The organism is Agarivorans sp. D1326 (assembly GCF_056958115.1).
The window spans coordinates 230,687-344,994 of the sequence record NZ_JBTWEN010000002.1; the positions used below are offsets into that span (position 1 = coordinate 230,687).

Genomic DNA, 114,308 nt, shown 5'->3' on the forward strand with positions numbered 1-114,308 from the left:
ACAATAGTACGAGAAGACATCGAAGCCATGTAGAAGTCTTCGTCTACACCGGCAACTGTCGCATCAGCGATGTGCAAGGTGTATTTACGTAAAACAAATAGCTTACGTTCGAAAACTTGCTGGTCTAAGTCAGCAGGACGCGCAATGAACACTTGTTCAATTTGCGGCTCATTATCTAGAGATGCTTGACCTAGGCTAGAGTTGTCTTTTGGAACTACGCGGTAACCTAATAAGGTTAGGCCTAGTTTTTCAATGTTACGGTTTAGTATCTCGCGACATTCGCGACGAATAGCTTCACCAGCAGGGAAGTAAACCATACCCACGCCGTACTCACCTGGTTTAGGTAAGCTGAAGCCCAATTTTGTTACTTCTTCGTTAAAAAACTCATGAGGAAGCTGAATGAGAATACCGGCGCCGTCTCCACTATCTACGTCACAACCAGTACCACCACGATGCTCCATGCAAGTAAGCATGGTTAATGCGTTTTCGATCACATCATGACTTTTACGCCCTTTTAAGTGGGCAACGAATCCGATACCACAGCTATCGTGTTCGAATTCTGGCCTATAAAGGCTCTTATTGTGTTGAGTTATGTTTGTCATCCAGTAATTCCTATTTACTGCTATATTAATGTTATTCAGACCGACAGGACCTTAGACATCAATAGTATTTTCATTTAAAGAGGAGCCCCACCATCTATCGATGATGTGTGAACAACTACCTTTCACAGATAATTATTCTAAAAACCTCCAAAACAACAGCATTCAATAACGCAGGAGCTAGTCCATTCGTCACGAAAGTAAACGAAATGCTACCACAGATATAATTTGAATTTCAGACTTGACTTGAAATTAAACACGATTTTTTTTTACAAAAATGCGTAAGAGACTAAAAAAGCGAGTTTTTTCTCACAAATAGTGCAGAAAAATTCACTATCACTTGATAATTTTGCCTTAAAGGCATCTTAACGTAATAAAATAACGTAATTTGTAAACCATTTTAAAGCATCATGTTGCTGAAAACGCTACCGAGAGTTACAAAAGAAAGCGATCTAACATTTACCTACAAAAAAGCCAGCGATAGACGCTGGCTTTTAGCTAAGGGTTTGCCCTTTAAGCTACATCAAACTCACGTTGTAGCGGCGGCATAACTTGTTTCTTACGGCTAACTACACCTGGAAGGTCGATAACAGAACCTTCAATGGTTCCACCTAAGGTAGAAGCAACCAGTGCAGCTTCATCACTACAAATTAAGCCAGTAGAGTTTAGGGTAGTGATATCGGTTAACAGTACAAGAGCTGTGTGGTAGTTGTTTGCTTGTTTAAGCGCAACTAAGGCGGTTTCTAGTTCATCTAAACGAGCTAGTACCGGTTTTACTGAAGTAAGTTCTAATTGAGCAATGGCAAATTGTTTACCATTAATCTCATAAACTTTTTGATCTCTTAGTACTAACTCATCCGCAGGCACCGACGCCACATCAGATTTTGCTGCAAATTGCTCGTCTGCAAATGCATCAATATCTTCAACACCAGCGAGTAAAGCTAAGGCTTCTGCAGCTTCACGATCAACTGGTGTAAATGTTGGAGAGTTAAATTTAACTGTATCGCTTAAGATAGCGCCTAACATTAGGGTAGCGGCTTCTTTACTAGGCGTAATATTAGCGGCTTGATACATGCTATAAACAATAGTACAGCTACAACCTACAGGGCGGATCCAACACTCTAAAGGTTCTGCAGTAGTGATATCACCAAGTTTATGGTGGTCAACGATACCGCGGATGTTAGCTTTTTTTGCGTCTTTTGGCGCTTGCCCCCAATCAGAGTAATCAATTAGCCAAACATCTTCGCCAGCGATCTCTGTGCGCACTTCTGGCGCAGCAAAACCAATTTTGTCTAAGAGAAATTTGGCTTCAGGATTAGGTTCACCTTGAGCAATCGCAGTTGCTGATGTGCCTTGCTTGGTTAATAACTCTGCTAACGATATTGCACCGGCAATACTGTCACAGTCTGGATTAGTATGTCCTAAAACTAACATCTGTTATCCGTCTCTCTTAATCGTTGAATGGTTTAGGCAAACTGCCCTGTTAATGCGCTGATCATAGGGCTATGTGATAGCGAGTGCAATACTAAGGAAGGTTTAAGCTTGTTGATTATTTCTCTTAATCAAAGCAATTTTGTTAAGTAGTTGAGCGTCTTAGGAAATTATTCGATGATAATTTGGTGAGGCTAAGCCCACTTTTAGATGGCGGATTTGATTTTATTTGTAAAAAAACTCGTTATACTACAATTTCGTTTTACATAACTTAACGAACTAACTCAGTCATAACGGAGTGAAAAAATGAATCAGCCGAGCACGATAAACTATAGCGCTGCATCGAAACTGGAAACAAATAAGGTATTGCGTAACACCTACGCCTTACTTTCGATGACCTTGTTTACCAGTGCCATTGCAGCATTCTTTGCAGTAGTCGCCGGAATTGGTAGCCTGGCATCTATTGGTATGATGGTTGCCGCCATGGTAATCGTATTCTTCGTTCTACCTAAAAGTATCAACTCTTCTATGGGTTTGGTTTGGACTTTTGTATTCACTTCATTAATGGGCGCCTCTTTAGGTCCGTTGCTTAGTGCTTACCTCCAATTCCCACAAGGTCCTGCTATTGTAATGCAAGCCCTTGGCATGACAGGCTTAATTTTCTTTGGTTTGTCTGGTTACGTGCTAACCACTAAGAAAGACTTCTCTTTTATGAGCGGTTTCTTAATGGCAGGCCTAATCGTTGTTGTAGTTAGCATGTTGCTTAACTTGTTTTTGCAAATCCCAATGCTTAGCCTAGCCATTAGTGGTGCAGCAGTACTGTTGTTTTCTGGCTTCATTCTTTATGATACCAGCAACATTCTAAACGGTAATGAAACCAACTACATACGTGCAACAATTTCAATGTACTTAAATGTATTTAACATTTTTGTTCATTTGCTAAGCATTTTAGGTTTCTTAAACGACGACTAAGCTATACAGCTAAAGGACTATTACGCCCTGTTCTTACAGGGCGTTTTTATTTATGGTACTTAATTTTAAACTAGATGCTTCCAAACTTAATTGGACCATAGCCTGTAAAGCCGCTGGTTTGGCCATGTTTATTCTCAGCCTAGGTTTGGTATTTAATTTAGACTTCGCTTTAACTGCAACACTTGGCGTGGTTGCAGCAGGACTTGCAGACAGCCCAGACTTTTATCAACATCGCCTGCAAAGCACCTTGTTGATGATGGCGAGTTTTTCCCTAGCCAGCATCTCAGTTACTTTACTGTTTCCCCTTCCCTGGCTATTTGCCATTGGCTTATTTTGTTCTAGCTATCTATTCATGCGCATGCCAGTGCTTGGGCAAAAGTACGGTGCAATTTCCCTATGTTCATTGATCATCGCTATATATACGATGCTTGGTTACAACACCTACGAAAACCCCTGGCTGCAACCATTTTGGCTAGTGATAGGTGCTTTGAGTTACGCCCTACTCTCATTGCTTATTAATGCCCTATATCCAACCCGCTGGTTAGACAGACAGCTAGACCAAATATTTAAACAGATTAGTCTTTATCAATTAACTAAGACCCGTTTATTTCAACGCGAAGCAAACATCACCGATATACAAGTAAAGCTAACGGCTCAGAGCGCTGACATTGCAGAGCAATTGGGCGTTATTCGCCATGGATTATATGTTTACCAGCAGCGTAACAAACAGCATGTGGGTTCCAGCCAAATGGACCGATTTTTTAAAGCACAGCTACTGCATGAGCGCTTAAGCTCCTCACATTTAGACTACCAACGCTTACAACGAGTATTGCCAAGAACCTTACTAGCCGACACTAGAACAGTGTTAGTTAAGATCGCACGGGTTATTGGCGCAAAGCACCTCGATGCAAGCGCAGAGAAAGAATTAATATCCGCTGTCGATGATTTAGAAACAGCACGGGCAAATCTAAAAGACGTTCCACCCCGCTTTGCCTATATGCTGAAAAATTTGCATAAGGTGATCAGCTTATGCTTTAACGAACAGCATTTCCCCGAACCAGAACAAAGCTTCTCACCATTTACTCGAATATCGGTAAAACAATACCTGTCTCAGGCTGCTGATATCAGCCTAAGTATCAATCGCCATGCCTTGCGAATGGCCACGCTAATGCTACTTGCCTATGGATTAATCCAATTGTCTGGCGATGAACATGCCTACTGGCTAATGCTTAGTTGTTTACTAGTGGTAAAACCTAATTATCACGATACTAAAAAACGCGTAGATAAAAGAGTATACGGCACCATAGTTGGAGTTGGCTTCGCAGCGGCCTTGAGCTACTTACGCCTACCCGACATAGCACTAACATCATTAATCCCTGGTTTAGTGCTGTTATTCTTTTTGTTCTTTCACCTTAATTACGCCATTTCGGTTGCCATGATTACGGTGTTTGTAGCCATCTCTCTCGATCTTCAAGGCTACCCAGCTAACGAAGCATTGATAGTGCGTACCTTAGTAACAGTAATTGGTGCCTTAATGGCAATGGCAGCACTTCGTTACCTGTGGCCCGATTGGCAACACAAACAAAGCAGAAAAATAATTAGTCAATTGTTTGCTAACACTGCTAATTATCAAACCGCTATTTTTAACCAATATTTTAATGGCGATGTTGAAGAAACCACTAATTTTCGATTAAGTCGTTACCACGCTTATCAAAGCGAAGCAGAGCTAGTTCGACATTGGCAATACATGCTAGCAGAACCTAGCCACAAGCAGCGTTTATCTCCAGACTTATATCAGCTAGTTGGTTTAAGCCATCACTTGTTATCGCACTTGTCTGCATTATCAACACACCGCACTGAACTACAATCCAATCAAGCGGCCGAGCGCTTGGCCTGTTTGGGCGAATTGATTCAAAGCGAATTACAATTGATGCATGATTACTTGTTACTAAAGGGGCCACATCGACCCATAGTGCAAGCAAACAACGATGCATTTACCCGAGCAATTAACCAACTTCTTCCCCAGTTAGTCGGCAACGAACTGTTGATTGCTTATCAACTGCAATTAATCGGCAAAGACTTAAAGAAAATTCGCCAACTACTGGTAAATGGTAAGTGGTAAACTAGCCACAAGATAAAGAAAGGCACAAAGTACACAATGATTGAATTTAACGGCCAGCAATTTGAAACCGATAAAAATGGTTATTTAGTCGACTTAAACAGTTGGTCGGAAGACCTAGCAGCGCATATAGCCCAGCTAGAAGAAATAGAAATGAGCGAAGCCCACTGGGAAGTGGTGAGGTTTGTTCGCAACTTCTACTTAGAGTTTAATACTTCCCCGGCCATGCGAGCCTTAGTTAAAGCGATGGCCAAAAAGTTTGGTCCAGAAAAAGGTAATAGCCGTTACTTGTATAAACTATTTCCGCAAGGCCCAGCAAAACAAGCCACTAAAGTTGCCGGGTTGCCTAAACCAGTAAAGTGTATTTAGCACTTGATTTACATATAAAAAAAGCGCCTAAAGGCGCTTTTTTCTTTTAAGGATTACTTAAACCGTAATGGTTTCTAAACCGCCCATATAAGACTGCAATACTTCTGGAACCTTGATGCTGCCATCGGCGTTTTGGTAGTTCTCTAATATTGCCACCAAAGTACGGCCTACTGCCAAACCAGAACCATTTAGTGAGTGCAGTAACTCAGGCTTTTTAGCGCCAGCAGCACGAAAACGTGCTTGCATGCGACGAGCCTGGAAATCTTCGCAGTTAGAGACTGAAGAGATTTCACGGTAAGCGTTCTGAGCCGGTACCCACACTTCCAAATCGTAGGTTTTTGTTGCACCAAAGCCCATGTCACCTGTACACAGCGTTACAACGCGGTAAGGAAGTTTAAGCTTTTGAAGGATATTTTCAGCATGTTGGCGCATCTCTTCTAATGCTTCGTAAGATTTCTCTGGGTGAACCAGTTGCACCATTTCCACTTTGTCGAACTGGTGTTGGCGGATCAAACCACGGGTATCACGGCCGTAAGAGCCTGCTTCACTGCGAAAACACGGCGTATGGGCAGTCATTCGAATCGGCAATTCAGCCTCTTCCACAATGCTGTCACGTAACATGTTTGTTAGCGGTACTTCAGCAGTTGGTATTAAGCTCATACCAATGCCTTCTTCGGTCGCTGGCTGAGTATGGAACAAATCCTTGCCAAATTTAGGCATTTGACCAGTACCATATAAAGAGTCTGAGTTAACCAAGTAAGGCACGTACATTTCTTGATAACCATGCTCCTCGGTATGCGTATCTAACATAAACTGAGCGATTGCACGGTGTAACTTGGCAATCTTGCCTTTCATTACAATGAAGCGTGAACCACTAATTTTAACTGCATTAGCAAAATCTAGCCCTTGTAAGTCACTACCTACATCTACGTGGTCTTTAACCTCAAAATCAAAGCTTGGCAGCTCGCCCCAAGTATGTAATTCAACGTTTTCTTCTTCGTCTTTACCAATAGGTGCACTCGGATGAGGAAGATTAGGTAAAGTTAAAGCGTAATCTTTAATTTCTTCTAGCAGGTCATTAAGTTCGGCTTTAGCAGCGTCTAGCTTTTCGCCAAGCTGCCCTACTTCTGCCAAAAGTGGCGCTATATCTTCACCACGACCTTTAGCTTGTCCGATAGATTTGGAACGGGTATTACGCTCATTTTGTAGTTCTTGGGTACGAACTTGCAGCTCTTTACGACGACTCTCTAGCTCTGTCAATCGTGCTACATCTAGTTCAAATCCACGAGTCTTTAAGCGCTCTGCGGTGGTTTCTATTTCGCCGCGCAACAAATTAGCGTCTAACATTCAATAACCTACTTCCAATTCTTGTCGTTAATTAAAGGCAAAGCTCCTATTTAACCTACTGTAGTGAAGGTAGAATAAGCTTTGCTAATTATTTGGTTTCCAAAACTCGCTTATTATAAAGCAACTACTTACAGACACAATCGGGCTGTAGGCTGGATTGAGTAATAAACTGAAAATAGTGTTGTTTATTGTTGGCTATTGCGCTTGTTGGTCTAAATTACGCAGGTATTCAAGCTTTTCAGCAATCTGCTTTTCTAAACCACGAGGCTCTGGATGGTAGAACTGATAGCCAAATAAAGGGTCTGGAAGATATTGTTGACCAGCGGAATATGCATTAGGTTCGTCGTGAGAATAGCGGTACTCTGCGCCATAACCTAGTTCCGCCATTAGCTTGGTTGGCGCATTTCTCAAATGCACAGGCACCTCGGCATCGCCGAACTCTATTGCTGCAAGCCTAGCTGCTTTAAAAGCGGTATACACCGCGTTACTTTTAGGCGCACAGGCCAAATAAACCACAGCTTGAGCTATCGCCCGCTCCCCTTCGGCTGCGCCTACTCGGGTAAAGCAGTCCCAGGCGCTTACAGCAATTTGCATCGCGCGGGGATCGGCATTACCCACGTCTTCAGAGGCAATAGCTAAACAGCGTCGCGCTACCGATAGAGGGTCACCACTAGCTTCCAAAATTCGACAGTACCAAAACAATGCAGCATCGGGCGATGAACCACGGATAGATTTATGTAGGGCTGACATCAAATCGTAGAACTTATCGCCGCCTTTATCTATATGACTATAACGCTCTCCAGCAACTTGCTTGAGAAGAGCAAAACTTAGCTGTTTCTGCTGACCTTCGCCCTCAGCCAATTCACTCATCATTTCTAACAAGTTTAAGGCGCGGCGTGCATCCCCACTAACTAATGTGGAAAGCGCTTCTAATACACCTTCTTCAAAATTTAGTGTGTGTTGCTTTAGCAACTCATCTTCGTTAATTGCCCGATTCAACAGTTGTTGAATAGCCTCGCAGTCTAAAGCGCGTAATACATAAGTTTTGGCCCGTGATAATAAGGCGTTATTAAGTTCGAAAGACGGATTTTCGGTAGTTGCGCCAATAAAGATAACAGTGCCGTTCTCAACATACGGTAAAAACGCATCTTGTTGGCTTTTGTTAAAGCGATGAACCTCATCAACAAACAAAATGGTGCGACGACTAACCTGTTTGTTTTGCAGAGCGCGGTCAATAGCGGCGCGTACTTCTTTTATCCCCCCGGTTACGGCTGAGATCTTTTCTACTTCCGCATCGGCATACAAGGCGGCTAATTCTGCAATGGTGGTTTTTCCTGTACCAGGAGGCCCCCAAAGAATCATCGAGTGCACCTGTCCAGATGAAATTGCTTTATGCAGAGGTTTGTCTGCGGCCAGAATGTGTTGCTGGCCGACATAATGCTCTAGTTTGCTGGGCCGCATTCTCGCAGCAAGAGGCCTAAAGTCGGCCTCAAAATTCAGCTCTAAGCTCATTAGCGTTGATCATCAATCATAGTGTTTTTAGGGATCTCAAACTTAAACAGTTTTTCACTAAAGCTTGGGTTGGCTTTAAACCCTTGAAGATCAAATTGACTACGCTGTCCGGTACTTTCAATAATATCAAAGCGAGAAATACTATTATCAGCATTTAGCTTTACCCAAAAAGCAGCTTGTAGTGGGTCATTTTTAGACTTAACTAAAAACCCTTGTTGCTGTTTTTCTACCTGATAATTTTGCCAGCTTTCGCTGCGGTCATCTGCCAACAAGATGAATGGTGATTGATTGATGGCTTCACTCGCATCCATAATCGTTACTTGCTCAACAAACGGACTGTAATACCAAATGGTTGAGCCATCAGACACAATCATATCTTGCTCGGGCATCACTTGTTGCCAGTTTAATTTAGCAGGACGGGCTAAACTTAGCTTGCCTTCGGCTTCATGGATGCTTACGCCATCAGCATCTATCACGGTTTGTTTAAACTGCGCTTGAAACCCTTTTAAATCGGCAAGATGCGTTCTTAGCTCGTTAGCGGCGTCATTGGCAAATGCTTGAGCAGATAACAAAGCCGCAAAACTTATACTTAATAATTTCTTCATCTTTTCTCTTAATCAATTCTCACTGGAGGCGGCGCGATAACTTCTCGGTTACCGTTATGACCTGGTGCACTAACAATGCCCTGAGCTTCCATTTGCTCAACGATTCGAGCGGCGCGGTTATAACCAATTTTAAACTTACGCTGTACGCCAGATACCGAGCCACGGCGCGTTTCTGTAACGTGCATAACAGCTTGATCAAACAAAGCATCTAACTCTTCATCAGACTCTGCTACTTCACCTGGTAGCATAGCATCGGGACCAGCCTCACCATTTAATATTTCATCAATGTAATCTGGCTCGCCACGTTCTTTCCAAGCCGATACCACAGCATGTACTTCGTGATCGTCCACAAAAGCGCCGTGAACACGGGTTGGCACACCAGTGCCTGCCGGCAAATAAAGCATATCTCCCATGCCTAGCAAGGTTTCAGCGCCTTGTTGATCTAAAATGGTACGTGAATCAATACGGCTAGAAACTTGGAATGCCATACGAGTTGGAATATTCGCTTTAATTAGACCGGTAATAACATCTACCGATGGTCGCTGAGTAGCTAACACCAAATGAATACCTGCCGCACGGGCTTTTTGTGCAATACGTGCAATTAACTCTTCAACTTTTTTACCCACAATCATCATCATGTCGGCAAATTCGTCAATGATGACCACAATATGGGGTAGTTTTTCTAAGGTTGGCGCAGTTTCAGCCATACTGTCTTCGGGCTTCCACAATGGATCAACAATTGGGTTGCCGGACTCAATAGCATCTACCACTTTTTGGTTGAAGCCTTTAAGGTTTCGCACACCCATTGCAGACATTAACTTGTAGCGCCTTTCCATTTCGCCGACACACCAACGTAAAGCATTCGCCGCTTCTTTCATGTCGGTAACAACTTCAGACAACAAATGAGGAATACCCTCGTAAACTGAAAGCTCCAACATTTTGGGGTCGATCATAATCATCCGAACATCTTCTGGTGTTGATTTATACAGAAGACTCACAATCATTACGTTTACGCCCACCGACTTACCAGAACCAGTAGTGCCTGCAACTAACAAGTGAGGCATTTTTGCCAAATCAGCGACCACCGGTTGACCGGCGATATCTTTGCCTAACACCATAGCTAAAGGCGACTTTGACTGATGGAAGGTACTGCTATCAATAACTTCGCTAAGATAAACAATCTCACGATAACGGTTAGGCAATTCTAATCCAATCACCGACTTACCAGGTATCACTTCCACTACCCGCACACTAATAGCAGACAACGCGCGCGCTAAATCTTTAGACAAGTTAGTAATTTTGCTAACTTTAACACCTGGGGCTAAATCGAGCTCAAAACGGGTAATTACTGGGCCAGGATGAACGGCAACTACTGATGCTTGAATATTAAAATCAAGCAGCTTTGCTTCAACCAAACGAGAAACTTGCTCTAATTCTTCTGGTGAAATTGGGTTAGCTTTTTTGTCGGGTCTATCCAACAAATTCATATCAGGTAAACGGCTTAACCTTGGTTGAGCAGGTTTTACCGGCGCTGCGGGTTTAGCGGCAGGCGGTTTAGCCACAGCGACAGTTTCACCGTCAAAGGGAATATCTGGCATGGGCTCAGGTGCAGTATCATCGATAATCACACTTGGTGGATCAATCGCTTCGTCTTCGTAAGCAAATTCAATATCTTCTTTTGCCTGTGATAACTCTGCTTCAAAGTCACTGTCCATGGAGAAACTAGGCTCAACAGCAACAGAGGTTTCTGGCTCTGAGTAAACAGTTTGCTTGAGCGTTGGCTCTTGATATGTATTTTGCTCTTCAACAAAATCCTGTTGAAGTTTAGCATCACCTACAGATAAATCACTTTGAGCAGGTTCTTGTGACGAAGACTCATTAGCAAAATCCCTCATAAGAACGTCTTGCTCTAACTCGCGCTGTTTTTTATTACGTAAACGTTCAGGAAAACTCACTATTGCGCGGTAAGCTGAGTTAAGGCCTCCACCAAGTTGCTCTACAAACTGAACCCAAGACTGACCGGTAAACAAGGTAATACCACCGGCAAAAACGGCTAATAAAATAATGCTAGTGCCAAGCAAGCCAAACACTGGAATCATTAGCTGAGTGAAGATATCTCCCACTAAGCCTCCTGAAGAAAAGAAATGAAAATCATCAATATGAATGCTCGCTAGCGTGGTTAAGCTAACGAAGGTGAATACAAAGCCAATTAACCTTAGACCTAAGGTGAAGAAGTTTACTTGGGCTACAGGACAGGGACGCCAAAACAAGGCCCAAGCCAACAAACCACAAATAAACGGCATGCTATAAGCCATAAAACCAAAACTAAACAACAGTAAGTCGGCAAACCAAGCACCAGAACTTCCCGCTGCATTAGCAATACTTTGCTGACCAGCAGTTTGCGACCAACTAGGATCGCTCGGATTAAAACTTAATAAGGCTACCATTAGGTAAACACCTAAAGCGCCCATTGCGATGGCACACACTTCCGCAATTCGAGCAAAGCCAGACAATTTGCTGTCTGTAGTATCTGTCACAAGCGTTCCCTTGAACTAAAAATATCCAATAATTATTCTGTTTGTCTAAAAACAAAACAAGCGGCTATAGCCGCTTGTTTAACTTTATCAAAAATGAATTGGAGGGGGAAACGACTCCGTTAGTTTTTGATAACTAGTCGATTACTCTGCTTCACTTCTTCCATCACTACGTAAGTACGGGTGTCGTTAACACCAGGTAGGCGCAACAAGGTTTCACCTAACAACTTACGGTAAGCAGACATATCTGCTACGCGGGTCTTTAATAGATAATCAAAATCACCTGACACTAAGTGACATTCTTGAATTTCTTCAAGCTGTTGCACAGCATGATTAAATTGTTCGAATACGTCAGGAGCACCGCGATTCAACGTGATTTCAACAAAAACCAGTAGCGAAGCGTCTAAGTATTGAGGGTTTAGAATAGCAGTGTAACCAGTAATGTAACCTTGGCGCTCTAAACGTCTAACCCTTTCTAGACAAGGTGTAGGGCTAAGGCCTACACGTTTTGAAAGTTCCACATTCGATATGCGGCCATCTTTTTGCAACTCATTAAGTATGTTGCGATCAATACGATCCAGTTCCTTCATTGGTCGACCTTTTGCTTCCATTAATGGTGATACGATTGTTGTCCCTAAGCACACCTAGTTGTGCTGACTTTTTATGCATTAATACTTGAGGTAATTGCATAAATTATGTGAATATCCTTTCACACATAAATAAGTCATTCCAAGCGAGATGCAGAGCTAAAACCCAAGCCAATAGACTTTTTTAAACTTTTGTCTTATCCCTGAGCATTATTTATTCCACAAAATGCACGGACTATCAAGTAAAAAGCCGAATTAAAGGCTAGATAAATACGCATATCCATATAAAGTTTTATTATTTGGTAGGAATAACGAAGCCTATTATGCTGTGTCCAACAAACTTCTACTTTGTATAAAGCGCACTTTTTTCGCTTTATTACGCTTGATTTCGGATTTTGTACCCTCATATATCAAGCAAGAACTTTAAGGAATTGTAGCAATCATGAGCAATGCAAAACACCACAAACTAATTATCCTAGGCTCTGGCCCAGCAGGTTACACTGCAGCTGTATATGCGGCGCGCGCCAACTTAAACCCAGTGCTTATTACCGGCATTCAGCAAGGCGGTCAGCTGACCACAACCACTGAAGTTGAAAACTGGCCAGGTGATGCAGAAGGTTTAACAGGCCCTGCCCTAATGGAGCGTATGCAAGCTCACGCTGAGAAATTTGAAACCGAGATTGTATTTGACCATATCAACGAAGTTGATTTCAAAGAGAAGCCATACAAGCTTAAAGGCGATAGCGGTGAATACACTTGTGATGCGTTGATTATTGCAACTGGTGCATCAGCCAAATACTTAGGCCTACCTTCAGAAGAAGCGTTTAAAGGTAAAGGGGTTTCCGCTTGTGCTACTTGTGATGGTTTCTTCTACCGTAACCAAAAAGTAGCAGTTGTTGGCGGTGGTAACACGGCTGTTGAAGAAGCCTTGTACTTATCAAACATTGCGTCTGAAGTGCACTTAATTCACCGTCGTGAAGAGTTCCGCAGTGAAAAAATCCTCACTAAGCGTTTAATGGATAAAGTAGCTAACGGCAACATCGTATTGCACTTAAACCAAACTCTAGATGAAGTGTTAGGCGATGAAATGGGTGTGACCGGTGTACGTACTAAGAACGTACAAGATGGCACAAGCAAAGATATCGATGTTATGGGTGCCTTTATTGCTATTGGTCACCAACCAAACACCGGTATATTTGAAGGCCAATTAGAGATGAAAGATGGTTATCTAACTATCCAGTCTGGTACCGAAGGCAATGCAACTCAAACCAGCATTCCTGGTATTTATGCCGCTGGAGATGTAGCCGACCACATCTACCGTCAAGCCATTACCTCTGCTGGAGCAGGTTGTATGGCGGCCTTAGATGCTGAGCGATACTTAGACAGCCTAAACGACTAAGTAATAAATGAGCCGGTTGTAAAACCGGCTTTTTTATATCAACAATCGTTTTAATATTGATATACTTAATAGAGACATTGTAAAAGCTATAAGTGCCTGTGCAACCAGTATTCCTAGAACTAAATCGCCCCTTCCCTTCTCCAAATAATGCCTTAGACGATCCTAATGGTTTGTTAGCCATTGGCGCAGATCTTAGTCCACGAAGATTAATCGCAGCCTACGATAACGGTATTTTTCCTTGGTTTAGTGATGACCAACCCGTTTTATGGTGGAGCCCAAATCCTCGAATAGGCCTAGACCTATCCTTGCATACCGTAAATAAAAGCATGCAAAAATTCATGCGTAAAACCTCGTTACAAGTTAGCGTGAATCGTGACTTTTCACAGGTTATTAAAGGTTGTGCAGCCTTACGCACTGATGAAACATGGATAAACTCAGACATGATTAAGGCCTATATTGCCTTACATCAACTGGGTCGAGCTCATTCAGTAGAGGTTTGGAAAAATGATGAGTTAGTGGGTGGATTATACGGCGTTCTCGTTGGAAAGGTATTTTGTGGTGAGTCAATGTTTCATACCGAAACTAACGCATCTAAACTGGCTTTTCACAGTTTTTGTCACCACTTTAAACAACATGGCGGCGTATACATCGATGGGCAAGTTGAGAATCCCCACCTGATAAGTTTAGGTATGCAAGCTATCGAAAGAGAAAACTTTTTAGATTTACTTTGTAAGCACAAAGATGACCAGGTAAATGTCAACTGCTGGCACCAACAGGAAATCTTTTAATGCAACTACCAGTAGGTTTGAGCCAAGTAAACAATTGCCCTTACTTAGATGAACAACAAGAGCAGTTGTGCTTTTTACTGTGTGATGATGAACAAAAATCAGCCTACTACTCACAATTGTTGGAGCTCGGCTTTCGACGCAGCGGCAATGAGATATACCGCCCAGCTTGCAGCGCCTGTAATCAATGCCAATCATTAAGAGTTAAAGTGGCTGACTTTAGCCCTAGCAAATCTCAAAAACGAATTCTAAACAAAGCCAAGCAGCTTACACTTCATTGGCACCACCAACTAAATCAAGATGACTATCAACTTTATGCCCGCTATATCGAAGCACGGCATAAAGAAGGCAGCATGTACCCACCAAATGAAAAAGCCTTCTTCGAATTTTTACAATGCGATTGGTCGAGCACTCAATATCTAAAATTATTTCATGATGAACAATTAGTCGCGGTGTGTGTTACCGATGTTTTCTCAAAGGCATTAAGTGCTGTTTATACATTCTTCGATCCAAACTTAGATAAACTCTCGTTAGGGAATCTAGCGGTTTTAATGCAAATTCACCAAGCTAAACAGCAAGGCAAAGACTGGTTATATTTAGGTTACCAGGTGGATGAGTGCAGAAAAATGAACTACAAACGGAACTATTTGCCACATCAACGATTTATTAACAGTAAATGGCAATAGATTTAGAGGATAAACTTTACACAAGGCAGTAAATCTGGCATCCTCCCTGCGTTTTTATAAGTGCGTGTCAAACAGAGGACTCAATGGCGAAAGAAGACAATATTGAAATGCAAGGCACAGTGTTAGACACCTTGCCTAACACAATGTTCCGTGTAGAACTAGAAAACGGACATGTTGTTACTGCCCACATTTCTGGAAAAATGCGTAAAAACTACATCCGCATTTTGACCGGAGATAAAGTTACGGTTCAATTAACACCGTACGACTTGTCAAAAGGGCGCATTGTTTTCCGCGCGCGCTAATCCGCAATTGTTGTATACAACAATTAAAAAGCCAGCTAATAGCTGGCTTTTTTGATTGTAGTTACAGTACTAATTAAACTTCAGCAACTTCATCTTCATATTGAAAATCTAGCTTGCCGTCTTTGATACCAACATCTACGTGCCCACCATCATTCAAGCGCCCAAACAATATTTCGTTCGCTAATGGTTTACGAAGTTGTTCTCGAATAACTCGAGACATTGGTCTTGCACCCATAGCTTTGTCGTAACCTTGTTCAGACAACCACAAGCGTGCTTCGGCATTTACTTCCATTGACACGCCGTTAGCGTCGAGCTGAGCTTGCAGTTCAACAATAAATTTATCCACGACTTGCTCGATAATGGTTTCATCTAAGTGATTGAACCAAATAATGTTATCTAAGCGGTTTCTAAACTCAGGAGCGAAGATGCGATTGATTTCATCCATGGCATCAAAACTCATGTCCTGCTCTTTAAAACCAATAGCAGAGCGTTGAGTTTCTTTAACCCCGGCGTTACTAGTCATAACCAAGATTACGTTGCGGAAATCAGCATGGCGACCATTGTTATCGGTTAGCGTACCGTGATCCATTACTTGTAATAACAAGTTAAATACATCTTCGTGCGCTTTTTCAATTTCATCCAGCAACACCACACAATGTGGGTGCTTTAACACAGCATCTGTAAGTAAGCCACCTTGGTCGTAACCCACGTAGCCAGGAGGCGCACCAATCAAGCGAGAAACCGCATGGCGCTCCATATACTCAGACATATCAAAACGAATTAACTCTACGCCTAAGGCCTTGGCAAGTTGTTGAGTGACCTCCGTTTTACCTACACCAGTAGGGCCGGCAAACAAGAATGAACCCACAGGTTTTTGCTCTGCCCCTAAACCCGAACGATTCAAGCGAATGGCATCAACTAACACGTCGATGGCAGGGTCTTGACCAAACACCACCATCTTCAAGGTTTCATTTAAGCTACGCAGTGTTTCTCTATCAGAAGAAGATACCTTTGCTTCTGGAATACGAGCGATCTTAGCAACAATGGCCTCAATATCCCCTGCCCCAATGGTTTTCTTGCGGCGGCTAACTGGCAACATCCGCATGCTTGCACCGGCTTCATCAATCACGTCAATCGCCTTATCTGGCAAATGACGTTCGTTAATGTACTTAGCGGCAAGTTCAGCAGCACTGCGCATGGCTTGTTTGGTGTAACGTACATCGTGGTGAGCTTCGTAACGGCTTTTTAAGCCCAACAAAATCTTAGTGGTATCTTCAATTGTTGGCTCTACTACATCAACTTTTTGGAAGCGGCGTGCAAGTGCACGATCTTTCTCAAAAATTTGATTGTATTCTTGGTACGTAGTTGAACCCACACAACGTAATAAACCATTGCTTAACAAAGGTTTAATTAAGTTTGCTGCGTCTAATTGACCACCCGATGCTGCACCCGCACCAATGATGGTATGAATTTCATCGATAAACAAAATGGCGTTTTCGGCATTTTCAAGCTGCTTTAATAATGCTTTGAAACGTTTTTCAAAATCGCCACGGTATTTCGTCCCGGCTAGCAGCGATCCAATATCTAAGGAATAGATAGTGGCGTCTTTAATTACATCTGGCACATCTTCGTGAACAATCCGATAAGCTAAGCCCTCTGCAATAGCGGTTTTACCTACTCCGGCTTCCCCCACTAATAGTGGGTTATTTTTACGGCGTCGACACAATACTTGAATGGTGCGAGATAATTCTTTATCACGGCCAATCAGTGGATCGATTTTGCCTTTAAGCACTAAGTGATTAAGGTTGCTGGCAAAGCTTTCTAGCTGCTTAGTTTCTTCAGACTGAGCTTCGGTATCGGCAGGGCTTTGTTCAGCGCTAGGTTCTTCATCTTTACGAATGCCATGAGAGATAAAGTTAACCACGTCTAAACGGCTAATATCGGCCTTCTTAAGGAAATAAACGGCTTGGCTCTCTTGTTCGCTAAATATGGCAACCAAAACATTGGCACCACTTACTTCACTATTACCAGAAGATTGAACATGAAAAACGGCCCGTTGGAGAACCCGCTGAAAACCTAGGGTTGGTTGCGTCTCGCGCTCTCCATCGTCCTCAGGAATTACTGGGGTAGTTTGTTCAATGAAACTGCTTAACTCTTGGTTAAGCTGGTTGAGGTTAGCCCCACAAGCGACTAGGGCTTCCTTGGCGGCAGAGTTTTCTAATAAACCCAACAACAAGTGCTCTACCGTCATGAATTCGTGTTGTTGCTGTCTTGCTTCTTTAAACGCCTGGTTTAAAGTTTGTTCCAACTCTTTATTTAGCATGCATAGGCCCCCTAAAGACAATCAATACTACTTAGCTATGCTTTCTCCATAGTGCACATCAAGGGATGGTCATTTTGTTTGGCATAACTATTTACTTGTGCAGCTTTGGTTTCAGCTACTTCGGCCGTGAAAACCCCACAAACTCCTTTACCTTTGTAATGAATGGTAAGCATTATTTGGGTTGCTTTGTCCAAATCCATATTAAAATACAACTGCAACACCTCAATAACGAACTCCATTGGAGTATAGTCGTCATTATTTAAAACCACCTTATACATTGGTGGGGGTGCCGTCTCACTTTTTGCTTGTTTGGTTATTTCTTCTACATCTAACCAATCAGATAATTTGCTCATAAAAACTATAGTAGTAAAAACGCGTCTCTGTTCTCAACATAACCGCTTTGAGTTAACAAGGCTAGTAGAAAAGTACTCTGAAAACTTGACTGTAGTAAATATTTTACTAAATTGTTAAACAGCTGACTCAAAGTTGCGTCAAAAGTGACCAACTCGGTCAGTTTGGTAGATAAATTTAATAGGGATATGTCGTATGCCAAGCGGAACAGTTAAGTGGTTTAACAACGCAAAAGGATTTGGTTTTATTTGCCCGGATACAGGTGGAGAAGATATCTTCGCTCACTATTCGACGATTCAAATGGAAGGGTATCGCACCCTTAAAGCTGGCCAGCCAGTACAATTTGAAACTCAGCAAGGCCCCAAAGGTAGCCACGCAGTCAGCATTGTTTTCGACGACAGTCAAAACTAGCGCTCGCTGCAGCAGCTAAACAAAAAACCAGTCTTAACGACTGGTTTTTTATTGCGCGTTTGTAAATTTTCCAAACACAAAAAAGCCGATGGCTAAGCATCGGCTTTGTTCAAATAAAGCTAAGCCTAACGTAAGCTATCAATAACATCGTTAAACAAGGCACTTGGGCGCATTGCTGCAGCCGCTTTAGTGCTATCAGGCTGGTAGTAGCCGTTTAGGTCTACTGCAGGCCCTTGAGCGGCGTTTAGCTGCTCAACAATTTCAGCTTCTTGGCTTACTAACTTTTGCGCTACTTCAGCAAATATAGCTTTCAATTCTTGGTCATCATTTTGCTCTGCTAAGCACTGAGCCCAGTACAAACATAAGTAGAAATGACTACCACGGTTATCCAACTCTTTCACCTTACGTGAAGGCGATTTGTTTTCATCCAAGAAAGTACCAGTAGCGTTATCAAGCGTACTTGCAAGCACTGCCGCTTTAGCATTGTTAGTTACTTGCCCTAGGTGCTCTAAAGATGCAGATAGAGCTAAGAACTCACCTAAAGAATCCCAACGTAGGTGGTTTTCTTTTTCAAACTGCTGCACGTGCTTAGGCGCAGAACCGCCAGCACCAGTTTCGAACAAACCACCGCCGTTCATAAGCGGTACAATCGACAACATTTTAGCTGAAGTACCTAGCTCAAGAATTGGGAATAGATCGGTTAGGTAGTCACGTAGTACGTTACCCGTTACAGAAATAGTATCTAAGCCCTGCTTAACTCGCTCTAACGAGAATTGCGTCGCTTCGCTTGGAGCAAGTACTTTGATTTCTAAACCGCTAGTATCGTGTTCAGCTAAGTACTGCTCTACTTTACTAATGAGCTGTGCATCGTGAGCACGATTTGCGTCTAACCAAAATACCGCTGGAGTATTAGTTAAGCGAGCGCGGTTAACCGCCAGTTTCACCCAATCACGGATTGGTGCATCTTTAACTTGGCACATTCTGAAAATGTCGCCTTGCTTAACCGCTTGGCTAAGTACAACTTGGCCATTTTGGTCAACAACTTCAACGGTACCAGCAGCTGGTGCAGTGAAGGTTTTATCGTGTGAACCATACTCTTCAGCTTTTTGCGCCATTAAACCAACGTTAGCCACAGAGCCCATGGTCGTTGGGTTGAAAGCGCCATTTTCTTTACAGAAATCGATGGTTTGCTGGTAAACACTTGCGTAGCTGCGATCAGGGATAACCGCTTTCGTATCTTGTTGCTTGCCTTCTGCATTCCACATCTGGCCAGAAGCGCGGATCATTGCAGGCATCGACGCATCAATAATTACATCGCTTGGTACGTGTAAATTAGTGATGCCTTTATCTGAATCAACCATTGCTAGACCAGGGCGCTGCGCGTATACCGCATCAATAGCGGCTTTAATTTCTTCTTGCTTAGCAGCGTCTAACTGTTGAATTTTTGCATAAACATCACCTAAGCCATTGCTTACATCAACACCTAGCTCATCAAACAGCTCGCCGTACTTAGCAAATACATCTTTAAAGAATACTTTAACAACATGACCAAAGATGATTGGGTCTGATACTTTCATCATGGTTGCTTTCATGTGTAGCGAGAACAAAATGCCTTTGGCTTTAGCATCTTCGATTTCAGCTTCAATAAAAGAAGAAAGCTCTGCAACGTTTAGTGCAGCAGCATCAATTACTTCGCCTGCTAATACTGGAAAAGCTTCTTTTAAAGTAATGGTTTCACCAGCTTCAGTTTTTAACTGAATAGCTACAGAGCCAGCTTCTTGGATAGTGGCAGACACTTCGCTGTCGTAAAAATCACCTTGGCTCATGCTAGCAACATGGCTTAACGAATCTTTCGACCAAGCTCCCATTGAATGCGGATTGTTACGCGCGTATTGCTTAACAGAACCGGGTGCACGGCGATCAGAGTTACCTTCACGCAATACAGGGTTTACTGCACTACCTTTTACTTTGTCGTATTTGGCTTTAGCGTCACGCTCTTGATCATTGCTTGGCTCTTCTGGGTAATCTGGCAGCGCGTAACCTTGAGCTTGCAACTCTTTAATGGCCGCTTTTAGTTGCGGAACCGAAGCACTGATATTAGGCAGCTTGATAATGTTAGCTTCTGGCTTCTTAGCTAATTCGCCTAGCTCAGCTAAGGCATCAGAGATCTGTTGTTGCTCGGTTAAACATTCAGGAAAGCTAGCAATAATTCGGCCGGCTAAAGAAATATCACGGGTTTCTACATCAACACCAGCAGCATTAGTAAACGCTTGTACAATAGGTAGCAGTGAATACGTAGCTAAGGCTGGCGCTTCGTCCGTTAAGGTATAAATAATCTTTGACGTCATGTCGGTCCCTAAAAGTTGTGGTTGCTCTCGCAATGGCTGCCATTTTTATACAAATGATCGAGTCTGCGAGGTGGTTAGCAAACAATAAAAAACTACAAAGTTTGTTTACTTATCTACTCACCGTCCAATAATTCGGCCAAAATAATAAACCATTTACAAACGCTTTAACATTGTTTTACTAGTGGTACATCCATTAGATGTTACAATTGCCGCCATGAATAAGTTTGCAAAACCCCAACAGTCGCGTCGTTTTAAACGAAAGGCTGAGACCAAATCAGTTAAACCGTTCAATGGCCCGCGCCGTTTAGTTCTGTTCAACAAACCCTTCGACGTACTTAGCCAGTTTACCGATGGACAAGGCAGAGCTACCTTAAAAGACTTTGTCGACATTCCCGATGTATATGCTGCCGGCCGGTTAGATAGAGATAGTGAAGGCTTATTGCTGTTAACAAACGACGGAAAACTGCAACATAAGCTTGCCAACCCTAAAGCTAAAACCGCAAAAACCTACTGGGTGCAAGTTGAAGGCGCGCCAAAGGATGCTGATTTGGAGCCCTTGCGTAAAGGCATAGAGCTAAAAGACGGCCCCTGTTTACCGGCCAAAGTAGCGCTTATGGATGAACCAAATTTATGGCCACGCAATCCACCAGTTCGAGAGCGTAAATCCATTCCAACAACTTGGTTAAGCATTAGCATTAAAGAAGGCCGAAATAGGCAGGTTCGCCGCATGACAGCAGCTATTGGCTTCCCCACCCTACGCTTGGTTCGCTATCAAATTGGTCGCTATACCTTAGATGGAATAGACAACGGCAGTTACCAACAATTAGTAGGCGAAGACCTCTCCTAGAACGACATGCTGAAATGCTGTTTTCGTCACAGTTTTTCTGGTAGAATTCGCCGCAAATTTTTCCCAACAAGTTAGCATGAACTCAAACAACACTAAAAAAGTGATTGTCGGTATGTCCGGCGGCGTTGACTCTTCCGTTTCAGCCTACTTGCTTATTCAGCAAGGCTATCAGGTTGAAGGTCTTTTTATGAAGAACTGGGAAGAAGACGACAACAGCGAATACTGTGCAGCGGCAGAAGATTTAGCCGACGCTCAAGCTGTGTGTGACAAATTAGGTATAAAGCTACATACCATTAACTTCTCAGCAGAATACTGGGATAACGTATTTGAACACTTCTTAGAAGAGTACAAAGCGGGTCGCACGCCTAATCCAGACATTATGTGTAACAAGGAAATTAAGTTTAAGGCATTTTTGGAATTTGCCGCAGAAGAATTGTCTGCCGACTACATCGCCACTGGCCACTATGTGCAGCGCCGTTTTCAAGACGGACACTGGCAAATGCTGCGCGGCCTAGACAGCAATAAAGATCAAAGCTACTTCTTGTATACGCTAGAAGAAAAGCATATCGCGCAAACACTCTTCCCAGTAGGTGAAATAGAAAAGCCAGAAGTGCGCCGCATTGCCGAAGAACAAGGCCTTATCACCGCCAACAAAAAAGACTCCACCGGGATTTGCTTTATTGGCGAGCGTAAGTTTACTGACTTCCTAGCCCAATACCTACCAGCTCAACCGGGTGATATTGAAACCTGTGAAGGCAAAGTAATTGGTAAGCACCAAGGTTTGATGTACCACACTCTGGGCCAACGTAAAGGTTTAGGCATTGGCGGCACCAAAGACGGTGACGAAACGCCTTGGTACACCGTAGATAAAGACATTGAGCGCAACGTGCTGATTGTTGGCCAAGGGCACGATCACCCTCGCCTAAAGTCACGCGCACTTATTGCGGGCCAATTACATTGGGTAGACCGCAAAACCATCACCGAAAAACTACGTTGTAGCGTTAAAATTCGTTACCGCCAGCAAGACGTTGCCTGCACCATTATCCCGCGTGAAAACGACGAGATTGAAGTGGTATTCGATGAGCCGCAAATAGCGGTTACTCCAGGACAATCAGCAGTATTTTATCTAAACGAAGTATGTTTAGGCGGCGGTATCATTGAACAAAAGATTGGCCTATAGCCTATGAGCAATGCAATCAACGACCGCGTTATCGCTTTTGCTGGGATCTGCCAAGCCGCTAAACTGGTGCAAGACGTAGCCAGAACCAGCAACTGCGACGAAGCAGGTTTAAAAACCAGCTTAGGTAGTATTCTAATTACCAACCCCAACGAAACGGTTGAGGTATTTGGTTCCCTAGAGCAACTTAAGCTAGGCCTAGGTGTAATGAGCGGCCAACTGAGCAACCAACAAGAAAAACGTAACGCCGAAATCACGCGTTACCTAGTTAGCTTGTTAGCCCTAGAGCGCCGTTTAAATAAACGCCCAGACTTAATGAACATGATGGGCGAACGTATTGGCCAACTAGATAGACAACTACAGCATTTTGATTTACTCGACCAACAAGTACTGGGCGGAATTGCCGACATTTACAGCGACATTATTAGCCCGCTTGGTCCGCGTATTCAAGTAGCCGGAAACGTGAGTTACTTACAGCAACCAGTAGTACAACACAAAGTTCGCGCGCTCCTGTTAGCCGGTATTCGCGCCAGCGTATTGTGGCGCCAGTTAGGCGGCCAACGACGCCAGCTACTGTTTTCACGTAAAAACTACTTGCAGCAAACAACACAACTTTTACACACCATTGATTAGTTAATTTAGGAGATCACCATGGAACTGTCGGCCTTGACAGCCATTTCCCCGATAGACGGACGCTACGGGGATAAAACTTCTGAACTACGTAGTATTTTTAGCGAGTTTGGCTTAATTAAATACCGCGTACGAGTAGAAATTCGTTGGTTACAAAAACTTGCTCAACAGCAAAACATTGCTGAAGTACCAAGCTTCTCTCCTGAAGCTATCGCATTTCTAGATAGCATTAACGACAACTTTAGCGAAGCAGACGCTGCACGCGTTAAAGAAATTGAACGTACCACTAACCACGACGTAAAAGCGGTTGAATACTTCTTAAAAGAAAAAGTAGCGGCAAATGCTGAGCTTGATGCAGTATCAGAGTTCATCCACTTTGCTTGTACTTCTGAAGACATTAACAACCTTTCACACGCGTTAATGCTTAACGAAGCGCGTAACGAAGTATTAGTGCCTTACCTACAAAAGCTTATTGATTCAATCACCGAGCTAGCAAAAGAGCTACGTGCAACCCCGCTACTTTCACGCACCCACGGCCAACCGGCTTCGCCAAGCACCATGGGCAAAGAAATGGCTAACGTAGTTGCTCGTTTACGTCGCCAGCTTAAGCAAATTGAAGCAGTTGAAGTACTGGGTAAAATTAACGGAGCCGTAGGTAACTACAACGCCCACATCTCTGCTTACCCAGAAGTAGACTGGCACCAATTCTCAGAAGAATTTGTTACCAGCCTAGGTGTACAGTGGAACCCATACACTACGCAGATTGAGCCGCACGATTACATCGCCGAGCTATACGATGCCATCGCTCGCTTCAACACCATTTTGCTAGACTTTGACCGCGACATTTGGGGTTACATTTGCCTAGGTCACTTTAAGCAAAAAACCATTGCCGGTGAAATTGGCTCATCAACTATGCCGCACAAAGTTAATCCAATCGACTTCGAAAACTCAGAAGGTAACTTGGGTATCGCTAACGCCTTGTTTGGCCACCTAGCGGCTAAATTACCGGTTTCTCGCTGGCAGCGTGACCTTACCGACTCAACGGTATTGCGTAACCTTGGTGTAGCCATGGGTTACTCGTTAATTGCCTATCAAGCAACCCTTAAAGGTGTGAGCAAGCTACAAGTAAACGAAGAAAACTTACTTAGCGATTTAGATAGCAACTGGGAAGTATTGGCCGAGCCTGTGCAAACCGTTATGCGCCGCTACGGCATCGAAAAGCCTTACGAGAAGTTAAAAGAACTTACTCGTGGTAAGCGTGTAGACGCACAAGCCATGCGTGAATTTATCGATGGCTTAGACATGCCAGAATCAGCCAAAGACGAGCTGAAGAAAATGACCCCAGCCAACTACATTGGTGATGCAGTTAAGCTAGTAGATCAGCTGTAATAACAGCTGCCTGAAGCCTCCCGCTTAAGGCTTAATTAATACCCAAAGCCACAACGGATGTTGTGGCTTTTTTGTTTGCCTCACATAACTAAATCCCTCTATCTGGCCAACGACAGGCAAAATCACCAGCAACGTAACGCCGGCTATTTACTGGCTATGCATACAGCGTTATTAATTTTTAGCGTTTTAGAACGAATAAATTAGATAGAATGTGCGCGTTTTGCCTTGAGCTAAAAAAAACACAAGCGTAGTATCAAACACTTAGCTTAGTGTTGAATTAGATAATAGCTTTATTAACTGTGCATGCGCGTTTTGCCAGAAAGCGTATTGAGCCTTTCTCTTTTTTCTTAACTAAATTCAAGTAATTAGCTATGCGCGTTTTTACTGGTCTAACAAGGTAAACGCGCATGCGCAATATACAAATGTTATGTTTCCGAGAAAGGAGTCGTTGTGGACCCAACCGATCAAAAAACAAAATCTCCATTTAAAAAAGTCGAGTATTGGGTACTTGGCATCGTTGCTATTGTTAGTGCGTTCACTTTACTTGTGAAGGGAGTCGATGAGTTAAAAAATTCTTTTTGTGCACTAACAAGCTTTTGTTCAACAAGTCCTAATCCTGCAAAATTTACCGGTCCAGAAGCCTCAAAAATCTCAAGTCGAGTATATGCTTATACTAAAGCCGTTGAACTGGATGGAGAGGTTCATCTTAGTGTTGTTATTTCTAATGGTTCGAAAAACGAAATTCTCATTGGTGCTATTGCTGAATGCGTTACCCAAGAAGGTAAAGTTTTATTTGATCAAAAAGTAATGATTAACGTGGGTGTAAGCTATGGGGCGTCAGCCAAAGAGAAAACACAAGATATAGTCGTGGATTGTAAAGAGCCTAATTTAATCCGGCTTAATCTGAGTAATGAAACCTAACAAGTCAATCAACCACACGCCTTCGGCGCCGGACGCAGTATAGCTGCGCCGGTTATTGAAGCGTTATGTTTAAAGGGAGTTTCTATGTGGATATTGGTGCGTAAAGATCAGGCGATAATAGGAAATATCATAATGAATAAAAAGGTTGTTGCAGTCGCCAAAAAAGATGTAATTAAACGCGCTGATTGGACTTGTGATAAAACAGCTCGATTAATGCTTAAAGGAACTTATAGGGGAGTTAAGCTTCAGTAATTACTATGTTTAAGACTAAGTAGAGGATTTAGGGCTCGACGACAAAACGGCGGAGCAGGATCACTGAGTAGTAGCCAATCAACCAAGCCAAGCGCGAAGAAGAGAGGTGAAGACTATGAGAAGTAAAATTCAAAAAACAGTGAAAAATAGAGCTAAGCAATTTCGAGGTTTCTGCACGTTGGAAACCGCCCTGATAACACTAGGATGGATAGCATTTGCTATCGGCATTTACGCAAATATCGACCCACAATGGAAGTTAATCTTATTGGCTATTTCCAGGGTCCTGCCCTAAGTCCTTTACAATTAAACATAACAAGCTGTTCAAGTGGGACTTCTAATAGTTGGCTAGGTTTCGCTCCGCTACACATTTTAGCCAACTACTATAAGCCCCTTAACAGGGCGTTATAAGGCTAAAAAGTTATGGTTAAATCATCTAAAGCAATTTTCTTAATTAGCACATTAATCTCATTGTTAGTCTGTTCTGGTATTTTGTATATTACTTGGCAACACAACCCTCAATGCGAGTTTCATTGTAACAACCAAATAAATTGGTTAGCGTGGTTGCCTTACGGTTTTATTTCAGGTGCTTTAAGTTTTTTGTTAATTGTAGGCTTAGCTTTTGGCGCTAATACATTAATAAAAGCATTGATTAAAGCGTCATATAACAAGGCAATTAAGCGGGACTAAAAACAGTTTGCTTAGTTTCGCTTCGCTTCACATTTTAGTAAACAATTTTTAGCCCCTTATTGGGGCGTTGATATGATCCCCACTGTCAACACGCACGAGTCTATTCCTACCTATTAACACCGGCATAGAAAACCTGAATGAGAGACCTTTGGCAAGTAAGTGTCGGCGGTTGACCTTGCTGATATTCGCGAGTTGGTTATCGCATTACTTGTTTGCGCCTTTGGAGCCTTGCCTCAGTCTAGGTGCGCGAGTTTACATCGCTTAACGCCCTCGAGGATTGCTCTCACCGCTGCCGCCGGTCTTACTCAATCAAGTTATTTTAACCTGTTAGCTTGTTTCTATTTCTATCCTATATGTTGGCTCTTTGGGTCAAAGCGTTGGGCAATATCCCAGATGTAACCTAGTAGCTCTCTGGCAACAGCCGTAACCACTTTGTTGTGTTCTTTGCCACGGTGTTTGAGTTGGGCGAAGCGTCGACATAATCGAAGCTGAGCCTCCCATGAACGCTGCTGTAAATGCAGTGATTGGTCTTGCTGGCGTATCAGCAACTCTCTCGATACTTTGGGCGCAAAGCGGTAAGCCCAAGCCGCTTCGATGAGTATTCGCCTTGCGTGAGTATTGCCACACTTAGTAATACCGCCTTGTTTTTGCCGGTTGCCACTGGAGTATTCTGAGGGCGTTAAACCCACAAAGTTCATAAGCGAACGCGGGTTAGCAAAACGGCGCATGTCACCGAGTTCAGCCGATAAGAAGCGAATACCTCTTAACACGGTGAGGTATTGAACTAGCGGATACCAAGACCAGTCTTGAGCAATCACTTGTAGCTCTTGCTCAAGGTGTTGCAGCCGATCATAACGCTCGGTAACAATGTTGATGTAATGCTGAAAGCTGAGCTTTTTAGCAGGCTCTAAGAAATGAATATCAGCCAAGTATCGCTTGTAGGCCTCATTCCAGGTTTGCCGCCCCGAACACGGGTGACCATTGCGTAACAAGAACAGCTTTAAACGCTGCCGCGCTTGGCGACAATCGAGCATGGCGTCTTCACGACAACGGATTAAATCTCTGACCGCTTCGTCATCAGCATTGGGTACATGGATAGAGTAAATCACTCCAGCTCGCGCCATTCTCGCTAAAGCCATAGCATCACGTCTGTCGGTTTTAACCTTATCACCGGGCGCTTTAGGGATAAGGGCGGGAGCCACTACCCAGCATTCAATACCGTGTTTAATTAAATGGCGATACAGCCAAAATCCACACGGCCCGGCTTCATAAACTAAACAGATATGAGTAGCCAAGCCTTTGTATTTTTTGATAAGTTTGTTGATAGAACGAATATTGGTGGGGATGGTGCCATGGAACACAGGCTCATCTCTCGAGTTATCAACACAATAAGCGACATCTGTGGTTTCTTTGTGAACATCTAGTCCAATAAAAAACGTGCTAGATTTAGACATGTCGATCTCCTGTTCTGTTAAGACTTTGCATCTAACAGTGTGGCTCTAGTTTGACTAACCCACGATAAACGCAGGAGGTCGGCACTTTCACCGGGGATCATTATGTCTATGTTTCTCTGGAGTATCTATGCAAAGAAATCTAATTTGGGTTGGCATTATTTTAAGTGTTTTCGGATGGTTTGCGGATAAATCTGAAAACATGCCTAAAATTGACAGGTTTTTAGCTTCATCTTATTACACTGGTCTATCTGCTTTTCGAACCTCTGTAAAACATCAAGTCTATATTGAAAAAGGTGAACAGGGCTTTAACCAATTGCTACCTTTGGTTCGTAAGTCTTTAAGTGAACCAGATAAAATTGAAATAGCTCGTTTTATGTATTCAACTAAAGATACCGCGTCTGTCGTAGTAGAGGGAGTAACTAAAATGGTAAGTCGTTTTGACTTATCGATCGTGTCTGTCGATGGTCGTAAAGGCGAAGTTATAGTTGGTGATCCAACCATTTATTTAAAAAACGAGTATCGTGATAAGGCTATATTTAAATTCAGCGCTCTATTTTTCTGGTGCGGTATATTTTTAACATCTTTTAGCGTCTATTTTAGGTTGAATGAACAAGAAACATAACAAGTTGCTCAAGAAAGGATGCAAAAGCTTGGCTTGCGCTCATCCTTCGCTAATTATACTAAGCGTTTCGCGCCTCTTAGCAAGGCGTTATGTGTAAGTGAGTATGGAAGATCAAGTCAAGAAATATATTAGTAGCTTTCTTTCCGCTGATGCCGAAGGAAAGGAAGCATTACGCCAAGAAGGTATGGATCTCGCTAAGAAAATTAGAAGTGAGGCAATATCCTTGAGTTATAGCAAGGCCTCAGAGTTTTCGCCCGATATAGAGCGGTTCGTTCTTGCGTCAGCCAAGGTGGCTTATTTAGTTTATACGACGCAAAGTAAAGAGCTTGAGCGATACGAAAACAATGTTTATTACTATCGCTGTTTTAACCCGCCAAGCTGGATTATCGAAGAGTACGATACTTTCAAGAAAACTAATGAAAACACATAACAAACAGCACCAGCATCCGCTGCTAACGCAGCTCAGGACTCACGCCTACGGCGCTCGACGCTGTGCAAAAACGTTAGGTATCAACAATGGCATGTTTTGGAAACTTGGTTTGCTTCAAGTGCAGAGTAGTTACGCGCAGACCAACTTGGCGCAGGGTTACTCACGACAGACCGGAATCTATCGGGAAGATAAGTTCTGTGACTAAATGCCAGCATTGTGGCGACCCAATGTATTTCTTGGGCCCGACTATCAAAGTTCCTCCTAAAAGCAAAGCTAAGCTTTGGGACCGTTTACACGCTGAGATTTTCGCGTTTCGTCGACAACTGGCTGACGATTCGAGAGTCGAAAAGGTCAAAACGAAGCACGCATTAGAAAAAGAAATAGCGAAGCTACAAATGGGGGAGCCCAATCGTGAACGCATTAAACTGATAAAGAAACATAAAGACATGTTGAAGAAATATACCTAACAAGTGCGTCAAATCGGTCGCTTCGCTCCCTAGGATAGCGCACACGACACGCCACCGGTTACGCAAGCGTTAACTCTAAAACAAAAAAAGCAGCCAATGGCTGCTTTTTACTAACTTCTATTTAGTCTGCTAGGCGTTTAAACCTTGGCTTTTTAAGTACTCTTCGTAAGTGCCGTGGAAGTCTACAATACCTTGTGGCGTCATTTCGATGATACGCGTAGCAAGGCTTGATACAAACTCGCGGTCATGGCTTACAAACACCAAGGTGCCTGGGTAGTTTTCTAAGGCTAAGTTGAGTGACTCAATAGATTCCATATCCAGGTGGTTGGTTGGCTCGTCCATCACCATAATGTTTGGCTTTTGCAAAATCATTTTGCCAAACAGCATACGGCCTTGTTCACCACCAGAGATTACCTTAACGGATTTGTTAATGTCTTGCTGTGAGAACAATAAACGGCCTAAGGTGCCACGAATCACTTGCTCGTCGTCGCCCTCTTTACCCCATTGCCACATCCAGTCAATCAGGTTTTTATCTTCTTCAAAATCGGCTGCATGATCCTGTGCGTAGTAACCAAGCTGGGCGTTCTCTGACCATTTAATGCTGCCACCAAAATCAGTATCGCCCACTAAACATTTAAGGAAGGTGGTTTTACCAATACCGTTAGGGCCAATTACCGCAATGCGCTCCCCTACTTCAACCATTAAGTCTAAATCTTTGAATAGAGTTTCTTCGTAGCTCTTTTCCAAACCTTCAATTTGTAAAGCTAAGCGGTGCAGCTTTTTCTCTTCTTCAAAACGAATGTAAGGGTTTTGGCGGCTCGAAGGTTTAACTTCGGCCAATTGAATTTTATCAATTTGCTTAGCACGAGAAGTCGCTTGCTTAGATTTAGAAGCATTAGCAGAGAAACGGCTAACAAAGGTTTTAAGCTCGGCAATTTGGGCTTTTTTCTTGGCGTTGTCCGACAACATTTGCTCGCGTGCTTGGGTAGCTGCGGTCATATACTCGTCGTAAGAACCAGGGAAAGTACGCAGCTCACCGTAATCCAAATCGGCCATGTGGGTACATACACTGTTTAAGAAGTGGCGGTCGTGCGAGATGATGATCATGGTGCAGTTACGCTCGTTTAGCACCCCTTCTAACCAACGAATGGTATTAATATCCAAGTTGTTGGTAGGCTCATCTAAAAGCATAATATCAGGGTCACCAAACAATACTTGGGCTAGCAATACACGCAGTTTCCAGCCAGGAGCTACTTCGCTCATTGGGCCGTAATGCTGCTCGATAGGAATGCCAACACCTAGCAATAACTCACCAGCGCGAGCTTCGGCGGTATAACCATCCATTTCTGCAAACTCGGCTTCTAGCTCAGCGGCGCGAATGCCGTCTTCTTCACTCATTTCTGGGTTGGCATAAATCGCGTCGCGCTCAGATTTAACCGCCCACAGTTCTTCGTAACCCATAATAACGGTATCGATAACCGCTTTATCTTCGTAAGCAAACTGGTCCTGCTTTAGCTTACCAATGCGCTCGTTTGGATCTTTAGATACATTGCCGGCACTTGGCTCTAAATCGCCACCCAATATTTTCATAAAGGTAGATTTACCACAGCCATTAGCGCCGATAAGACCATAACGGTTACCTTCGCCAAATTTAACTGAGACATTTTCGAACAATGGCTTTGCGCCAAATTGCATGGTGATATTAGAAGAAGTAAGCAATGTAAATATTCCGCTTGGTTACGTTACACCAGTATTTTGCTGGGTAATCTGATGGCTAAATTGTTTGGTCGCGCATTATGCCACAACTTGCTCAAACAACGCACACATTAAGACAAAGATCACATAAGCTTAGCCACTTTCCGTTAATACGCCGTAAAACTAAGCACTCAAGAGTTAGCTTAGCGCTTTTATATGACGGCTTAGTTTATTTGGATTATTCTAACCACCTATCATCGTAACGAGGACGAACCATGTCTGATGCTAATAACATTGCTAAAGCCGATAGCCATTCACGCATGCAATACTTAATTAAAGAAAGCAAAGCTCAAAATCAATTGTGGATCTTAATCGACGACGATGGCTGCGTAATGCTTAACTCTGAAGATGAAGACTGCGTACCCGTGTGGCCAAGTAAAGAATTTGCCGACGCTTGGGCCACCGGAGATTGGCAGCACTGTAAAGCCGAAGCAATCTCGCTAAACAAATGGCGTAGCCGCTGGACCGAAGGCCTAACCGGTGACGAACTGTATGTTGCGGTTTTTCCTAACGAACAAGAAGAAGGCTTAATTTTGTCGCCTTACGAGTTTGAAGACGCCTTAGGTAAAGGCCGTTAACAAAAAAAGCCCCGATAGATTAAGCCTTAATCTATCGGGGCTTTTTAAACGCTTATACGAGTGACTACCAGCCTTGGGTATGTTTCTCAATTAACTGGCAATACAACTCAACTTGTTCGGGATTGTCATTTAACGCTGAAATGTAATGATACTGCTCCCCGCCCGCTTCTAAAAACTCATCACGTAACTCACAAGACACTTCTTCAATTGTCTCTAAGCAATCTGCTGAAAAAGCCGGAGAAATTACATCTACCGATTTAACGCCCCGCTCTGCAAGTTGGTGTAGTAACTGGTCGGTATAGGGTTTAACCCATGGATCTTTACCAAAGCGCGACTGATAACATAAGCGCCACTGGTTTTGCTTAAGCCCTAATACTGCGGCCACTTTGGCTGCAGTATCTTCACACTGCTGCGGGTAAGGGTCGCCATTTCGCGCGTAACGCTCTGGAATACCATGAAAAGAAAACAATAACACTTCACCGCGGGCGGTTAACTCCCAGTGCTGTTTAATCGAATTTGCTAAAGCTTGAATATAAGCTGGCTCGGCATAGTAATCTTTAACCATGCGTAATTCAGGCAAGTTGTAAGTATTTTTAAGTGCTTTGGCATAAGCATCAAAAACCGGAGCAGTAGTTGATACCGAATACTGAGGATACATCGGCAATAACAGTACTTTTTGATGCCCCGCATCTAGCACCTGATTAACCACCTCTTTAATATCGGGTGAGCTATAAGTCATGGCTAAATGTACTTCGTACTTATCGCTAAGTTTAGCTGACACTTTATTGCGAATTTGTTCGCTAATAACTTTAAGGGGCGAGCCATTCTTTAGCCAAATTTGTTGGTAAAGCTTGGCAACACGTCGTGAGCGCAAGGGCAAAATAACGCAATATAACAGTGGTAACCATAATAACTTAGGCAAATTTACCACTCGCTTATCTGATAAAAAACGCCCCAGAAACTTCGCTACGGCGTTAGGTGTCGCTTCATCTGGTGTTCCTAGGTTCACCAATACTACGGCACATTTTAACTCGTTGTCATGTTGTGACATTGAACTATTCCCTAAAAGTGGACAACACAGTGTACGGCATTTTTAGGCATAAAAAAAAGCGGCAATTGCCGCTTTTTTTTGCAAATCGTAATTAGCAATTAATCAAGTAATTCAACTAATTGATTGCTAATTGCTTCAACAGACTGAGTACCGTCTAATTTGAAGTATTTGCTGTTGCCTAGCTCAGCTTCTTTACCGTAGTAGCTTACTAATGGTTTAGTTTGCTCGTGGTAAATAGCTAGTCGGTCACGTACGATGCTTTCTTCATCGTCTGGGCGAATAACTAAGTCTTCGCCACTTACGTCGTCTTTACCTTCAACCTTAGGTGGGTTGTAAACAATGTGGTAAACACGGCCGCTGCCTGGGTGAACTCGACGTCCACTCATGCGTTTAACGATTTCTTCGTCGGCTACGTCAAATTCTAATACCGCATCAATATTAATGCCGGCTTCTTTCATTGCATCAGCTTGAGGGATGGTGCGAGGGAAACCATCTAACAAAAAGCCTTTTTCGCAATCGTCTTCAAGAATACGTTCTTTTACTAGGCCAATAATCAACTCATCGGAAACTAATTGCCCTGCATCCATTACTTCTTTTGCTTTGATGCCTAAAGCTGTGCCAGCTTTTACAGCGGCGCGAAGCATATCGCCAGTAGAGATTTGAGGGATGCCGTAACGCTCCATAATAAATTGTGCTTGGGTACCTTTACCCGCACCTGGAGCGCCTAAAAGAATAATGCGCATAATTTGCTGTTCCTTGGTCTAGTTTTTAGTGCTTTTACAAGAGACGTGAATTTACACTGATGAGGCCAGAACTACAAGGGAAGCTCGACTAAAGTTCAGTTTGACGAAGCTCTGCATAATAACGCTGTTTGTTACTATACATGTTCTGATCTGCTAGCTTGTACAAGCCACTAAAGTCAACGTCGGTGGTTGACGCGTAGCCTACAGAGAAGCTCACCAAAGGCTCTCCGCCAAAGCTGTTTAGGTCAATACCCACTTGATTATTTTGCCTTGCCGCTAAACGCTCTTTTAGCTCGCTAGCTGAAACTAATTGCTCACCAGATAATACTGCTGCGAATTCATCACCACCAATACGGTAGAAGTCTCCCGTTAAGCCTTCGCAACAATCAGATAGCACCCTCGCCACAGAAATAATCAGCTGGTCACCTTTCTCATGGCCTTTCTCATCGTTCATTTGCTTTAGGCCGTTTACGTCAATAATAAATAAGCCAACTTCGGCATCTAGTTGCGTTTCTAATGAGAATTGCAATTCATCAAAGGCTTGGCGGTTTTTAATACCGGTTAAAGAATCGGTTCTGGCAACATGGTCCAACTCTTCGTTTAGCGTTCGGTTTTCTAAAAATGCACTGAGTTCGGTGATAAACAGTAGAATTCGGTTACTGTTTTCTTCACTTAACTTAGGTTCATTAATAAGCAGCCACCCCATTTTTCCGCCACCGCAGCGAATACCAAAAACATTCACCAACTGTTGTTTAAACTCGATACTAAATCGGTCCCAACGCTGTCGAGATTTCTCTGACACACGATTAGAAAGCTGTTCAAAGCTTTCTACTTCGACAGACAAGCTGTCGTTCACCATACGGTGACCACGCGATTGTGGTAGGTGAATAACCAAACCTGTATTTGGAAAACACATAGACAATATACGAAGTGCATCATTAGCAATCTGTCGGTTACCCTCACTGGCCTCCAATACTCGCCTAAATTGCACAAGCTGTTGAAAAAAGAAGTTACTTTGCGCCAGGTTATCCATCGACAGTTCTAAGTCTCGGGTGCGCTCTTCTACTTTGTACTCAAGTTGGCTATTCAAGTTTTGAACTTCTTCTAGGTAGCCTGCCCGTAGTTTGTCGATACGTGCTAACTCAACATTTTTCTCATTCACCGTTCTTAACTGCTCTCCAATGGTACCTTTCATTTCGGTGAGCAAGTTTGCTACATCGGCAAACTCTCGAATCACTAGCTTTCCGTTGTTCAGTGCTTCGGCATTTCGGCCTTTTTCAAAGTCTCGAATTAGGCCGTACAAACGCCCAAATGCTTTTGCCACTAAATGAGCAAACAGCATCACCACCACAATAATAAGACCAATAACAATAATGCTACTGGCCATGCCAGGCGCCATTGCTTCTTTAACTTGATTAGCCAGGCTCTCTAAGCGCTGACCGACTTTAATTTGAATCCAAACAGAGTTTTGATAGTTTCGCCCCGATATAATCAAGCGGCTGGCATGAGTAACATCATAAGCATCGTCACCGATAAGGTTCCCAAGCAACTGTTCTTCGCGATAGAACACTGCCAGGCTTTCTTGGTCATCGAGCCGATTGGCAGCAACTTCCGCTAGTTTATATATAGGCACTACCGCAATTAGGTAGCCTTTTACAACGATACGGTCGATGGCACGATCGGAGTAAATAGGCACCACATGCACCAAACTATGATGTTGACCGCTTTTGCCAACCAAGGAGTAGTTATCAACCAAGTAGACCTTACTTTTTGATTCAAGATCTTTTATTTCGAAGGGACTGGTAAAACGTTGCTGCAGAATATTGGATTGCTCAAGTGCCAATATGTTACCGCCATAAGATTCCACTACAAAACCATCGGCTTCTACCAGGTACAAAGACTCAATGAGCGGCGCATCGAGCACAAAGTTACCCAGTATATCGGGAAGGTGGATCGAATAAAGTAGGTCATCAATACCGTTTACTACACTCTCTTGCTCAGAAAGTAAACGTAAGCCATTGGTGAGAATCTCATTACTATGTTGAAGCTCCGCTGTTATCTGGCTTGCAGAAGCCGCCAAACGGCTATTAACCGATTGATAAACAAAATTGTACATCTGTTTATACAAGGTAAAAGAGAGCACCGAAACCGGGATAATGGCTACGAAGATCAATAACAAAAATGTGATAGACCGAAGTCTTATTGTCATTTTTTGCGTCCGCGTTTGCGAGTTTCTTTGTCAGCAATGGTTTGCATTAGCTGGGTAGCTTGTTCGACTGAATAGTTATGATCCATATATCGGTTAAAGCCACGCTCTAGAGCTAACCACACCACGGTCATTTCGGCATCCCCGGGCATCGCTCTAGTATCTTCCATTTGCTTCAACATGTTTTGTTCGTTGGGGTTGTTGTCACTGATTATTTTCGAAACCAATTCAACATTAGCAGGGATTAAACCACCTTGATGATAAATGATGCTTTGTGCTTCTTGCTGCTGCATAAATGCACTAAATTGCTTAATTTGTTGGTAATTGTCATCTGACGTTGAGAGACGAGGAAAAGCTAACACATAACCAGAAAACATCGGCAGCATTGGGTTTCCCTCAATATCTGGTAAGGTGCTAACGCCTAGCCGCTCATCCATACCTTGTTTCAATTCCTTATAAATCCAATCGCCGTTAATCATATAAGCGGACTGACCGTTCTTAAATCGTTCTACACTGCAATCGTGATTACATTTGGGGTCAACCAAGCCGATATCTTTAAGCTGTTTATAGAACGTTAAGGCTTGCTGCATTTCTTTGGTATCTAGGGTTATTTTTCCATCGTTAAGTGGCCAACCTTGAAATGCGGTTAAGAATGGAATGAACCAATACATCTCGGAGTAGTTCCAAACAATAGCTTGTTGCTCACCTTGGCTAAGCGCTGATTGCTGTTCTAATAACTCGGCCCAAGAGTTTACGGGTTGTTTAACTAGGTCTTTGTTGTAGTAAAGCACCAAGTGATTGCCTTGAAATAGCGGCACACCATATTGTTCGTTGTCGGTAAAACCCGCTTTAAGCACCCGCGGTTCTGTTTGCGGAATAATCCAGTCTTTAGGTACCGGCGCTAAAGAAATCAAATCATGCATGCCAACAAAATCGCTAGGCACATAAAGAATGTCTGGCAAGGTATTAGTGCGGGCTTGGTTAAGCACCTCTTCGCGTAATCGTTCTGACAAGAAGTTGTTTTTTTCAACGGTTACGCCGGACTGTTTTTCAAATTCAGCAATGGCATTATCGAGGTATTGAGATGGATTATGGGCATTCCACAATGTGATTTTTGCGTTAGCTTGAGAAAGCGTACACATTAAGCCTAAAATCAGCACTACTTTGCGCATGTTAGCTACCTTTCCGTTATTATTTTTTTGTTTAGTGTAGCAACGATTCAGTGCTTTATCTGTGAACTCATCCTCTGCAATTGCTGATAAGTCATCTGACCTGTAAATCCACAATCAAGTCTATGAATAATCGTTTTATTTTTGGTAAAACGCCCAAATCAGCAAGTAACAAAAAAGGCAGCACCAAGTGCTGCCTTTTATTCTCTAGAGTATGTTTAAGCTAAAAGTTGGTTAACTCGCTTAATGAACTCAGAAGGGTTTTCTAAGCTACCACGCTCAGCAAGGGTTGCTTGATCTAATAGTAAGCTCGCCCACTCTGCAAATTTAGCTTCGTCTTGCTCATCGGCAACGCGCTTAACTAAAGCGTGCTGAGGGTTCAATTCAAAGATGTATTTTTGATCAGGTACATCTTGACCAACCGCTTGCATCAACTTCTGCATTTGAGTGCTCATGTCGTTGTCATCAACAACGATACAAGAAGGCGTATCGGTTAGACGGTAAGTTAAACGAACATCTTTAACCTTATCACCTAAGCTTTCTTTCATGCGCTCAACAAAGCTTGCGTATTCGCTTTCGTCTTGCTCTTTCTGCTTCTTAGTTTCTTCGTCATCTAAGTCGCCAAGGTCTAAATCACCTTTAGTTACCGAAACAAGGGTTTTGCCTTCGGCTTCTGGCAAGTGACTAATTAACCACTCGTCTACACGGTCGTGCATTAACAATACTTCAATGCCTTTACGCTTGAAGATTTCTAAATGCGGGCTGTTAGCAGCGGCTGCGTAACCATCGGCTGTTACGTAGTAAATCTTGTCTTGGCCTTCTTTCATGCGCTCGATGTAATCGGCGAATGAAACATTTTGCTCAGCACTGTCGCTATTATTGGTTGAAGCAAAACGCAGTAGCTTAGCGATTTGATCTTTGTTAGCGAAATCTTCTGCTGGACCTTCTTTTAGCACTTGGCCAAATTCAGCCCAGAACGTTTGGTATTTCTCAGCATCGTTCTTCGCCATGCGCTCAAGCATAGTAAGAACACGCTTAGTACAAGCGCTACGTAAGTTAGCGGTTGTTTTAGTATCTTGAAGGATCTCACGTGATACGTTTAGTGGCAGGTCGTTTGAATCTAACACACCCTTCACAAAGCGTAGGTAACCCGGCATAAACTCATCAGCGTCGTCCATGATAAATACGCGTTGAACATACAGCTTCAAGCCATGTTGACGCTCGCGGTTCCACATATCAAATGGGGCTTTGCTTGGGATGTAAAGCAAGCTGGTGTAATCCTGCTTACCTTCAACTTTGTTGTGCGCCCAAGTTAATGGATCAGCGAAGTCATGAGAAATGTGCTTGTAAAACTCGTTGTACTCATCTTTAGAGATGTCGTTTTTACCGCGTGTCCACAAAGCAGTTGCTTTGTTAATAGCTTCCCATTCACCTGGCACTGCTGCAACTTTTTCGCCGTCTGGACCTTCAGATTCAGGCGTTTCGTCTTTCCACATTTGAACTGGGATAGAAATATGATCTGAGTACTTAGTGATGATAGAGCGAACTTTCCAGCTATCTAGGAACTCATGTTCGTCTTCACGTAAGTGAAGAATAATGTCGGTACCGCGGCCTTCTTTAGCAATGTCGGCTACGGTGTAATCACCTTCGCCAGCACTTTCCCAACGTACGCCTTGGCTAGCTTCTGCACCCGCAGCACGAGTTTCAACGGTTACTTTATCGGCTACGATAAATGCTGAGTAAAAACCAACACCAAATTGACCAATTAGTTGCGAGTCTTTTGCGCTGTCGCCACTTAACTGACCAAAAAACTCTTTAGTGCCAGACTTAGCAATAGTACCAAGATGCTCAACAACTTCATCGCGGGTCATACCAATGCCGTTATCCGACAAAGTAATAGTTTTAGCTTCTTGGTCGAAGCTTACACGTACACGTAAGTCACCATCGTTTTCAAATAAAGCGTTATTTTCTAAAGCTTTAAAACGCAGTTTGTCGGCAGCATCGGCTGCATTAGAGACTAATTCGCGTAAGAAAATTTCTTTGTTTGAATATAGAGAGTGGATCATCAACTGGAGTAATTGTTTTACTTCAGTTTGAAAGCCATGAGTTTCTGCATGAGCTGCATCAGTCATCTTATTGTTTCCTTGCTTTTACACATACTTCGTTAGTTGCTAAACGATATGGGGGTAGCCAATTTTGATTTCAAGCAGATGAGGAAAAAATATTCTAGGATGTAGCGAGAAACTAGTAGCTATGAGACCTCACGCTAAAAAGCTTAAGTAACAAGGAGGCGATTAATTACGATATTCGGTTTGAGGTATGATTGAAAAGCTGGCTAATTTAAGCCAGCTTTGATGAGAGTTATAGCGAAGAAGAATGCTCCTAGATACTATTCACCTAAGCCCGCTAAATCTTCCACAATAATGGCTGAAACAAGATCTATGTCTTTGGGTTCATCTTCAGCATCCCAGTTACCGGCAGTAATTTCTAGATTTACCGCAGCATCCTTAAAACCGCCATAGTTTGTTGTGTATTTAGATTGACTAAAACTTGCCAACTGACCTTGCTCACCAACAATTTGAACCATATGAGAAACTTGGGGTTTGTTCAAAGATGTGCCGCCGTAATTAAAAGTGCGAGTGTAGTCGATATCTATATTCAGCTTAAATGAGTCCTTCGAATCACTGTTTGCTATCAAGTTATTTTCAGCTAAGTGCTTATTAATAGCTTCTATAAATTGTAGATTCAATTCTTCTTCAGATACAAACGACGTCCCCTCTTCAGGCGCGCCATGGCCTAAGTTTAACTTAACTTTGACTTCTCCAACGTGGTATCGGGTGTTGCCTTTTACTATTGGGGTTGGTTCAACATAGTATTTATACGGGGAGCTGCCACAAGCTGATAACATTAATGCTACTGCAATAAGAATTATCTTATTTAACATCTTCATAGTTCCTTCTAGTTAGAATATTTCCGTTTAATGCTGTCTAACCATATTACAATTAAGGTTAAACATCAGCACGGTATCACTTACTAACGAAGAAGTCAGTACCATTTCATTTCCAAAGGTTAACAGCTTAAAAAAAGGAATTATTAATCGAGTTGTTGGCGACCAATCAAGGAGTGAGAAAGTGTAGTGCCGTCTACGCTATCTAGCTCACCGCCTAGTGGCACGCCATGAGCAATTCTTGATACTTTAATTTGATAACGTTTGGCCATATCGGCGATGTAGTAAGCGGTAGCCTCGCCTTCTACGGTGGGATTAGTTGCGAGGATCAATTCTGCTACCTCTTCTTGGGCGAAGCGCTGTTCCAGTTTATCTAAGTGCAGCTCGCCAGGGCCAATGCCGTCGAGTGGTGAAAGATGGCCCATTAATACAAAGTAACTACCAAAAAATTGTGCGGTTTGCTCAATAGCAGCAACGTCGGCTGGGGTTTCAACCACACAGATTACCCCTTTACTCATCCGCTTGGGCGATTGGCAAATAGGACACAATTCTTCCTCAGCAAAATTGCGACACACCTTGCAGTGGCCAATTACGTCCATTGCATTGCTAATGCTAGCAGCAAGCTGTAAGCCATCTTTACGTTTGCGCTCTAACAAATGAAAAGCCATACGCTGGGCACTACGTGGGCCTACACCGGGTAATACCTGTAGCGACTTAATCAATTGTTCTATGCTGGGGCTGTATTTCATTAAACTTCCACTAAACTCAATTTACGCGACGCTAATGTAACAGCGTGATAAACAAAATTCATTAAAAGCGACAGATTTTGTCCCTTAATATTAGTAACCAAATAGTTGTTACAAGTAGACCAAACAGCACTCCTGTGCGTATGATATTAATGAAGATGTATTAGCGATAAAGGATTTATCGCTAACTTGAACAAGGAAAAAGTAATGAAGCTAAAAACCAGCTTAATCTCGGCCGCTATTCTATCTGCATTTAGTACCAATGCACTCGCCGAAGATACCTATGTACAAATTGGTGACTATACTCAGATTCTACTGCCCCTTGGTGGCCTAGGTGTAAGTTTAGCCAAAGGTGATACCGCAGGTAGCTGGCAACTAACCAAGTCATTCGCCACTACTATGATATTCACCCATGGAATTAAGTTTGCCGTAGACAAACGCCGGCCTAACTTTACCACTAACAATTCGTTTCCCTCTGGTCACACCGCTGCTGCATTTAGTGGTGCATCTTTCTTCCAAACTCGTTATGGCTCAGCTTGGGGCGTGCCCGCTTACGCACTTGCCGCATACACCGGCTGGAGCCGAGTACACGGTGATAAACACTACTGGGATGACGTAATTGCAGGTGCCAGTATCGCTACTTTGAGCAACCTGTTTTTTGTTAACCCCATCGATGAAGACATTAAAGTAAGCCCAATGGTTGATGGCGATGCCAAAGGTTTACAAATTTCATTATCAAATGGCTTTTTTGAAGGTGGAACGCGCTCTAAAAAACCACCAACAACGTTTGACCCTAAGTTTAAATTTGATTTTTTACTGGGACCAACTCGCCTAAAATCTAATGATATTGGCAGCTTTGCTTCCGAGCAGAATATAGAATTTGGCCAAGAGGATACCCTAACTACTGCAGCCGCAAGATGGACGTGGTTTGCTAGCGACCAACATAGCTTTAGTTACCTTACCCAGCCCTATGAAGCCCGTGATCAAGGCAAAGTAGAAGGCGGCGGTGATGTTTACGCGCAATACCAAGTTTGGGATAACTTAGTTAATTGGCAATACGATTTACAGCTTGGTAAGCAATGGATAGGTAAAGCCGGTTTAGGTTTATTAATTCAATATGCGCAAGCTTCACTTTACCGCGACTCAAGCTTTAGCAAAGAACTGGAAGGCGATGAAGAGTGGTTATTTTACCCTTTAGCAAACGCCACCTTTGGCTACAATTTCACACCAAAAATGAACCTCGCATTTACCGGTGAATACGGTAATAATGGCGACGGTGAGGTGCTTATGACAGACCTAGGCATCAACTATGCGTTTAATAAACGCTGGGATATTGGTGGTGGATACAACTACTATAAGCGTGATCAAGACAATGCTAAAACCTTTAGAAAAATTGAGTTCGACAGCATTTATCTACGTTTAGGTTATGCATTTTAATACTAAAGGCGCAGGTTGCGCCTTTTTGTTTTAATACCTTTTACTTGCAAGGAAGCCCGTGAGTACTCGTTTAAAGTCAGCTTTACTAATCAACCTAATCTGCTTGTTGGTGGTAGCCAGTGTCACCGCCTTAGCGTTGCCGTTTCTTTATCAGCAGCAAAAAGCCAACACCGAGAAGGAAGTGACAACCGCGCTAAGTTTGTTTGAAATTAGTGCCCGGCGCGCGGTTAATATTCAAAATAAAGCAGTGCTTAAAGAGTTGGCTGAAGAACTGTTAAAATCACCCAGCGTTAACTATGTAAAAGTTACCGACCAAAGCAGTCGCACAGTAATGGCAGAAGCAGGAACGCCACGCAAAAAACAACAAAACGATGGCAAACAAACCAACAAACTGGCTGCTAAAGTTGATAACCAAAAGCGTTCTTCTACCCAAATTAACCCTATCGCTTGGGTCGAGATAGAGTTTTCCAGCCCCACCAATGTTTACCATTGGTTGCTGCCACATCGTTTAGTCGTATTCCGGCTATTAGCTGGGATCTTGTTGCTACAAATCTTACTCAGTGTTTTTGTAAGCAGAATGTTTACCACTGCCCCTGCAAAACCAACATCGAATAAGCCAGTTAGCAACAAGCAACAGGCAAAACAAGATCCTGTTATCTCTAGCTCAAAAACAGCGGTGGAAATAACCAATGCCAAGCTAAGCAAAGAGTTACAAACAGCTAAAGCACAACACAAAAAAGACAAGCAAAAAGTGAAGCAGCTGGTTGAGTTATCAAACCGCGCTAACAGTTTGAAAAAAGCGTTGCTAGAACATGCTAATAACGCCGCATTTATCGTGGATGAACACAACCATGTTATCGAAGCTAGCAAAATTGGGCTTAACTACTTAAACGTAAGCAAAGCCAAACTCATCAACATTAACTTAAATAAACACTACTCAGTACCAAGCCTTGATAATACTCAAGATGGCGAGTTTATGGAGTTATTGGTCTCTTATCCTGAAGAGTTTTGCCTATTAGTTAAAGCAAACAAAACAGGAAAAACCTACGCGGCTACCCACCTTGCCCTGCCCTTTAGTGAAGACAGCTTGTACTTAGTGAGCATCAATCCCATTAGCCAAAATAATCAAGCTCAGCAGGCTAAACAAAACCCTAAACAAATTTTACAAAATTTAACGCCCAGCGATTTATACAGCCCACTTAAAGCAGGGTGTTTAGATGCCTTAAACCAGCTTAACAAGGCCTCGCTTCTAGCACCTAATGAGCATTCGGATAGAGAGCGCTTGGACGCGCAACTACGCTTAAACACCTTGATACGCAGCTTGCCTTGGCAGCAGCAAGAAGCCAGCATAAAGCTTAAAGCGGAGTCTGTACTAGACGTACTTGAGCAGAGGCTCGGTGAGTTTTCGGCGCTTTACCAAGCTAAAGAATTACATTGGGCACTGGTAGTTAGCCCAGAGGTTAGCTCGCAATACATGTTTAATCGCGCTCATTTGACTGCGATATTAGATCTGCAACTTTACTTGATCTCATTGTACCCAGCCAGCAGCCAAGTGCTTATTCAGTTGCAGGTTGAAGATCAACAATTAGTCTTTTCTGTGGATAGCGAAAACGCCGGCCAATTAAGTGCTTTACAGCAATCAATCATTGCCCTTAGCGCAGCCTTAGTAAAACAAATCAATGGCCGTCAGCAACAAAACCAAGACTCGTTAAGTATTTGCTTAAACTATGAAACAGTAGCATCGGACCAATTGGTAGAAAGCCCTAGTGATGAGGTGCAATACTTCGCAGTAGATTTTGCTGATGAGTTTTTCCACCGTTGTATCAGCATTCAACTGCAACTTTTATCTGCCGAGCTTGTAGAGCTCAAACAGATCGAAGATGTGGCCGCCAATCACAAGGTAACAGTGATAACTGACAAACCTGAGCGAAGCCTTGACTTAGAAGACCTAGGCATTAAGCTAAAGGTATTGCTGGTAGCAGAACAACTGCCTTCACCAACGCAAGTCGACTCTTCACCTAAGCCACTATTTTGTTTAAAGCATCAACTGTGCAGCTTTTTAATGTCGAGCTTCTTCCAGCGACATTCCGATAAAGAAGAGCAGCAAACTATCGAAGACCTAGCTGAAGTAGCCATTGCAGCATCGGCCGAAGATGAGCCAAACACACCAAGCAACTTCTCTATTGCCTCATTTAGTCAATCAAAGCACCTTTTTGAGCACTTAAGTACTCACATAGGTGACATTGCCATTAAATGGCAGCATCGTGCTTGGCAAGAAGCTTATAACCAGATTAAGAATCTCGGCACAGTTGATTACTTGTTACTCGAAAGTAGTGAACTCACGCCGATCCGTATTCAACAAATACAACAGTACAAACCTGAGCTTCGCTTACTGCTATTAATGAACAACGCTAAGGATTTTGATGCCACAGATTTAGCGGGCTTACATTACTATTTGATAAGCGAATCCAATACTGAAAGCGATATCCGCGATGTGTTGGTATTAAATCAACATTTTGGGCAGGCATTAGAAGGCTTGTGTGCAGATGAGCAGCTTTTGTCATCTCATGCTCTATCGGAATATAGCTACCTTCGCTTAATTGAAAGCCTTAGCGGCTTAAGCCCTAGCGAACCAAAACCCAAGCCGGATAACCAAGCTGTGGCTTCGCCCACAAAAGCAGGTAATGAACCCTACTTGCTTGCGCTAAAAAATGTATTTAGTATCGAAAACAAAAACCGCTCTTCTCTCATTGTAGAGTTTGCCAAGCAGCAAAGATGGAAAGAGGCACAAGAGCAAGTACAACAGCTCGCATTTGGAGCAGAGAAGTTCGCATCGGATAAACTAAACCAGCAGGTAAGCGAGATTTCTGAAGCAGTATTTAAGCAAGATGAAACGGCCTTAACTAACGCACTAGAACAGCTTGGTTAAGAGAAGACAATAAAAAAGAGCAAGGCATTGCCTTGCTCTCTAAATTTGCACTATCGTTCTAATCAACGATTAAATCGTAATCTTTACGAAGAATATCAATCACTTCTTGTTTTGGATTGTCGCCAATGGTGATTGGCGAACCAGTGATCTTTTCGGCAATGCCTGTATAGGTTTCAGATATTTTCATTAATACTTCAACCGGCAAATCGTTATCTCGCGCTAAGGCTTCACGCTCTGGCATACGGTTTTTGTTTAACAGAATATCTGGGTCTGGGAAGTAGCTAAGTAAGGTTTGGCGGAAGTCTTCTTTAGAGTTCTCGACAACCTTACCTTCACGATAACTTGGGCCATCCCAAATACGTGATGAGTCAGGTGTGCCAACTTCATCCATGTATATCAACTTGTCCAGGCCTTGAGCATCGGTCACGTAGCCAAATTCAAATTTGGTATCAACAAATACTTGGTCGATATCGCTTAATGCCTGACTAATTACACCAAAACCTTGTTTAAGTAGGTTTTCGTAAACATCGATATCGTTAGCAGATTTAAAGTTAAATGCTGCGAAGTTATCTTCGATATTTTTACGCGTTACATTTACGTCGTCGGCTTCTGGCACGCCAGGGATCCCTTTAAGAATACCTTTAGTAGACGGGGTAATGAGAATCTCTGGTAGTTTTTGATCCCGTTGTAGCCCTTCCGGTAAATCAATACCACAGAAGTTACACTCACCTTTCTCATAAGCACGCCACATAGAGCCTGTAATGTATTGACGACAAATCGCTTCAATCATTACCGGGCGTGCTTTTTGAACAATCCAAACAAAGGGATGAGGAATATCCAGAATGTGGCTGTCGGCCAAGCCTTGCTCTTTGAAAAGCTTAAACCAATGGTTAGAAATTGCGTTAAGTGCAGCACCTTTACCAGGTACACCTTTAAGGCCCTCTTCGCCGTGCCATATGCAATCAAAGGCTGAAATTCGGTCGCTGATTACCATAATTGCTAGTGGTGTGTCGGCAGCAACATCATAAGCTTTTTCTTTAATGAGTCGTTTACTATCAGCTTCGGTTAGCCAATATACCGAACGTACTTTACCGCTATGAACGGGCGCGTCGGTGCGAATGGGTAAATCGTTATTCACTGCTAATACTTTATCAGCAAGACTCATGGTAAACAGTCCTCTATTTAAGAGCGAAAAATCAACGAACAAGCTGGCTTACACACTGATTTTTACGGGGAACATTAATTTGCTGAGGGATTTTACCAGAAAGCTCGCTAACTGCTAGCGATTCGCGAGCTCTAAACAACTTTCATTCTCAGATACGCTTTGGTCAAACTTAACTAAAGAACGAATATAATTTGGCTAAAAGCTATTGCTCGTCAAAATACCAATAGCCGGCATTGAGTAGCTCTAACAGCCAATCAAGCTGGTGTTCATCTTCGTTAAATGCCCGCAACGAGTGAGTGTCTAAAACGGTACTATCACACATGTTTTTTGCTAAAGCCCAAGAACAATTGGGCACAGCATAACTTTGCCCATCAACAAACAGCTCATAAGGCAATACATCAAGGTACAAGGCCTTAATGCCCGCGGTTCGTTTTAACTCAGCGCCCTGCTCCATCAATTGGCGTAGATCACTCATTGCTAGCTCTTGATCGCTGCCACTTAGCACAACAATGTCAGAACTATGTGATGAATCACTAAGGTACTCACCTAAAAAATGCGCACTGGCTTGAGGAGAATTGATTAAAGACTGCATCAGTTTATTAAGTGCTAAGGTATCGTTCTCGGCTACGCGACCAAACTCGCTAGTTTCTTGGCGCTGCGGATCAGCAAAACGTTGTGAGCTGGTTTCGTGTTGCAGAAGATAATCGGCAAACCCAGTTACCAAATCTTTAGCATTTGGCGCTCTAAAGCCTACCGAATAATTCATCGATGGTTCTATCGCGTAACCTTCATGCGGGCAGCCCGGTGGGATATACAATACATCACCAGCTTCGAGTACCACATCAATCTCAGCCACAAAGTCTTCGCAGTGTTTTAACTTATCGTGAGAGGCAAACTCTTTAAGAATCTGCTTTTGGCCAACACGCCAATGTCGCTTACCTTGTCCTTGGATGATGAATACGCAATATTGATCGATATGCGGTCCTACACCGCCCTTAACGGTAGAGTAAGAAATCATCACATCGTCAAATCGCCAGTTAGGGATAAACTGAAACGCCGCGGCTAGTTTTGCCACTTCGCTATGCCAATGGTCGACACCTTGAACCAACAACGAACTATGTGACTCCCTCAGCAATGCAAAGTCTTCGAATGGTCCTAGATGAGCTTCCCACTGCTGCTCGTGACATGTTACCAATCGGCTTTGAATATCAGCCTCCATCGCTAAGCCAGCAAGTTCTTCAGGGCTAAGTGGGTCAACAAAATCAAGCATGCCTTGTTTTAACAAACAGGGGCGCTGTTGCCAGTAATTAGCCATAAAATCTTGTTGGTTAAATGCGGTTTGATATGTCATACAGCTTACCTTTTGTAGTATCGGCAAAGTGTAACTGATTTCCATGCAGGCTTTTAGCCAAACCGTCGCTTTATTCAAAGGACAAAACTCAAAAAACTTTGTATGCTTAGGCCAGCTAACAGGGACAGTAAACGTAACACTAAACCATGACCACGCACTTTCAATTATTTGATCTCCCGGAAAATGCTACCGAGGAGCAAATAAAAACTCGCTACAAACAACTCGCCAGCCGCTGCCACCCCGACAAAGGCGGCTCTGCCCAGTTGATGATTTTAATTAAAACCAGTTATCAAAAACTGTTGTTAGGCGAAGGCGCGATTGCCATAGAGCAATCTTTGGATGATTCGAACAAGCAAGTCCTTGCCTTAAAAAAAACCATTCATCAACAACAGTTCTATATTCAAAAACTTAGCGTAGCGATTGCCAAACAGGCACAAATTAAAGAAACCAAACGATTAAAAAAGATATTAATGCCAGCGCTTGTTGGGATACTTGGCGTAGTGGCGGTAGTTCTAGCCAATGGCTGGTATCAGTCTAACCAGCAATTAGACAAAGTAAGCAAACAGCTGACTACAACCATTAGTAACAGCAATAAGCCTGCAAAACCCACAATGCCTGCGCTAAGCCAAGAAAACTTAGCCAAAACATGGGAGTTAAAACAAAAGCTACGTTTAAGCAGTGCTCGCCAACAATACCTTGAGTCTGATTTTGATATGAGTTTGACGCTAATTCGTGCCTTGCTCAATCAGCATTCCGCCAAAGCACTCAACCAAGCACAGCAGCAGTTTTTGTTACAACAGCATATAGAAATACCACCCGTAATTGATAACGAAGCGGTCATTGAAGAAAGTACAGCTGATAAAAATTCTATCGAAGAAAACTCGACTAAAGCTCAACAAACGGAAGAGCAACAAATAGAAGAGGTAGATTTAGACGGGAAACCGAGAGCAGTGCTTTTAGAAAGTCTCGATGTTAGCGCTGCTAACGCAACAACTAATTAGATAAGAAAGCCTTTAACTCACGTTTTGCCTGTTCGTTTTGTTCTTTAATAGCGGCAATTTGGTCTAGCAGGCGAGTCTTTTTATCACCACAAGGTAGCTTGGCACACAGCTCATCTAAGCGTGCTAAAGGGTCTAATAGTTTATCGAAATGCTGGTTAATTTGTTCCATTTTCACTGTCCCAGTTAAAACCGCCATTAAGTGTACTGATCAAGTACTTGAAAACAAGACTCCAAATGGGTGAAACTTCATTAACTTGAAGTGAATACACTAAATTTGCCAATGCCTTACTCCGCGCTGCTCGAACCCATTAACAATTTTTTATACTGCTCTACACCTAAGCAATGGCTTGTTATGGCTAAAGAGCCCGCAAACTTAAAGGTTTTATTAATCGATCACGCAAATGCAGAGTGGAAAGCGGCCGCCACCGCAAGCAAACTAATGCTCAAGTATGCAGGCGCTAATCAGCCATTGATTCAACAAGAAATAAAAGCATTGCTAGCTCCCTATGAGTTCATTATTTTTCGGGCGGGTCGCTGGTCTGTTCAGGTATTTATTGATTGGTTCTTTCCGTTAGGCATAGACAAAGCCAATAACGAGCAACTAAACGCAGCTCTTACAACCTCGGCTTTAATGCAGCGGTGCAAGTTTGACCAAAAGCTATTGTCTCAGATACAAGAGCTCTTAGGCAGCCACAGCGATAATTCTGCACACAGAACATCAACATTAAGTGCCAAAGCAGAAACTAGATCAGAGGGGCAACTATCTGATTTTCAAATAGCATTGATTGAAAAAATGCGGCTGCTAATTAAAGAGGAACTGCACCACTTTGAACAGGTTTTTTCTATCATGCATCAGTTTAACATTCACTACCAAAATCTCCCTGCAGGTAGTTATGCCAAGGGCCTAATGTCGCAAGTTCGTCATTTTGAGCCTCAAGCCCTAGCCGACAAACTGATTGTTGGGGCTTATATCGAAGCGCGCTCCTGCGAGCGTTTCGCTATGCTTGCACCACTTTTACCGGAGGCCATTGGCCAGTTCTATATATCATTATTGCGCTCTGAAGCCCGCCACTATCAAGACTATTTGAGCTTAGCCAATATGATCATCGATGAACAAGAGCTCCAACAAAGAGTGAACAACATTGGCCAACAAGAAGCACAGTTAATTTCTCAGCAAGATAAGGTGTTTCGTTTTCACAGTGGAATACCCTTGAGCTAATATAATTAATATAGAGAGAATTGATCACCCGAGCATTAAACCACGTAGTAATTTGTGAAGTTAATTAGATTGGATATGGTGGACTATGCGCTTACCCTTGTTTCCATTAGAGCTTTTTGTTTTGCCCGGAGGGCTGAGCAAACTACGCATATTCGAACCGCGTTATTTGCGCTTGGTCTCTATAGCTAGCGAAGAAGCTAAGGGCTTCGTATTATGCCAGCCACTGGCGGAAGGCCATACAGAGTTCAACATAGGCGTTCATTGCCAAATAGAGGACTTTGAGCAACTTGAAGACGGCATGCTGGGCATTACTATTCGCGGCATAAAACGCGTCGACTTAAGTGATACCAGCCAGGCCGACGATAAGCTTTATAGCGCTTTTGCTCAAGCTAAACCCAATTGGCAGCTTGAAGAGCCTCCCGCAGTTGAAGATGACCTAAGTGAAAAACTACAACAGGTATTAACTCAGCATGAGCTTTACGAGCAACATCCTGATTTTTTTGCTTACGACGACGAATATTGGGTAGTGCTGCGTTGGTTAGAGTTATTGCCTTTCTCCAGCAAAGCAAAAAACCAAATTCTTTTTGAAGATGACTTCTCAACCTTAGATAACCTGGTCCATCAATTAGTGTCAGAAATAACAATAGGCCATAGGTAGCTGAAATTAAAAGTGATTATCAATTAAGCTATTTATCTTAATTGATATCTAATATTTAGCATTTAAAACTTATATTTAACTAAAAAATGTCATATTTATCGTAATATGCGAACTTTTACACAGTCTTGTAATCAAAAGTGCTTTAAGATGATTGAGTCATGGATGATGAGAAGAAGTAATGGCTTCGCATTGGACATAGAATCCAATATGCTATTGCCCTAATAACCTTGGAACGATAAATATCTAGTAGTTAGACAGTAAGAGATCTGCGACCCTTTCTGTCTTAAAGGTGATTCATGAGATATAAAGCAAAAATAAGCGCAGCAATTACACAAGCACTACCGCTAGTCCAATCTGCCACCGCCGATGAAGCCGTACTTTGGAACATCGAAAAAGAGCGTGACATGCTCTGCATGGAGTTCACTTCAAATATGAGCTTCGAAAGTTTAGAGGCTGGATTTAAACAAGCCGCAGAGAAACTAGGCATTACCTGCCCTATTAGTATCTTAAAACTGCGTCGCTAGTTTATAAGACAGTGGGGGCGGATCTCCTCCCCCAACTCTTTCCATTAATTTTTAGTCTTAGTCATCTTCTCGTTAGTTTGTTGCGTATCTAATACACAAACTAAGGAGGCTTATATGGATCTGATAATTAATTCTCATGAAGGTGACATCTACCTAGTTAACGAGCAACAAGACAATTCTGAACAAGCGCTTTGCGAGAACAGTCACCCCGCTGTTAGGTTCTCCAGTATTTCTAGCATCAAACAACACTACCAAGACCAAACCATCGATAAGGTGTGGCTAGTTCAACACTCGGCCTACGATGAAATGTGCGGCTTACAAAGCACAAACCAGCCAATGAAAATGCTATTAAGATGGTAGCTAGCGACTATTAACAGAGTTAAAAAAAGCAGCCATTAGGCTGCTTTTTACTTAGTCTTGAAGCCAAGGCGGTAAACATACCCCTAAGCCACCTAAACCACAGTATCCATTGGGGTTCTTGTGTAGATATTGCTGATGGTAAAGCTCTGCATAATAGAAAGTATCAAAACTAATTATCTCAGTGCTAATAGCATGAACTAGGCCTTCACCTTGCAGGGCTTTTTGATAAGCCTGCTGAGCTTGCTTAGCCAACTCTAGCTGTTTACTGCTGGTCGCAAATATCATCGAGCGATATTGAGTTCCAACATCCCCACCTTGGCGCATACCCTGAGTAGGGTCGTGCTGCTCAAAAAAGCAGGTCAACAATTGTTGATAGCTAATAACACTTGGGTCGTAAATTACTTTAACAACCTCAGTATGCCCAGTTAAGCCAGTGCACACTTCATCGTAATTTGGGTTAGGTGTAAAACCGCCGGCATAACCTACTGCCGTTGTAATTACGCCTTGTTGTTGCCAAAACAGACGCTCAGCGCCCCAGAAACAGCCTAAACCAAAATAGGCAGTTTCCTGATCAGCGTTAGCTTGCTCTAGGTAATTGCTGCCGTTTACTGCATGAATTCCGTCTAACTCTATCGCCTCCAAGCGCCCTGGTAAGGCATCGGCTTGGCTAACCAAAGTCGTTTTGCTCATCGATACAACTCCATCTCTATTGGCAAACGTTTAATTACTGGCACCTAGCCACCAATTTTAGCCCACGTATCACGCAAACCTACGGTACGGTTAAACACTAAAGCTTCTGGGCTTGAATCTACGCTGTCGGCACAAAAATAACCTTGGCGTTCAAACTGATAAGCATGTTCCGCTTCTGCCTTAACTAAGCTTGGTTCAACAAACCCCTGCTTAACTACCAATGACTCAGGGTTAAGCACTGCGGTGAAATCGTCTTCTGCAGCTGGGTTAGCAACGGTAAACAAACGGTCGTACAAACGGATTTCCGCAGGCTTTGCATGTTCAGCAGACACCCAATGGATAACGCCTTTTGGTTTACGTCCATCTTCAGGGTTTTTACCTAAGGTGGTGTCGTCATAAGTACAATAAACGGTAGTAACATTTCCGTTTTCGTCTTTATCACAACGTTCAGCTTTAATCATGTAAGCATTGCGTAAACGCACTTCCTTACCGATCACTAAGCGCTTAAACTTCTTGTTAGCTTCTTCACGGAAGTCTTCAGCTTCAATGTACAGCTCACGACTAAATGGCACAATTCGTTCGCCCATATCTTCGCTAGGGTGATTAGGTGCAGATAGCTGTTCTACTTTGTCTTCAGGGTAATTTTCGATTACCACTTTAATTGGATCTAACACTGCCATTGCACGAGGTGCATTGGCATTTAAGTCGTCACGTATACATGCTTCTAACATTGGCATTTCTACCATGTTTTCCATCTTGGTCACGCCAATGCGCTTACAAAACTCGACGATTGATGCAGCGGTATAACCACGGCGACGTAAACCAGCAATGGTTAACATGCGTGGATCATTCCAACCGTTTACATGACCATCGGTAACTAAAGTATTTAGCTTACGCTTAGACATTACCGTGTATTCAAGGTTTAAACGTGAAAACTCGTACTGATGCGGTACTGTCTCGATGGTAATGTTCTCCAGTACCCAATCGTATAAACGACGGTTATCTTGGAATTCCAACGTACATAAAGAGTGAGTAATACCTTCGATCGCATCCGAAATACAATGCGTAAAATCGTACATTGGGTAAATGCACCACTTATCACCGGTTTGGTGGTGATGAGCAAATCGAACTCGATAAATAACCGGGTCACGCATACACATGAACGAAGAGCTCATGTCGATTTTGGCGCGTAACGAACACTCACCTTCTTTAAATTCACCCGCGCGCATTTTTCTAAATAACGCCAAATTTTCTTCAACAGGAGTATCGCGGTAAGGGCTGTTTTTACCTGGTTGGCTTAAAGTGCCACGGTACTCACGCGCTTCGTCGGCATTTAAGAAACAAACGAAGGCCAAACCCTTTTGAATCAACTCTTCAGCATAAGCGTATAACTGATCAAAATAGTTTGATGAGTAACACACCTCACCATCCCAATCGAAACCAAGCCACTTTACGTCTTGCTGAATTGAGTTAACGTAGTCGATATCTTCTTTTTCAGGGTTGGTATCATCGAAGCGCAAGTTACATGCGCCCTGGTAGTCTTGAGCAATACCAAAATTCAAACAAATCGACTTAGCATGGCCGATGTGCAGATAACCATTTGGCTCCGGTGGGAAACGTGTATGCACAGTGTCATGTTTTCCGGATTTAAGATCTTCATCAATGATGTGACGAATGAAATTGCTAGGGCGATTTTCCGCCTCACTCATACCAGCCTACCTATAAATAATGAAACGCTAATTAAAGCCGTATAATCCCTGATTCTTAGCCTTAGTACAAGCAACCATCGAACAAGCGATGAAAAGATCGCCTTATGCATCTGTTCTGCATCCCTGCCTTTCGATTAAACAGCTTCGGTTGATTAACTTTTTTGTGTTCCTTTTGGCTAAACTCAACCAACGCCTTGCGTCAACTTCTATCAATAAGACTGGAATCAAAGTCGTTCACCCCCAACTTTCTTACTTATGGTTTTGTTAAGGAAATGGCGAATTTGTAGTCATGGTTTATAGTGATTAATGGTTACTGTTGATAATTAAGGGAATATGTCATGCGTCTACTTAGTGTTGCTTTTAGCATCCTGTTATTGGTTGCGTGTTCTAGCCAACCCACCTGGGATGGTATGTCAGAGTCTGAAATTGCATCTTGGAAAGAAATCGGGGTAAATGTTGAACAAGTACAAACCTATGTACGAGCAGGTATGAGCCAACCACAAGTTAAAGAATTTATAGACCAAAACTTTACTGACCCAAACCAAATCACAGCTTGGGCCCAAGCCTTCACTGCTGTTGACGCCCGAGGTTGGATAGATTCAGGCTTTGATCTTTCTTCAGCCACTGCATGGGCCGCTAAAAAGTTCACTCACCAAGAAGCCAGCGCTTGGAAGTCTGCCGACTTTGATCTAGACGGCGCTGTAGACAATCGCAATAAGGGCTTAACTCCAGTAAAATAACGCCATATAACATGGGTGTTTACTCAATTTGAGTAGACACCTTACCTAGACCTTCAATACTCACTTCTACTTGGTCTCCACTCTTTAGTGCCTTAGTTCTTCCCGGTGTACCAGTAAAGATCACATCATAAGCTTGCAAGCTTACATATTGGCTAATGTAACTAACAATATCCTCTACAGAGTGAATCATGTTCGCCGACGATTCTTGTTGAACGATATCGCCGTTTAGCTTAGTGGTCACTGTGAACTGGTTATCAGCTGTAGTTTGAGTTATCCAAGGAGAAATGGGTGCAAAACCATCGGCACCTTTAGCCCGCCACCATTGCAAATCTCGACCTTGCCAAGAGCGCTCGGTGAGATCATTCCCTACTGTGTAACCAAATATACATTCTCTAGCATTTTGCTTAGATACCTTTGAGCAGTTTTGACCAATCACAACCACCAGCTCTCCCTCAAAATGCACATTTCGCGCATCCTTTGGGAGCTGCAAAGGCCCTCCAATACTGAGAGAACTATATGACTTATAAAAAATTTCTGGCTTGCTGGCACCTGCATCTCCAGCATGGCTGCGATAATTTAAACCCACTGCAAATACTGTAGCCGGTTTTATCGGCATTAAGTACTTAGCTGATGCCTCAGCCGATGTTTGACCATTAACTTGGCCTTCCTCTAAAGGAGAAGCATTTAAGTGAAGTAGCTTATCACCATCGCGTTTAACCCAGGTTTTTACCCCTTCACGGTCAATTAACGCAAACTGGCTGGTTTGCTCAGCAGTCGCTGGGCTTGAGAGTAGTAAAAGCGCGAAGCCTGTCGATAATATGTAATTCACAGTTCGTCCTTGATGTTAGGTGTCTCAGTAACTACGTACACAAGCAAACTATAGTTTAGCGTTTAATCACTTTGTCCACACTTAAACCCAAACGTTTTGCCAAGCGGCTTAGATTGGCTCTATCAACCCCTAGCTCTTTAGCTGCCGCAGACCAGCTTCCTTGGTGTTTTTCTAAACTCGCTGCTACCAAGCTTTTTTGATACGCGTCTGTTGCTTGGCGTAAGTTAAAGCCAGCAACAATGCTTGTGGGTGCAGTCGATTGATACGAGGAAGCTTCTACAATATCTGCTGATTTAAGCTCACCGCAATCAGCAACGCTAATTCGTACAATAGCTTTAGCACTTTGGTGAGCTCGCGCTTTTAGCGCTACGCGGCTAATTAGATGCTCTAATTCCCGAACATTGCCAGGCCAATCGTAGGCATTTAGATAAGCCACCAAATCACTTTGAAGTTTTATTTGTGGAATCCCCAACTTGCGTTTAACCAGCTCCACAAAAAAGCCCGCTAATAATTGAACATCCCCCACTCTCTCTCTTAAAGGTGGAACCAAAACAGGATAGACCGATAAGCGATGATACAAATCGGCGCGAAATCGGCCTTGCTCAACTTCCTTTACTAAATCCCGGTTCGTGGCGGCAATCACCCGCACATCTACTTTTTGAATTTTGTCTTGCCCAAGCGCCTGCACCTCTTGGTTTTGCAATACTCGCAATAGCTTACTTTGGGCAGCCAAAGGCAACTCACCTATTTCGTCGAGGAAAATAGTGCCGCCATCAGCAATGCTAAATTTGCCAGCGCGGTTTTTATCGGCACCAGTAAACGCGCCTTTAACATGGCCAAATAGTTCACTTTCAATCAAATTGTCAGGTAAGGCCGCGCAGTTCACATGTACTATTGGCGCGTTATAACGAGACGATTGAAGGTGCAATGAGCGGGCGACTAGCTCCTTACCCACCCCGGTTTCCCCTTGGATCAGAATAGTAAAATCAGATGGTGCCACCAAGGCAATTTCTTGTTTGAGGCGCTTCATCACCGGGCTTTCACCTACCATTTCATCACTGTTGTGATGCCAAGCTGCTTGATTTAGTTCTTCCAATACTTGTTGCGAATGATGAGCCTGCTGTTCCAGTAGGTCTAAGGTTAAGCCTGTATTAAGGCTAGCTGCCGCCATGGCGGAAATTACCTCAAGTGTTCTATTGGGAATGTCATCAAATACTTCCGGAGTAAAGCTATCTAAGGTAAGTACGCCAATTAAGCTTTGATCAAAATACAAGGGTAACCCCATACAGGCATGAACAGGCAAATCACCTTCTCGGTCGATCAACAAGCCATCATAGGGATCGGGTAACTCACAGTTAGCCGGAAAACGCACCGGCATGCTGGAGGCACAAATTTGTTGAAATCGCGGATGTTCCGACAGGTAAAAACGCCTACCTAGAGTATCTCGGCTAAGCCCTTGCAGCGTAAGAGGAGTGAGTTGCTCACCTCTTACTGCAAGCAGAGCCACTGCATCACAAGCAATGGTTTTTCGCACGGTATCCAGTAACCGGTCAAAGCGATCTTTACTACTAAGATTTTGCGCTAAGTCTAAAGCTAACTCGATTAAGGCTTTTGAAGATATATCTGACATTACAACTCCTCATTTATACCCATAGTAGTCAAAATGACATGGAATATCCACGTGTCATTATGACAACATCACATCAAGAGTCGGCGAATTAACTGGTCTTAGCGGTTTTAAATAGTTGGTATGAAGATTGCGAAGTACATATGTAAACGAGAAATGAATATCAAATAGCTAGTATCAGGAGAATTCCATGAAACACTTTCCTTTATTCGTAGATTCAAACAAACCAAGTGCTTTTCGCCAATACATGCGTTGCATAGTGGGTGGAAACTGGTTAATGCTAGTCTCACTGCTTGTGATCATTTCATCCATTATCATTTCCTACCCCTTAGCACAGGCTTTTTCTATTCCAATGCAAATTACTGCACACATATCTACCATTGTATTTGCTGGAGTATTAAAAGTTGGTTACGTGTTACGCTGCGTAGGATTTAACGAACTCGGTCAAGAGGTTATATAGTGATTAAAATTGCTGAGCCAGATACAAACGATACTGCACAACATTGGCATCAACATCCGATATTCGAATTAGCCTTTCGCCCTTTCTTCTTGCTAGCAGCCTTTAGCTCGGCACTTAGCTTGGCGATTTGGATATTATTACTAAATGGCCACATGCTAATTGGCCATAGTGGGCTAAGTCCGCATGTGTGGCATGCTCATGAAATGCTAGTTGGCTTTGGCACTACCGTAGCAGTTGGCTTCATTCTTACTGCGGTACAAACCTGGACCGGCCAGCCCAGCATAAAAGGAAAAGCACTGGCTGCTTTAGTAGCACTTTGGTGTTTAACTCGTATTGCCTTTTACATAAACACTGCCGAAAGTGTGGTACTGGCTACCATCTTACAAGGTCTATGGTGGCTAGCTGTTGTAATCATCTATAGTAAGTTGGTATTTGCTGCGCAAAATCGACGTAACTACATATTTATCGCACTGCTTTCGGTAATGGGTTTAATCAACTTGCTTATATTAGGCAGTGATTTAACAGCAAACAGCGGTCTGGCGCTGCATTTAAGCCGAGCCATGGTTTTATTGTTTACTATAATGATGGCTTTAGTGGGCGGCAGAGTTATTCCCTTCTTTACCGTTCGCGGCGCGCAAACTGCACCCATCGAATGCCCTGCATGGATTAACCGCTTGGTAGGTCCATTAGCAATTGCAACCACTGCGGCTTTTATTGCTAGCTATTTTGTAAATACCTATCAACTTGTACCACTAAGTTTAATGTTACTTGGTCTGTTTCACTTATTACGCTTAGCTTACTGGCGCAGTATTAACACCCTAAAAGTGCCTCTGTTATGGTCGCTACACATATCGTATTTGCTTATGGCCTTGGGTTTAATTGCTCTTGGCGCGAGCTATTACCTAACTACACTAAGCTTTAGCAATGCGCTGCATATCATTACCATTGGAGCCATTGGCTTAATGATTTTTGCCATGATGAGCCGTGTATCGCTTGGCCATACCGGCAGAACATTGATCATCAAGCCTATTATTAGCATTGCGTTTATCCTCTTAGTAGCGGCTACGTTAATACGCACTTTTTTACCCCTTGCTGATGCTTTGTTAGCTTGGAATTTAAGTGCTGGACTTTGGATAATCACGAGTTTGATTTTCTTGGCGGTATATTTGCCAATATTATCTTCTAAGCGCCAAAGCTAAACATTTTACGGCAAGCTCTAGACGCCCTTAGGCTATTCTGCGATATTGCAGCAATGTTTAAGGGCTTCTTTACAAGGATTTCCCCATGTTGCTCAGTGTATGGCTCACCTTTGTAGCCGCTTGTATTGTATTTAGTATTTCACCGGGAGCTGGCACAGTAGCCACTATTAGCCATTCATTAAGTGGTGGTTTTAAACAGGCATGTAAAAACATAGCTGGCTTACAACTAGCTTTGGTTACTCATCTACTGATTGTGTCTATTGGTTTAGGCGCATTGTTAGCGTCTTCGGCGATAGCGTTCACCGTAGTAAAGTATCTAGGCGCAGCCTACCTTCTTTATTTAGGCATTAGTAAATTCTTTGAGAAATCAGTAGCACTAACTGGAAAAGAAGTGGCCATTAAAACCAGTTCACAGCTTATTAAACAAGGGTTTATCGTTAATTTAATGAACCCAAAATCAATTATTTTTCTTGCTGCATTTTTACCGCAGTTTGTTAATCCAACTCAAGATATGACCGGCCAGTACCTGCTTTTAGGGCTTACAGTGGTAATGATTGATTGCGCCGTGATGTTTAGTTATGCCACCTTAGCGTCAGCGGTAAAGCCTTGGTTAGGAAAGGCGAAGTTTGTAGCCTTGCAAAATCGTGTATTTGGCTCGCTGTTTGTAATGATGGGCATTGCGCTGGCTCGCGTAGAACGCTAGTAAGTATGTCCATCAAACAATAAAAAAGACGCTATGAAGCGTCTTTTTTTATTTTAAGCGAGAGAAGCAATCAATTAAGTACGTTTATAACAACGTAACAACACCAAACTTAAACCAACCAACATTAATGGCCAAGTAGGCGGAGCTGGTACAGGTGTTGCTGCGGTATAAGAAAGCGCGTCAAAACCGTAAACCGCTGAACTACTCCCTGATCCAACCAATGAAAAGGATCTTAACGCTGTATCACTAATCAAGCCGAAAAAGGTACTTTCATACCACACATCGGTAATCTTTAGCGCTTCATCGATAATGTGGCCTGCACTATCCAAATAATCCAAATGAGATGAGTTAAGTTCGTTCAAATCAAAGCCAAGTGCAAACACATCGTGTTCAAAATCAATGGTGAAAGTATTTGATTCAAAAATACTAAGGGCTTTTGCGCCCTCACTAACTAAACTACTAGTGCTTCTATAACGGTTCGCACTAATCGTTAAGTCTTCGTTCAGCAAACTTGGATCATTGAATCCTTCAAAGGCTAACTCGGCACCAGCAGCATTTTCAAATGCAGCTCGATCGGTATAAACAATAAACCCAGCATGGGCTTGCTGCGTTAGTCCAAGCACAGCAGCAAAAACGAGTAGCGTATATTTCATTCTATTCAGCATATAAGGTCCATTTAACAGGGTACGACTTCCATTTCAGCCCGACATACTAAACTAAAAAGACTGTTGAGCAAGTCGTTATTTCAAACTCATATAGGCTATAAACCCTTAATTTTATTAAGGTTTAAACTTACACTATGTTAAGCAGATGGCTCGTTTATAGTTCTTAAACGTTGATTCGAAGCAAAAATCAGCAATGGCTGGCATAAGTTTAAAACTAGTCTTTTGGTGTACCTAAATAGATAGCGAATAAATTTCGTCTTTTTCTCATCAGGTTCGTCTTATAAGTAATTCACCAATACGATGAGAACATCATGATTAAAATTGTTAGCTTTAAAATTTGCCCATTTGTTCAGCGCGTCACTGCTGCTTTAGAAACTAAAAACATAGCTTACGAGATTGAATACATTAGTTTGCAAGACAAACCGCAGTGGTTTTTAGATATTTCACCTAATGGGCAAGTTCCCGTTCTAGTGACAGAAAACAATACAGCGTTATTTGAGTCAGACGCCATTATTGAATACATCGAAGATGAATTTGGCTCTTTAGAAGCTAATGTTACTAACGAGCAGCGAGCCATGGATCGAGCATGGAGTTACTTAGGCTCAAAGCACTATTTAACCCAGTGCGGCACAATGAGCAGCAAAGACAAATCCACCTTTGAAGAGCGCAGTGAGAAATTATTTAAAGCCTTTACCAAAGTAGAAGAAAAGCTGTCTGGAACAACGGTGTTCTTTAAGTCTAACCATGTAAGTAAAGTTGATATCGCTTGGCTACCGCTGCTGCACCGCGCAGACATTATCAAAAGAAAAACAGGCTTCGACTTATTAGAAGGCTTACCCGAAGTCCAAGCTTGGCAACTCAACTTGTTAGCTACAGGCATTGCTGAGGCTAGTGTTGCGCAAGATTTTGAAGAGCAATTTAGCAACTTTTATCTTACTAATACTTATCTAGCTGGCTATAGCAAAAGCAAAGCTAAGGAGGAACCTGTGGGCCTTACAGCCAGTTAGCGAGGTTCGCATTAATCGTTGCTCTTAGATTCATCGCTAAGAGCAACAGTGCAGAAAGCAAACTCGATTATTCACGCTGGTATAAAGCTTCAATGGTGCTCGACTCTAAGGTATTGGCATTAATCATATACCCGGCCAAGGCCCCCGAGGCTCTTGTTGGTAAATCTAGTTTTTCAACCGATAAGGCATGCAAGGTAAATCGGTAGCGATGCATACCATGTCCTTTGGGAGGGCAAGCTCCGCCAAATGCCTCAACACCATAGTCGTTCTCAATCTGACGGCTACCATTCGGCATTATCTCAGATTCGACACTACCGGCATTACTTGCCAAGGAACGGGTACTTAGAGGGATATTAACCACCTGCCAATGCCACCAGCCACTTCCGGTAGGTGCATCTGGATCATAGGCAGTAATGGCAAAGCTTTTGGTGCCGTTAGGTGGATTTTTCCAGGAAAGTTGCGGTGACATATTCCCCCCAGAACAACCAAACCCAAAAAACTCGTGCTGCTTGCTCATTAGCTCTCCATGGCTAACGTCATTACTCGACAAGCTTAGACTCTCAGCCATAGCTATGTTGCACCCGATTAATGAAAAAAAAAACTGTTGCGGCAGATAACGCTCTCATAATAAATCCCTTAAATAAATAATGAGGAGTCATCATAGAACTTACCTAATTACATAATTAGCGCAAAAACCGTCAAGTTATCGCCTTATTCGTTCATTCGGGTTTTTCTTAATTCTCGAGGGGTTAGGCCGAAGTGTGCTTTAAATTTGTCGGTAAATCGAGATTGCGAGTGGTACCCACACTGCTCTGCTATTAAACCTATCGGCTCGACACTGGTTTGTAATAAATGCAGAGCCAAGCTCATACGAGAACGATCTTTAATTGCTTGTACACTGCTACCTTCAAGCTTGAGCTTACGGCGCAATGTAGATTCGCTCATCGCCAGCTTTTCGCAAATGGCTGTGGTTGATAGATCTTTAAAACCACTTTGCGTAAACAACTCGTGCAGCCGATGCGATACTTTGTTTTTGCTTCGCATCATAGCCACTTGTTGATAACCAAGGTGATAAAGTAAGGCCAAAATTTCTCGCTTCCTTAAAGACAATATCTGCTGATTTGCCCAACTACTGCATTCAACAAACTGTTGTAAACTTTGCCTTAATGGGACTGGTATTTTGTCTGCAAAGTATTCTTTATCCGGCTGCTCTCCAATGGGCAATTCTTCAAAATCTTGGTAATCAAATTCAATTAACAAAGCGAAATACAACTTAGCCTTCGGAATATTTCGCATGTTTATGGCTGGGCTGTCCGACAGAAAAATAAAATGGTCGGCCGGACAGTTAATTTTATTGTCGCCCCCAAGTTGCTTGTCTCCGCTTAACACCACAATCAACAAGGGTTTGCTAATAGGTACATTGTGCAATTGCTGTTCTAACACCGAGGAGTAAACCGAAAAAGGCAAATCACTCGATTGTTGCATCGCTTTTCTAATACTAAAAAGCAGCTTATCCATTGCTGGCATCCTTGATTAATGAACTCGCAAGCAAGCTTATTGGCTGAAAGTTGGCTTAGTTACTTGGTGATCGGTTGGTTGAGGCGTTACCGTCATTACTTTTACCGCTTCGGGGGTTTCAAAACGGTGCCATTGATTTTGCGGAACCACCGCTAACTGCCCTGCACTTAGCGCGATACGCTGTTCTCCCTCTTCCTGTAACAAAATAAGCGAGGTAGAGCCTTCGATAATTTGAACAATTTCATCACCTTCTAAATGTCGCTCCCATTCGCTATTGCCAGCATAATGGCCAATGTAAATGCCGCCATTGCGATATGCAGATAACTCAGAAAATGCGCTCGCTAAGTCTTGTGCTGTAGACTCCGGCCGACGGTCACTTGCAAAACGAAGTTGTTTAAATGCTTCCGATAAGGTGACCACTTTTATAGGCATAATTATTCCTTGAAAAGCTGCCAAATCTAACTTCGCTAGAAAGTGCATAACATCATGAATTTTGCAGCTACTGTAAGTTAATAGCAATTAACGTTATTTGCTAAACGCGTCCAAGCTTAGTAGCGTACTAAGATACTGTAACGAGACATAAATAAAAGAAGTGATTTTATGAAAAAGATCCTTAGTACTATTCTGGCCTGCGCCCTACTCACTGCTTGTGATAGCAATGAAGTCGCCGATGTATCTTTAGGCTTACTTACCACCAAAGACATTAAAATCAGCGTATTGAAGGATCCGTTAATCGACGGAGTGACCTGTCACATCGCTAATGTAGAAGCCGATCTAGACTTTGCAGACCCTAGCGATATGTCCATATCCTGTCGCCAAACTGGCGAAATCACCCCAGCGATGTTAGCTAACATTGATAAAAGCAAATCTGGTGAAGTGGTGTTTAAAAAGTCGAAAAGCATTTTGTTTAAATCACTCAAAATACGCCGAATTTTTGATGAAGAATCACAAACCCTAATGTATTTGTCTTACTCAACCAAAGAAACATCGGGCAGTTACAAACATAGCTTGTCTACAGTACCGCTATGGGGAACCAAAGCCTATGCCGAACCCGCTGCTATAACTCAGTAACCAATATCAAAATCAATATAAAGTAGTAAAAAAAAGGCCCTCTAATGAGGGCCAAACACTATCACCACAATAGCAGTTAAGGACGACTGCTTTTTTTTGCTCTTTTCTTTGTTCTTTTATTTGGCCGCCAATAGCTTCAACTCATTGGCAACAAATTCTACGTGTGGACCAATCACCACTTGTACCGCCGTTTTACTTGGAATAATAACGCCAGGTACATGTTTTTTAAGTTCATTTACATTTACTTGGTCACTATCTTTCACTTCTAAACGAAGACGCGTTGCGCAGTTATCAACTAGCACTACATTGTCGGTACCACCTAACATGGTTAGTACTAAATCTGCTGTATCGCTGTGCGAACCTCCTACGCTTAAGCTAGCTTCCTCTTCAGTTGCATCTTCACGCCCCGGCGTTTTTAGGTTCATTTTGATGATCATTGTTTTGAAAACAAAGTAGTAAACAGCAAAGAAAACTAAGCCTTGTGGAATCAGCATGTACCAGTTGGTAGCAAGTGGATTACGTGATGACAGCACCATATCAACCAAACCAGCACTAAAGCCAAAGCCCGCCATCCATTGCATTGACGCAGCAATAAACACCGAGATACCAGTAAGTAAGGCATGTACAACGTAGAGTACTGGAGCTACAAACATAAAGGCGAACTCGAGCGGCTCTGTTACACCGGTAAAGAACGAAGCTGTAGCAGCGGCAATCATAATTGATGCAACTTTAGTTTTGTTCTCAGCTTTAGCGGTGTGATAGATAGCTAGCGCCGCCCCTGGTAATCCAAACATCATAATCGGGAAGAAGCCCGCCATGTAACGGCCTGTTTCTCCAGGCACAGCATCAGAAGCAACACTCAAGAACTTGCCTAAATCGTTAATGCCGGCCATATCGAACCAGAACACAGCATTTAGTGCATGGTGAAGGCCAATTGGAATAAGTAAGCGGTTAAAGAAGCCGTAGATACCCGCGCCTACCGATCCCATACCAGTAATACTCTCACCAAAAGTAACTAGGCCACCAAAAATTAGCGGCCACAGGTACATTAATACAAAGGCCACCACAATACCGGCTACCGAGGTAAGAATAGGAACTAAGCGCTTACCACTGAAGAAGGACAAGGCTTTGTGCAGTTCAACTTGATAAAAACGGTTATACAGCTCGGCCGCCATAATACCGCTTATAATACCTACAAATTGGTTTTCGATTTTAGAAAACGCCAGTGTGCTTGCATCATTTAGCGTTACCAAGCCAATTTGTTCTACGGCTCCCGGAGAAAGCAAAGTGGTTATTACCATGTAGCCAACAAAACCGGCTAGCGCGGCAGCACCGTCTTTGTCACGAGACATACCATAGGCAATACCAATAGCAAACAGTACCGACATGTTGTCGATAATAGCAGCGCCAGATTTAATCAAAAATGCAGCCAGCGCGCTATTACCGCCCCAGCCGTTCGGATCAATCCAATAACCTATTCCCATTAAAATGGCTGCTGCTGGTAGCACAGCAACGGGCACCATTAAGGCTCGACCAATTTTTTGTAAATAGCTAAACATAGTATCCCTCGTTATGGTTATTAATAACCAAGTTCAATTTTCCAGTAGCGTTTGCCTATTCGAGCTTGGTGCATCATTGGTTATTTCGTTGATTAATGATCCACCAAGAACTTAATTCGCAGTGTAAATAATAAAAATTCACACGCAAATAAAGAACCGCAAAAATGTGACACACGCACGAACAATAGAGACTAAAACAGGCTATTTATCACAAAATATCGAAAACTTATTTTTCAAAGAGAATTATATTGCTAAACTAAGCCTAAATTTAGTGGAGAACGATCATGAGATTAATACCATTACTCGACAAAAACCAAGTAGGACGATGGTCCGCCCTTTATATCGCGGAGAAAATTAAGTCCTATAAGCCCACAGCTGAGCGCCCATTTGTATTAGGTTGCCCTACTGGAGGTACGCCGCTAGCTACTTATCAACACTTAATAGAACTGCATAAACAAGGTGAACTAAGTTTTGAGCACGTTGTAACGTTTAACATGGATGAATATGTTGGGATCCCTAGTGACCATCCAGAAAGCTACTACAGCTTTATGCACAACAATTTTTTCTCGCAGATAGACATACCAGCAGAGAACATTAACTTGCTCGACGGTAACGCCGAAGACTTAGAAGCAGAATGCGCCAGATACGAAGCCAAAATTAAACAATACGGAAAAATAAACTTGTTTATGGGTGGCGTAGGTGTTGATGGACATATCGCTTTTAACGAACCGGCATCGTCTTTGGCCTCTAGAACGCGGGTTAAAACCCTTACCGAAGATACCCGTATGGTAAATTCACGCTTCTTCGACAGCTTAGAGCAAGTGCCAAAACTGGCGCTCACGGTAGGAGTGGGAACTCTACTTGATTCAGAAGAAATTCTTATATTGGTGACCGGACACAACAAAGCCCAAGCGCTAGAAGCCGCGGTAGAAGGCAGCGTTAACCACCTTTGGACTATTTCTGCCCTACAACTTCATCCTAAAGCGATGATAGTATGTGACCAACCTTCCACTATGGAATTGAAAGTAAAAACAGTACGTTACTTTCATGAGCTGGAAGCCGAAAACATCAAGAATATTTAGGATAAGCGAATGATGTACGCCCTAACCAATGCATTAGTGTTTGATGGTTGTGAATTGCTAAACGGCTATTCGGTGCTTGTTGATAACAACAAAATCAGTTCAGTGGTGCCTAACCAACAAGTATCGCCACAAATTAACAGCATAGACTTAAATGGCTCGGTACTTTGCCCCGGTTTTATCGACCTACAGCTAAACGGTTGTGGCGGAGTAATGCTTAATGGCGACTTCTCTAGCACCAACTTAGAGCGTATGCATCAAACTAATTTAAAAAGTGGTGCGACTAACTTCATGCCTACCCTTATCACCACCAATGATGAGGAAATGGAGCAAGCGGTTACCGTTTCTAGAGAACACAGCAAAAATAGCGGCACAGTTAACCTAGGGCTTCACTTGGAAGGCCCCTACTTAAGTGTTGATAAAAAAGGCATTCATAGCGAGAAACTGATCCGCCAACTTAACCAACAACGATTACGCTTTTTGCTCGACAATCATGACGCGGTTAAAAAGGTCACCCTTGCGCCTGAACAGGTTGAGCTAGCTAGTATCTCCGCACTTAAAGAAGCAGGCATATTGGTCTCTTTAGGTCATACCAACGCAAATTACCAGCAAGCAAGCGACGCCATTAATGCCGGGGCTGGCTTTGCCACTCATTTGTTTAATGCCATGAGCCCAATGACCGGGCGAGAGCCAGGTGTACTTGGCGCTATATTTGACCACAACCTCTACGCAGGCATCATCGTAGATGGCCACCATGTGTCAAACGCCAATGTGCGCATCGCAAAACGATTATTGCGCCACAAGCTATGTTTAGTTAGTGACGCAACCGCTGCAGCTGGCGCTGATATAAGCAGCTTTGATTTTGTTGGACGTAAGATCACAGTTCAAGATGGGATTTGCTTTGGCGATGATGGTACACTCGGCGGTTCTGCTTTAACCATGATTGAAGCAGTAAAAAACTGCGTACAATCAGTAGGTTTATCTCTTCGAGACAGTTTAAGAATGGCTTCTTTGTACCCAGCAACCGCAATTAACAGGGATCACGACTTAGGCAGAATCAAGGCAGGTTACGCCGCAAACTTAACCGCATTTGATCAAGACTTTAATGTCACCCTTGCAATTAGCGATGGCCAATTGACTCAGTTTTAATCAAAAAGATGAATGACAAATTAATCGTAAATGTAGATAAAGTTAAGCAGGTAAATACTGCCGCAGTATATGGCATGATTGACCAACAAGGACCAATCTCGCGGGTGAAAATTGCGGAGCAGAGCCAACTAGCGCCCGCCAGTGTGACAAAAATTACCCGCCAACTGCTAGCAACAGGCTTAATTAAAGAAGTTGCCCAACAAGCCTCCACCGGAGGTCGTCGCGCTATTTCTTTAATGGCTGAGCAAGGCAGTTATTACTTTATCTCGGTACGATTGGGTCGCGGAGCTTTAGATATTTCACTGTTTGATTTAAGCGGTGTATCTCATGCCCACGACAAACTCTCAGTAAACGAACTTGAGCAAGGTCCGTTAACCCAAGAGTTACTCGACAAAATCGCCGACTTTATTGAACAGTATGTTAGTGAACAAAAGCAGCTTATTGCGGTAGCCGTAACCTTGTCAGGCTTAGTTAATCCCGGTGAAGGCATTGTGGTTTATACCCCACATTACCAACTACGCGATTGCCCATTAGGTGAAATGATAGAGAGCCGTTTTGGTTTACCCGCTTATATCGGTAACGATACTCGCGCGATGGCTTTAGCCGAACATTACTTTGGCGCAACCAAAGACTGTTTAGACTCGATACTCATTACCGTGCATAGCGGTACTAGCGCGGGCATCATTGTTAATGGTCAGGTATTTATGAGCCAACACCGCGATGTTGGCGAAATTGGTCATATTCAAGTCGACCCATTAGGTCAGAAATGCCAGTGTGGTAATGTTGGTTGCCTAGAAACCATTGTATCTAACACCGCCATTGTCGCGCGTTTGCAAGCGCTAATTGAGCAAGGTAGCCCAAGTATTCTGGAAGCCGGCTTTACCATTGAAGACGTATGTTTTGCGGCTAAACAAGGCGACATGTTATGCCGACAAGTACTGCAACGTGTTGCCACAGTATTGGGTAGCAGCATTGCGATTGCCATTAACCTGTTTCACCCGCAAAAAATTGTATTAGCGGGTGAAATAATGGCCGCTGAAGACATTTTATTACCCACCATCAAGCAATGCATTCAGCATCAAGCCTTAAGCTCTTTTGCCGATGCCTTGCCAGTGCAAGCAGCACACTTTCAAAATAAACCGACCATTGGTGGCCTAGCACTCGTAAAGCGTGCCCTACTCGACGGCAGCCTGTTAATCCGCTTAATCAATCAAAAGCCGGAATAAGCATTCAAATATAGCCCAATAACTAATCTAGAAAATGGAACTTAAAACACTGTAAAGCATAGGAATGATTGATGTTTTTATGCTTTACTTGTGAGGTCTATGCAAAAGGATTGGTTAATGCGGATATTCTCACCTCGAACCGTTGTAATCAGCAGCGGATTTTTCACCTGCGCTCTGATGGTATACATTGCCTTAATGCTGCTTTCAGCAGATATTAGTGAAAGCCAACGCCGCTACGCCCACAATACCATTTCTCTGACTCAAACAGTTATTTATGATTCCCTTCAAGCTTTAGACGACCTTGAAAAACTAGATATAAATGATTGTAGCGAAGCTTCCCTCACTAAGATGCGCCAAACAGTATACTTAAGTAGTTATATTCGCGATGTGGGTTTACTAAAAGACGATCACCTTCTTTGTACTAGTGTTGGCGGCTTACTCGAAGAGCCAGTAGCTTTAGATCCTCCATCTTTTTCTACCTCACTAGGCTTTGATATTTGGCTTAATACACAGCTCATCATATTTGATTACCTGCACTCTGGAGTGGTGATTCGCAGGGGCGACTTTAATGTGGTGATCGATAACAGTACCTTTGCGCCGCTTGAATATGGTGATAATCAATGGGAGTTAGTGTCGAACAGGAGAGAAAATGCCATTCACCTCACCGGCACCCAAGGTATATATAAAGACACCGACACCTTGGTTTATGAGGAAGTCACCGACAACTATCACTATTTTCACAGCTGTAGTGAAAACTACGATTTTTGTATCGCCCTAAGCCTTTACAATTACACGCTTATTAAAAACAAAACTTGGTTTTTATTCTTCTCGTTAATGCTCAGCCTTGCCTTTGGGATTTTGGCAAGCATCTGCTCCGAAACATTATTTAAGCGTCACAGCAGCACCAACGCTCGACTTCGTCGAGGTTTACGTAAAAAGCATTTTTATTACCAAATTCAACCTTTGGTGGACTTAAAAACAAAACGAGTGATTGGCGGTGAGGTATTGGCGCGCTTTAAGGACCCGCTTGGCGAGCTTTATCCAGACCAATTTATTGGTGAGATCCGCGCCTTAAAACTCACTTGGCCGTTTACTTTATTGGTGATTAAAAATGCGCTAAAGGACCTGCAAGCCAGCGGTGTAATACAAAGCGATTGCAAAATTAGCTTTAATATTTTCCCTAACGACGTTGAAAACAACAACATCAACGAGTTAAAAAACTTACAAGAGGTAAAAGATTTCACAGGCAACATAACCTTAGAAATAACCGAAGACCTGCAACTAGACAGCCTGGTAGCAAACCAAAATATAAACCAAGTCATTAAACAAGGTTTTGAAGTTGCCATTGACGACTTTGGTACCGGCTACTCTAACCTTGCTCAACTAAAAAACTTTCGCTGCCAATACTTAAAAATAGACAAAAGCTTTGTATTTGATTTAGAAGCTGGCTCTATACGCTCTTCGCTAGTACCGCACATGGTAGATATTGCTCATAAGTCTGACTTAAAAGTAATTGCCGAAGGCATAGAAAATATTATGCAGAGCAAAGTATTAGAAGATTTAGGTGTTGAATATGGTCAAGGCTGGATGTTTGGCAAACCAATGCCAGTGAAGCAGTTTATCGAAGCTTATCAACGCACTCACAACAGCGGGTAGATTACAGCTCCTCAACTCAAACTGCTTAACTCTAACCAGTTTTAAAGTAAGCTTTTACCCGTAGACCTGCAACTTAAAGGAACATAGATGAGTGAATCAGCTCCGGTTGATGATTTTGAGAAATCTAAAAACGTAAAAACAATAATCATCCAGTTATTGCTGGGAATTGTTCTTGTTGCGGTTTTCTATGTGATATACACGGGGCTGATGTTAATCACTCCGGAATTCGCAAAAATACATAGAAACTTTGATGTTGAGCTTCCTAGGTTTACAGAGTATATCTATAAAAACTATATGTATTACCCTATATTCTATTATCTCGCAAAGGTGACTTACAGTAGCTATTGCTTAAGCCTTCTCTTCTGTTCGCCTAGTTGGAAGGTATTTAAGCGAGTTACCATTTTCAATATACTTCTATGTATCGTAGTAGTGGTGGTAACCATTACTAGTATTTACTATTCAACCTTTACCATCGGAGCCGCAATATAGTTTAAAGCTAGGCTGGCAAGATTTAACGATAAAAGCCACAGGCTAGAGTTACAAACATGACGATAAATAATTACAGGCTCTATGCCGACAAAAACATCTTCTACTATTCAACGTTTGAAGATGCTAAAAAGGCTGCAACAAAATTCATACCTGAACGGACTACCCTTCGGATCGAAGTATTAGTTGAAGTTCAGTCTTTTGAAGCTGATTTCTGGGCTTATGAATATGATAACAATAGATGGGTGCCATCTTGAAGCTCTAGGAAACTAAATACATTTAAGATATATAGAACAAAGAAAAGGACAACTTACTGTTGTCCTTTTTTGGTCTAAGTTTGGGTATAGATTTAACAGGTTACGCCAATGCTATTGTCATTTTGCCAGTAAAGCTGCCACTGCTCTTCACTAGCGCTACAACCACAGCCTTTATTACATGAGCCGAGTTTAACAACTCGCAACTTATGGCGCTTAACCCATGGTTGAAGCATAGCTAGCGCCGCGTCATCGCTAAGCGAAAAATGCTTAGCGACTTGGTTTAACAACACACCGGGGTTCTCTTCAATATAGCTTTTAAGCGCTTGTAGTATCATAGTGCTCAGCCTTTTGACGCTTTAAAAACAGTACCCAAACACTTAGTACAATAACCATTGCCAATAACAATACACTGGCTGAAATGGGTGTTTGTTGCCATGTTGCCGCTTGGTAATAAATAGTTGCGGTGCAATAAGCTAACAAGGTCGACCATACACCAATCAATCTTGCCCATTTTAATCCAAGCTCTTTGACCAAAGCGCCCATCGCCGCTGCACAAGGCATGTACAACAAAATAAACAACATAAACGATACAGCTGAAGCTTGGCTAAAGTGTTGAGACAACTGTGACATAGTGCCTAGATCTACTTCATTGATTTCTGCAGCGCTAGCTACATCTTCAGCTTCTTCAATAGCAATGCCCAGCGGATCGCCATAATTAAGGTCGTTAAAGTTATCGACAATGCTTTGACCGGCTTCTTGGAAACGGCCTAAGTAAGTCCATGCTTCAGCCTCTTCTTCAGGATCTGCATATAGACTGTTTAAGGTGCCAATTACCGCTTCTTTAGCAAACAGGCCGGTTACAATTCCTACGGTGGCTGGCCAATTATCTTGCTCGATGCCCATGGGGCCAAATACCGGCGTAACAAACTGGCTAGCGCGAGCCAATATGGAGTGCTCTTGACCTTCAGCATCCAACTCACCGCCGGTACCAACGTGATTAAGAACACTTAATATCGCTACCACTAAAACAATGGTTTTACCGGCGCCAACAATAAAGCCTCGCACTTTTTGCCAAGTAAGCAATAGTACCCCAAACACTGTTGGGAACTGATAGTCTGGCAGCTCTAATACAGAGTCTTGAGCTGTGCCAGGTAGCAAAGTGTACTTAAGCAGCAAACCGGTAATAATCGCAGCGATAATGCCCACAATATACAAAGCAAACACCATGTTCTGCCCTTGCTCGGGGAAAAACGCAGCAACAAACAAGGCATATACGGGTAAACGTGCACCACAAGACATAAACGGACTCATTGCTGAGGTAAGCACCCGTTCACGGTGCTTTTCTAGTACTCGAGTAGCCATAATGGCCGGCACGGTACAACCAAAGCCCATTAACATTGGCACAAATGCTTTACCGGGTAAGCCGATAATTTGCATAGCGCGGTCTACAACAAACGCAGCACGCGCTAAGTAACCTGAGCTTTCTAACAAGGCTAAAAACAGATACAAACAAGCAATTACAGGAATAAAGGTTGCTACGGTTTGTATGCCTACCCCTACTCCGCTCGCCAATACAATGCTCGCCCATTCTGGCGCACCAACACTGGCTAACAGTTCGCTCACCCCATCAACAAAAATAGTACCAGCTGTAATATCGAAAAAATCGATAAACACCGCTCCACCGTTAATGGCAAACATGAACATTAGGTACATAACACCTAAAAAGGCCGGAATACCTACCCAACGGTTAAGCAATACTTTGTCCAGTAGCTCGGAATAATCGCGGCTTAGCTGGCCTTTTTTACTGATACAGCTTTGGGTAAGTTGGTAGATAAAGCTATAGCGGCTGTCAGCGAGCTCTAAATCAACGTCAGTTGTTGTAAATTGCCCTAGCGCGTGGCCCACCTCTAGCTGTAAATCAGGGTCTAGTTGCTCGGTTAGCCATGGATCATGCTCAATTAAGCGCAGAACTTGCCCCTTGTTTAAGCCAAGCTTTTGCTGCCACTCGGTTGTAAAGGCTTCAATTTCCGATGGGTATTCCAAGCTTAAAGCGGGAGCTTGCTGGGCTTGCTCCATTAATTTAGGCAAGTTGCGCTTAAAGTCATTCACTTGCTTTTTCGAGGTGGCTGACAAGCACACCACTGGCAAATTAAACTGCTCGCTAAACTGCTTCACCTTAATATTAAGTAGCTTAGCTTTAGCTGTGTCCATTTTATTTAGCACCAACACCACTGGCAGGCCAAGCTCTTTAAGCTGAATGCTTAAATACAGGCTACGCTCCACTGCGCTGGCATCAATCACATTAATTACTAGGTCTAGTGGCTCAGATTGCAAAAACTCACAAGCGATCCGTTCATCTAATGAGCTTTTATCAAGCTGCGGATCAATGTTGTATACACCGGGTAAGTCTACGACTTCTGCTTGCCAGTCGGCTTGGCGGATCCAGCCAGACTTTTTATCTACAGTTATCCCGCTAAAGTTACCTACTTTTTGTTTACTGCCGGTTAAAGCGTTAAACAAGGTACTTTTACCGCTATTAGGATTACCTACGGTGGCTATCATATGTTTGTTCATAGACTATCCACCTCAATCGCTTTTGCTTGGCCATTACTTAGCGCAAGGTTGATTCCAGGTGCAGATACTTGGATAGGATCCCCAAGTGGAGCGCGCCTTACAATGGTTAAGGTCGTATTGGGTAAAATACCCAACGACATAAGCTTCTTGCGCATTGCTCGCGGTAAGCCATTTAAGCTCAATATTTGCGCCTTTTGACCAGTGGCTATTTCATCCAATGACATGGATCCTCCATACCTAAGTCTAAATAATAATGATTTTCATTTGGCTTCATTGTGCGACACACATCACTGTTCCGTGTTGATCTAAATCAAACGCTTATAGATAGCTTTGTATTTTTGTGAGAAATATTTATCGCTATTTTTTGAAACCGTCTGAATAAATACGCTACCATCAGCACAACTTACGTATAAGGTAGATTGAAGATGTCATTCAAAGACCAACTTTCGCAACTGGTTTACTCAACAGACCAAGGCCGCATTGAACCAGAGCAGCAAGCTGAACAAGTGCCTGAAACAGACGGTACTATTAAGCTGCGTAGAGAAACTAAAGGCAGAAAAGGCAAAGGGGTTACCTGCTTAACAGGTTTTGGTTTAGCCGAAGCAGAATTAAAAACCTTATGTAAAGACATGAAAAAACATTGCGGCGTAGGTGGCAGCGTTAAAGATTACGTTATCGAGATCCAAGGTGACCAACGCGACAAGCTAGAGGTTTGGCTTAAGCAGAAAGATTACAAAACTAAACGCATCGGTGGCTAAACCATTGCCTTTAGTGGGGCTTTTGGGTATATTCAGCGCGCTTTTGGGGAGTAGCTGCCCATATCAATAAGGTATGGGGCATTTATCAACATACTTAGTGCTCATCACTATGGTAAATGCAGCCTTTATTGGCCTAGCAAGACCAAATGCACATTAACGCCATAAAGAGGTGAGCTGCGTTGTGTGCATTGGTTTATCTGCTCGCCTCATACAAGAAATCCAATGGAAGCTTTATTCACTTCAATTACTGCCGTAGCCATTGCCGAGATAGGCGATAAAACTCAACTGCTTGCTCTTCTGCTCGCCTGCAAATTCAAAAAACCTCTGCCAATTATTGCCGGTATTGTTATCGCAACTCTACTTAACCATGCAGCCGCAGCTTGGTTTGGCTCGTTAGTGCAGCAATGGCTAAACCCTGAGATTTTACGTTGGCTAGTTGGCTTATCATTTATTGCCATGGCGCTTTGGGTATTAGTGCCAGACAAAATAGATGAAGACGATAGCAAACTACTCAAATACGGCCCCTTTTTGGCCTCGCTCATCTTGTTTTTTATTGCCGAGATTGGCGACAAAACCCAGGTTGCGACTGTGATTTTGGCAGCCAAGTATGACTCGATGTTTATGGTAATTACCGGCACTACCATCGGAATGTGCCTAGCCAACGTGCCAGTAGTGCTGGTGGGTAAGCTTGGCGTAGAGAAATTGCCTATGACTCTTATTCATCGAGTTACTGCTATTTTGTTTTTGGTGCTGGGCATTACAACGTTGGTGTTTTAGTAAGGCTTTTGCTGAGCACTGATTGTGTTAAACTCAGCCGCAAATTGTTAGCAAGGTTGTAATAATGAAACTAGTTCGTTGGATTTTAGGCCGCATTATATTGTTACTTAACGCAGTATTTTCCCCTAAGGGCGTAAAAAGAAGTGCTGAGGAGCAGGCGGTAATTGATCAAAAAACCCAAGGTTTACACCTATATCAGCTGCCGGCTTGCCCATTTTGCGTAAAAGTACGTCGCTCGATGAAACGTAATGGTTTAAGTATAGGCTTACGCGATATTAAGGCGCAGCCAGAATATCTTGAAGAGTTGGTGGCCCAAGGTGGTTCAAGAAAAGTGCCTTGTCTACGCATTGAAAATGGCGACCAAGTAGAATGGTTATACGAGTCTAACGATATCATTAACTACCTAGAAGCCAAGGTAGCCTAAAACCAAAAAGCTCCGCAATGCGGAGCTTTTTACTACTAGCAGCTAAAACTTAGTCTGCTTCCATAATATCACTTGGCATGGTTTCACGCAGGCGCTTCCACACTTCACTAGTAGCAATACCGTAACTACGCACTACTTGCAGCGCTTTATCATGTTCGCCGCTATCGGCCAACGTGATGAGCTCTTGATAGAAATTATCAACTAAGGTGCGTGCTTGAGGGTCGTCAAAGTAGTATTTACCTACGCTTTGATACATGCCTCTAAAGCCATTTAAGATAAGCGCGTATAAAGGATTGCCCGACGCAAAAGATAAGCCGTGTAACACTTGATAATCAAACTCAGCGTAAGCTTCGCCAGTTTGCTCAAGTTGTTTGTATTGCTCGATAAGTTGGCGACTTTTCTCGGGATTGTTTTTTAGGGCACCACGAATAAAAATCACACTAATGTTGGTTCTTGCTGATAGCAGTTGCTCAAACAACTCTGGCACACCATCGGTATCTAAACGGGCTAAAGTTTCCAAAATATTCAGCCCTGCGGTTTCCCAAAAGTTGTTCACCTTAGTGGGTTTGCCGTGCTGAATAGTTAACCATCCATCTCGCGCTAATCGTTGAAGCACTTCACGCAAGGTGGTGCGGGTTACACCTATTAACTCAGATAATTCTCTTTCGGCGGGTAAAATTGTGCCAGGAGCAAAACGGTTATTCCAGATAGATTCAATGATGTATTGTTCTGCGAATCCCGCTGGACTTTTTGCTTTAATTACCATTATTTACTCAGTCTATTTTCGTTTTTATTGTATCGATAATAACAAACCATTAACTAAAGCTAAAGCAAGTGGTTTGAGCTCAAACCTCCAAATTTGAAAATCTCTTGACTATTTTTATCGACACTTGAATAAATTTGATATTTTCGGTTGTTCAACTACCAAAGCCACGTGAGATCACATACAATCGCGCACGAGTTTTCGTAGGGGAAACTCGACCTGCCATTTGAACAACAATGAGATTTCAGGATGAATACTAGTCTTTCTAGTGCTTTTGCTAAGAATTTTCTTGGCAATGCACCTTTGTGGTATAAAAAAGCCATTGTTTTATTTCTAATCATTAACCCCATCGTTTTCTATATCAACCCGTTTGCTGCAGGTTGGTTACTCGTTATCGAATTTATTTTTACTCTTGCGATGGCGTTAAAATGTTACCCGCTTCAGCCGGGCGGCCTGCTTGCCATAGAAGCAGTAGCAATAGGCATGACATCCTCTGAAACCGTTAAACATGAATTGGTCGCCAACTTCGAAGTAGTGCTGCTATTGATCTTCATGGTGGCCGGTATTTTCTTCATGAAACAACTGCTGTTGTTTGTTTTCACCAAGATGCTTATCAAAATTAAAGACAAAGCCATTTTGTCTTTAGCCTTTTGTGCAGCCGGCGCCTTTTTATCAGCTTTCTTAGATGCCTTAACCGTAATTGCTGTAGTCATTAGCGTAGCGATTGGCTTCTACAGCATTTATCACAAAGTGGCATCTGGCAAAGATTTTCACCAAAAACATGACCACACTGGCGATGACTTAAGCAGTGATGACTTAGAAGGCTTTCGCGCATTCTTACGTAGCTTAATGATGCATGCGGGTGTAGGTACCGCATTAGGTGGCGTATGTACCATGGTAGGTGAACCGCAAAACCTGATCATTGCAGACCAGTCTAGCTGGCAGTTCTTCGAGTTCTTCCTGAGAATGGCACCGGTATCTCTACCTGTTTTAGTATGTGGATTAATTACCTGTTTTGCGTTAGAAAAAATTGGCAAGTTTGGCTACGGAAGCCAGCTACCAGTAAATGTTCGCCAAATTCTTACCGACTACGATAAACACGAAGATCAAAAACGCACTAACCGTGACCGCGCTAAGCTAATTGTTCAAGCAGTTATTGCTGTATGGTTAATCATTGGTCTAGCACTGCACTTAGCCGCTGTTGGCTTAATTGGTTTATCGGTAATTATTCTGGCTACTTCATTTACTGGCATTACCGAAGAGCATCAACTAGGAAAAGCCTTTGAAGAGGCCCTGCCATTTACTGCCTTGTTAGCGGTGTTCTTCTCTATTGTTGCGGTAATTATTGACTTAGAACTATTTAAGCCAGTGATTCACTGGGTATTGTCGATTGAAAACGAAGGCCAGCTAGTTGCTTTCTACATAGCAAACGGCTTGCTATCGATGGTCAGTGACAATGTATTTGTGGGCACGGTTTACATCAACGAAGTGAAAACAGCTTGGTTGGAAGGACAAATCACCCGAGATCAGTTCGACATGTTAGCGGTAGCGATTAACACCGGTACTAACTTGCCTTCAGTCGCAACACCAAACGGTCAAGCGGCCTTCTTATTCTTACTTACGTCGTCGTTAGCACCATTATTACGCTTATCATACGGCCGCATGGTTTGGATGGCGCTGCCTTATACCTTTGTACTTGCTGGTGTTGGTTTGTTGTGTGTGGAATACGCGCTTATTCCTGCAACTCAATACTTCTACGATATGGGTTGGATCAGCCATCACGTTGCGGGAGCCGCATCGGCGGTTTCTGCTGGACATTAAAAATAAAAACGGCGATGCTTGCATCGCCTTTTTTTATCGGAGTTTCTGATTATGCTCAACTTTTTAAGCAGCATGCCTTACCAACGTAAACCTTGGTTTCTGCTTTTTATTGGTAGCTTATCACTAGAATTGTGTGCCCTATTCTTCCAACACGTAATGAAGCTCGACCCTTGTGTTATGTGTATTTATGAGCGTGTAGCCATGTTTGGTTTAATGTTCGCTGGTCTCATTGGATGGATAGCCCCGCACAATCTCATCATTCGCTTAACAGCATTTGGAATGTGGATAGTAAGCGCAGCTTGTGGCTTACAGCTGGCTATTACTCACACCGATTATCAAATGAACCCTAACCCATTCGCGACGTGTGACTTCTTCGCAAACTTTCCGGAATGGGCGCCATTAGATAAGTGGGTACCTTGGTTATTTAACCCAACAGGCTTCTGTGACAAAATTTCATGGATGTTCTTAGGTTGGTCTATGCCACAGTGGCTTATCTTGATATTTGCGGTGTTCTTAGCAGCAGGAGTGATGTTCTTTGGCCTACAATGGCGCAAAAAATAGCTCACATTAAAAAGCCCGCTTTAAGCGGGCTTTTTATTTGTGCCAATAACCCGAACTACTCACATTCATCTAAAGGCCAGCGCACAATATAATCTTGAGAAGGACCAGTTAATTGCGTTTCGCAAACAATTTTACCGCGTACCGACGCACCTCGTTTATGCATCTCAGAGGCTTTGCCTTTATTAAGTAGTGGATGCCATTGTGGCAAAGGTTTACCTTCAATCAAACGCTTATAAGCGCAACTTGGCGGCAGCCAATGAAAAGCATCAATATCATCTAAGCTTATTTTTACGCAGTCGGGTACTTTAGCAAAACGGTTTTCATAATCACTGCATCGACAGCTTTTACTATTAAGCAATACACAAGCGATGTTGGTGTAATAGAGCTCATCGGTGTCTTCGTCTATCAACTTCGACAAACAACATTTTCCGCAGCCGTCACACAATGACTCCCATTCTTGGGCATTCATCTGCGCCAAGGTTTTGGTTTCCCAAAATCTTACTTCACTCACTTATTACAACCTCTGTTTCTAGCTCTATACCGGCAACGGTTAATGCTAGTTTATCTCCAGCTTCTAAAGGCCCAACACCTGCAGGAGTGCCAGTAAGTAGTACATCACCCGCTTGCAGACTAAAGCACTGAGAGGCTTCAATTAACAACATCTCAATAGGGCGGATCATTTGTTGACTACTGCCCTGTTGTTTTACTGCACCATTTTGTTTTAGCTGCAAGCTAACGTCATCTAATTCACTTAAGCAAGCAATTGGTTTAAAGGCGCTAAGCACACAGCTGCGATCGAAAGCTTTGGCTCGCTCCCAAGGGTGACCACGTTGCTTTAGCTCTAGCTGAATATCTCGAAGGGTTAAATCTAAGGCGGCAGCATAACCCCAAACTGCATCATTTAGCTCAGCTTTAGAGGCATTTTTTAGCGGCTTGCTAATTAACAATGCTAGCTCCAATTCATAATCCACGGCTCCCAAACCCTTAGGGATAGCAACACCATTATCAAAACTAACAAAGGCACTAGGCGGCTTGTTAAATAGCACTGCTTGTTTTACCGGAGCACCGCCCATCTCTTGCATATGCGCAACATAATTTTGCCCAACACATACGGCTTTGCTAGGCCTTAGTGGTATAGCTTTGCCTTCGTTATCAACATGCTGATACATATCAAAACACCGGTGGGTAAGAAATACGATCAGCCAAGGTGCCAACTGCTGCTACGAAATAGTGTGAGCGATTCCACTTCATTAGCACCCGATAGTTTTCATAAGCGAGATAGGCACGGCCTTGCGCATCATCAGGTTGAACAATTGAAGCGCTAATATCCCGTGTAGGTAAATCGCTGCCGTCGTAACGGCGAACCCCTAGAGCTTGCCATTCGGCTAAAGTTTTAGTGATTTTTAGTCCAGAATTGCTGACATCATAATCTTTAGGAAGCTGAACTTGGCGACCCCAGGTTAGATCATCACTCCAGCCGCTTTGCGCCAAATAATTTGCAGCAGAGGCTAAGGCGTCAGCGGTATTGTTCCAAATATCGCTATTACCATCGCCGTCAAAATCTTGCGCGTAAGCGAGAAACGAGCTTGGCATAAACTGCACTTGGCCCATTGCCCCGGCCCAAGAGCCTTTCATTTTGTTCGGCTCAATATGACCAGCATCTAGAATACGAAGCGCATTCATCAGTTCTTTTTTGAAAAACGCTTCGCGACGCCCTTCAAAAGACATAGTTGAAAGCGCAGACACTACATTGTAGTTGCCAGTAAACTTACCAAAGTTAGATTCTACGCCCCATAAGGCAATAATAAAGCGAGGCTGCACCTTATACTTTTTTTCTATCTCTTTTAGCAAAGGGTAATGCTTTTTGTATAAAGCTCGCGCTTGTTGCACCTTCCAATCGGGAACGGCTCGCGGCAGGTATGTGTCTAAAGTAAGTTTAAACTCTGGTTGCTGCTTATCTGCCTTTACCGCACGTTGGTAAAATTTAGTATTAGTAAAAGCTGCATCGATGGTTTGCTGAGATATCCCCTGCTCTGCCGCTTCTAATTTAAGTTGTTCAACGTAGTTATCAAAGCCCGGTTCAGCGTGTAACGAGAAGGCAGCCGAGAAGAGCACCGCACTGATAATTTTTTTCACTAACGTCCCCTTATTGTTTATTTTTAGCTTTAGCCTGCGCGGCCAAATGCTGTTTAAGATAATTCTCTGGAGGTGGTGGTAGTTGTAAATAGTAGCCTTGTTCTTTAAACGCGGCTTCTATGGCGTCGATTTTTACACTAGCAAAATCTTTTGTTGGTCGTTTAGGCACCAACATAACTAGCTCCTTAGCGCCCATTAATTCAATTAACGAGGCCGGAACTTTCGAAAAATCGTCTTTCTTCTCAATATAGAGATAAGTTTGCTGTTTTTTGAGACTTTTATAGACTGCACAGAACATGAAAATGTTAGTATCCTAGGCACTGATCAGGTTATGCTAAAACGCAGACTATATCAGAATATATGGTGTAGCGTCATCGCTCGTATACAAATGTAAAAAGGAATCCGCTGTTCATGTCCGGACAGGAAATAGAGTTTAAAGGGACAAACTTTACCCTTTCAGTCGTTTACTTAGGAAAAAATGATTTAACGTCATTAAATAACAAACTTATGGAGAAGGTGGCACAAGCCCCGCAGTTCTTCAATTGTGCTCCTATCGTAGTAAATATTAGTGAAGTGGATGATGCGTTTGACTTCGACCAACTTAAAGAAGTAGTTGAAGCTCAAGACTTTGTATTAGTGGGTGTAACTGGCTGTAAAACCGCTGAGCAAAAAACCGCAGCTCGTGCTGCCGGCTTGGCTGTGATGACCAGTGGCTCGCAACAAGCTACTGCTAAACCAAACAAACCAACAGAAGAAAAAGCCCCCACTCCTCCCGCTGCTCCTTCGGTAGTTCCCAGTAAAATTGTTCGCGGCCAAATTCGCTCTGGCCAACAAATTTATGCACAAAATACCGACTTAGTAGTGATTGGCTCCGTAGGAAATGGAGCCGAAGTAATCGCAGATGGCAACATACATATATACGGCGCGTTAAGAGGCCGAGCCATCGCTGGCGCAAGTGGTAGAAAAGACAGCAAGATTTTCTGCCAAAACTTGCAAGCAGAACTTATTTCAATTGCTGGTGTTTATATGCTGCATGAGCAAATCGGCGAGCATGCCGATTCTCCGCAATGCATTCAAATAGAAGACCAGCAAATCGTATTTGGTAATTTAAGTTAACCCCGTTAACGAATTTATAAAGGAAAGATAATGGCTAAGATTATCGTTGTAACCTCAGGAAAAGGTGGCGTAGGTAAAACAACCTCCAGTGCTGCTATTGGTACTGGTCTCGCCATCAAAGGTTTTAAAACAGTAATCATCGATTTTGATATTGGCTTACGTAACCTCGATTTAATTATGGGTTGTGAACGTCGAGTCGTTTACGATTTTGTTAACGTAATTAAGGGCGAATCTAATCTTAATCAATCGTTGATTAAAGATAAGCGCACCGACAACCTATACATTTTGCCAGCATCGCAAACTCGCGATAAAGACGCGTTAACTAAAGAAGGCGTGGAAAAAGTATTAGACGATTTAGCCGAACAAGGTTTCGACTACATTGTTTGTGATTCGCCAGCTGGTATCGAAACCGGTGCAATCATGGCTTTGTACTTCGCCGATGAAGCGATTGTAACAACTAACCCAGAAGTTTCTTCAGTGCGAGATTCAGACCGAATTTTGGGCATGTTGGCCAGCAAATCAAAACGTGCCGAACAAGGCAAAGAGCCGGTTAAAGAACACCTACTATTAACTCGCTACAACCCAGAAAGGGTAAACCGTGGCGATATGTTAAGTGTTGAAGACGTGCAAGACATTCTGGCTATTCCTTTGCTTGGAGTGATTCCTGAATCTCCAGCTGTGCTAAAAGCGTCAAACTCGGGTGAACCAGTGATTTTAGACAGCGAAAGCGATGCAGGTTTAGCTTACGACGATGCGGTAAGCCGTTTAATTGGTGAAAGTGTAGATTTCCGCTTTTTAGAAGAACAAAAGAAAGGCCTATTTAGCCGTATATTTGGAGGATAACAATGTCTCTTTTAGACTACTTTCGAACGTCAAAACAGTCTAAAACGGCGGCAACCGCCAAAGAACGACTGCAGATTATTGTTGCCCACGAACGTGGACAACGCAGTGGGCCTGATTACTTGCCTGCGATGAAGCAAGACATTATAGAAGTAATTAAAAAGTACGTAGATATTAACTCAGACCAAGTGAATGTTAGCTTGGACAACAAGAGCGAAGATATAAGCGTACTTGAGCTAAATATTACGCTTCCTGAGCAACGTGATTAGCAAATAAAGGCTGACGCCAACCGGTAAGTAAAAGAGGTAGCTCCGCTGCTTGCCGGTCTTCTTTCCAAAGCCAAGACAAATACTGATTGAGCATTTTCTTACTCGCCAATACATCTTCTGGTAACCCTGATTCCTCGGCAACTTTAGCCACTACTTTTTTAAGCTCTTGAATACTTTTCTTGTAATCTGGGTAATCAACAATACGTCTAATGGCCTGTGGAAAATCTACAGTTTTAGTCTGCTGCCCTTGTTTAACTAACTTTAATAAGCGCTGCCCATGTATCCGCAATTCTTGCGGTGGCAAACCAAGGCGCTGAAGTTGTTCCATAGTACTTGGCTGATAACGCGCCAAGGCCCACAAACTATCACCATGAACAACATTGTTAATGGCTAAATCTCGGCTAGCAGCTTGTTGGGCGCGCCAACGCGCTAATACTTGCAAAACAGCAAGTTGCTGCGGGTTTAGCTTCCAAGCATTCTTAATATCTTTATAGGCTTCGTCTTGATTAAACACCCGCTTTTTAAGCGCAGCCAAACGCGCACTTTCTTCAAGCGCGGCATCAAAACGCCCTTCATCTTTAAGCTGTTGTTGAATCTTTAAATAGGCAGGTAAGAGGTAAATAACATCCAAAGCCGCATATTCTAATTGAGAAGAGCGTAAGGGACGTGCTAACCAGTCGGTACGCGATTCGCCTTTATCTAATTGAATATCCAACTCTGTATCAATAAAGCGCTGATAACCTAAGCTAATACCGTGACCTAGAAAAGCGGCCCCAACTTGCGTATCAAATACACTAAGACCAAACTTGCCGCTCACTCGCTGAATGATTTCGAGATCTTCACTAAAGGCGTGAAGTACCCAATGGTGCTTAGCCAATGCTTCCCACAAGGGCGCCATTTCTACTTTTAGAGGATCAATCAAATAGCATTGTTGGCCATCAAAGATTTGCAGTAAACCAAGCTGAGCGTAGTAAGTACGAGTGCGAACAAACTCTGTGTCAATGGCGAGTACCATTGCCTCTTGCTCATTTAAAAAATGCAACAGAGGCGCAAGTTGCGCCTCTGTTTCTATCATATCGAAGTTTACGTCTGCCAAAATTACGGCGTCCTAGTGGAAAGCATCTTAATAATCACCATTTTACGGTTTATGCCTCTTCACGCAAGGCTCTACGTAAGATCTTACCCACATTTGTTTTAGGAAGTTCATCTCTAAACTCCACCAACTTAGGTACTTTATAAGCAGTAAGAAACTCACGGCAATGCTCGATAACTTGTTTCTCGGTAAGCGACTCATCCTTCTTAACCACAAAAACTTTTACCGTTTCGCCGCTAACATCGTTTGGAACACCTACCGCTGCAACTTCTAGTACCTTGGCATTACTGGCCACCACTTCTTCCACTTCATTAGGGAATACGTTAAAGCCCGATACCAAAATCATGTCTTTTTTACGGTCCACAATGTGGAAGAAACCTTGTTCATCTACTGTGGCAATATCACCGGTAGCAAACCAGCCTCCTGGCATTGATTCTTCGGTAGCTTCAGGGCGCTGCCAATAGCCCTGCATAACCTGCGGGCCTTTAACCAAGATCTCACCTGATTCTCCATCAGCCACTTCCTCTCCATCTTCGCCAACTAATTTAATGTCAGTAGAAGGAGCCGGAAGGCCAATACTGCCGTTATAAGCTTCTAAGTCATAAGGGCATACGGTTACCAACGGCGCACATTCGGTTAAACCGTAACCTTCGATCAATCGAGAGCCGGTGACTTCCTGCCAACGCTCTGCAACTGCACGCTGCACCGACATGCCACCACCTAATGAAAGGCGTAAACGTGAGAAATCGAGCTTGGCAAAATCTTCATGATTAAGCAGCGCGTTAAACAAAGTATTCACGCCTGTAATGGCGGTAAATGGGGTTTTAGCCAACTCTTTAGTAAATGTAGGAATATCGCGAGGATTGGTAATGAGAAGGTTCTGACAACCCATTGCGAAAAACACCATGCAGTTAGCCGTTAAGGCAAAGATATGGTAGAGCGGCAACGCGGTTACCACTACCTCTTTGCCTTCGCGCAAACAAGGGCCAACAATGCCTAAAGCTTGCAGTAAATTGGCCACCATATTTTTATGTGACAACATGGCACCTTTAGCCACACCGGTTGTGCCACCCGTGTATTGTAAAAAGGCTAAATCTTCGCTTTGGATCTCTGGGCGAACATATTGTAAATGCTGACCTTTCGACAATACATAACGCAAAGATTGTGCATGTGGCAAATGATACTTAGGCACCATTTTTTTCACATACTTAACTACAAAGTTAACTAAGGTACGTTTAGTGGCAGAGAGCTGATCGCCTAAGCGAGTTAGCACTACATGCTCTACCCCGGTTTCTTCAACAATTTCTTCTAGTATGTGAGCAAAGTTAGAGACAATTACAATGGCTTTTGCACCGCTATCATTTAGCTGATGTTTAAGCTCGCGTGGGGTATACAGCGGGTTTACATTCACCACAACCATGCCGGCACGTAAAGCACCAAACAAACAGATAGGATACTGCAGCAGATTGGGCATCATTAAGGCAACGCGGTCACCCGCTTTTAGCTTTAATTCGTTTTGAAGATAAGCAGCAAAGGCTCGAGATTGCTCTTCGAGGCGGCGATAGGTCATCACCTGGCCCATGTTAATAAATGCTACTCTGTCGGCATGTTTGGCTGCGCCTTCTTCGAAGACATCAAGCAATGTTTGATAACGTGCTGAGTCTATCTCTGCAGGAACATCCTTAGGGTATCGATTAAGCCAAACCTTATCCACGCAGTTCTCCTAAACAATTCAATTACATTAAGTATAAATTGCCCACCAAGTTTAATGTGAATTTTATTATGCACTTGGCGACATTACTGGCCTTAGAGCTTTAGCTCTAAGATTTCAAACGATTGTTTCATACGGCGTTTAAAATAACAATATATTAACATTAAGCGTAGAGTGTAAGTTCAAAAACAGTGAAGTGCTTCAAACAATTGTTTTAATAAAGTCGCGAAGTAACTGAGCAGTAGCAAGCGGATTTTGCATATGCAGGTGGTGCCCACCACTTAGTAGTTGTGTTTGAATATTGTTAAACCATTGCTGGCGCAAGGCAATGTAATCTGGCTTAAGTAAAGGATACTCATTTGCTGCTAGCAATAAACAAGGTGTTACAACTGCTTGGCAAATCTGTTTGGCTTGTTCTTCACTAAAACGTAAGGGTGAGCTAAGTTTTAATTTTTCGTCATGCCGCCAATACCACAACCCTTCACGCTGAATAGTGGCGCGCTCTACTAGTAAGCGGCTATTTTCAGCGCTAATAGCGTTAGTTTTAGCTCGCAAGGCCACGGCATAATCTAGCTCTGCAAAACCTTTGGCGGGTTTTAGCTGCTGTCTTTGACGAATCGCTTTAGCTAAATGCGTAGACGTTTGATGGCTTGCCAAACTTAAAGGTCCAATGCCATCAATACATACTAAGCCACTAAGTTGCTCAGGAAATGCCGCAGCAAAGCAACTGGCCACAAGCGCTCCCAAAGAATGGCCAATTAAGATAACTGGTTTACTAAGGTTGAGCTCATTTAATGCAACATACACATCGTCTACGTAGTCAACAAAGTGATAATAATCTTGTCGGTGTGGTGAAAGGCCATGTCCAGGAAAGTCTAAAGCAATACAGTGACTATTAGGTAGCTCGTGAATAACAGGAATGAAACTAGCAGCGTTGTCCATCCAACCATGCAACATCAATAAACAGTATGGGCTGTCAGTTGTTTGTTCTAGGTAAGCAAGTTTGCTTTTGGGAAGGCAGGATTCACTGTGCATGGATAAGGGAAAGCCGAGTTAGGCAAACAAGTCGATGCCGAACATTTCATTTACCTGTTGGCGCTTAAGTTGATTAGCAACATCTTGATAGTGAGACACAGCCTCTCCGCCACTGCCAATATTTTGGTCATAGCGGAGCTTTTCTACACTTTTTTCATCCATTACCGCCCATGGCACTACACCTTTTGGCGCTTGAGTAGCGGTACTTAACTCAGTACTACTACTTGCCTGCTTAACTTTAGGCTGTTGCGGTATGGGCTGGCCAAGGCCCTGAATTTTCAAACTTTTTATCCTTTAACTATTCTCTACCTGGAAGCTTTTTCCAAGTGACTTTATCTCGAAGATACACCGGTTCTGCGTTTTCGGCAGCAACAAGGTCGCCACGTTCAAAAGCATATTGAGCATAACTAAGCATATCTCGTGCCGCCGGGTATAACACCGAATCTAGCACGCTTACGCCAGAAAATTGACCACTCAATAGTTCTTTATAGGTTTGCCAACCAGTGCCAACAGCTGCGGCCTTATTGGCACTTGCTTCGAGTAGCTCAGGCTTAATCACTAACTCTTGGCCAACCAAGCGCATCAAACCATCTTCTAGGTGATATTCACCCCAGTATACTTCGCCCATGCGTGCATCAATGGCAGCCAAGCAACGCTCTGTGGCATGGTTAACATAAGCTTGCTGCGCCATGGCTTGCAACGTTGACACTGCAACCATCGGTTTATCTGCCCCAAATGCCAAACCTTGCGCGGTAGCTACGCCAATACGTACACCGGTAAAACTGCCTGGCCCGCGGCCAAAAGCAATGGCATCCAGTTGAGTTAAGCTTACGCCTGCTTCCGCTAATACTTGCTCCACAAACGGCAAGATCTTTTGAGTGTGGTCGCGTGGGCTGTATTCTTGCTTGCTGATCACTTCACCCTTCCATTGCAAGGCAACAGAGCAGTTTTCGGTTGAAGTATCTAAAGCTAATATATTGGCTGTCATGTTTCCTCAGCGTCTTTTTTAACAAATTCTAGAACTTTTGATAGCTCTCTTGTGCGGGGCATAGCCGGTAAGCTACTAATAAATAAAGAACCATATTCGCGGTTTACTAGGCGATTGTCACAAATAATCACCACGCCGTGATCGGCCTGAGTTCGAATCAAGCGCCCCACTCCTTGCTTCAAGCTTATTACAGCTTGCGGCAAATATACCTGACGAAAAGGATCTCCGCCACGCAAACGGCAATCTTCACTTTTAGCTTTAAGTAAGGGATCATCGGGTGCAGCAAACGGTAACTTATCGATGATGACACACGACAAGGCCTTACCGGGTACGTCTACACCTTCCCAGAAAGTACTTGTTGCTACTAACACGGCGTTGCCATCTTCAACGAACTCGCTAAGCAGCTCTTGTTTGCCAGCTTCCCCTTGCACCAATACCAATAACTCAGTGCGTTGCCTTAGCTCAGCGGCAACTTTTTGAATCATGCGATGACTGGTACACAAAAAGAAACAACGGCCGCCGTTAGCTTCTATTACCGGGGCAAGCTGATCTAGCATCAGCTGCTCGGCATTATGCTGCTTAGTGTCTGGCAAGTAGCGTGGCACACAGAGTAAGGCTTGTTTTTGATAATCGAAAGGGCTGTCGAGCAGCATGCTGCTCGCATCTTTTAAACCCATTTGGGTTTGGAAATGTTGAAAGTTGCCATCAACAGCCAAAGTAGCTGAAGTAAATACCCAAGCGGCGTTGCGATCTTCCACTTCACTATTAAAGCGCTCTGCAATATTTAAGGGCGTAATGTTTAAGGTGAAATGCTGACGCGTAGTCTCGTACCAATAACTAAAACCAGTTTTATCTACGTCCATTACCTTGTCGAACAAACTGCGCATTTTAGCTAAACGTTCAAAACAAGCGTCAGCTAATTCACTGCGTGAAAGCGCCAGCTTGAGCACTTGATAAACAAAGTCCATGTCTTCACGTAAATCTTGCATCATCTCGCCAAAGCGTTTTTGTTTAGCAAGTGGACGCCATTCACCTCGGTCTCGCAAACCTTCAAAAGCGAGTCGGCATTGGCGAATACGACGCTCTAGCTTTTGTGAGGCTTTTTGTAATTGCGCCATATCGCGAAGGTCGGTTTTATAACTCAACTCTATATCGTTACATAAATCGAGGATCTGGCGGCTAGAGAAGTGCTGGCCAAAATAGCTGGCTGCAATGTCCGGTAACTGGTGTGCTTCATCAAAAATAAAGGCATCAGCTTCTGGAATCAGTTCACCAAAGCCTGTTTCTTTAACCACCATGTCGGCAAAAAATAAATGGTGATTTACTACCACCAAATCAGCTTCCATGGCGCGATTACGCGCTTTAACCAAATAGCACTCTTTGTAAGATGGGCAATCTCTGCCAAGGCAATTGTCGTTGGTGCTAGTTATAAGGGGGAATACATCTGCCCGCTCAGCCACCGGGCCTAAGTCGCTAATGTCACCACTTTCTTCACCTTGCGCCCAACTTTTGATTTTGACTAGCTCCGCCAAGGTAGCTCTGTCTTGGCCACTGCTGTAGTGCGAAAAGCTGTTTAGCCTTTCAATACACAAATAGTTAGCGCGCCCTTTTAGTAAGGCAATCGATTGATTGTACTTAAGGGCTTTTTGCATGCGTGGTAGGTCTTTAGTAAACAGCTGGTCTTGCAAGGCTTTACTACCGGTACTGATTACTATTTTTTTGCCGCTATCCATAGCTGGAACAAGGTAAGCAAAGGTTTTACCGGTGCCGGTCCCCGCTTCTACCAGCAAACTACCGCGGTCATCTATAGCCTGCGCTACTGCGTTGGCCATTTCACCTTGTTGAGGACGAGGAGAGAAGCCATCAATGGCCTTGGAGAGTAATCCATCTTTGGCGAAATATTGCTGTTTCAATCTAAATTCCGGCAAGCAAAAGTCGCCGCAACTATACCAGCCGAATTAGCCGAGACCAAACTTAAAACTAAACAAACAAGTCAATGTTATGTGGGTCGTCGGGATCTGGCTTTCTTTTCTGCGCTTGCTGTTGGTCTTGACCAGTTTTAGGCCGCACTTGTATATCATTGTGCGCGCTAGTTTTACCCTTTTTAACCACTTTCGTCGTTTTAATAGGCGGCGCCTTACCGTCAGGCTTTGCAGGTGCCCTAGGCAAAATAGGTAGTATCGCATCTTGGCTCACAACTACAGCTCCTTTTATGGCTTCCTTTACTATATTATCGGTTAAATTTTAAACAACTTTAATCTATTCATAAAAAGGCGTTAAAAAAGGTTGCAATTTAGCGCTAGCTTGGTAACTTTATGCCCATTATTGCCATCAAGGCAAAACTCACGTTGACAGGAACGTTACATGATTTTTAACCAACTGAAGCATCATCACCACCATCATCCAGAATAAGCTTCAGGCGGTTATCTGCTGGAAGCTTGTAAGACGCTTCCGGTGGTAGAATATAACAATATTGCAAACCCCCGGAAGGTAATCCTCCCGGGGGTTTTTTAGTATTATAATTAGGGACATAAACATGACAGAGCAAAAACGACTACGCATCGCCATCCAAAAATCAGGACGTCTAAGCGATGACTCACAGGCACTATTAAAAAGCTGCGGAATGAAAATCAATCTCCGCCAACAACGCCTAATTGCCCACTCAGAAAACATGCCAGTAGATCTACTACGTGTGCGCGATGACGATATCCCAGGCCTAGTTATGGACGGCGTGGTTGATTTCGGTATCGTTGGCGAAAACGTACTAGAAGAAGAAACCATGTTGCGCACCGCGCAAAATGAACCTACCGAATGTGACATTCTAAAACGCTTAGACTTTGGTGATTGCCGCTTCTCTTTAGCAGTAGCAGAAGAATTTGATTACACCGGCCCACAATGTTTGGCTAATAAACGCATTGCCACTAGCTACCCAGGTATTCTAAAGCGCTACTTAGACGAACAAGGCGTACCGTTTTCAACTTGTATGTTGGCAGGCTCGGTTGAAGTAGCCACTCGCGCTGGCTTAGCTGATGCAATTTGTGACTTGGTATCTACCGGGGCAACGTTAGAAGCTAACGGCCTTAAAGAAGTAGAAGTAATTTATCGCTCACAAGCAGTTTTAATTAAATCTAAAAATAAGCTTAGTGACGAGCACCAAGAGCTGTTAGATCGCTTACTAATGCGTATGCAAGGCACCATGGAAGCAAAAGAAAGCAAATACATCATGCTACATGCGCCAAAAACACATCTTGACCAGATCGTTGACTTACTGCCAGGCAGCGAGCACCCAACAGTATTAGCGCTTGCCGGCGACGAAGATAAAGTAGCTCTGCATGTAGTAAGTACCGAGAACCTGTTCTGGGAAACCATGGAGAAGCTAAAAACCTTAGGTGCTAGCTCTATCCTAGTGATGCCAATCGAGAAGATGTTGAGATAACCACCATGCAAACGGTAATTTGGAAGCAACTTAATTCAGAGCAACAACTACAGGTGCTGTCCCGCCCTGCGGTTAATAGCTCAACCGACATTGCCGGAATTGTTGCCGATGTAGTAAGCCAAGTTCGTGAACAAGGCGACAAAGCCCTAATCGCTTTAGCTGCCAAGTTTGATAACACCGAACTTAACGCTGTAAGAATATCTCAACAAGAGATAGAAGCAGCGGAGCAAGGTTTAAGTGAAGAATTTAAACAAGCTGTAGCGCAAGCCAAAGCTAACATTGAAGTTTTTCACCAAGCGCAAAAGCCGCAGCCAATTAGCCTAGAAACCCAACCAGGGGTGCGTTGCGAAATGCACTACGCAGCCATTGGCAATGTAGGTTTATATGTGCCTGGTGGCACTGCGCCACTGCCTTCAACGGTATTAATGTTAGCCATTCCTGCCCGCATTGCTGGCTGTAAAAAAGTGGTATTAAGCTCTCCACCACCCATTGCGCCAGAAATCCTTTATACCGCTAACTTATGTGGTGTAGACGAAGTATATGCAGCAGGTGGCGCGCAAGCGATTGCAGCCATGGCCTATGGCACCGAGAGTGTTAGTAAGGCAGACAAAATATTTGGTCCGGGTAATGCTTATGTAACGCAAGCCAAACAGCAGGTTAGCGGCGACCACGCTGGGGCCGCCATTGATATGCCAGCAGGCCCTTCTGAGGTGTTGGTTATCGCAGATGATAAAGCTAATCCAGCTTTTGTTGCTGCCGATTTACTCTCGCAAGCCGAACACGGCCCAGATTCACAAGTAATCTTGGTAACAACTTCAGAGCAACAAGCCGAAGCGGTTAATCAAGAATTGGCTCGACAGTTAGCGCTGCTTAGTCGTAATAACATTGCCGACCAAGCTTTGTCGCACAGTACTGCCATTGTAGTGAACGACTTAGCCCAAGCAGTGCAAGTAAGTAACCTTTACGGCCCAGAGCACCTCATTGTTCAAACCGAGCAAGCGCGTGATTTACTGCCAGAGATTGAAAACGCGGGAAGCGTATTTTTAGGTGAATGGACGCCAGAATCAGTAGGCGATTACGCCAGTGGCACCAACCACACCTTGCCTACTTACGGCTACACTCGCACCTACTCTAGCCTTGGCACTCTAGACTTTATGAAACGTTTCACAGTTCAAGAGTTAAGCCAGCAAGGTCTAAAAGACTTAAGCCGTGCAGTAGTGCCTATAGCCAACGCAGAAGGGCTAGACGCCCACCGCAGAGCGGTTACCATGCGCCTAGGCGAGGAGCAATAATATGTCGGTTACATTATTAGCCCGCAAAAAAATTCAGGCGCTGGTGCCCTACCAAAGTGCTCGCCGCATTGGCGGCAGTGGTGAAGTGTGGCTAAACGCCAACGAAAGCCCCGATGTTAGTGACTTCAGTTACGAAGGCGATGAGCTAAACCGCTACCCAGAGTTTCAACCAGAAGCTTTAATTAACGGTTACGCTGCCTACGCAGGCGTAGAGCCAAATCAAGTGTTGGCTAGCCGCGGCGCCGATGAAGCGATTGAAGTACTAATTCGCGCATTTTGTGAGCCTAACGAAGACAGCATTACCATTTGTGCCCCTACTTACGGCATGTATGCGGTAAGCGCCGAAACCATTGGTGTTGAGATAAAAACCGTTGCTCTAGATGCGAATTTTGATCCCGACTACGCGGCACTGGCAAAAGTAGATAGCAAAATTATTTTCTTATGTGCCCCCAACAACCCAACAGGCAACATGCTAGATGAAGCCAAGTTGTGTGAGTTGTTAGAAGCACAAAAAGATAAAGCGCTAGTTGTAGTAGACGAGGCCTATATTGAGTTTTGCGAAGAACTTAGCGTAGTGAAATTGCTCGGCGACTACGACAACTTGGTGGTTACTCGAACCTTATCTAAAGCCTTCGCTTTAGCTGGCTTACGTTGTGGCTTTACCGTTGCAGGTCGTGAGGTGATTGAAGTAATGAGCAAAGTGATTGCCCCTTACCCGATTGCCCGTCCAGTTGCCGAGATCGCAGCAAAAGCGCTAAGCCAAGATGGCTTAAAAGTTATGCGCGAGCGTGTTGCACGCTTAAACGCTATTCGCAGCCAAGCGGTTGAAGATTTAAGCAAACTTAATATTGTGCAAGAGATCTTCCCTGCTACCGGTAACTACATACTGGTACGTTTCGACGATTCAGCCCGAGTATTTAAAACATTGGGCGAGCAAGGCATTGTACTGCGTGATTTTGCCAATAAGCCGCGGTTAGAAAACTGCATCCGCATTAGCATTGGCAACCAGCAAGAAGTGGCCGCCACCGTATCAGCAATTCAAGGATTGGAGCGAACTTAAGTGAGCCAAGTAAAACAAAAAATCTTATTTATCGACCGTGATGGCACCATGATCGACGAACCTATCACCGACAAACAGGTTGATAGCGTAGAAAAGGTAAAGTTAGAGTCACAAGTGATCCCGGTATTGCTTAAGCTACAAGCCAATGGCTACCGCTTAGTTATGGTAACCAACCAGGATGGTTTAGGCACCGACAGCTTCCCCGAAGCTGATTTTCACCTAGCTCAAAACTACATGATGGATATCTTCGAATCACAAGGCATTAAGTTTGACGACGTACTGGTATGCCCGCACTTCGACGAAGATAACTGTAGCTGTCGCAAACCCAAGCTTGGCTTGGTAAAAGACTACCTAAAAAGTGGCGTGATTGATTTTGCCAACTCTTATGTGATTGGCGATCGCCACACCGACATGCAGCTAGCCGAAAACATGGGGCTAGAAGGCTTGCAATATCAACGCGACGGCCTTAACTGGATAGCGATTGAAAAGCAGCTTACTCAACAAGGCCGCAAAGCCAAGGTTGAGCGCAATACTAAAGAAACCCAAATTAGCATCGCGGTTGATTTAGACAACGCAGGCGGCAGCCAAATTGATACTGGCCTTGGCTTTTTTGACCACATGCTAGATCAAATTGCTACCCACGGCGGCTTTCAGCTTAATTGTAAAGTTGTTGGCGATTACCACATCGACGACCACCACAGCGTAGAAGACACCGCCATTGCCCTTGGCCAAGCCCTTAAAGAAGCGCTTGGCGACAAACGTGGTATTGGCCGTTTTGGTTTTGTACTGCCAATGGACGAATGCCTAGCCCAATGTGCCCTAGATTTAAGCGGCCGTGCTCACCTAGAGTTTAAAGCTGATTTTACTCGCGACAACATTGGAGACTTTGCCACTGAAATGGTACCGCACTTCTTCCGCTCACTAAGCGACGCTATGGCCTGTACCTTACACCTAGAAACCACCGGCAAAAATACTCACCACATGGTAGAAGCCCTGTTTAAAGTATTTGGTCGTGCACTAGGTCAAGCCATTGTTAAATCGGGCGATGCAATGCCTAGCAGTAAAGGCACACTATAAGCGCCTGCTTTAAAGGATAAGAGCAAACATGAACGTAATTATTGATACAGGATGTGCCAACTTATCTTCGGTAAAATTTGCCGTAGAGCGTTTGGGCTTTCCAGTAACAGTGAGCCGCGATCCACAGGTAATTTTAGCGGCTGATAAACTGTTTCTACCCGGCGTGGGCACCGCCACCGAGGCGATGCAAAACCTAGCCGACCGCGAGCTTATCGACTTAGTAAAACAAGTTAAAAAGCCGCTATTGGGTATTTGTTTAGGCATGCAAATGCTGGCCGATTTCTCTATCGAAGGCGGCGCTAAACAAGCCGACGAGCCAGTCCCCTGCTTAGGTTTAGTGCCTGGCACTGTAAGCTTAATGCAACCGCAACAAGGGCAACGCCTGCCGCACATGGGTTGGAATCAAATTCAACCTAAAGCCGGTCACCCACTGTTTAAAGGCATTGAAGCCGGCAGCTACTTCTACTTCGTACACAGCTACGCCCTGCCAGTAAACGCTGCCACAATTGCCGAATGTGATTATGGCAACACCTTTACCGCCGCAGTAAACAAAGACAACTTTTACGGGGTGCAATTTCACCCGGAACGTAGCGGCCAAGCCGGTGCGCAACTAATCAAAAACTTCTTGGAGATGTAACACATGATCATTCCTGCTTTAGATTTAATTGACGGAAAGATTGTGCGTTTGTTCCAAGGTGATTACGCACAAAAAACCATTTATGGTGACGACCCACAAGCCCAGTTTTCTGAGTACCACAGCCAAGGAGCTGATTGGTTACACTTGGTTGATTTAGACGGCGCCAAAGATACCAGCGCTCGCCAACTAGACGTTATCGCCCAGCTACTGAAAAACACTCCAGCTAAAATTCAGATTGGTGGCGGTGTACGTAGCGAGCAAGATGTAAAAGACTTGCTCGACGCAGGTGCAGAGCGTGTAGTAATTGGCTCTACCGCAGTAAAGCAGCCAGAAGTGGTTGCCAAGTGGATGGAAAAATACGGCGCCGAGCACATTGTACTGGCGCTTGATATTAACATCGACGAGCAAGGCAATAAGGTAGTAGCAGTATCTGGCTGGCAAGAAGACAGTGGCGTAACCATTGAAGAACTAGTGGCTATTTACGCGCCTGTTGGCCTAAAGCACGTATTGTGTACCGACATATCTAAAGACGGCACGCTAGAAGGCTCAAACGTAAGTTTGTACCGCGAGTTATGTGCGCAATACCCAGATATTCACTGGCAAAGCTCAGGCGGCATTGGTGACTTAAATGACATTGCAGCGCTTACCGATACCGGCGTAGCTGGCGTAATTGTTGGCCGCGCATTGTTAGAAGGTAAGTTCAACGTAGAGCAAGCCATCGCCTGCTGGGAGCAAGGGGGCAACAATGCTAGCTAAACGAATTATCCCCTGCCTAGACGTAAAAGACGGCATGGTAGTAAAAGGCGTTAAGTTTCGTAACCATGAAATTATTGGCGACATTGTACCGCTAGCCAAACGCTACGCTGAAGAAGGCGCAGACGAACTAGTTTTTTACGATATTACCGCCAGCTCAGACGAGCGCGTAGTAGATAAAAGCTGGGTAAGCCGAGTAGCGGAAGTTATCGATATTCCGTTTTGTGTAGCCGGTGGTATTAAAACCATTGAGGATGCCAATCGCACCTTGCAAAATGGCGCTGATAAAATCTCTATCAACTCCCCTGCTTTAGCCGATCCTAGTTTGATTACTAAGCTTGCCGACAAATTTGGCGTGCAGTGCATCGTAGTAGGCATTGACTCTTACTACTGCGACGAAACCAGCCAATACCAAGTTAAGCAATTTACTGGTGACGAAAAGCGCACCGTAACCACTACTTGGAATACCTTTGACTGGGTGAAAGAAGTACAAGCTCGTGGCGCAGGTGAAATAGTACTAAACGTTATGAACCAAGATGGCGTGCGCCAAGGTTACGATTTAGAACAACTAAGCCGAGTACGCGAGATTTGTAATGTGCCTTTAATTGCCTCTGGCGGCGCAGGCGAAATGCAGCACTTTAAAGCCGCCTTTAAGATTTCCGACGTAGACGGCGCATTGGCGGCTAGCGTATTCCATAAAAGCATTATTGATATTGGCGAATTGAAGCAATATCTCAAACAACAAGAGGTGGCAATTCGACTATGAGCCAGTTTGAAGAACTAAACCAAAAGATTAACTGGGACAAAGTCGAAGGCTTAATCCCTGCCGTGGTTCAAAACGACCACAGCGGCCAAGTGCTTATGCTGGGTTACATGAACAGTGATGCGCTAGCTAAAACCCTAGACACCGAGCAAGTAACCTTCTTTAGCCGCACTAAGCAGCGTTTATGGACCAAAGGGGAAACTTCAGGCAATGTGCTAAAGCTTAAAGGTATTACACTTGATTGTGACCAAGATACCTTATTAGTAGCTGTTGACCCAATTGGCCCAACTTGCCACCTTGGCAACCCAAGCTGTTTTGACGGCCACCAAGAGCCTAAGCTTACCTTTATCGCCAAACTACAAGCGGTATTAGCCGAGCGTAAGTTAGCCGATCCAGAAGAAAGCTACACCGCTAGCCTATTCGCCCGCGGCACCAAGCGCATTTGCCAAAAAGTAGGTGAAGAAGGTGTAGAAGTAGCCCTAGCCGCCATGGCTAACGACCGCGAAGAGTTAGTGAACGAAAGCTCAGATTTGTTGTATCACCTACTAGTATTGCTAGAAAAACAAGAAGTGGGTTTTGATGAGGTTGTTGCTTGTTTGCAGGCAAGGCATAAGTAAAAATTTTCACTTCTTATCAATTGATAAAAACCAGCGTAATGCTGGTTTTATATTTCTATTCGAAACTAGCTATTTGCCCATTTCACGAACAGCCACCTTCATGACAAACATACTTCGTATTCACGAATATATAAAGACTAAAATTAGTTTTCGCTATATTCAATTAATCTGCAAATTTCGAGGTCTAATAGTGTAATGAAAGATATAAAAGTTAACTATTTTAGTCACTTAAGTCACATTTATCAATTTCAACATACCCTTTGCAGATCCCTTCGCTATCCATTAACTCACTACGTATATAAGTGGGGGAAAGGCTGTGCTGAGCAACCTTGTTACTATTCTCAACGAGACATACCAAATGACAACTTAAGAGCGTCATTGAATGACCAGCAACTAGTTGCTTAGATTTTACTTGTACACCTATGTCATGCCTACCATATCGAGCTTTAGTAGATAACGTCGTAATACTTCTAACCCCACCCAAAGCCTCACCACCATTATACATGCGATGAATTATTGGATATTGATTGGCTACTTTTCCTTTTAATGCCAAATTAGTCCAATTAGTAACTGGGCTAGTATTAAAGGTGAATACTTCCTTTATGTCTTTGGATAAATAACCTGTTTGTTGTGCTAAGCCACCTCCTAGAGAGTGGCCGGTTGAAAATATACTTATATTTGGATTTTCAAATTTCAACGCATCAATGACTTTAGGGATATTATTTCGTGCAATTTTATATTGCTCAGGCTCAAAACCAAAAAAATTAGATAGATTAGTTTTCCAATCATACCAAGTTTCTCCCTTTCTATTTTCTGTACCTCTAAACGCAATTACAGCTTTATAAATTTTATCCTTAGAACCAAACACATATGTTTCATAAAATAAACCTTTCTTATTGTAGCAAGGCTTTGACTCTATTAAACTGCTTCCTTTCCATCTAAACCATCGTTCCTTTGAATTCACATCTACATATGGCATACCAAAGAGGGGAGGCTCAGAATCGGAATCTAAATAGTTACAAGCTGTTTCAAAATCATCACCTAGTATATCCTCCGATATTAACTCACCACTTTTATTATACTTAGAGTCTTTTTTTACCAAGTCATCTCGGTAAGATACATTTGCAAATAAAGCCATAACTGCAAATCTGTCTGCTAACTCATAAAAGTAATCATCATCCTCAAATCTTGGAGGTTGAGTATCATTTTCTTTACTCTCGTATTTAAAATTAGCGTACTTTGTTTTAACGACTCCACAAGACGTAATAGCCAGAACACACAAAGTAACGATCGAATAAAGTATTTTATTAGTCATTATACCCTCCATAATTGTGTTCAAATAGTTTCATAAAGATACATACATGAGCGACCTTTGAGCTACAAACGTTCTTCTTCGTTTGTCGTAATCTAGTAAGATTCAAATCACCGTATGAACTAGATAAACCGTAAGCAGCATCCACTTTCTTTAGGCCAAGTATCAAAAAGCCACTGATGTTGATTATTTCGATAGTGAAAAAAACATTACATTCTTTACAACTCTAGCACTATTCACATAGTCATCAATATTGAATAAAGCCTTTTAATTAGTTTTACGGGAGAATAATGAGAGAGCAGGACAATTCATCTAGTTGTTTAGGAAACCTTGCGCTAAAGTTATCTCCAGCGCGATTTGTACCATAGAAGGCTGCTATGCAGGACTAAATAGCCGATCCTTGCTGCTCAACGTCTGCCTCAGCATTTATACGCAGCACCACTGCCAGCCCTTTTTCTAAGGCTTCAGTGCGGCTATCTACAATATGATCTTCATCTATCCAATCGCGGATCTGAATTTTCTCTAACTGGTGCATGGTTTGCTCGTTAGGGCTGTAGAGGAACACTTCACAGCCAGCATCTAAGGCATCACGCATGGCGTTTTCCAGCGCTAGCGCCACAGTAACGTCAATCATCGGTACTGCACTAAGGTCTAGCACCATTACTTTGTATTGCTCAACCGCTGCATGTTGTCTGGCAATGGCTTTTGATACTCCAAAAATCATTGGTCCAGAGAGGTAGAAAAACAATAACTGGCCCTTGGCTTGGTCTAACAACTGCCGTTCTGAATCTTCAAGTGGCACACCGTCGTCGGCATCGGATATTGCCTTAACGTTTTTCTCTTGAACTCGGCTCAGCTTTTCAATAGTGATCACGTTTGCAAGGAATACTCCAATGCCTACCGCGTAGATTAAATCGACAAAAACGGTAAGAAACAGTACGCCATACATGATGCACGTAGGTACTAAAGATACACGGTGAGCGCGTTTGATGAAGCTCCAATCGAGAATATTAAGGCCAACATACATAGCGATACCCGCGAGAACGGCTAATGGTATAGGCTGGGTAAGTGGCGCTAGCCACAACACTACCAAGAGCAGAATTACCGCGCGCACAATACCAGAGAGCGGAGAGCTTCCGCCCACCTGAACATTCACTACAGTTCCCATAGTCGCGCCTGCGCCAGGTAAGCCGCCAAACAAGCCTGAAACCGTATTTGCGATGCCCTGCCCCATTAACTCGCGGTTAGAGTCATGTTCTTTGCGGGTTAAGCTATCGGCAATTACTGCGGTTAAAAGAGTATCAATGCAACCTAGTGTGCCTAGCACTAAGGCATCAACCAGCATTTCGCTAAGCAGGCCCCAAGTAAAAGTGGGCCAAATAATCGACGGTAGGCCGCTTGGTATCTCACCAATACGGCGAATACCCTCGTCACTAAATAGCAGCATAGATACTAAAGTAACCGCCACCAGCGCGACCAATTGTGGAGGGATTATTTTTTTGTATTTATTAGGCATGAACAAGAGCGCGCCTAAGGTCATCAGCCCTAACAGGAACTCGCCAAAGTGCATGTTTCGAATTAAGTCGGGAATCGCCTGCAGAGTTCCAAGGGCTCCACCAGCGGGAGTAGACTGGCCTAAAAAGGGTGCCAATTGGAGGATGACCAGAATGACCCCAACGCCAGACATAAAGCCAGAAATAACACTATAAGGCATCAAGGTAATGTATTTACCGAGCTTAAGTGCACCAAGGGCGATTTGGAATAGCCCGGCCATCATCACCACGGTAAATGCCATAGCGGGCCCGTTTTCAGGGTGCTTGGCTATCATGGTGGTAAGTACCGCCGCCATTACTACGGTCATCGGGCCGGTTGGCTCTGAGATCAAGGTTCGCGAACCGCCAAATAACGCGGCAAACAAGCCTACTAAAATGGCGCCCCAAAGACCCGCTTGAGGCCCTGCTCCCGATGCAACACCAAACGCTAAAGCCATTGGTAGTGAGACGATAGCAGTGGTAACACCACCAAACAAATCGCCCTTAATGTTCATTGATTCAAACTTACCCTTAACCAAACCGCTACTCCTTTTGCTTGGACGCCCCAATTGTATTGAATTCTTTTGGAATTAAAACACTGAATATAGTGCGGTTATTAATTATTTATCTTACGTCTTACAGGGGCTAAATAGTCAAATAGCATTAAAACAGGCGAGTACAGCGGCTTGAATCGCAGCCAAATCATACAAACACCAAGTGATAAAAACTAGAACGAGTCATCTTCCCAATAAAGAAAGCGCCTAACAACTTATTAATTTCTCTCTGCTTCGATATAAATCGGCATGCTCCAACAGGTATTCCCCGTGCAATTCAAGCCTAATGTCTGCTGCTGCCGCCATCTCCGGCGGCTTGCCATATACAATAGCGGCGAACTCTTTTCCCGATGTCACACATTCCACTTGAATGCTGAACTTTCGATATCCATCTGGCTCATGTACACGTTCTAAGTTGTCCATTTCTGCTAGTACTTGGTCCGAGACTAAGAACACTTGCCCCTTCACCGGCTGGCCTTTGCCCTTATCAAGCACCAACCACGGCGAATAACGGCTACCCACCAAATACAAAGGGTAGCTTTCTTTGCTTACGTAATCAGAGCCATGGCGAATGCCTTGGTTAAATTTAAAGTTTGGGAAGCCTTGTTTTAGCGTGCCAAATACAAACACTTTGTGCATATTTTTATCGTCCTTAAGCAATGTTCTCTAAGAGGCCTTTGGACTGGCTCCACTGTTTAGGAGATTGCCCATACATCCTTTTAAACTCCCGACTAAATTGGGATGAGCTAACATAACCAACCGCCATTGCCGCTTCACTGACATTATTACCTGCGGCAATTTTCATAGCGGCTTGATTCAATCGCATCGACTTCATAAATTGAATCGGCGACATCATCGTTGCTTGTTTAAACTTACGGTGAAATACCGCTCTGCTCATGCTAACTTGAGAAGCAAGCTGGTCTATGGTGACATTTTCGCTAAGACGCTTAGATAAGTACTCAATAGAGCGGGCAATTTCGTTACCAACTCCAAAGGCTCGCCGCGCCGAGATGCCCGCCTCACCTTTTAACACCGCATAATAAAACTCACGTAAACGGCTAGCGCCTAAAATAGCACTATCCCTTGGGTTATCGCCCAATTGCAGCAACCTTAATAGGGCATCAGAGAAGGTGTCATCCCAATTTGCTAGCGATAGGCCTTGCGCGCTACTTTTAGGATGCTTTATCACTGCCGCTGAGCTTTCCATTTCAATGGCTAGCTCGGTCATAACTTTTGTATCGAGAGAGATGTACACACCGAGCAAAGGCTCTTCTGGCGAGGCTTCTGGTGTACCCGCTTCTACTGGCATAGACATGGTGCAACACAGGTATTGGCTATTATCGTAGACATAATGATGCCCCTCGATTAACGCCTCTTTTTTACCACTGACAATAACCACAACTGTCGGCTCATAAACCGCTGGAGCACAAGGGATAGCAGTGGTTACTTTAAACAGATGAACCCCTTTTACTCCTGTCTCAACCATTCCTTCATCGCTGATGTGACTTTCTATCAGCTGTTTTATTTTTTGCCTAAACATATCATCCCCTAAGAACCACATTTGATACAAATAGGCAATTTTTAGCGCCAAATACGCCTACTAAATACACACAGTGAGAGTTAAATTCATTACCAAGCAAAGATACTACGACAAATAAGGTAGCGCAATTAACTTTCGTTGCGCTCTCCGAAGGCTGAATCAAGAGGTTAGAAAATGACAACAAAGCAATTTACCACTAAAGCTTGGACACCAGAGCAGATTGGCTCACTAGCAGGAAAAACCTATGTAATTACTGGTGCCAACAGCGGTGCGGGATTTGAAGCCTCTTGCATCCTGCTGTCTAAAGGCGCAAAGGTAGTAATGTTAAATCGAAACCCTGTTAAATCTGTCGCGGCCATAGAAGAGTTAAAAGTCCAGCTGGGTAGCAATATTGATCTTAGCTATATTCAAATGGATTTAGCTGAGCTTGACTCGGTTAGGCGCGCAGCTAAACAATTACTAGAGAGCACCAACAGCATTGAAGCGCTTATTTGTAACGGCGCGATTGCGCAAGTTGCCAAACAACAATTCACAAAAGACGGCTTTGAAAGCCAATTAGGTGTTAATCATTTTGGCCACTTTCTTCTGTGTGGCTTGTTATTTGAACAAATAGAGGCATCTCAAGGGCGCATTGTGATCGTTGGCAGTAACGCCTACAAAATGGGCTTAAAGAAAATTCAATTTGACGATCTTAACTTCGATGCTAATTACACGGCATGGAACTCTTATGCTCAAAGTAAACTCGCGCAAATGATGTTTGGCTATGAACTGCAGCGACGAATTAAAGCCTCAGGTAAGCATGTACAAGTACATGTTTGTCACCCAGGCGCGTCGAGAACTAACTTATTAAAAGACACAGCTAGCACGTTTAACAAAATACTCTGGGCTCTACTGTCTAGACTAATCGCGCAATCTGCCGAAAAAGGCGCATGGCCAGAGGTAATGTGTGCCACCAAACAAGGCTTAGCGATAAACAAACTCTATGGCCCAACCAAACGCGCCGATACCGTTGGCCCGGTGGGTGAATGTTTATTAGATGAGGTAGCACTTGACCATCAAATGGCTCAGCAACTTTGGCAGTTATCTGAAGAAAACACCTCGTTTAACTGGCAACTATAAACTTAACTCAAATCGACCAAGTTTAAAGTAATACTTAGCCCCACAGGAGCAAAAAATGATAGAAACTAGCTTATTGTTACGAGGCATTGGCATCGCATTGATCATTGCCGGCATTGTGCTGGTATCTAATCCAGAATTAGTCAGTAACAAGGCAATTCCCGACAATACCTTTGATGCAATTGAACGAAGAATTTGGTGGGGTCTGTTAATTGGTTTTGGTTGTTTGCTAATGTTTCATCATCAATTTCAGCCTTGGGTGACAAGCCTTGCCGCTACTAGCGCATCACTAATGTTTGGCCTACTTGTGGCAAGACTTATAGGAATAATGCTAGACGGTTCGGTAACAAAACAATGGTTATATGTAGGCTTAGAGTTAGTATTGTTGGCGCCATTGGTGTGGTGGTACCTTAGCGTTCGGGCATAGCAAAGCCCGAGACCCAATTTATTGAGGAACTGGCTTGTTAAGTATACATAACACACTACATTAAAGTGCTTTAGTGGCGACCACCTCTCCTACCTTATTGATGGTTATTTCAACACTCTCTAAGGGTTGCTTTAGCTTAGCTAAGACATTTTTCACCCACTTAGAGAGTCCACCACAGCAAGGCACCTCCATTCGCAAAATAGTCAGGCTTTTAAGTTGACCATAGCGAATAAGCATATTGAGTTTTTCCACATAAGCGTCTTGGTTTTCATCTAGTTTAGGACAAGCAATAAGGAGCTTTTTTCCGTCTAAATAGCTGCTATGAAAATCAGCTGCGGCAAACGCGCTACAATCAGCAGCGAGTAACAAGTCCGCGCCCACAAAAACGGGATTGGCGCTGTTAATAAGATGCAACTGAATAGGCCAATGGCTTAAGGCGCTAATTGGCGCACTACCATCACTTGATACTTGGTTTGACTCACCTTTCTCTCGAACAAGCACCTGCTCTTTTTTACCGGGGCAGCCTGTAGTTGAGGCCTCATCGGACACTTGTTTGTGAGAGGGCACATCTATTCCCTGCTCCGCCAATACCTGTAAGGCGATTTGGTAATAATCAAATTCTTGATGCTCTAGCATATGTTCTAAATGGGCTTTAATTACATTTGGCCCACCTTGTATGATGTTTTCCATGACTTTTCGTTCGTCATAAGCGCTAGCTTCACGCTTTACCACAGTCATTGCGCCTGTGGGACAATGTCCCAAGCAAGCACCTAGGCCATCACACATTAAGTCGCTAATTAAGCGAGCTTTTTGGTCGATGATTTGCAAGGCACCTTCATGGCAAGCAGGCACACATTGACCACATCCGTCGCATAGCGCTTCATCTATTTCTATTATCTCGCGTAACATAGCTTCCCCACACTTTCTGCTTATTGAAAGCTAGGCTGCAATATCAAAGCCAGTGAAAACATAACTTAAGTGGCTGATATTTCGTTCAAACTCAAAGAGAGATGAAATAAAGCAAACAAGTAAATGTAAGCTTTGTGCTAAGTGCGACAGTTTTAAGCTACATACTTGGAATGTGTTGAAAGGCCATCCAAGGGTGAAAATTTACTCAGATACTGCCATTACCCGCAGCAATCTTAGCTAAGCGCTAGCTGGCAGAGCCATTCTTACTTATAATGCCCCTACAAATATTAGGTACTAGTTTACTAGTACTGCTATGGCTTAAAGCGTTACCTTCGCTTTGCCACCATAAACTAAAGATTAAAGAGAAAATATCATGAGCGATCTGCCTCCATGCCCAGAATGTGAATCAGCCTATGTATACCAAGATGGTTCACTACTTATTTGCCCTGAATGCGCGCATGAGTGGAACCCTAACGAAGTAGTAGTTGACCCTGATGCCATTGTACTTAAAGACGCTGTAGGCAATTTACTGGCAGAAGACGACAAAGTTACCCTGATTAAAGACCTAAAAGTGAAAGGGTCGTCGTTAGTGCTAAAAGTAGGTACTAAAGCGGTAATTAAACGCTTTGTAGATGCTGATCATGACATCGACTGTAAGGTAGATGGTCACGGCCACATGATGCTTAAATCTAAATTTGTTAGAAAACAAAACTAGGTGAACTCAGTTCTATCGCTAAATAAAAACCTGCACTAGCAGGTTTTTTTATACTCTTTAGCCACACAACAATAAGGAACACACTTTGGCAATCAATAAAGTACTGTGTTTTGGCGACTCTAATACTTGGGGTTACTCTCCTTCTAGTGGGCAACGCATGCAAGCCAACTCTCGTTGGCCGGGAGTTATGGCCAACTTACTTGGCGAGGCTTACCAAATTATTGAAGCTGGACAACCCGGCAGAACCACCTATCCCAGTTCATCAAGCTTTGGTTTAAGCAGCGGCATAGATGCCTTATTGCAAGACACCAAAAAACACCAGCCAGACTGCTTAGTATTGATGTTAGGCACTAATGATTTTTATCCAGAATTTCAACTTGCAGTAGAGCAGATAAGTGAAAATCTTGAGCGAATGGTTGTTGAGCTAGACCAGCACTGTGTAAACCAAGGAATAGCAAGCCCAAAAGTGTTGTTAGTTGCTCCACCAGCAATAGATGAAACAGGCCCTTTCGGTCAGCATTTTAAAGGCTCGCAAGCTAAGTCTCAGCAACTTGCTGGCTTACTCGCAGCTAAAGCAAAAAGGCTTAGCTGCGCGTTTTTTGATGTAAACAGCATTATTAAACTTGAACAACAAGACGGCGTTCATTTAAGCCCTGAGCAACATAAGCAACTTGCTGAAGCGCTTGCGGCAAAACTGGCGTTTATCTGCCAGTAAGCGTAACTTAAGCCTCACGTAGAGGCTTTAATCATTACAAACCAAAATGCTTAGGTAGCTTATAGGGTGCCCATTGCTGCCAACGATATAAAGCCTCTATGAAAAAGTAATCGCCAAAAATAGTGCCGACTTCTGGCTCACCCCACTTTTCTGAGCCTTTCAACAAAATACTTTGGTAGTTGTTGTCCATTGCTAAGTATTTAGGTGTAGAAAGTGACGCTAGCATTTGTTGTGCGTCGTTTAAGTACTTCTCTTGTTGAGTAATTTTATAAAGCTCGATGAGTGCTGATGCCACAATCGCTGTAGCAGAACTATCTCGAGGGTTATCATCATCTAATGGAGCGTCAAAGTCTGAATACGGCACCCAATCTTGAGTTTGTTGTTTGGTGCTTTCAATAAAGTATTCATAAGACTTGATTGAGCGCTCTAGCATCCGCTCTAAACCCGTGTAACGATAATACATAGCATAAGCATAAACCGACCAAGCTTGGCCTCTTGACCAGGTTGATTCTGTTTTCCAGCCTTGATGGGTTCTTTTCTTAACTACTTCACCACTAGGGCTATAACTCACTACATGGTAGGTGCTGCCATTTTCTCTTACACCATGTTCCCAGGTTTTATCTGCATGTGAGATCGCCATCTTGGTGAACTGGGGCTTGTTGGCATGTTTGCCTACCCAAAGCACCAATTCCATATTCATCAATTGATCAATATTGACTTCAAAAGGCAGCCGAGTGGGATTACTAATCCCCTGCCGCCAAGACCGAAATGCGCCGATATCTTTGTTGTAACGCTGCTTCACTAAGGTAGAGGCACCATCTATCAATACTTGCTTGTAATCATCGCTAGGCTTTTCACCAATGGTGTAGCCTAAACCAAAACTGTTAAAAATTTGAAAGCCAGTATCATTGTCAGTGGCATAAGCGCGCGACCTTACCCCTTCTGTCCAATGCTCAGCATACTGCTGCCATTGGCCATTATCACCGAGTGCATTTAGATACCAAAAGATGCCCGGTATAAATCCGCTACACCAGTTTTTCGAGTACTCATGCTGCCATTTTCCCGCTTCATTGGTATAGGCTGTAAACCAATGTTGGTTACTGTTTAATGCCTCGGAGGCAAGCAGTACAGATTTGCTTTCGATAAGCGCCATCACGCTTTGTGGGGGCGCTTGGTTGGCTACCGCCTGTGCGTTTACAGACAACATGCTTACCGCTAATCCTGCGACAACAGCGTTTTTAAGATTGGCGTGTTTAATGGAAAAAAGGGACATAGTTACCTCATGGTTTGGTGCGGTGTAAAGTGAAGGTACTCAAGCAAATAGCAGCTAGCAGGCTAAGGGCTCTCGGGAGGTGGCACGCGAGAGCTAACAAGGTGCAGGCTTCTATTTAGGCTCAGCCGCAGAATACTCAAGCTTGTAGAAATGTGCTTCACTCATACCATGGGTAAATTGGTTGTATACGCCGGCTTTAAAGTAACTTAACAGGTGACGCCAATAATCAATGTCGTGCTTAACTAGGTTGGTACCATCTACGTCAACCGATAGCGTTTTGTTGCCTACAGTAATATCAAAAGCGGTAGTTTTGCCTGTCGGCGCCTTACCCAAATCAATGTGGCTATAAGCAACATCAGGCTTACACATATTTTTGTCTTTGTTTTTTTTACCAAAGGACCCTTTGCAAATGACTGCATTGTTTTTGATGATTGCCCAAAAGTGACCTTTCATGCCATTAGCATCACGCTTCCATACCACCCTTAATAAGGGGTGCGGTACATTGTGTGTGCCTTCGTCATCTAAGCCCTTGTTATGCACTTGTAGAAAAGTAATCTCATCTTGTTTTGAGTCTGAGTTTTTCATTGACGCTTCAGGGTCAATCATTTCAACGTCGGCGCGTAATGAGTAAAAATGATCAGGTAAATCGGTACGGAAGTTTTTATGCACCCGAACTTCATTACGTAAATGATCGTTCTTCATTTTAAAGACCAGCGCTTCGCTTGTTTTATCTACATAAAAGTAAGGATTTACGATGCCAGTAAAATCTCCATCTAGCGCAAAGTATTCCTTATTGCCTTTCTTACCTTCAGCATCTGAAATTTGCAGCTCAGATTCACTTAAAACATGTTGAAACTGAGGATAGTTAACCGGCTCGCCCAAGCTACCGTTGTTATCAGAAAACTGAACATTGGCTGAGGCCAATGTGGAAACAGCAAGTAAAGCAGATAGAGCGAGTAGATGGTTTTTCATAAGGCCTCATTAATGTAGTATCATCATACTAATAAATATTTAGCATATTCAAACAACAATAAAAGCCACTTAACACGATAGTGTGCACCAAGGCTCAAAAGTAATGAGTTAGAACTAGCTTAACGAATTGTTAGATGAGCAGAACTATTTTGCGTTGTTGGATTCTTAAGACTTGGCGTAGGGAGTTCTCACTATTAGTTGTTCTTGCCTGTTCAGTTTCCTATTTAAAGCGCTAAAATAAACGCCCAAGGCGCTAAATTGGCTTTAGCAGCTCTTCTCAGTTTCACTCAAAGGACAACTTATGCTGTTTGTATGTTCTGATATTCATGGCGACTACCAAGCCCTAACACTCACTTTAGCCGCTTTTAAACGCAGCGGAGCTTCGCATTTAGTCAGCTTGGGCGATGTGCTTAACCACGGGCCTCGTAACCCCGTGCCCGCTCACTATGCACCTTTAAAGGTTGCGGAAGACTTAAACAATATCGCTGATAAAATTATTGCGGTTAGAGGGAATTGCGATAGCGAAGTGGATCAAGCCCTGTGTCACTTTCCACTATTAGCTGAATACAACCAAATGCTTTTAGGAACACGCAAAATATTTTTGTGTCATGGCCACAATTATGGACCAAACAAACTGCCGCCTTTAAGCCCTGGAGATATATTGGTGAGCGGCCACAGCCATGTTCCGCAAGCCCAACAACAAGACGGGCACTTTGTGCTTAATCCCGGCTCGGTATCAATGCCTCGACAAGACTGGCAAGCCAGTTACGCTTTAATCACTGAACAGCAAATACAAGTATGTAGTCTTGTTGAACACCAAGAGCTACTGAGCTGCCCTTTAGATAAAAACTAAGCTAACAGCTAGCAGAGCCAGCCTCTGTTAGCACTAATTTGCTTTGACTTATTAGCTAAAATCGCCGTGCTTACCGGCGAACATTGCGCATGTGATACAACCTGTTCCCACCACAAACTGTGATGTACAGCAAAATTTATAAATGAAACTCTCAAAAACAAAGAGCAATATGAATAATTGCCAAGGCCATCATATTTAATAATACAATAGTATTATAACGTTTCCCTGTTCACGAAAACTCCGTCTACGAGTTACATTTAACTAACAGGGAACTATCATGAAAAAGATTTATGTCGCTTGTGCTGTAGCTGCACTGTTTGCAGGTACAGCTGGCGCAGCGAATACACCGACCAATTACCAGCTTGAGTTAATGTCGAAGCTAGATGCTTCTAAAGCCCCGGCGCAAAACTTCGAAATGCGTAAGTGGAAAATTAACTTACCCTACCCTGATACCAAGCCTGAGCGCGAAGGCAAAACCATGGAAGTGTATGCATCTCAGCTAAACGATGCAGAAAATCCATTCTCACATCCAGAATGGTTTTACACCAACGCTGAAACTGGCGCCATGGTATTTAAAGTACCTAATGAGGCGGTGACCACGCCTAACAGCAAAAACGCTCGTAGTGAATTACGCGCAATGTTAAACGTGAACTTACCTACTGGATACAAAGATCCAAGCACCAATTTTGTATTAGCTTCTCACGACAATGCAGCAGCTTACGGCTCTATTGGCGGACGCATGAGCGCAGCCTTAAGTGTTGACCATGTAAGCCTAAGTGGTAACGATGCAAAAATGGGTGCTCACTCTGTGGTTATTGGCCAGATCCATGGTTCAAATAATGAACCTTTAAAGATCTTCTTCCGTAAATTGCCAAACCATGAGCATGGTTCGCTATTCTGGAACTATGAAATTAATCCTAAAGACAAGAAAGACCGTTTCGATATTCCTCATAACATCTTCGGCCAGTACAACTTGACCAAAGAAGATAAAGATCCAGTTGGCGGCATCAAGCTGGGTGAGTTGTTCTCTTATGACGTTGATATTGTTGACAACATAATGAACCTCACCTTTACCAAAAACCCAGGTGAAGCCAATGAGCAAGTTGTCACGTATAGGGTTAACTTAGCTGAACCTAACTCTGCTTCTGACTTAGATACCAGCTACGCGCAAGATTGGATGTACTTTAAAGCAGGTGCTTACAACCAGTGCAATATCAAACCTAAAACCAATACTTGGAGCTCGGGCTGTAGTAATAATGGCTTAGATGCTGGTGATTACACACAAGTAAGCTTCTATAAACTTAACCTTATCCAATAAGGCTAAATAAGCTAACAACTCCGTTTATAAACACAAGCCCTTGGCATGAAAATGCCAAGGGCTTTTTAATCACAAGTAAAGCTATAACACTTAAGCCTTCATCAACAATAGAAGGCCAAAAAGCGCAGTATAGATGAGGCGTTAAACAAAGAAATACTCATCGAGCTCTGGTTACACCCGATAAGTATTATGCCTAGCCGCTCACTGATCGATAGGTATAACTAGCAGATCTATCGAGACGTTATTTACCAGCTCATGATGTTTAGATGCTAAACGATGCCAGAACCCATTATCATGACCACATACGATTAAGTCAGCGCCTACCTCGGCCACTGTTTCATCTAAGCGAGCACTTAAATCACCTTGCATAACAAACTGGTTCTCAATGGTGTAATTAGTATCCACCACCAAGGCGTTAAGCTTGTTAGCAAACTCTTTAAGGCTAGGATGCATCGGTTCTATGGCGGCTAAATCAAGATCAATTAGCCCACTGAATGCTGAATCGTTAGCGCTTTCATCAACAAAAATCAGTGATACTTTTGCATCGAGTGGTTTCGCTAGAAGGATGACTTTATCGATTATTCGTCTGCTGTTTTCAGAGAGGTCGACGGCGACTAAAATGTGACGATAGCTCATGATGTGCTCCTCGTAATTTATTTAATCACTTTAAGCTTAGCAGTGGAAATACGCCTTAGACGGACTTGGCGCACATGCCAAGGGAATATTTGAAGCTAACTTGAGCTTGGTCATTATTAGCTTCAAAACAAGGTATCAGAGGCCACAAAAACCAACATAGCCGCTCGCTTATAAGCATTCATGGTTTAGTCTCCCTTTTTTTGACAAGTAGATAATTAGCGTTAAGTGCTATACAGCTAGTTTCTCTTATTTAATCAGCGGCTTTGTGAGCAAGCTCATACTGACCATGAAACAACAAGAAATTTAGCTATCTATTTCAGCCAGTTATGCGGCTTTCCAACTTTTTTACTTAGCTAACTCGGGTAGCATCATCTTTAAGTAAGTTGTTAACTTCACCTTTAAATGTGAGAGCCTAAAATGCCCGAATGTCGAACATACCACCGCTTCGCAGCTAAGCTGATTTTACTTGGTTTCATCTCGCCTTTTGCAGTTGCGGCCGACTGCGAGTACTCCTTAACCAATCAATGGGACCAAGGCTTTCAGGCACAGGTGACCATTACAAATACCGATTCAACTAACATCGAGGGTTGGCAAGTTAATTGGCAATATCAACAAGGCTCTCAACTTAGCTCTAGCTGGAATACGGTTTTAAGTGGAGATAACCCATACAGCGCAAGTAACCTTTCGTGGAACGCGACTATAAAGCCAGGGGAGTCGGTTGAATTTGGTATTCAAGGAACCATGAACGGCAACAGTGCGGAACAACCAGCGCTTACTGGTGATGTTTGCTCTAGTCAAACACCACCACCTCCCAGTGAACAACCTGCTATAACGGCTATAGACGCTGCAGCAGCAATGGGCACCGGCTTTAACTTAGGGCAAATGTTCGACAACCAACAACATGCGGCTACCCTAACCGAAGCTTCAGGAAAAATAGATGCTTATTACGAGCAAGGTTATCGTAATGTCAGAATTCCGATTAGTTGGACCATAGAGATATCAGGTTCAACCATTGCTAACGAATCAGGAAAAATAGACCTTAACAATGCTCGCCTTAAAGAGATAATAAAAACTGTCGACCATGCCCTAGCTTATGAAGATATGTTCGTAGTTATCAATGCTCACCATGAAGCCGTAATCAAAGACAATAGTGATGCGGAGATGTTAGAAACCTTGTGGACTGATATTAGTGCTCTATTTAAAGACCGCAGTAACCGTCTCATTTTTCAAATTTTAAACGAACCGCACTTAAGTAATAGCGAAGCCATGCTTCCGTCAAAGCTACGCCACATGACAGGTTTGGCATATAACAAGATCAGAGAACAAAGTCCAAACCGGATTGTTGTAATTGGTGGAAACCAATGGTTTGGCGCTCATGAGATGGCGCGAACCTGGCCAAATTTAGACGCTGTTGGAGGAGGCAATGACCCCTATGTGATGGCCGCATTCCACCATTACAATCCTTGGTCTTACCACGGTGAAGGTAACTTATCGACTAAGTGGACTGAATCTGACATTAGTGACCCAATTAGAACCATGCAACAATGGGCAAACGGTGTGGGTCAAGGTATGCCAATCTACATCAGTGAATGGGGTACTAATTGGCAAAAATATAAAAGCCAAATGGATTGCAACAACATTAGAGCTTGGTATGAGTTACTGGACTCTAAACATGCAAAAGCAGCAGGCATTCCCACTTCTGTGTGGGACGATGGAGGTTGGTTTATGATCTATGATCACCGCACCAATGCCTACAACAACAACCTTTATCAGTGCATTATTCAAGGCTCTTGTGAGTACAGTAGTAATGACAGCAGCCGAATCAATGCGGCCTGTAAGTAGCGCAACTAAAACCCACTATTTTATACTTCCCGCGACTACTCTGTCGCGGGCAACCTTTGAGCACTAGAGACAGCATTCAAAGCGTGATTATTAACCGCGATAACCAATACTAAATACCCCACCCTCTGTCACCGAATTATAACCAATGCCAAACACTAAATGCCGAGTTAAAGCATAACGAAGCCCAACTTCGCCGCCCCAGTTTCGCTTGGTATCGGTATACCATTCTGGCTTACAGTCAGTGCAAAACTGGGTGATACCGTCAGTGTATTCGGTGGTGTCTTCTAACATTGCTCCGCCGCCATAAACACTCAGATTATTGGAGAGGCTGTAACTCACCCCTAGCCTTAACATGGTTAAGTCTCTTTTACCTTCTGCTGGTGCTTCAAAGCCTAAGTCTTCTTCTTTTGATCTGCCATAACCGAGGTAGTAACCCCAATTAGGGTAGCTTTTGTCGTAATGATTTACCGCAACGGTCAAGCCCAACATAGGTTGGTCGGGATGTTGGTAATCGAGAAATACCGCAGCCCACGGATAAGCGTTGGTGTTTTCTTGTTGCTGTTGGGCAACAGCCTGAGCAGACATTGTGAGGGCAAATACTGTAATACTGGGTTTTACTAACTTGGAGATGTGCACGAAATTCTCAACCTTTTAAACCTTACCTCCCTGTAAACCAATAATCTGCGGCAGATAATGGCAGTTATCTGTCCTTAAAAAAACCGTAAGCACTGCTTTAGCTCAAATCATTAGGATAATTTGCTGAATACTTGATAGAGCTTTGAGTTTACTGCTCGTACCCTAGCTAGAAAACCAAGGTATGACAGTTGAGGCTCTCATGTCTCACCGCAATTAGATTTTGCATAAGCTATTGATTAAATTGCTTACTTGACTATGCTGAGAACATAAATCTTGTTGAGGATGTATTTATGTTTCAGCTTACTGGCCGTAAGGTTGTTGTTTTCTTTTTGGTGTTTTTCATCATTAACTACATCATTGCAGTGTTTTGGAGCATTGAACCAGACCGAGTCGAAGTCAAAGAATATGTACTTGAGCAAGCAGTGGCAAACG

At 43.3% G+C, this 114,308-nt stretch carries 113 protein-coding genes, 1 riboswitch and 1 other annotated feature (2 of these 115 running past the window's edge); of the genes, 58 read left to right on the forward strand and 55 right to left on the reverse strand.

Annotation, left to right across the window (positions count from 1 at the left end; translation table 11 throughout):
• Window positions 1-602, reverse strand: the 5' end (the start) of a protein-coding gene (gltB, locus tag ACYFDN_RS04905) for a glutamate synthase large subunit (protein WP_152782602.1). Its footprint begins 4,045 nt before the window's first position; the window shows 602 of its 4,647 coding nt (coding positions 1-602); the start codon lies at window positions 600-602; its stop codon lies off the left edge, out of view.
• Between the two features lie 510 nt (window positions 603-1,112).
• Entirely contained in the window at window positions 1,113-2,033 is a 921-nt protein-coding gene (locus tag ACYFDN_RS04910; protein ID WP_338621416.1) for a manganese-dependent inorganic pyrophosphatase, read from the reverse strand.
• A gap of 303 nt (window positions 2,034-2,336) precedes the next feature.
• Between ACYFDN_RS04910 and ACYFDN_RS04915 the strand changes: the two genes are divergently transcribed.
• From ACYFDN_RS04915 to ACYFDN_RS04925, 3 genes are read left to right on the forward strand one after another with little or no spacing between them, the layout of a single operon-like run.
• On the forward strand, window positions 2,337-3,002 hold the full coding sequence (locus tag ACYFDN_RS04915) for a Bax inhibitor-1/YccA family protein (protein ID WP_016401019.1): 666 nt from the start codon (window positions 2,337-2,339) through the stop codon (window positions 3,000-3,002).
• A gap of 52 nt (window positions 3,003-3,054) precedes the next feature.
• The gene (locus ACYFDN_RS04920; protein ID WP_483510164.1) at window positions 3,055-5,124 is read left to right on the forward strand and encodes an FUSC family membrane protein; all 2,070 of its coding nucleotides are present in this window, start codon (window positions 3,055-3,057) and stop codon (window positions 5,122-5,124) included.
• Between the two features lie 36 nt (window positions 5,125-5,160).
• Window positions 5,161-5,490: a TusE/DsrC/DsvC family sulfur relay protein gene (locus ACYFDN_RS04925; protein WP_152782594.1), complete on the forward strand. Its 330-nt coding sequence runs from the start codon at window positions 5,161-5,163 to the stop codon at window positions 5,488-5,490.
• 57 nt (window positions 5,491-5,547) lie between these two features.
• Here ACYFDN_RS04925 and serS read toward each other — a convergent pair whose 3' ends face one another.
• The 5 genes from serS to lrp form a co-directional block, all read right to left on the reverse strand.
• Window positions 5,548-6,837 carry a serine--tRNA ligase gene (gene serS / locus ACYFDN_RS04930; protein ID WP_483510165.1) on the reverse strand — a complete coding sequence of 430 codons (1,290 nt, stop codon included), beginning with the start codon at window positions 6,835-6,837 and terminating at the stop codon, window positions 5,548-5,550.
• A 195-nt stretch (window positions 6,838-7,032) separates the two neighbouring features.
• The gene (locus ACYFDN_RS04935; RefSeq protein ID WP_483510166.1) at window positions 7,033-8,349 is read right to left on the reverse strand and encodes a replication-associated recombination protein A; all 1,317 of its coding nucleotides are present in this window, start codon (window positions 8,347-8,349) and stop codon (window positions 7,033-7,035) included.
• Complete coding sequence (gene lolA / locus ACYFDN_RS04940) at window positions 8,349-8,954, reverse strand: outer membrane lipoprotein periplasmic chaperone LolA (RefSeq protein WP_483510167.1); 606 nt, start codon at window positions 8,952-8,954, stop codon at window positions 8,349-8,351. The genes ACYFDN_RS04935 and lolA overlap by 1 nt, the downstream gene beginning before the upstream one ends.
• An 8-nt stretch (window positions 8,955-8,962) precedes the next feature.
• Window positions 8,963-11,491: a DNA translocase FtsK gene (locus tag ACYFDN_RS04945; protein WP_483510168.1), complete on the reverse strand. Its 2,529-nt coding sequence runs from the start codon at window positions 11,489-11,491 to the stop codon at window positions 8,963-8,965.
• Between the two features lie 119 nt (window positions 11,492-11,610).
• On the reverse strand, window positions 11,611-12,099 hold the full coding sequence (gene lrp, locus ACYFDN_RS04950; RefSeq protein WP_040306996.1) for a leucine-responsive transcriptional regulator Lrp: 489 nt from the start codon (window positions 12,097-12,099) through the stop codon (window positions 11,611-11,613).
• 418 nt (window positions 12,100-12,517) lie between these two features.
• On the opposite strand from lrp, the gene trxB reads away from it, so the two are divergent.
• The 4 genes from trxB to infA all read left to right on the forward strand — a co-directional run bounded on the left by trxB (window position 12,518) and on the right by infA (window position 15,247).
• Window positions 12,518-13,474, forward strand: a complete 957-nt coding sequence (gene trxB, locus ACYFDN_RS04955; protein ID WP_483510169.1) for a thioredoxin-disulfide reductase — start codon at window positions 12,518-12,520, stop codon at window positions 13,472-13,474.
• Between the two features lie 98 nt (window positions 13,475-13,572).
• Window positions 13,573-14,262, forward strand: a complete 690-nt coding sequence (aat, locus tag ACYFDN_RS04960) for a leucyl/phenylalanyl-tRNA--protein transferase (RefSeq protein ID WP_483510477.1) — start codon at window positions 13,573-13,575, stop codon at window positions 14,260-14,262.
• Window positions 14,262-14,945 carry an arginyltransferase gene (locus tag ACYFDN_RS04965; RefSeq protein ID WP_483510170.1) on the forward strand — a complete coding sequence of 228 codons (684 nt, stop codon included), beginning with the start codon at window positions 14,262-14,264 and terminating at the stop codon, window positions 14,943-14,945. The genes aat and ACYFDN_RS04965 overlap by 1 nt, the downstream gene beginning before the upstream one ends.
• A gap of 83 nt (window positions 14,946-15,028) precedes the next feature.
• Window positions 15,029-15,247 carry a translation initiation factor IF-1 gene (gene infA / locus ACYFDN_RS04970; RefSeq protein ID WP_016401030.1) on the forward strand — a complete coding sequence of 73 codons (219 nt, stop codon included), beginning with the start codon at window positions 15,029-15,031 and terminating at the stop codon, window positions 15,245-15,247.
• A gap of 73 nt (window positions 15,248-15,320) precedes the next feature.
• Here infA and clpA read toward each other — a convergent pair whose 3' ends face one another.
• Together clpA and clpS are read right to left on the reverse strand one after the other, a co-directional pair.
• On the reverse strand, window positions 15,321-17,570 hold the full coding sequence (gene clpA / locus ACYFDN_RS04975) for an ATP-dependent Clp protease ATP-binding subunit ClpA (RefSeq protein ID WP_016401031.1): 2,250 nt from the start codon (window positions 17,568-17,570) through the stop codon (window positions 15,321-15,323).
• A gap of 35 nt (window positions 17,571-17,605) precedes the next feature.
• Window positions 17,606-17,923, reverse strand: a complete 318-nt coding sequence (gene clpS, locus ACYFDN_RS04980; protein ID WP_016401032.1) for an ATP-dependent Clp protease adapter ClpS — start codon at window positions 17,921-17,923, stop codon at window positions 17,606-17,608.
• A gap of 193 nt (window positions 17,924-18,116) precedes the next feature.
• On the opposite strand from clpS, the gene cspD reads away from it, so the two are divergent.
• Window positions 18,117-18,332 (forward strand): cold shock domain-containing protein CspD, encoded by a 216-nt coding sequence (cspD, locus tag ACYFDN_RS04985; protein WP_016401033.1) that lies wholly within the window; start codon window positions 18,117-18,119, stop codon window positions 18,330-18,332.
• Between the two features lie 125 nt (window positions 18,333-18,457).
• On the opposite strand, the gene ACYFDN_RS04990 is transcribed toward cspD, so the two are convergent.
• The gene (locus ACYFDN_RS04990) at window positions 18,458-20,680 is read right to left on the reverse strand and encodes an NADP-dependent isocitrate dehydrogenase (protein ID WP_483510171.1); all 2,223 of its coding nucleotides are present in this window, start codon (window positions 20,678-20,680) and stop codon (window positions 18,458-18,460) included.
• Window positions 20,681-20,894: 214 nt separating this feature from the next.
• On the opposite strand from ACYFDN_RS04990, the gene ACYFDN_RS04995 reads away from it, so the two are divergent.
• The 6 genes from ACYFDN_RS04995 (at window position 20,895) to ACYFDN_RS05020 (ending at window position 25,896) form a co-directional block, all read left to right on the forward strand.
• Window positions 20,895-21,527, forward strand: coding sequence for a pseudouridine synthase (locus tag ACYFDN_RS04995; RefSeq protein ID WP_483510172.1), 633 nt, complete (start codon window positions 20,895-20,897; stop codon window positions 21,525-21,527).
• A 76-nt stretch (window positions 21,528-21,603) separates the two neighbouring features.
• Window positions 21,604-22,707 (forward strand): tRNA 2-thiouridine(34) synthase MnmA, encoded by a 1,104-nt coding sequence (gene mnmA / locus ACYFDN_RS05000; RefSeq protein WP_220718085.1) that lies wholly within the window; start codon window positions 21,604-21,606, stop codon window positions 22,705-22,707.
• 3 nt (window positions 22,708-22,710) lie between these two features.
• On the forward strand, window positions 22,711-23,337 hold the full coding sequence (hflD, locus tag ACYFDN_RS05005; protein ID WP_016401037.1) for a high frequency lysogenization protein HflD: 627 nt from the start codon (window positions 22,711-22,713) through the stop codon (window positions 23,335-23,337).
• A gap of 18 nt (window positions 23,338-23,355) precedes the next feature.
• Window positions 23,356-24,723, forward strand: a complete 1,368-nt coding sequence (gene purB / locus ACYFDN_RS05010; RefSeq protein ID WP_338621428.1) for an adenylosuccinate lyase — start codon at window positions 23,356-23,358, stop codon at window positions 24,721-24,723.
• Between the two features lie 450 nt (window positions 24,724-25,173).
• Window positions 25,174-25,644 (forward strand): hypothetical protein, encoded by a 471-nt coding sequence (locus ACYFDN_RS05015; RefSeq protein ID WP_483510173.1) that lies wholly within the window; start codon window positions 25,174-25,176, stop codon window positions 25,642-25,644.
• 84 nt (window positions 25,645-25,728) lie between these two features.
• Window positions 25,729-25,896: a hypothetical protein gene (locus tag ACYFDN_RS05020; protein WP_483510174.1), complete on the forward strand. Its 168-nt coding sequence runs from the start codon at window positions 25,729-25,731 to the stop codon at window positions 25,894-25,896.
• A 1,031-nt stretch (window positions 25,897-26,927) separates the two neighbouring features.
• Here the strand turns inward: ACYFDN_RS05020 and ACYFDN_RS05025 are convergent.
• Window positions 26,928-28,037, reverse strand: a complete 1,110-nt coding sequence (locus ACYFDN_RS05025) for an IS110 family RNA-guided transposase (RefSeq protein WP_483510175.1) — start codon at window positions 28,035-28,037, stop codon at window positions 26,928-26,930.
• A gap of 127 nt (window positions 28,038-28,164) precedes the next feature.
• Between ACYFDN_RS05025 and ACYFDN_RS05030 the strand changes: the two genes are divergently transcribed.
• A complete protein-coding gene (locus ACYFDN_RS05030) occupies window positions 28,165-28,659 on the forward strand; it encodes a hypothetical protein (RefSeq protein ID WP_483510176.1) in 495 nt (164 codons plus the stop codon).
• Window positions 28,660-28,762: 103 nt separating this feature from the next.
• Window positions 28,763-29,089 (forward strand): hypothetical protein, encoded by a 327-nt coding sequence (locus ACYFDN_RS05035; RefSeq protein WP_483510177.1) that lies wholly within the window; start codon window positions 28,763-28,765, stop codon window positions 29,087-29,089.
• A 596-nt stretch (window positions 29,090-29,685) separates the two neighbouring features.
• Here ACYFDN_RS05035 and ACYFDN_RS05040 read toward each other — a convergent pair.
• A complete protein-coding gene (locus tag ACYFDN_RS05040) occupies window positions 29,686-31,275 on the reverse strand; it encodes an ABC-F family ATPase (protein WP_084681754.1) in 1,590 nt (529 codons plus the stop codon).
• Between the two features lie 251 nt (window positions 31,276-31,526).
• Between ACYFDN_RS05040 and ACYFDN_RS05045 the strand changes: the two genes are divergently transcribed.
• Window positions 31,527-31,889: a DUF2750 domain-containing protein gene (locus tag ACYFDN_RS05045; protein ID WP_152782567.1), complete on the forward strand. Its 363-nt coding sequence runs from the start codon at window positions 31,527-31,529 to the stop codon at window positions 31,887-31,889.
• Between the two features lie 64 nt (window positions 31,890-31,953).
• Here ACYFDN_RS05045 and hemH read toward each other — a convergent pair whose 3' ends face one another.
• The 7 genes from hemH to recR all read right to left on the reverse strand — a co-directional run bounded on the left by hemH (window position 31,954) and on the right by recR (window position 40,754).
• Window positions 31,954-32,940 (reverse strand): ferrochelatase, encoded by a 987-nt coding sequence (gene hemH / locus ACYFDN_RS05050; protein WP_483510178.1) that lies wholly within the window; start codon window positions 32,938-32,940, stop codon window positions 31,954-31,956.
• A gap of 98 nt (window positions 32,941-33,038) precedes the next feature.
• Window positions 33,039-33,683 carry an adenylate kinase gene (gene adk / locus ACYFDN_RS05055; protein WP_016401043.1) on the reverse strand — a complete coding sequence of 215 codons (645 nt, stop codon included), beginning with the start codon at window positions 33,681-33,683 and terminating at the stop codon, window positions 33,039-33,041.
• A gap of 88 nt (window positions 33,684-33,771) precedes the next feature.
• Window positions 33,772-35,892, reverse strand: coding sequence for a sensor domain-containing diguanylate cyclase (locus ACYFDN_RS05060; protein WP_483510179.1), 2,121 nt, complete (start codon window positions 35,890-35,892; stop codon window positions 33,772-33,774).
• Window positions 35,889-37,061: a sugar ABC transporter substrate-binding protein gene (locus ACYFDN_RS05065; RefSeq protein ID WP_472590833.1), complete on the reverse strand. Its 1,173-nt coding sequence runs from the start codon at window positions 37,059-37,061 to the stop codon at window positions 35,889-35,891. Before ACYFDN_RS05065 ends, ACYFDN_RS05060 begins: the two co-directional genes overlap by 4 nt.
• A 215-nt stretch (window positions 37,062-37,276) precedes the next feature.
• Window positions 37,277-39,190, reverse strand: coding sequence for a molecular chaperone HtpG (gene htpG / locus ACYFDN_RS05070; protein WP_483510180.1), 1,914 nt, complete (start codon window positions 39,188-39,190; stop codon window positions 37,277-37,279).
• Between the two features lie 257 nt (window positions 39,191-39,447).
• Window positions 39,448-40,002, reverse strand: a complete 555-nt coding sequence (locus ACYFDN_RS05075; protein WP_483510181.1) for a hypothetical protein — start codon at window positions 40,000-40,002, stop codon at window positions 39,448-39,450.
• A 149-nt stretch (window positions 40,003-40,151) separates the two neighbouring features.
• Entirely contained in the window at window positions 40,152-40,754 is a 603-nt protein-coding gene (gene recR, locus ACYFDN_RS05080) for a recombination mediator RecR (protein WP_152782557.1), read from the reverse strand.
• Window positions 40,755-40,958: 204 nt separating this feature from the next.
• On the opposite strand from recR, the gene ACYFDN_RS05085 reads away from it, so the two are divergent.
• Together ACYFDN_RS05085 and ACYFDN_RS05090 are read left to right on the forward strand one after the other, a co-directional pair.
• Window positions 40,959-42,188 (forward strand): phosphatase PAP2 family protein, encoded by a 1,230-nt coding sequence (locus ACYFDN_RS05085; RefSeq protein WP_483510182.1) that lies wholly within the window; start codon window positions 40,959-40,961, stop codon window positions 42,186-42,188.
• A gap of 58 nt (window positions 42,189-42,246) precedes the next feature.
• Complete coding sequence (locus tag ACYFDN_RS05090) at window positions 42,247-45,117, forward strand: hypothetical protein (RefSeq protein WP_483510183.1); 2,871 nt, start codon at window positions 42,247-42,249, stop codon at window positions 45,115-45,117.
• 58 nt (window positions 45,118-45,175) lie between these two features.
• On the opposite strand, the gene ACYFDN_RS05095 is transcribed toward ACYFDN_RS05090, so the two are convergent.
• Window positions 45,176-46,282: a phosphoribosylaminoimidazolesuccinocarboxamide synthase gene (locus tag ACYFDN_RS05095; protein WP_483510184.1), complete on the reverse strand. Its 1,107-nt coding sequence runs from the start codon at window positions 46,280-46,282 to the stop codon at window positions 45,176-45,178.
• A gap of 202 nt (window positions 46,283-46,484) precedes the next feature.
• Complete coding sequence (locus ACYFDN_RS05100; RefSeq protein ID WP_483510185.1) at window positions 46,485-47,633, reverse strand: ribosomal protein uL16 3-hydroxylase; 1,149 nt, start codon at window positions 47,631-47,633, stop codon at window positions 46,485-46,487.
• Between the two features lie 146 nt (window positions 47,634-47,779).
• Here ACYFDN_RS05100 and ACYFDN_RS05105 point away from each other — a divergent pair, with 146 nt between their 5' ends.
• On the forward strand, window positions 47,780-48,634 hold the full coding sequence (locus ACYFDN_RS05105; RefSeq protein WP_483510186.1) for a J domain-containing protein: 855 nt from the start codon (window positions 47,780-47,782) through the stop codon (window positions 48,632-48,634).
• On the opposite strand, the gene ACYFDN_RS05110 is transcribed toward ACYFDN_RS05105, so the two are convergent.
• Window positions 48,627-48,803 carry a hypothetical protein gene (locus ACYFDN_RS05110; protein ID WP_016401053.1) on the reverse strand — a complete coding sequence of 59 codons (177 nt, stop codon included), beginning with the start codon at window positions 48,801-48,803 and terminating at the stop codon, window positions 48,627-48,629. The genes ACYFDN_RS05105 and ACYFDN_RS05110 overlap by 8 nt on opposite strands.
• 111 nt (window positions 48,804-48,914) lie before the next feature.
• Here ACYFDN_RS05110 and miaE point away from each other — a divergent pair, with 111 nt between their 5' ends.
• The 4 genes from miaE (at window position 48,915) to ACYFDN_RS05130 (ending at window position 51,395) form a co-directional block, all read left to right on the forward strand.
• Window positions 48,915-49,853 (forward strand): tRNA isopentenyl-2-thiomethyl-A-37 hydroxylase MiaE, encoded by a 939-nt coding sequence (gene miaE, locus ACYFDN_RS05115; RefSeq protein ID WP_483510478.1) that lies wholly within the window; start codon window positions 48,915-48,917, stop codon window positions 49,851-49,853.
• Window positions 49,854-49,938: 85 nt separating this feature from the next.
• Complete coding sequence (locus ACYFDN_RS05120; RefSeq protein WP_016401055.1) at window positions 49,939-50,511, forward strand: LON peptidase substrate-binding domain-containing protein; 573 nt, start codon at window positions 49,939-49,941, stop codon at window positions 50,509-50,511.
• A 296-nt stretch (window positions 50,512-50,807) separates the two neighbouring features.
• A complete protein-coding gene (locus ACYFDN_RS05125) occupies window positions 50,808-51,035 on the forward strand; it encodes a hypothetical protein (protein ID WP_016401056.1) in 228 nt (75 codons plus the stop codon).
• Window positions 51,036-51,098: 63 nt separating this feature from the next.
• Entirely contained in the window at window positions 51,099-51,395 is a 297-nt protein-coding gene (locus ACYFDN_RS05130) for a DUF6482 family protein (RefSeq protein ID WP_338626427.1), read from the forward strand.
• Between the two features lie 51 nt (window positions 51,396-51,446).
• Here the strand turns inward: ACYFDN_RS05130 and msrA are convergent, their stop codons facing one another.
• Together msrA and glnS are read right to left on the reverse strand one after the other, a co-directional pair.
• The gene (gene msrA, locus ACYFDN_RS05135) at window positions 51,447-52,085 is read right to left on the reverse strand and encodes a peptide-methionine (S)-S-oxide reductase MsrA (RefSeq protein WP_483510187.1); all 639 of its coding nucleotides are present in this window, start codon (window positions 52,083-52,085) and stop codon (window positions 51,447-51,449) included.
• A 44-nt stretch (window positions 52,086-52,129) separates the two neighbouring features.
• Window positions 52,130-53,794, reverse strand: a complete 1,665-nt coding sequence (glnS, locus tag ACYFDN_RS05140) for a glutamine--tRNA ligase (RefSeq protein ID WP_483510188.1) — start codon at window positions 53,792-53,794, stop codon at window positions 52,130-52,132.
• A 338-nt stretch (window positions 53,795-54,132) separates the two neighbouring features.
• Here glnS and ACYFDN_RS05145 point away from each other — a divergent pair, with 338 nt between their 5' ends.
• A complete protein-coding gene (locus tag ACYFDN_RS05145) occupies window positions 54,133-54,534 on the forward strand; it encodes a hypothetical protein (protein ID WP_152782539.1) in 402 nt (133 codons plus the stop codon).
• A 19-nt stretch (window positions 54,535-54,553) separates the two neighbouring features.
• On the opposite strand, the gene ACYFDN_RS05150 is transcribed toward ACYFDN_RS05145, so the two are convergent.
• Both ACYFDN_RS05150 and norR read right to left on the reverse strand, forming a co-directional pair.
• On the reverse strand, window positions 54,554-55,363 hold the full coding sequence (locus tag ACYFDN_RS05150) for a fumarylacetoacetate hydrolase family protein (RefSeq protein WP_483510189.1): 810 nt from the start codon (window positions 55,361-55,363) through the stop codon (window positions 54,554-54,556).
• Between the two features lie 55 nt (window positions 55,364-55,418).
• Window positions 55,419-56,993, reverse strand: a complete 1,575-nt coding sequence (norR, locus tag ACYFDN_RS05155) for a nitric oxide reductase transcriptional regulator NorR (RefSeq protein ID WP_483510190.1) — start codon at window positions 56,991-56,993, stop codon at window positions 55,419-55,421.
• A 187-nt stretch (window positions 56,994-57,180) separates the two neighbouring features.
• Between norR and ACYFDN_RS05160 the strand changes: the two genes are divergently transcribed.
• The 3 genes from ACYFDN_RS05160 (at window position 57,181) to rhtB (ending at window position 59,352) form a co-directional block, all read left to right on the forward strand.
• Entirely contained in the window at window positions 57,181-57,450 is a 270-nt protein-coding gene (locus ACYFDN_RS05160) for a hypothetical protein (protein WP_016401063.1), read from the forward strand.
• A complete protein-coding gene (locus ACYFDN_RS05165) occupies window positions 57,450-58,649 on the forward strand; it encodes an NnrS family protein (RefSeq protein ID WP_483510191.1) in 1,200 nt (399 codons plus the stop codon). The genes ACYFDN_RS05160 and ACYFDN_RS05165 overlap by 1 nt, the downstream gene beginning before the upstream one ends.
• 85 nt (window positions 58,650-58,734) lie before the next feature.
• The gene (rhtB, locus tag ACYFDN_RS05170) at window positions 58,735-59,352 is read left to right on the forward strand and encodes a homoserine/homoserine lactone efflux protein (RefSeq protein ID WP_483510192.1); all 618 of its coding nucleotides are present in this window, start codon (window positions 58,735-58,737) and stop codon (window positions 59,350-59,352) included.
• A gap of 74 nt (window positions 59,353-59,426) precedes the next feature.
• On the opposite strand, the gene ACYFDN_RS05175 is transcribed toward rhtB, so the two are convergent.
• On the reverse strand, window positions 59,427-60,017 hold the full coding sequence (locus ACYFDN_RS05175) for a hypothetical protein (protein WP_472590818.1): 591 nt from the start codon (window positions 60,015-60,017) through the stop codon (window positions 59,427-59,429).
• Window positions 60,018-60,328: 311 nt separating this feature from the next.
• Between ACYFDN_RS05175 and ACYFDN_RS05180 the strand changes: the two genes are divergently transcribed.
• Entirely contained in the window at window positions 60,329-61,024 is a 696-nt protein-coding gene (locus tag ACYFDN_RS05180) for a glutathione S-transferase family protein (protein WP_483510193.1), read from the forward strand.
• A gap of 67 nt (window positions 61,025-61,091) precedes the next feature.
• Here the strand turns inward: ACYFDN_RS05180 and ACYFDN_RS05185 are convergent, their stop codons facing one another.
• The 3 genes from ACYFDN_RS05185 to ACYFDN_RS05195 all read right to left on the reverse strand — a co-directional run bounded on the left by ACYFDN_RS05185 (window position 61,092) and on the right by ACYFDN_RS05195 (window position 62,974).
• A complete protein-coding gene (locus tag ACYFDN_RS05185) occupies window positions 61,092-61,592 on the reverse strand; it encodes a YbhB/YbcL family Raf kinase inhibitor-like protein (RefSeq protein ID WP_483510194.1) in 501 nt (166 codons plus the stop codon).
• Between the two features lie 143 nt (window positions 61,593-61,735).
• Window positions 61,736-62,542 (reverse strand): helix-turn-helix transcriptional regulator, encoded by an 807-nt coding sequence (locus ACYFDN_RS05190; protein WP_483510195.1) that lies wholly within the window; start codon window positions 62,540-62,542, stop codon window positions 61,736-61,738.
• Between the two features lie 36 nt (window positions 62,543-62,578).
• Complete coding sequence (locus ACYFDN_RS05195) at window positions 62,579-62,974, reverse strand: cupin domain-containing protein (RefSeq protein WP_483510196.1); 396 nt, start codon at window positions 62,972-62,974, stop codon at window positions 62,579-62,581.
• Between the two features lie 168 nt (window positions 62,975-63,142).
• Here ACYFDN_RS05195 and ACYFDN_RS05200 point away from each other — a divergent pair, with 168 nt between their 5' ends.
• Window positions 63,143-63,613 (forward strand): CreA family protein, encoded by a 471-nt coding sequence (locus ACYFDN_RS05200; protein WP_016401071.1) that lies wholly within the window; start codon window positions 63,143-63,145, stop codon window positions 63,611-63,613.
• Window positions 63,614-63,729: 116 nt separating this feature from the next.
• Here ACYFDN_RS05200 and nagE read toward each other — a convergent pair whose 3' ends face one another.
• Complete coding sequence (gene nagE, locus ACYFDN_RS05205; RefSeq protein WP_338621455.1) at window positions 63,730-65,172, reverse strand: N-acetylglucosamine-specific PTS transporter subunit IIBC; 1,443 nt, start codon at window positions 65,170-65,172, stop codon at window positions 63,730-63,732.
• A 284-nt stretch (window positions 65,173-65,456) separates the two neighbouring features.
• Between nagE and nagB the strand changes: the two genes are divergently transcribed.
• The 4 genes from nagB (at window position 65,457) to ACYFDN_RS05225 (ending at window position 70,282) form a co-directional block, all read left to right on the forward strand.
• Window positions 65,457-66,254: a glucosamine-6-phosphate deaminase gene (gene nagB, locus ACYFDN_RS05210; protein WP_016401073.1), complete on the forward strand. Its 798-nt coding sequence runs from the start codon at window positions 65,457-65,459 to the stop codon at window positions 66,252-66,254.
• A gap of 9 nt (window positions 66,255-66,263) precedes the next feature.
• Window positions 66,264-67,400, forward strand: a complete 1,137-nt coding sequence (nagA, locus tag ACYFDN_RS05215; RefSeq protein WP_483510197.1) for an N-acetylglucosamine-6-phosphate deacetylase — start codon at window positions 66,264-66,266, stop codon at window positions 67,398-67,400.
• A gap of 8 nt (window positions 67,401-67,408) precedes the next feature.
• Window positions 67,409-68,626 carry an ROK family protein gene (locus ACYFDN_RS05220; protein ID WP_483510198.1) on the forward strand — a complete coding sequence of 406 codons (1,218 nt, stop codon included), beginning with the start codon at window positions 67,409-67,411 and terminating at the stop codon, window positions 68,624-68,626.
• A 117-nt stretch (window positions 68,627-68,743) separates the two neighbouring features.
• Window positions 68,744-70,282 (forward strand): EAL domain-containing protein, encoded by a 1,539-nt coding sequence (locus ACYFDN_RS05225; protein ID WP_483510199.1) that lies wholly within the window; start codon window positions 68,744-68,746, stop codon window positions 70,280-70,282.
• 835 nt (window positions 70,283-71,117) lie between these two features.
• On the opposite strand, the gene ACYFDN_RS05230 is transcribed toward ACYFDN_RS05225, so the two are convergent.
• The 3 genes from ACYFDN_RS05230 to ACYFDN_RS05240 are packed head-to-tail and all read right to left on the reverse strand — an operon-like array spanning window position 71,118 to window position 73,823.
• Window positions 71,118-71,360 (reverse strand): FeoC-like transcriptional regulator, encoded by a 243-nt coding sequence (locus ACYFDN_RS05230; protein ID WP_016401077.1) that lies wholly within the window; start codon window positions 71,358-71,360, stop codon window positions 71,118-71,120.
• Window positions 71,341-73,599: a Fe(2+) transporter permease subunit FeoB gene (gene feoB, locus ACYFDN_RS05235; RefSeq protein ID WP_483510200.1), complete on the reverse strand. Its 2,259-nt coding sequence runs from the start codon at window positions 73,597-73,599 to the stop codon at window positions 71,341-71,343. The genes ACYFDN_RS05230 and feoB overlap by 20 nt, the downstream gene beginning before the upstream one ends.
• Complete coding sequence (locus ACYFDN_RS05240) at window positions 73,596-73,823, reverse strand: FeoA family protein (protein ID WP_152782511.1); 228 nt, start codon at window positions 73,821-73,823, stop codon at window positions 73,596-73,598. The genes feoB and ACYFDN_RS05240 overlap by 4 nt, the downstream gene beginning before the upstream one ends.
• 201 nt (window positions 73,824-74,024) lie before the next feature.
• Between ACYFDN_RS05240 and ACYFDN_RS05245 the strand changes: the two genes are divergently transcribed.
• The 3 genes from ACYFDN_RS05245 to ACYFDN_RS05255 all read left to right on the forward strand — a co-directional run bounded on the left by ACYFDN_RS05245 (window position 74,025) and on the right by ACYFDN_RS05255 (window position 75,558).
• Window positions 74,025-74,357, forward strand: a complete 333-nt coding sequence (locus tag ACYFDN_RS05245; RefSeq protein WP_016401080.1) for a translation initiation factor — start codon at window positions 74,025-74,027, stop codon at window positions 74,355-74,357.
• 43 nt (window positions 74,358-74,400) lie between these two features.
• Window positions 74,401-74,569: riboswitch (yybP-ykoY riboswitch) on the forward strand.
• Window positions 74,570-74,579: 10 nt separating this feature from the next.
• On the forward strand, window positions 74,580-75,134 hold the full coding sequence (locus tag ACYFDN_RS05250; protein ID WP_483510201.1) for a TMEM165/GDT1 family protein: 555 nt from the start codon (window positions 74,580-74,582) through the stop codon (window positions 75,132-75,134).
• 64 nt (window positions 75,135-75,198) lie between these two features.
• Window positions 75,199-75,558: a glutaredoxin family protein gene (locus ACYFDN_RS05255; protein WP_406608761.1), complete on the forward strand. Its 360-nt coding sequence runs from the start codon at window positions 75,199-75,201 to the stop codon at window positions 75,556-75,558.
• Between the two features lie 49 nt (window positions 75,559-75,607).
• Here the strand turns inward: ACYFDN_RS05255 and fadR are convergent, their stop codons facing one another.
• Entirely contained in the window at window positions 75,608-76,324 is a 717-nt protein-coding gene (gene fadR / locus ACYFDN_RS05260; protein ID WP_016401083.1) for a fatty acid metabolism transcriptional regulator FadR, read from the reverse strand.
• A 246-nt stretch (window positions 76,325-76,570) separates the two neighbouring features.
• On the opposite strand from fadR, the gene nhaB reads away from it, so the two are divergent.
• Window positions 76,571-78,142 carry a Na(+)/H(+) antiporter NhaB gene (gene nhaB, locus ACYFDN_RS05265; protein ID WP_016401084.1) on the forward strand — a complete coding sequence of 524 codons (1,572 nt, stop codon included), beginning with the start codon at window positions 76,571-76,573 and terminating at the stop codon, window positions 78,140-78,142.
• A 51-nt stretch (window positions 78,143-78,193) separates the two neighbouring features.
• On the forward strand, window positions 78,194-78,703 hold the full coding sequence (gene dsbB, locus ACYFDN_RS05270) for a disulfide bond formation protein DsbB (RefSeq protein WP_483510202.1): 510 nt from the start codon (window positions 78,194-78,196) through the stop codon (window positions 78,701-78,703).
• Between the two features lie 55 nt (window positions 78,704-78,758).
• Here the strand turns inward: dsbB and ACYFDN_RS05275 are convergent, their stop codons facing one another.
• From ACYFDN_RS05275 to ACYFDN_RS05290, 4 genes are read right to left on the reverse strand one after another with little or no spacing between them, the layout of a single operon-like run.
• Window positions 78,759-79,214, reverse strand: coding sequence for a YcgN family cysteine cluster protein (locus ACYFDN_RS05275; RefSeq protein WP_016401086.1), 456 nt, complete (start codon window positions 79,212-79,214; stop codon window positions 78,759-78,761).
• Window positions 79,207-79,872: a fumarylacetoacetate hydrolase family protein gene (locus ACYFDN_RS05280; RefSeq protein WP_483510203.1), complete on the reverse strand. Its 666-nt coding sequence runs from the start codon at window positions 79,870-79,872 to the stop codon at window positions 79,207-79,209. Before ACYFDN_RS05280 ends, ACYFDN_RS05275 begins: the two co-directional genes overlap by 8 nt.
• A 1-nt stretch (window position 79,873) precedes the next feature.
• A complete protein-coding gene (locus ACYFDN_RS05285; RefSeq protein ID WP_483510204.1) occupies window positions 79,874-80,839 on the reverse strand; it encodes a lytic murein transglycosylase in 966 nt (321 codons plus the stop codon).
• A 10-nt stretch (window positions 80,840-80,849) separates the two neighbouring features.
• Entirely contained in the window at window positions 80,850-81,137 is a 288-nt protein-coding gene (locus ACYFDN_RS05290) for a YcgL domain-containing protein (RefSeq protein WP_040307002.1), read from the reverse strand.
• A gap of 113 nt (window positions 81,138-81,250) precedes the next feature.
• On the opposite strand from ACYFDN_RS05290, the gene minC reads away from it, so the two are divergent.
• From minC to minE, 3 genes are read left to right on the forward strand one after another with little or no spacing between them, the layout of a single operon-like run.
• Window positions 81,251-81,955, forward strand: a complete 705-nt coding sequence (gene minC, locus ACYFDN_RS05295; protein WP_483510205.1) for a septum site-determining protein MinC — start codon at window positions 81,251-81,253, stop codon at window positions 81,953-81,955.
• Between the two features lie 30 nt (window positions 81,956-81,985).
• Window positions 81,986-82,798 carry a septum site-determining protein MinD gene (minD, locus tag ACYFDN_RS05300; protein WP_016401091.1) on the forward strand — a complete coding sequence of 271 codons (813 nt, stop codon included), beginning with the start codon at window positions 81,986-81,988 and terminating at the stop codon, window positions 82,796-82,798.
• Window positions 82,799-82,800: 2 nt separating this feature from the next.
• Entirely contained in the window at window positions 82,801-83,064 is a 264-nt protein-coding gene (gene minE / locus ACYFDN_RS05305) for a cell division topological specificity factor MinE (protein ID WP_016401092.1), read from the forward strand.
• On the opposite strand, the gene rnd is transcribed toward minE, so the two are convergent.
• The 7 genes from rnd to ACYFDN_RS05340 all read right to left on the reverse strand — a co-directional run bounded on the left by rnd (window position 83,039) and on the right by ACYFDN_RS05340 (window position 90,087).
• Complete coding sequence (rnd, locus tag ACYFDN_RS05310; protein WP_483510207.1) at window positions 83,039-84,160, reverse strand: ribonuclease D; 1,122 nt, start codon at window positions 84,158-84,160, stop codon at window positions 83,039-83,041. The genes minE and rnd overlap by 26 nt on opposite strands.
• 49 nt (window positions 84,161-84,209) lie before the next feature.
• Window positions 84,210-85,871: a long-chain-fatty-acid--CoA ligase FadD gene (gene fadD / locus ACYFDN_RS05315; protein WP_221076929.1), complete on the reverse strand. Its 1,662-nt coding sequence runs from the start codon at window positions 85,869-85,871 to the stop codon at window positions 84,210-84,212.
• A 198-nt stretch (window positions 85,872-86,069) separates the two neighbouring features.
• Entirely contained in the window at window positions 86,070-86,903 is an 834-nt protein-coding gene (locus tag ACYFDN_RS05320; RefSeq protein WP_483510208.1) for an alpha/beta fold hydrolase, read from the reverse strand.
• A gap of 18 nt (window positions 86,904-86,921) precedes the next feature.
• Window positions 86,922-87,185, reverse strand: a complete 264-nt coding sequence (locus tag ACYFDN_RS05325) for a hypothetical protein (protein ID WP_016401096.1) — start codon at window positions 87,183-87,185, stop codon at window positions 86,922-86,924.
• A gap of 16 nt (window positions 87,186-87,201) precedes the next feature.
• On the reverse strand, window positions 87,202-87,891 hold the full coding sequence (gene tsaB / locus ACYFDN_RS05330; RefSeq protein WP_483510209.1) for a tRNA (adenosine(37)-N6)-threonylcarbamoyltransferase complex dimerization subunit type 1 TsaB: 690 nt from the start codon (window positions 87,889-87,891) through the stop codon (window positions 87,202-87,204).
• Window positions 87,888-89,804, reverse strand: coding sequence for a DNA repair helicase YoaA (gene yoaA, locus ACYFDN_RS05335; RefSeq protein WP_483510210.1), 1,917 nt, complete (start codon window positions 89,802-89,804; stop codon window positions 87,888-87,890). The genes tsaB and yoaA overlap by 4 nt, the downstream gene beginning before the upstream one ends.
• A 67-nt stretch (window positions 89,805-89,871) precedes the next feature.
• Window positions 89,872-90,087 carry a hypothetical protein gene (locus ACYFDN_RS05340; RefSeq protein WP_406608772.1) on the reverse strand — a complete coding sequence of 72 codons (216 nt, stop codon included), beginning with the start codon at window positions 90,085-90,087 and terminating at the stop codon, window positions 89,872-89,874.
• Window positions 90,088-90,278: 191 nt separating this feature from the next.
• Window positions 90,279-90,406: a sequence feature (His leader region), on the forward strand.
• A gap of 21 nt (window positions 90,407-90,427) precedes the next feature.
• Between ACYFDN_RS05340 and hisG the strand changes: the two genes are divergently transcribed.
• From hisG to hisIE, 8 genes are read left to right on the forward strand one after another with little or no spacing between them, the layout of a single operon-like run.
• A complete protein-coding gene (gene hisG, locus ACYFDN_RS05345) occupies window positions 90,428-91,327 on the forward strand; it encodes an ATP phosphoribosyltransferase (RefSeq protein WP_040307005.1) in 900 nt (299 codons plus the stop codon).
• A 5-nt stretch (window positions 91,328-91,332) separates the two neighbouring features.
• Window positions 91,333-92,619 carry a histidinol dehydrogenase gene (gene hisD, locus ACYFDN_RS05350; RefSeq protein WP_483510212.1) on the forward strand — a complete coding sequence of 429 codons (1,287 nt, stop codon included), beginning with the start codon at window positions 91,333-91,335 and terminating at the stop codon, window positions 92,617-92,619.
• A gap of 1 nt (window position 92,620) precedes the next feature.
• On the forward strand, window positions 92,621-93,679 hold the full coding sequence (gene hisC, locus ACYFDN_RS05355; protein ID WP_483510213.1) for a histidinol-phosphate transaminase: 1,059 nt from the start codon (window positions 92,621-92,623) through the stop codon (window positions 93,677-93,679).
• Window positions 93,680-94,756: a bifunctional histidinol-phosphatase/imidazoleglycerol-phosphate dehydratase HisB gene (hisB, locus tag ACYFDN_RS05360; protein WP_483510215.1), complete on the forward strand. Its 1,077-nt coding sequence runs from the start codon at window positions 93,680-93,682 to the stop codon at window positions 94,754-94,756.
• Between the two features lie 28 nt (window positions 94,757-94,784).
• Window positions 94,785-95,393 carry an imidazole glycerol phosphate synthase subunit HisH gene (hisH, locus tag ACYFDN_RS05365; RefSeq protein WP_483510217.1) on the forward strand — a complete coding sequence of 203 codons (609 nt, stop codon included), beginning with the start codon at window positions 94,785-94,787 and terminating at the stop codon, window positions 95,391-95,393.
• A 3-nt stretch (window positions 95,394-95,396) separates the two neighbouring features.
• Entirely contained in the window at window positions 95,397-96,149 is a 753-nt protein-coding gene (gene hisA / locus ACYFDN_RS05370; RefSeq protein ID WP_483510219.1) for a 1-(5-phosphoribosyl)-5-[(5-phosphoribosylamino)methylideneamino]imidazole-4-carboxamide isomerase, read from the forward strand.
• The gene (gene hisF, locus ACYFDN_RS05375; RefSeq protein ID WP_483510221.1) at window positions 96,139-96,912 is read left to right on the forward strand and encodes an imidazole glycerol phosphate synthase subunit HisF; all 774 of its coding nucleotides are present in this window, start codon (window positions 96,139-96,141) and stop codon (window positions 96,910-96,912) included. Before hisA ends, hisF begins: the two co-directional genes overlap by 11 nt.
• Complete coding sequence (hisIE, locus tag ACYFDN_RS05380; RefSeq protein WP_483510223.1) at window positions 96,909-97,526, forward strand: bifunctional phosphoribosyl-AMP cyclohydrolase/phosphoribosyl-ATP diphosphatase HisIE; 618 nt, start codon at window positions 96,909-96,911, stop codon at window positions 97,524-97,526. The genes hisF and hisIE overlap by 4 nt, the downstream gene beginning before the upstream one ends.
• Before the next feature lie 220 nt (window positions 97,527-97,746).
• Here hisIE and ACYFDN_RS05385 read toward each other — a convergent pair whose 3' ends face one another.
• The 4 genes from ACYFDN_RS05385 to ACYFDN_RS05400 all read right to left on the reverse strand — a co-directional run bounded on the left by ACYFDN_RS05385 (window position 97,747) and on the right by ACYFDN_RS05400 (window position 102,464).
• Window positions 97,747-98,841, reverse strand: a complete 1,095-nt coding sequence (locus tag ACYFDN_RS05385) for a Tle-like phospholipase domain-containing protein (protein WP_483510225.1) — start codon at window positions 98,839-98,841, stop codon at window positions 97,747-97,749.
• Window positions 98,842-99,223: 382 nt separating this feature from the next.
• Entirely contained in the window at window positions 99,224-100,885 is a 1,662-nt protein-coding gene (locus tag ACYFDN_RS05390) for a SulP family inorganic anion transporter (RefSeq protein WP_483510479.1), read from the reverse strand.
• A gap of 246 nt (window positions 100,886-101,131) precedes the next feature.
• Window positions 101,132-101,563 carry a gamma-glutamylcyclotransferase family protein gene (locus ACYFDN_RS05395; RefSeq protein ID WP_483510226.1) on the reverse strand — a complete coding sequence of 144 codons (432 nt, stop codon included), beginning with the start codon at window positions 101,561-101,563 and terminating at the stop codon, window positions 101,132-101,134.
• A gap of 13 nt (window positions 101,564-101,576) precedes the next feature.
• Window positions 101,577-102,464 carry an AraC family transcriptional regulator gene (locus ACYFDN_RS05400; RefSeq protein ID WP_483510228.1) on the reverse strand — a complete coding sequence of 296 codons (888 nt, stop codon included), beginning with the start codon at window positions 102,462-102,464 and terminating at the stop codon, window positions 101,577-101,579.
• A gap of 174 nt (window positions 102,465-102,638) precedes the next feature.
• On the opposite strand from ACYFDN_RS05400, the gene ACYFDN_RS05405 reads away from it, so the two are divergent.
• Together ACYFDN_RS05405 and ACYFDN_RS05410 are read left to right on the forward strand one after the other, a co-directional pair.
• Complete coding sequence (locus ACYFDN_RS05405) at window positions 102,639-103,583, forward strand: SDR family oxidoreductase (RefSeq protein ID WP_483510229.1); 945 nt, start codon at window positions 102,639-102,641, stop codon at window positions 103,581-103,583.
• Window positions 103,584-103,638: 55 nt separating this feature from the next.
• Window positions 103,639-104,007: a DUF4345 family protein gene (locus tag ACYFDN_RS05410; RefSeq protein WP_016401115.1), complete on the forward strand. Its 369-nt coding sequence runs from the start codon at window positions 103,639-103,641 to the stop codon at window positions 104,005-104,007.
• A gap of 60 nt (window positions 104,008-104,067) precedes the next feature.
• On the opposite strand, the gene ACYFDN_RS05415 is transcribed toward ACYFDN_RS05410, so the two are convergent.
• On the reverse strand, window positions 104,068-104,916 hold the full coding sequence (locus ACYFDN_RS05415; RefSeq protein ID WP_483510230.1) for an ATP-binding protein: 849 nt from the start codon (window positions 104,914-104,916) through the stop codon (window positions 104,068-104,070).
• A gap of 373 nt (window positions 104,917-105,289) precedes the next feature.
• Here ACYFDN_RS05415 and ACYFDN_RS05420 point away from each other — a divergent pair, with 373 nt between their 5' ends.
• Window positions 105,290-105,631 carry a zinc ribbon domain-containing protein YjdM gene (locus ACYFDN_RS05420; protein WP_016401117.1) on the forward strand — a complete coding sequence of 114 codons (342 nt, stop codon included), beginning with the start codon at window positions 105,290-105,292 and terminating at the stop codon, window positions 105,629-105,631.
• A gap of 85 nt (window positions 105,632-105,716) precedes the next feature.
• Entirely contained in the window at window positions 105,717-106,346 is a 630-nt protein-coding gene (locus tag ACYFDN_RS05425; protein ID WP_483510231.1) for a GDSL-type esterase/lipase family protein, read from the forward strand.
• 34 nt (window positions 106,347-106,380) lie between these two features.
• Here the strand turns inward: ACYFDN_RS05425 and ACYFDN_RS05430 are convergent, their stop codons facing one another.
• Complete coding sequence (locus ACYFDN_RS05430) at window positions 106,381-107,619, reverse strand: glycoside hydrolase family 88 protein (RefSeq protein ID WP_483510232.1); 1,239 nt, start codon at window positions 107,617-107,619, stop codon at window positions 106,381-106,383.
• A gap of 111 nt (window positions 107,620-107,730) precedes the next feature.
• Entirely contained in the window at window positions 107,731-108,591 is an 861-nt protein-coding gene (locus ACYFDN_RS05435; protein WP_483510234.1) for a polysaccharide lyase family 7 protein, read from the reverse strand.
• Between the two features lie 301 nt (window positions 108,592-108,892).
• Between ACYFDN_RS05435 and yfcE the strand changes: the two genes are divergently transcribed.
• Both yfcE and ACYFDN_RS05445 read left to right on the forward strand, forming a co-directional pair.
• A complete protein-coding gene (gene yfcE, locus ACYFDN_RS05440) occupies window positions 108,893-109,444 on the forward strand; it encodes a phosphodiesterase (RefSeq protein ID WP_152782454.1) in 552 nt (183 codons plus the stop codon).
• 277 nt (window positions 109,445-109,721) lie between these two features.
• The gene (locus ACYFDN_RS05445; protein WP_483510235.1) at window positions 109,722-110,762 is read left to right on the forward strand and encodes a polysaccharide lyase family 7 protein; all 1,041 of its coding nucleotides are present in this window, start codon (window positions 109,722-109,724) and stop codon (window positions 110,760-110,762) included.
• 201 nt (window positions 110,763-110,963) lie between these two features.
• Here the strand turns inward: ACYFDN_RS05445 and ACYFDN_RS05450 are convergent, their stop codons facing one another.
• On the reverse strand, window positions 110,964-111,398 hold the full coding sequence (locus tag ACYFDN_RS05450) for a universal stress protein (protein WP_016401123.1): 435 nt from the start codon (window positions 111,396-111,398) through the stop codon (window positions 110,964-110,966).
• Between the two features lie 417 nt (window positions 111,399-111,815).
• Here ACYFDN_RS05450 and ACYFDN_RS05455 point away from each other — a divergent pair, with 417 nt between their 5' ends.
• Window positions 111,816-113,240, forward strand: a complete 1,425-nt coding sequence (locus tag ACYFDN_RS05455) for a cellulase family glycosylhydrolase (protein WP_483510236.1) — start codon at window positions 111,816-111,818, stop codon at window positions 113,238-113,240.
• Between the two features lie 90 nt (window positions 113,241-113,330).
• Here the strand turns inward: ACYFDN_RS05455 and ACYFDN_RS05460 are convergent, their stop codons facing one another.
• On the reverse strand, window positions 113,331-113,876 hold the full coding sequence (locus ACYFDN_RS05460) for an outer membrane beta-barrel protein (protein ID WP_016401126.1): 546 nt from the start codon (window positions 113,874-113,876) through the stop codon (window positions 113,331-113,333).
• Window positions 113,877-114,166: 290 nt separating this feature from the next.
• Between ACYFDN_RS05460 and ACYFDN_RS05465 the strand changes: the two genes are divergently transcribed.
• Window positions 114,167-114,308, forward strand: the beginning of a protein-coding gene (locus ACYFDN_RS05465; protein WP_483510237.1) for a DUF2333 family protein. It continues 848 nt past the right edge of the window; only the first 142 of its 990 coding nucleotides appear in the window; the start codon lies at window positions 114,167-114,169; the stop codon falls past the right edge of the window.

Excerpts from the sequence above, each read along its gene's own strand:
- ACYFDN_RS05430 (WP_483510232.1), bottom strand. The coding sequence starts at position 107,619 with ATGTCCCTTTTTTCCATTAAACACGCCAATCTTAAAAACGCTGTTGTC.
- lrp (WP_040306996.1), bottom strand. The coding sequence starts at position 12,099 with ATGGAAGCAAAAGGTCGACCAATGAAGGAACTGGATCGTATTGATCGC.
- ACYFDN_RS05390 (WP_483510479.1), bottom strand. The coding sequence starts at position 100,885 with ATGAACATTAAGGGCGATTTGTTTGGTGGTGTTACCACTGCTATCGTC.
- ACYFDN_RS05045 (WP_152782567.1), top strand. The coding sequence starts at position 31,527 with ATGTCTGATGCTAATAACATTGCTAAAGCCGATAGCCATTCACGCATG.
- ACYFDN_RS05125 (WP_016401056.1), top strand. The coding sequence starts at position 50,808 with ATGAGATATAAAGCAAAAATAAGCGCAGCAATTACACAAGCACTACCG.
- cspD (WP_016401033.1), top strand. The coding sequence starts at position 18,117 with ATGCCAAGCGGAACAGTTAAGTGGTTTAACAACGCAAAAGGATTTGGT.
- yfcE (WP_152782454.1), top strand. The coding sequence starts at position 108,893 with ATGCTGTTTGTATGTTCTGATATTCATGGCGACTACCAAGCCCTAACA.
- hisA (WP_483510219.1), top strand. The coding sequence starts at position 95,397 with ATGATCATTCCTGCTTTAGATTTAATTGACGGAAAGATTGTGCGTTTG.
- ACYFDN_RS04965 (WP_483510170.1), top strand. The coding sequence starts at position 14,262 with ATGCAACTACCAGTAGGTTTGAGCCAAGTAAACAATTGCCCTTACTTA.
- ACYFDN_RS05255 (WP_406608761.1), top strand. The coding sequence starts at position 75,199 with ATGAAACTAGTTCGTTGGATTTTAGGCCGCATTATATTGTTACTTAAC.
- minD (WP_016401091.1), top strand. The coding sequence starts at position 81,986 with ATGGCTAAGATTATCGTTGTAACCTCAGGAAAAGGTGGCGTAGGTAAA.
- ACYFDN_RS05405 (WP_483510229.1), top strand. The coding sequence starts at position 102,639 with ATGACAACAAAGCAATTTACCACTAAAGCTTGGACACCAGAGCAGATT.
- ACYFDN_RS05320 (WP_483510208.1), bottom strand. The coding sequence starts at position 86,903 with ATGCACAGTGAATCCTGCCTTCCCAAAAGCAAACTTGCTTACCTAGAA.
- ACYFDN_RS05240 (WP_152782511.1), bottom strand. The coding sequence starts at position 73,823 with ATGTCATTGGATGAAATAGCCACTGGTCAAAAGGCGCAAATATTGAGC.
- nagE (WP_338621455.1), bottom strand. The coding sequence starts at position 65,172 with ATGTTTAGCTATTTACAAAAAATTGGTCGAGCCTTAATGGTGCCCGTT.
- ACYFDN_RS04995 (WP_483510172.1), top strand. The coding sequence starts at position 20,895 with ATGAATAAGTTTGCAAAACCCCAACAGTCGCGTCGTTTTAAACGAAAG.
- adk (WP_016401043.1), bottom strand. The coding sequence starts at position 33,683 with ATGCGCATTATTCTTTTAGGCGCTCCAGGTGCGGGTAAAGGTACCCAA.
- fadR (WP_016401083.1), bottom strand. The coding sequence starts at position 76,324 with ATGGTAATTAAAGCAAAAAGTCCAGCGGGATTCGCAGAACAATACATC.
- ACYFDN_RS04925 (WP_152782594.1), top strand. The coding sequence starts at position 5,161 with ATGATTGAATTTAACGGCCAGCAATTTGAAACCGATAAAAATGGTTAT.
- minC (WP_483510205.1), top strand. The coding sequence starts at position 81,251 with ATGTCCGGACAGGAAATAGAGTTTAAAGGGACAAACTTTACCCTTTCA.
- ACYFDN_RS05120 (WP_016401055.1), top strand. The coding sequence starts at position 49,939 with ATGCGCTTACCCTTGTTTCCATTAGAGCTTTTTGTTTTGCCCGGAGGG.
- ACYFDN_RS05025 (WP_483510175.1), bottom strand. The coding sequence starts at position 28,037 with ATGTCTAAATCTAGCACGTTTTTTATTGGACTAGATGTTCACAAAGAA.
- ACYFDN_RS05075 (WP_483510181.1), bottom strand. The coding sequence starts at position 40,002 with ATGTTAAATAAGATAATTCTTATTGCAGTAGCATTAATGTTATCAGCT.
- ACYFDN_RS05250 (WP_483510201.1), top strand. The coding sequence starts at position 74,580 with ATGGAAGCTTTATTCACTTCAATTACTGCCGTAGCCATTGCCGAGATA.
- ACYFDN_RS05400 (WP_483510228.1), bottom strand. The coding sequence starts at position 102,464 with ATGTTTAGGCAAAAAATAAAACAGCTGATAGAAAGTCACATCAGCGAT.
- hisC (WP_483510213.1), top strand. The coding sequence starts at position 92,621 with ATGTCGGTTACATTATTAGCCCGCAAAAAAATTCAGGCGCTGGTGCCC.
- ACYFDN_RS05185 (WP_483510194.1), bottom strand. The coding sequence starts at position 61,592 with ATGGCTGAGAGTCTAAGCTTGTCGAGTAATGACGTTAGCCATGGAGAG.
- glnS (WP_483510188.1), bottom strand. The coding sequence starts at position 53,794 with ATGAGTGAGGCGGAAAATCGCCCTAGCAATTTCATTCGTCACATCATT.
- hflD (WP_016401037.1), top strand. The coding sequence starts at position 22,711 with ATGAGCAATGCAATCAACGACCGCGTTATCGCTTTTGCTGGGATCTGC.
- ACYFDN_RS04910 (WP_338621416.1), bottom strand. The coding sequence starts at position 2,033 with ATGTTAGTTTTAGGACATACTAATCCAGACTGTGACAGTATTGCCGGT.
- nagB (WP_016401073.1), top strand. The coding sequence starts at position 65,457 with ATGAGATTAATACCATTACTCGACAAAAACCAAGTAGGACGATGGTCC.
- ACYFDN_RS05145 (WP_152782539.1), top strand. The coding sequence starts at position 54,133 with ATGCGTCTACTTAGTGTTGCTTTTAGCATCCTGTTATTGGTTGCGTGT.
- ACYFDN_RS05445 (WP_483510235.1), top strand. The coding sequence starts at position 109,722 with ATGAAAAAGATTTATGTCGCTTGTGCTGTAGCTGCACTGTTTGCAGGT.
- ACYFDN_RS05035 (WP_483510177.1), top strand. The coding sequence starts at position 28,763 with ATGGAAGATCAAGTCAAGAAATATATTAGTAGCTTTCTTTCCGCTGAT.
- recR (WP_152782557.1), bottom strand. The coding sequence starts at position 40,754 with ATGAAATACAGCCCCAGCATAGAACAATTGATTAAGTCGCTACAGGTA.
- dsbB (WP_483510202.1), top strand. The coding sequence starts at position 78,194 with ATGCTCAACTTTTTAAGCAGCATGCCTTACCAACGTAAACCTTGGTTT.
- ACYFDN_RS05095 (WP_483510184.1), bottom strand. The coding sequence starts at position 46,282 with ATGAGTCTTGCTGATAAAGTATTAGCAGTGAATAACGATTTACCCATT.
- miaE (WP_483510478.1), top strand. The coding sequence starts at position 48,915 with ATGCCTTACTCCGCGCTGCTCGAACCCATTAACAATTTTTTATACTGC.
- msrA (WP_483510187.1), bottom strand. The coding sequence starts at position 52,085 with ATGAGCAAAACGACTTTGGTTAGCCAAGCCGATGCCTTACCAGGGCGC.
- ACYFDN_RS05415 (WP_483510230.1), bottom strand. The coding sequence starts at position 104,916 with ATGTTACGCGAGATAATAGAAATAGATGAAGCGCTATGCGACGGATGT.
- ACYFDN_RS05065 (WP_472590833.1), bottom strand. The coding sequence starts at position 37,061 with ATGCGCAAAGTAGTGCTGATTTTAGGCTTAATGTGTACGCTTTCTCAA.
- ACYFDN_RS05100 (WP_483510185.1), bottom strand. The coding sequence starts at position 47,633 with ATGACATATCAAACCGCATTTAACCAACAAGATTTTATGGCTAATTAC.
- serS (WP_483510165.1), bottom strand. The coding sequence starts at position 6,837 with ATGTTAGACGCTAATTTGTTGCGCGGCGAAATAGAAACCACCGCAGAG.
- ACYFDN_RS05455 (WP_483510236.1), top strand. The coding sequence starts at position 111,816 with ATGCCCGAATGTCGAACATACCACCGCTTCGCAGCTAAGCTGATTTTA.
- feoB (WP_483510200.1), bottom strand. The coding sequence starts at position 73,599 with ATGAACAAACATATGATAGCCACCGTAGGTAATCCTAATAGCGGTAAA.
- ACYFDN_RS05060 (WP_483510179.1), bottom strand. The coding sequence starts at position 35,892 with ATGACAATAAGACTTCGGTCTATCACATTTTTGTTATTGATCTTCGTA.
- ACYFDN_RS05160 (WP_016401063.1), top strand. The coding sequence starts at position 57,181 with ATGAAACACTTTCCTTTATTCGTAGATTCAAACAAACCAAGTGCTTTT.
- hisH (WP_483510217.1), top strand. The coding sequence starts at position 94,785 with ATGAACGTAATTATTGATACAGGATGTGCCAACTTATCTTCGGTAAAA.
- minE (WP_016401092.1), top strand. The coding sequence starts at position 82,801 with ATGTCTCTTTTAGACTACTTTCGAACGTCAAAACAGTCTAAAACGGCG.
- htpG (WP_483510180.1), bottom strand. The coding sequence starts at position 39,190 with ATGACTGATGCAGCTCATGCAGAAACTCATGGCTTTCAAACTGAAGTA.
- infA (WP_016401030.1), top strand. The coding sequence starts at position 15,029 with ATGGCGAAAGAAGACAATATTGAAATGCAAGGCACAGTGTTAGACACC.
- ACYFDN_RS05245 (WP_016401080.1), top strand. The coding sequence starts at position 74,025 with ATGTCATTCAAAGACCAACTTTCGCAACTGGTTTACTCAACAGACCAA.
- clpA (WP_016401031.1), bottom strand. The coding sequence starts at position 17,570 with ATGCTAAATAAAGAGTTGGAACAAACTTTAAACCAGGCGTTTAAAGAA.
- ACYFDN_RS05420 (WP_016401117.1), top strand. The coding sequence starts at position 105,290 with ATGAGCGATCTGCCTCCATGCCCAGAATGTGAATCAGCCTATGTATAC.
- tsaB (WP_483510209.1), bottom strand. The coding sequence starts at position 87,891 with ATGACAGCCAATATATTAGCTTTAGATACTTCAACCGAAAACTGCTCT.
- ACYFDN_RS05020 (WP_483510174.1), top strand. The coding sequence starts at position 25,729 with ATGTGGATATTGGTGCGTAAAGATCAGGCGATAATAGGAAATATCATA.
- trxB (WP_483510169.1), top strand. The coding sequence starts at position 12,518 with ATGAGCAATGCAAAACACCACAAACTAATTATCCTAGGCTCTGGCCCA.
- ACYFDN_RS05200 (WP_016401071.1), top strand. The coding sequence starts at position 63,143 with ATGAAAAAGATCCTTAGTACTATTCTGGCCTGCGCCCTACTCACTGCT.
- ACYFDN_RS05220 (WP_483510198.1), top strand. The coding sequence starts at position 67,409 with ATGAATGACAAATTAATCGTAAATGTAGATAAAGTTAAGCAGGTAAAT.
- ACYFDN_RS05450 (WP_016401123.1), bottom strand. The coding sequence starts at position 111,398 with ATGAGCTATCGTCACATTTTAGTCGCCGTCGACCTCTCTGAAAACAGC.
- norR (WP_483510190.1), bottom strand. The coding sequence starts at position 56,993 with ATGTCAGATATATCTTCAAAAGCCTTAATCGAGTTAGCTTTAGACTTA.
- ACYFDN_RS05395 (WP_483510226.1), bottom strand. The coding sequence starts at position 101,563 with ATGCACAAAGTGTTTGTATTTGGCACGCTAAAACAAGGCTTCCCAAAC.
- ACYFDN_RS05085 (WP_483510182.1), top strand. The coding sequence starts at position 40,959 with ATGAAGCTAAAAACCAGCTTAATCTCGGCCGCTATTCTATCTGCATTT.
- hisIE (WP_483510223.1), top strand. The coding sequence starts at position 96,909 with ATGAGCCAGTTTGAAGAACTAAACCAAAAGATTAACTGGGACAAAGTC.
- ACYFDN_RS05225 (WP_483510199.1), top strand. The coding sequence starts at position 68,744 with ATGCGGATATTCTCACCTCGAACCGTTGTAATCAGCAGCGGATTTTTC.
- ACYFDN_RS05030 (WP_483510176.1), top strand. The coding sequence starts at position 28,165 with ATGCAAAGAAATCTAATTTGGGTTGGCATTATTTTAAGTGTTTTCGGA.
- ACYFDN_RS05180 (WP_483510193.1), top strand. The coding sequence starts at position 60,329 with ATGATTAAAATTGTTAGCTTTAAAATTTGCCCATTTGTTCAGCGCGTC.
- ACYFDN_RS05410 (WP_016401115.1), top strand. The coding sequence starts at position 103,639 with ATGATAGAAACTAGCTTATTGTTACGAGGCATTGGCATCGCATTGATC.
- hemH (WP_483510178.1), bottom strand. The coding sequence starts at position 32,940 with ATGTCACAACATGACAACGAGTTAAAATGTGCCGTAGTATTGGTGAAC.
- rhtB (WP_483510192.1), top strand. The coding sequence starts at position 58,735 with ATGTTGCTCAGTGTATGGCTCACCTTTGTAGCCGCTTGTATTGTATTT.
- ACYFDN_RS05190 (WP_483510195.1), bottom strand. The coding sequence starts at position 62,542 with ATGGATAAGCTGCTTTTTAGTATTAGAAAAGCGATGCAACAATCGAGT.
- hisD (WP_483510212.1), top strand. The coding sequence starts at position 91,333 with ATGCAAACGGTAATTTGGAAGCAACTTAATTCAGAGCAACAACTACAG.
- hisF (WP_483510221.1), top strand. The coding sequence starts at position 96,139 with ATGCTAGCTAAACGAATTATCCCCTGCCTAGACGTAAAAGACGGCATG.
- ACYFDN_RS05105 (WP_483510186.1), top strand. The coding sequence starts at position 47,780 with ATGACCACGCACTTTCAATTATTTGATCTCCCGGAAAATGCTACCGAG.
- ACYFDN_RS05195 (WP_483510196.1), bottom strand. The coding sequence starts at position 62,974 with ATGCCTATAAAAGTGGTCACCTTATCGGAAGCATTTAAACAACTTCGT.
- ACYFDN_RS04990 (WP_483510171.1), bottom strand. The coding sequence starts at position 20,680 with ATGACGTCAAAGATTATTTATACCTTAACGGACGAAGCGCCAGCCTTA.
- ACYFDN_RS05110 (WP_016401053.1), bottom strand. The coding sequence starts at position 48,803 with ATGGAACAAATTAACCAGCATTTCGATAAACTATTAGACCCTTTAGCA.
- clpS (WP_016401032.1), bottom strand. The coding sequence starts at position 17,923 with ATGAGCAAATTATCTGATTGGTTAGATGTAGAAGAAATAACCAAACAA.
- ACYFDN_RS05175 (WP_472590818.1), bottom strand. The coding sequence starts at position 60,017 with ATGCTGAATAGAATGAAATATACGCTACTCGTTTTTGCTGCTGTGCTT.
- ACYFDN_RS05435 (WP_483510234.1), bottom strand. The coding sequence starts at position 108,591 with ATGAAAAACCATCTACTCGCTCTATCTGCTTTACTTGCTGTTTCCACA.
- ACYFDN_RS04920 (WP_483510164.1), top strand. The coding sequence starts at position 3,055 with ATGGTACTTAATTTTAAACTAGATGCTTCCAAACTTAATTGGACCATA.
- nhaB (WP_016401084.1), top strand. The coding sequence starts at position 76,571 with ATGAATACTAGTCTTTCTAGTGCTTTTGCTAAGAATTTTCTTGGCAAT.
- lolA (WP_483510167.1), bottom strand. The coding sequence starts at position 8,954 with ATGAAGAAATTATTAAGTATAAGTTTTGCGGCTTTGTTATCTGCTCAA.
- ACYFDN_RS05290 (WP_040307002.1), bottom strand. The coding sequence starts at position 81,137 with ATGTTCTGTGCAGTCTATAAAAGTCTCAAAAAACAGCAAACTTATCTC.
- purB (WP_338621428.1), top strand. The coding sequence starts at position 23,356 with ATGGAACTGTCGGCCTTGACAGCCATTTCCCCGATAGACGGACGCTAC.
- ACYFDN_RS04935 (WP_483510166.1), bottom strand. The coding sequence starts at position 8,349 with ATGAGCTTAGAGCTGAATTTTGAGGCCGACTTTAGGCCTCTTGCTGCG.
- nagA (WP_483510197.1), top strand. The coding sequence starts at position 66,264 with ATGATGTACGCCCTAACCAATGCATTAGTGTTTGATGGTTGTGAATTG.
- ACYFDN_RS05385 (WP_483510225.1), bottom strand. The coding sequence starts at position 98,841 with ATGACTAATAAAATACTTTATTCGATCGTTACTTTGTGTGTTCTGGCT.
- hisG (WP_040307005.1), top strand. The coding sequence starts at position 90,428 with ATGACAGAGCAAAAACGACTACGCATCGCCATCCAAAAATCAGGACGT.
- ACYFDN_RS04915 (WP_016401019.1), top strand. The coding sequence starts at position 2,337 with ATGAATCAGCCGAGCACGATAAACTATAGCGCTGCATCGAAACTGGAA.
- mnmA (WP_220718085.1), top strand. The coding sequence starts at position 21,604 with ATGAACTCAAACAACACTAAAAAAGTGATTGTCGGTATGTCCGGCGGC.
- ACYFDN_RS05230 (WP_016401077.1), bottom strand. The coding sequence starts at position 71,360 with ATGATACTACAAGCGCTTAAAAGCTATATTGAAGAGAACCCCGGTGTG.
- ACYFDN_RS05280 (WP_483510203.1), bottom strand. The coding sequence starts at position 79,872 with ATGTATCAGCATGTTGATAACGAAGGCAAAGCTATACCACTAAGGCCT.